This is a genomic window from Mycobacterium sp. (assembly GCF_965277065.1).
Classification (GTDB): domain Bacteria; phylum Actinomycetota; class Actinomycetes; order Mycobacteriales; family Mycobacteriaceae; genus Mycobacterium.
On record NZ_CBDIBT010000015.1, the window covers coordinates 57672 to 168483 of the forward strand.

Genomic DNA, 110812 nt, shown 5'->3' on the forward strand with positions numbered 1-110812 from the left:
GCAAGATGACTGTTGGTCCGGCGCATGCGTGACAGCGCCTCGGGGACACTCAGCGACTCGGAGATGCGGGGGAGTGGCCGGACTCTGGCCAGGTCGATCACGGCCCGCGGATCGCCGGCCAACGACAGCACGTCTTTGATGTGCAGGTAGCCGACGAAGCCGTTGTCGACGCCGACCACCGGGAACCGCGAGTAACCCGTTGCGGCCAAGGCTTTTTCGACGACATCGACAGTCGGGCCGGTGCCGGCTGCGGCCACCGGCACCGCTTGGATGTCGGCGACCGGAACGGCCACGTCGGCGACGGCTCGGTTGCGAATCTGGAGCGCGCGGGTCAGCCGGGTGTGCTCCTCGCGATCGAGTAGGCCCTCCGAGACCGACTCGGCGATCATCTCGCTGAGCTCGACGGTGGAGACGGTGACGTCGAGTTCGTCGCGGGCATGTACCCGCAGGGCCCGCAAGATCGCACTGTTGCAGTAGCTGTAGAAGTTGACGACGGGCCGGACCGACCGCGCGTAGACCAGATAGACCGGGATGAGAAGTATCGCCGCCCGCTCCGGCCCGGCCATGGCGATGTTCTTCGGGACGATTTCACCGAGCAGCAGGTGCAGCGTCACCACGATCGCCAGCGCAACCAGCAACGACGTGGTGTGCAGCAGCGCGGGAGACGCGCCGAGCAGACCGAACGGACGCCGCAGCAGATCCGCGACGGCCGGCTCGCCGATCCGGCCGAGAAGGATCGAGGACAGCGTGACGCCCAGTTGCGCACCCGCGAACATCAACGGCAGCTGTTCGCCAGCCCGGATCACCGTGAATGCACCCGTTCTGCCCTGCTCGGCGAGCCCTTCGAGGCGATCCCGCCGGGCAGAGATCAGCGAGAACTCGGCGGCCACGAAAAACGCGTTCGCGCCGATCAGCAGGATCGTCGCCAGCAGCGCGAAGACATCGCCCATCAGTGGCCTCGCCCCGCGCTGGAATCGGCACGATCGGACACTTGCGTCAGCTCGAGCAGGTCGATGCGGCGCCCGTCCATCCGCAGCACCCTGGCCCGCCACGCGGAAGCGTACCGGGTCCCGTCGTGTTCGTAGCCGCTCAGCTGCACCTCGTCGCCGATCACCGGGATCCGCCCCAGCTGTTCCAGCACGAGCCCGCCGATCGTCTCGTACTCGCCTTCGGGGGCGTGGTAGCCGGTCGCGGTGGCGACCTCGTCGATGCGCAGCAGACCGGACACCCGCCACCCGCTGTCGACGGCCACCACATCCTGCGCGGCGTCGTCGTGTTCGTCGCGGACGTCACCGACGATCTCCTCGATCAGGTCCTCGACGGTCACCATCCCCGCGGTGCCGCCGTACTCGTCGACAACCATCGCGGTCTGCAGGTCATTGGCGCGGATCTGCCCCATCAGCGCGTCGCCGTCGAGCGTGGAGGGGACCTTCGCGACGGGCTGCGCGACGGCCGTGACCAGCGTGAGTTCCCGCTCGGCCGCCGGCACCCCGAAGACCTGTTTGACGTGCACGATGCCGACCGTCTCGTCTAGGTCACCGTCCACGACCGGAAACCGCGAAAAGCCGCTCTCGGCGGCCGCTTCCACCAGATCGGCGACGGTGTTATCAACTTGCAGCGCAACGATTTTCGATCGCGGGGTCATCAACTCCTCGGCGGTCAGCTCACCGAACTGCAGCGACCGGTCCAGCAGCGCCGCGGTCGCCGGATCCAGCGAGCCGCTGCGGGCCGATGTGCGTACCAGCGACACCAACTCCTGCGCCGAACGAGCCGACCGCAGCTCCTCGGCGGGCTCGACGCCCAGCTTGCGCAGGATCCAGTTGGCCACGCCGTTGGTCAACCGGATCGGCCCGGTCATCAGCCAGGAGAACAGCAACTGGACACCGGCGACGGCTCGCGCGGTCGCCGGGGGATGAGCCACCGCAAGGTTTTTCGGGACCAGCTCGCCGAAGATCATCGACAGCGAGGTGACGACAAGCAGCGTCACAAAGGTGAGCACCGCGTTGGCCACCCGGTCGGGCACCCCGAGTGCATCCAGGGCCGGGTGCGGCAGCTCTGCCACCAACGGTTCGGTGAGATATCCCGTGATCAGCGTCGTGATCGAGATTCCAAGCTGCGCTCCGGATAACTGAAACGACAAGCTGTGATGGGCACGCTGCACGTACCGGTCACGACGCCCGCCGCGGCGGGCGTTGGCGTCGACGGTGCTGCGTTCAAGGGTGGTCAGCGAGAATTCGGCGGCGACGAACAGAGCTGTGCCGGCGGTGAGCAGGACGATGGCCAGCAAGCTGAGCAGGGTGACGAGCAGATTCATCGAGGCCAACCTTCAACGGTCGTGACCCGCTTCACCCGGGCTTCGCCCGCGATCGCGATCACTCCGCGAGAAGGAGGCTCCTCTGAGTCGGCGTCACACACGCCAGTTGGCGCGGGTGCCTGCGGCAACGGGGACCCTTTCTTCGACGTATCCACTCGTGGAGTGAACTCCGATGGTAGCGAAGGAGTGCGGCGCCTGAGTCCACGTTGCCGTGCCGACACGCCTGTGAACGGCTGGTCTACCACCCGAATGGCAGCGGATGCCCCTCGGCGAAGCCCGCCGCGGACTGGATGCCGACCACCACCCGCTCGTGCAACTCGGCCAACGTCGACGCGCCGACGTAGGTACAGGTGCTGCGGACTCCGGAGGTGATGTGGTCGAGCAGGTCTTCGACACCCCCGCGGGCGGGGTCCAGTGCCATCCGCGACGTCGAGATGCCTTCTTCGAACAGCGCCTTGCGGGCGCGATCGAACGCGCTGTCGGCGGCGGTGCGCGCCACCACCGCGCGCTTGGAGGCCATACCGTAGCTCTCCTTGTACGCCTTGTTGTCGCGGTCGCGCATCAAGTCGCCGGGGGACTCGTAGGTGCCGGCGAACCACGATCCGATCATCACGTTGGATGCGCCGGCGGCCAACGCCAGCGCCACGTCGCGTGGGTGCCGCACGCCGCCATCGGCCCACACCTGTGCGCCGAGTTGCTCTGCCGCCGAGGCGCATTCAAGGACCGCCGAGAACTGGGGCCGGCCCACACCGGTCATCATGCGGGTGGTGCACATGGCCCCCGGGCCCACCCCGACCTTGACGATCGACGCGCCGGCACTGATCAGGTCGCGGGTGCCATCCGCCGACACCACGTTGCCCGCGACCAGCGGCACACCCAAGTCCAGCGACGAGATCGACTTGATCGCATCCAAGGCCTTGACCTGGTGACCGTGGGCGGTGTCGACCACGATCAGGTCGACACCGGCCTCGGCGACCGCCTGCGCCTTGGCGACCACATCGCCGTTGATGCCGACCGCCGCGCCGATGCGCAGCCGGCCCTGCCGGTCGACGGCCGGCGAGTAGATCCCGGCGCGAATCGCACCGGTCCGGGTCAGCACGCCGGCCAGGGCGCCGTCGGCGGCGGTCATGACCGCGACGTCGACCGAGGCGTGTTCGAGCAGGTCGAAAACTTCTCGCGGATCCGTTCCCACCGGCGCTGTGACGAAGTCGGTGATGGCGATGTCGCGCACTCGGGCGAAGCGGTCGACCCCCTCGCAGCAGGACTCGGTGATCAGACCGATCGGCCGTCCCTCGAACGTCACGACCGCGGCGCCGTGCGCGCGCTTGGAGATCAAGGCCAGCGCGTCGGACACCGAGTGGTCGGGCTCCAGGGTCACCGGGGTATCGACCACCAGGTCGCGGCTCTTGACGAAGTCGACGGTTTGCTGCACCGCGGTGATCGGAAGGTCCTGCGGCAGAACGACAATCCCGCCCCGGCGGGCTACCGTCTCGGCCATCCGCCGACCCGCCACCGCGGTCATATTGGCCACCACGACCGGGATCGTGGTGCCGGATCCGTCACCGGTGGACAGATCGACGTCGAAACGCGACGCCACGTCCGAACGGTTCGGCACGATGAAGACGTCGTCATAAGTCAGGTCGTAGGCGGGGCGGTGCCCATCCAGAAACTTCACCGGGGCCCGCTAGGCAGGTACTTCGCTGCGGTCTGCACTCCAGAGGGTGTGGAACTTCTTGCTCGGGTCCTCATCTGTCCGTCCATAAGTGTGTGCGCCGAAAAAGTCCCGCAGGCCCTGGGTGAGCGCGGCGGGCAGTCGTTCGGTGCGCAGTGCGTCGTAGTAGGAAAGCGCCGAGGCGAACCCCGGGATCGGGATACCCAATTCGGTGGCGGTCACCACGACGCGGCGCCAACTGTCCACGGCCGCCTCGATGGCACTGCGGAAGTACGGCGCGGCGATCAGGGTGGGCAGGTCGGGGTCCTCGTCGAATGCGTCTTTGATCCGGTTGAGGAACTTGGCCCGGATGATGCATCCGCCACGCCAGATGGTGGCCATGTCGCCCGGGGTGATGCCCCAGTCGTATTCCGCGCTGCCCGCCTGGATCTGATTGAAGCCCTGCGCGTAGGCGATGATCTTCGACGCATAAAGCGCCTTGCTGACGTCGTCGACGAATTGCTCTGCAGCTTCATCTTCTGGGCTAATCCGCCCTTTGAGGTCTCCGGAGGCCAAGCCGGTGGTGGCCTTCCGCTGGGCCACCGAGCCGGAGAGTGCGCGGGCGAACACCGCCTCGGCGATACCGGTCACCGGCACACCGAGGTCGAGCGCGGACTTGACGGTCCAGCGCCCGGTGCCCTTCTGCTCGGCCTCGTCGACGATGACGTCGACGAGCGGCTTTCCGGTCTTAACGTCCTTCTGGCGCAACACCTCTGCGGTGATCTCGATGAGGAAGCTGTCCAGGTCGCCGTTGTTCCATTCGGCGAACACGTCGGCGATCTCGGGCGCGGTCTTGCCGAGCGCGTCGCGCAGCAGCTGGTAGGCCTCGCCGATGAGCTGCATGTCGGAGTATTCGATGCCGTTGTGCACCATTTTGACGAAGTGCCCGGCGCCGTCGGGGCCGATGTGGGTGCAGCACGGGACGCCGTCGACGTGCGCGGAGATCTCCTCCAGCAGCGGGCCCAGCGACTTGTAGGACTCGGCGGGTCCGCCGGGCATGATCGACGGGCCTTTGAGCGCGCCCTCCTCGCCCCCGGAGATGCCGGCGCCGACGAAGTGCAATCCGCGCTCGCTGATGGCCTTCTCGCGGCGGATGGTGTCGGTGTAGAGCGCGTTGCCACCGTCGATGATGATGTCGCCGTCCTCCATCGCGTCGGCGAGTTCGTTGATGACGGCGTCAGTGGGGTCACCGGCCTTGACCATGATGATCACCCGTCGCGGCTTCTCCAACGCGTCGAGGAACTCTTCGATGGTCTCCGACCGGACGAATGTGCCTTCGTCGCCGTGCTCTTCGAGCAGTGCGTCGGTCTTGGCGATCGACCGGTTGTGCAGCGCCACCGTGTAGCCGTGACTGGCGAAATTTCGGGCGAGATTCGAGCCCATCACCGCCAGGCCTGTGACGCCGATCTGCGCGGTCCCGGTCTTTGATTCCGACGAGCTCATGTGTGCGCCTCTCAATTTCGTGACTCCGTCCAAGCCCCTGCACCGAACACTGTGGCACAGCGGGATTCAGGTCTGAAGCAAAGGTTCGCCATAGTGCGGTGGGTGGCCGGTCGCCGGGTTAGGCAGCGGTGAACAGCCGGTGCAGTTCGGTGAGCCAGGGGATGGCTAGCGCGACGGTAGGCACGACCAACACAGCCGCGGCTGTGAGGTAGGCGGCCGTCGACACCCACAGGCTGTTGCCACTACCGGACAGGCGTCTCACCCGCAGCAGAGTGTGCGCGCCACCGGCGGCCAGCGCACCCATCGGGGCGCGGCCCGACGCGCAGGCCACCAAGGCGCGAGCCAGGGGGGCGGGGCCGGCCACCCGAACCGCGGCATCGTCGGCCAACAGCTCAGCCAGCAATTGCACGGCATCCAAAGCGCTTGCGCTGCGGACGAATCGGGGGAACGCGGCGTGCGCCGCGGTGAATGCCTCGAGCACCAGGTCGTGGCGGGCGCGCAGATGCGCACGCTCATGGCCGAGGATCGCGGCGACCTCGCCATCGGTCAGCGAGTCCAGCGTGCCCTCGCTGACCACGACGCGGCTGCGCACCCCGGGAAGACAGTAGGCCAGCGGCTGCGCCACCTCCAGCACACGCAGATCACGCCCGCGGGCGCAGGCTCGCGCGGCCGTCACGTCGGACGACAGGCCGAGCAGGTCGACGAGCATGCGGTGATGGGCCCGCCGCCGACGGGTGCCGACCGCGACCCGGACGACAGCCACCAACAGGCGGGCGCCGACCATCAGGGTGAGCCCGAATACCGTGACGTCGAGAATCCACAGCGGCCAGCCGAGCCGACCGATCTCCGCGGCGGGGCTGGCAGTCGGTCGCCCGTCAGCTCCCGGGACGAACAATCGGCTGGCGATCGCGAAGCCGGCACTGAACGCCGACAGCACCGCCGCGACGGCAATCGCCTGCCAGAGCACCATCGCCGCACGCGGGGCCCGCAGTGGCCACGTCGCGCGGGCTAGCAGAGCGGGCACCGGGCCGACCAGTATCACCGCAAGTACGGTGAAGGCCAGCCCAGACACGGTTCCAGTGTCCCTCAGTCCGCGGGTCGAGCGCCACCAGGCGGCGATGTTCGATGACCTGACTCCAGCTCGTCGAGCGCGCGCCGCAACGCCTCTGCTTCGTCGGCGCCGACGCGCTCCACGAAGTGCACGAGGGCGCCGTGGCGGCTTCCGGTGTCGGCGGCTTGGTCGAGCGCGTCGACCATCAGTCCGGCGACCAGCTCATCGCGCCCGTGGACCGGCACATATCGGTGCGCCCGGTCGTCACGGATTTGCGAGACCAGGTTCTTCTTCGCGAGCCGCTGCAGCACGGTCATCACCGTCGTGTAGGCCAGATCGCGCTGCGCAGAAAGCGCCTCGTGCACCTGACGGACGGTCTGCGGTAGGGGAGCGGACCACAGGTGATCCATCACCGCGCGCTCGAGATCCCCGAGCCGCGTCAGCTTAGCCATGTTTGCTCATCTCCTCGGCAACATCGCCAGCGTACTCGCGCTTACTACCGACGGTCGTACGTCTCCCGCCGAACACGGCCGACGCGAGTCAGGAGTCGAGGTGCTGGTGCCGGCGGGGCTGGCCACGGCGAGGGTCCCACCGAATGCGCAACACTCATATGGTTAGGCTAACCTTACAGCAGGAGGTAGACGTGACAATGGTGATCAACGACCCGCTGATCGCGGCTATGACCATTGACCGCGTGCTGCCGCTGCACGAGTCCAGTCGGCGGCTTCGCGAGCTGTACCCGCAATGCCCGCGGGTCTACGGCGTCGCGGTGCTGGGCGATGTGTCGGTGCGCCGCTGGTGGCCGCTGACCTCGGCCCTGAGCACCGATCGGTTCAAGACAATGCTCGACGCGGCTGCGGTCGACATGGATCCACGAAGTGCCACAAAGCAATTGGCGGCGACACTGGTCCACACGGTGATCGGCCGAGTGGTTGCCCTGGTGGTGCTGGAAGCCAGAGCGTGGGACACCGGGCTGGAGAACTTGTGGGTCCACGTCGACTCCGACGGTGTTATCGACTGGGCCGGGGTGGTCGACCCTACGGTGCGGGTGCTCCCGGACGACCCGTCCGTCGCTGACGGGTTGAGCGACGGCGTGGTTCGGCTGCCAAGCGAGGCGGCGTTGACGACCTGGGTGGCCCACCGCTGCCATCGGACGCTGGAGCCGCTGTTTGCCAAGTTGCACACAGTCAGTGGTGGCGCCGTGCCGATCGCGGCCATGTGGCACACGGTCGGATCGATGGTGGTGGCGTCGGCGACCCAGGTGCCGCAGCTGGCCGGCACCAACGAACTGGCGGCCATGCGGCGCGGCCAGGCAGTGCTCGACGCGCTGGTCAACTTCGGTCTGCCGGTCCGCGGTTTGTCGCCGACACGGCTACGGAGGCGGGCAACCCCTTGCGAAATTAGGGCAGCCTTCCCTATGCTCCTTGCATCGAGCGATAAATGATCGAGACGGTGTCCTGAGGGCTGCAGTGACCCCCCGGTCTCTCGATACAGCGAGCCCCGTGCGTAACGCACGGGGCTCGCTGGCATCCAGGGGACGCGCGGTCCGCGTCAGTCTTTGATGAAGTGGTACATCCGGTAGGACGCCTTCCCGGTCTGCATTTGGCGATATGCCAGCGTGCCGGGTGCACCGGAGAACATCTTGCCGAAGAACTGCAGGCCTTTCGGAATGTGGCGAGTGTTCAGATCCAGGAGGACCTCAGCGTTTTTATCTCGCGCGCGCAGCACCTCGGCACTGATATCCCGCTTCGAGGCCATTTGCATCGGCATCGCGGCGAGTGCCGCGTCCCAGTCGTCGTATTCGAGGTAGCCGCGAAAATCGGCGTAGAGGAAATGACCGCCCGGGCGCAGCACCCGCGCCACTTCGGGGAGAAACCGGTCGAAGTGCGGATACGTGTGCGAGGCCTCGATGTTGACAATCGCGTCGAACGATTCATCGGTGAAGGGCATGCTCTCGGCGTTGCCCTCGACAAAATCCAGACCAGGAAGGTTATGGCGCTTCTTAGCGAAAGCGACACCGTCGGGGTTGAAGTCGAGCCCGGTATAGGTGCCCGGGTTGAAGGTCTGCGTCAAATAAGCGGCGCCCCCGCCGTGGCCGCTGCTGATCTCCAGCACCTTCTTTCCACCGAGATCCGCTTGAGCAGCGGTGCGGTGGTAGAGCTGGATGGAGTACCGATTGGCCTCATCCTCGGGTGCCAGTGACAAACCCAGCGGCGGATCTTCCTCGTAACCCCAGTTGAGAAAGACGATGTCATCGCCTTCCCACCGGCGCGTGATCAACGGGTACCAGTACTTGTTCATGGCGAGTTTCAGCCACGGCAAAGGGTCGATGGGCTTGAGGTATCGCTGGAGAGTGCTTGTCACAGCGGCGAGTATGCCAGGCTTTACGACTTGCTGGTGTGATCGGCCACCAGGGCCGAGTCGGCAGCATGCGACGCCGTCGTGGTTCGCCGGCTGACCGTCGCTCGTGCCCCCCGCGCCGGCTGGTAGGCGATGCCGCGCCAGTGTGGCCGCTCGTCCGGCGCATCGGTTGGCGTGAAACGGAATTCGCGCAATATCAGGCGCAGGGTGATGTCCATCTCCATGGTGGCCAACGCAGCGCCGACGCAACGGTTGACGCCGCCGCCGAACGGAATCCACCCCTTCGGCTTCGCGGCACTGCCGAGGAATCGATCCGGGTTGAACGCCATCGCGTCTTTGAATACGTCGTCGGAATCGTGGACCAGCGCGAGGCTCAGGACGATCCTGGTGTTCTCCGGAATAATCCATTCACCTAAGCGGAGACGCGCTTTGGTGCATCGCACGGTGGAGTCGAGAACGGTCCGGGTGCGCTGCACTTCCGCGATCGTGGCCTGGCGCAACTCCGATCCGCCGGCATCGACTTCGTCGGTCAGCCGCTTCAGCAACTCGGGATGGCGGGTCATCCGCTCCACCGCCCAGCCCAGCGATCCCGCCGTCGTCTCGTGGCCGGACACCAGCAAGGTCAGCATCTCGTCGGCGATGTGCTGATCGGTGATCGGTTCGCCGTTCTCGTAGCGCGCCCGCACCAGCAGCGCCAGCACATCGCTGCGCTCTTCCAGCGCGGGATCGACCCGCGCAGCGGTGATGAGCGAATCGATCGCGGCGTCGAAACGGCGCCGGTATCGCAAATAACGTCCCCCGAGACTCCACCGGCCCAGGTCACGCCGCAGGCTCGTCGGAAGCGTCAGGTACACCCCGACGATGTCGGCCATGGGCGGAATGAGGTCGTACAGTTCGTCGAGCGTGTCGCCCTCGGCACCAAACACGGCCCGCAGGATGGCCCCGAGGGTCATTGTCGTCATCGACGGCAGCGTCTCGAACTCGCGCCCTTCCGGCCAGTTTGCGATCTCGCGCAAGACCTCTTCCTCGATGATGGGCTCGTAGCTGCGCATCCGCTTGCCGTGAAACTGGGGGAGCACGAGCTTGCGTCGCTCGAGGAGTTCATCTCCGGCGAGGGCGAACGTCGACCCCGCGCCGAAGCCGTCGCCCAGGCTGGCAGTCCCCGTTGTCGCGCGTTCCAGCAGATCGGTGCTGGTATTAAACACCTCCTTGATCAAGGCCGCGTCTCTGACCACCACAGCACGCCCCAGGCGCGGCATGTTCACCCGGAAAACTGGGCCGTGCCGTCGACTGAGAGCGCCGTACATGTGGTGGTAGTCGCGCAAGAACCACAGGCCCTGAAGAAGCTTCGGTAGCCGCGTACCCGGCGGTAGCCGCACCGGCTCGGTTGTCACCGTCAGCATGTCGCCCACTCCCCGTTTCGGTGCTGCCAAGGTCTCCGCGCCGCACATCACAGTACCGGTCACAATTGCTTGAGCGGTGTTTCAGCCCTGAAGTCCGATCAGATGGAAGACATGATATCGCCGGTCGCGCTTGGGCGACGCTTCGAGGCTTGCCCCGGGGCCGCGTTACATGCAACGCCTATTTTGCAATAGAGATGATCCGAGAGACCGCAGAGGAGGTAGGACCATGGAACCAATGCCAGAAGCGCCGTTCGACAAGGAATTAGGACTGGAGTTCACCGAAATCAGTCCTGACCGGACACGCGCGCAACTGGACGTCTCACCCAAGCTGTTGCAACCCATGGGGATCGTGCACGGCGGCGTTTACTGCGCGATGGTCGAGAGCCTGGCCAGCGTCGCCGCGTACACCTGGGTGGCCGCCAAAGGCGGCAACGGATCGGTCGTCGGCGTCAACAACAACACCGACTTCCTGCGTGCCATCGGCAGCGGAATGATCTATGGCACTGCGATTCCCGTACATCGCGGACGCCGCCAGCAACTATGGCAAGTCACCATCGTCGACCCGGACGACCGCCTGGTGGCTCGCGGTCAGGTACGGCTACAGAATCTCGAAGCCGAGAACTAGCTGGCGACCTTTGCCGTCTCGTCCTCGTGCGCCTCGGCCGCCAACACCGCTAGTTGTTCGAGTCGGGTGCGGGCGAAGGCTTGCTGCTCGGTGATCGTCAACTGGCCGCGCCGGCCGCTCAGGAACGTCACAACCCACGACAGCACCGTGGTGACCTTGTTCTTGAACCCGATCAGGTAGACCAAGTGCAGCAGCAGCCAGGCGAACCAGCCGATGATGCCACCGAACTCCAGCGGCCCGATCTTGACCACCGCGTAGTAGCGCGACACCGCGGCCATCGAGCCTTTGTCGAAATACTGGAACGGGTCACGTTGCGCCGGGTCGGCGCCCGCCAACTCGGCTTTGATCGTGCCTGCGGCGTACTTGCCGCCCTGGATGGCGCCCTGCGCAACGCCGGGCACTCCGTCGACGGCAGCCATGTCCCCGACGACGAAAACGTTGAGGTGGTTGGGAATTGACAGGTCGGGCAGCACTTTCACCCGGCCCGCGCGGTCGAGTTCGACACCCGATTGGCGGGCCAGGTCACGACCCAGCGGGCTGGCCGAGACGCCGGCGGACCACACCTTGCAGGCCGACTCGATGCGGCGGATGGTGCCGTCGGAATCCTTGACCGTGATGCCGTCGCGGTCGACGTCGGTCACCATCGCACCGAGTTGGATCTCGACACCCATTTTCTCCAGCCGTTCGGCCGCCTTCTTGCCGAGCTTCTCGCCCATCGGCGGCAGCACCGCGGGGGCCGCGTCCAACAAGATGACCCGCGCCTTCGTCGAATCGATGTGGCGGTAAACGCCTTTCAGCGTGAAGTCCGCGAGTTCTGCGATCTGGCCGGCCATCTCGACACCGGTCGGTCCCGCACCGACGACGGTGAAGGTGAGCAGTTTCTGGCGTCGCTCCGGGTCGCTGGACCGCTCGGCAGCTTCGAACGCGCTCATGATGCGACCACGCAGTTCCAGGGCGTCGTCGATGGACTTCATGCCGGGGGCGTATTCGGCGAAGTGGTCGTTGCCAAAGTAGGACTGGCCGGCCCCGGCGGCGATGATCAAGCTGTCATACGGGGTTTCGTAGCTGTGGCCCAGCAACTCCGATACGACGAACTTGCCCCTGAGATCGATGTGCGTGACGTCGCCGAGCAGAACCTGGGCATTGTGTTGACCCCGCAGGATCATCCGGGTCGGGGGAGCGATCGCGCCCTCGGCCACGATACCGGTCGCCACTTGGTAGAGCATCGGCTGGAACAGGTGGTGCGTGGTGCGGGCGATCAGCTTGATGTCGACGTTTGCCCGCTTCAGCTTTTTGACCGCGTTCAAACCGCCGAATCCGGAACCGATGACCACAACCCGGTGTCGACGGTTCAGTGCGGTGTGTTCGGGCTGGGCGTTCATGGCGTGCTTGCTCCTCAGCGGCTACTAGTACACCCCCACGGTAGTCGCCCGGACCTGCCAGGTTCGACCTAACGGCGTGTGATCGCCCACACCGGCCGCGATCACACGTGATGCAGGTCGCCGCGGGCTCTAGCGCCCAAAGGGCGCAGTGCGTCGCCGACCGCGGCGATGACCCCTGGCGATGTTGATGATCAGGCCGTCGATGCCGGCGTCCAGCACCTTGACCTGAACCTGCTCGGCGACGAAGTCACGCTTCCGGCCAGCATGCGTCCGCAAATTGCCGGGCATTTCCTCGCGCCGCTGCACGGCGCCTCGTCGTCCGGCTAGGCGAACTGCGTGAGTGCGCCGTGGCTGACGTGCAGCGTCTGGCCAGTGATGTGGCGGGCAGCCGGGCTGGTCAAGAACAATGACATCCGGGCGACCTCGGCGGCAAGCGACGGCGGCCTGCTGGTCAGGCCTTCGTAACCGGGCTGGGCGCTGCGTCCGGCCGCAACCGCGTTGACGGTGATACCGCGGGTGCCGAACACTGATGCCTGGCCGGCAACCCAGCTGGCGAGGGCGGCCTTCACCGCTGCCTCCGGACTACCCGGGCGGGGGTTTTCCGGCACGACACTGATGATTGATCCACCGGATCGCAGGTGATCGCCGACCGTCTCGAGGGTCAGTGCCACCGACAGCACGGTGTCGTCCAGCGAGTTGCGCCACGCAGCCGCCAGGTCGGACAGCGAGTACAAGCGTGGGTCACCGCCCGCCCAACGAGGTGCCGGAACGTTGACGATGGTGTCGAGGTGGTGAGGGAACAGGTGGCGAACATCGGCCAGGGCACCCGGGTCGGTGTTGTCGCAGACGATCGCGTCCGCTTCGATCTCCTTGGCCGCTACCTCGAGGTCGTCGCGGCGCGCGCCGAGCAGCGTGACCGTGTGGCCGTCGTCATGGAATCGTTGAGCAACGGCGCGACCCAGTTCGGTGTCGCCTCCGGTGACCAGTACCTCCACCGCCATGACCTCCTTGTATTCAGCATTGAACCCAGGTGCCGGCTCGAAAAGAGCAGCCGCGGCTTCCGCCTAGAGCAACGGTTTCCGATGCTTCGATGGTGGCACACCGCAACGCCGGTCCCTGGGATTTCAGGGCGTGTATGGCATTAACGTTTCCTTATGTTACTGGACGGTAGCTAGATATGAAACTCCGAATCCGGCACGAGGCGGTCACCGTTTGGACAACGCTGGGCAGCGTGACATCTCGGCTTCGCACCGCCCGTTCTTCCGGGTTGGCGGGGTTGCTGGCCCTGACGGTGGTGATCAATCTAGGCGGGTGCGGGCACAAGCCGCAGCCAGCCACGACTTCGGACTCGTCGGGTCGCGCGCCGACCACCTCGATCATGGTGTTCGCCGCGCTCCCGCTCAAACCTGCTTTTACGTTGCTTGCCGGCAAGTTCCAGACCGACAACCCGGGCGCCACAGTCGATTTCGACTTCGCAACCTCAGCGGAATTGGCCAACAAATTGGCCAAAGGCGCCAAGGCCGATGTTTTCGCCGCGGCCGACAGCGCCCAGATGGACACCGTGGTCAAGGCGGACCTGACGAGCAGCGATCCGGTGAACTTCGCGTCCAACACCTTGGTTATCGTCACCGTGCCGGGCGACCCGAAGCAGATCCGGTCCTTCGCCGACCTCGCGAAGCCGGACGTGCGCGTCGCGGTGTGCCAGGCGTCCGCACCCTGCGGGGCAGGGGTGCAACACATCGAGGACGACACCGGCGTCCACTTCTATCCAGCCAGCGAAGAGTCGATCGGGGCGGCGGTGCTGGCCAAGGTCACTGACGGGACGGCCGACGCCGGACTGGTCTACATGAATGACGCGCACGCGGCCGGCGACAAGGTCGACACCATCAGATTTCCGGAGTCGGCCAACGCGGTGAACATCTATCCGATCGTCGCCCTCAAGAAGGCCTCGCAATCCGTGCTGGCGCAGAAGTTCGTCGAGCTGGTGACCGGTGCGACCGGCCAACGGGTGCTGAGCCAGGCCGGCTTCACCAGTCCCTGAGCGGTGACGCGCCCGGCGGCGCCGGCGTTAACGAATCGTCACCAGAACGGCCTGCGATGGGCGCCTGGAGCGGCGACATGCACGTTTGTTGTGGCCCGCGCATAGTCCGGCGACGAAAAAAGCGGTCGCAACGTCCGCAATTCGCACTTGCGTCACGGGTGTAACACGGTAGTTTTTTGTCATGGACCAGGCGGACCGCTATTCGACTCGGCGCAAAAACCGCTGGATGACGCGCGTCGCCGCGGCAGTCGGCGGTGCCGGAGCCATCACATTCGCAGTGCCGGCGGCTGCCGGCGCCGATCCGGTGCCTGCGCCGCCCCCGAGCCCTGCGGCGCCCGCCCCTGGCGCGCCCGCTCCGGCTCCGGCGCCTGGCCCACCTCCCGCCGTGCCCGACGCAGCACCGGGCCCCGGCGGTCCCGCAGTGGCTCCACCGCCCGCCGCCCCGCTCGGGGCGCCGCCCGCGGCCGACCCGAATGTCCCGCCCCCGCCCCCGGTCGACCCGAACGCCGGACGGACTGACAACCCGGTCGGTGGGTTCAGCTATGTCCTTCCCGCAGGTTGGGTGGAATCCGACGCGACGCACCTGGACTACGGTTCGGCGCTGCTCAGCAAGATTTCCGGCGCACCGACGCCTGGTCAGCCACCGCCGGTCGCCAACGACACCCGCGTCGTGCTCGGCAAGTTGGACCAGAAGCTCTACGCCAGCGCCGAAGCCGATAACGCGAAAGCCGCCGCCCGGCTCGCATCGGACATGGGTGAATTCTTCATGCCCTACCCCGGCACCCGGGTGAACCAGGAGACGATCCCGCTCGGCGCCAACGGCGCGGCCGGCGGAGCCTCGTACTACGAGGTGAAGTTCAGCGACACCACCAAGCCGAACGGCCAGATCTGGGCGGGCGTGGTCAGCCCGCCAGGCGCGGCGGGCGCGCCGAGCCAACGCTTTTTCGTGGTCTGGCTGGGCACCGGTAACAACCCCGTCGATAAGGCAGGCGCGAAGGCGCTGGCCGAATCGGTCCGACCACTGGGCGCGGTTCCCGGCCCGGCACCCGCGCCGGGTGCGCCTCCTCCTCCGGGCGCTCCCGCTCCGGCACCTGCTCCGGGTGCACCCGCGCCAGCCCCGGGCGCGCCAGCTCCAGCACCAGCCCCTGGGGGCTCCAGCTCCCGGCGCTCCGGTACCCGCGCCGCCAGCGCCGCCACCGCCCGGACAGCCCGCCGGCGGCAACGGTGCGGCACCGGCTCCCGGCACGGTGTCGACCTAGCGTCGACGTGCCGGCCGCGTACGAACCGACTTGCGCAATTACACGTATGAGTAATTACTTCAAAGTGGGTATACCGACGGCCAGCCCGACGGAGGGCTGAGCGAACACGGCAAGGAGTTCCGAATGAGTGTCATGGCAGCTACCGAGATTCTGGCTTTGGCGACGCCGACCGCGGTCGGGTGGATCGGCTACATCGTCATCGGCGGTATCGCCGGTTGGCTAGCTAGCAAGGTCGTCCAAGGCTCCGGGTCGGGCATCTTGCTCGACGTCGTCGTCGGGGTCATCGGTGGATTTCTCGGCGGCTTTCTGCTCAGCAAGCTCGGTTTCGACGTTGTGAGTGGCCGCCACTGGTTCACCTTCTTCACGGCGTTCCTCGGAGCCGTTCTTCTGCTCTTCATCGTGCGGTTGGTGCGAAGCTCCACCCGGCGTTAACCCGTTGCGGGCGCGGTGATCGGCGGCATGCGGTACCTATGACCTCCGCCGCGATTCCTACCACGATGCGCGCGTGGCAGGTCGTTGATCCAGGCCCGATCGGCTCCGGACCGCTGGAGTACGTCAGCACCCCGGTGCCGCAGCCTGGACGATCGGAGCTTCTGGTCGCCGTGCGTGCATGTGGCGTGTGCCGCACCGATCTGCATGTCACCGAAGGCGATCTCGCCGTGCACCGGGAACGGGTGACGCCCGGGCACGAAGTGGTCGGCGAAGTGGTCGACGTCGGCACCGACGCCGACGCCGAGTTCCACGTCGGCGACCGGGTAGGCATCGCGTGGCTGCGGCACACGTGCGGAGTCTGCGCGTACTGCCGCCGCGGCGACGAGAACCTGTGCCCGAAGTCCCGCTATACGGGATGGGATGTCGATGGCGGATACGCGGAATTCGCCACGGTCCCCGCGGCTTTCGCCCATCGTCTGCCGAGCGGCTACAGCGACAGCGAACTTGCGCCGCTGCTGTGCGCCGGCATCATCGGATACCGGTCGCTGCAGCGCGCGGCGCTTCCCGACGGCGGCCGGCTGGGCATCTATGGGTTCGGCGGCAGCGCACATATCACCGCGCAGGTCGCGCTGGCTCAGGGCGCCGAAGTGCACGTGATGACTCGCGGTGTCGCGGCGCAGCAGCTGGCGCTCGAGCTGGGCGCCGCGTCCGCACAGGGCGCCGCTGATCCGCCACCGGCGCAGCTCGACGCCGCGATCTTGTTCGCTCCGGTCGGCGATCTGGTGCTGCCGGCTTTGGAGGCGTTGGATCGTGGCGGGACATTGGCGATCGCCGGTATCCACCTCAGCGACATTCCTGCCTTGGTTTACCAGCGACATCTCTTTCAGGAGCGTCAGATTCGCTCGGTGAGCTCGAACACCCGCGCCGACGCGCGGGCCTTCCTCGACTTCGTCGGCGAGCACCACATCTCGGTAACCAGTCCGGAATATCCACTGAGCCAGGCGGATCGGGCGCTGTCGGATCTCAGCGCCGGCCACATCTCTGGTGCAGCGGTGCTGCTGGTCTAGCGGCTGCTCAGCTGGACAGCTGCCAGACCACGGCAGCAGCGAGAGCGCCCAGCCCGTTGAGCGACCAATGCAGCGCGATCGGCGCCAGCAGACTTCCACTGCGCCGTCGCAGCCAGCTGAAGACAAACCCGGCCGCTGCGGTCGCGAGCACCGCCAACACCACCCCGGCCATCATGCCGACGACCCCGCCGCCGAAGATGCGGGTGAAGCCGACGTTGCTGCTCGTCAGACCGAGCGACGTCGCGATGTGCCACAGCCCGAACAGCAGCGAGCCGGCCAGCGCTACACCGCGAAAACCCCACGCCCGGTTCAGGGCGCCGTGCAGCACCCCGCGAAATGCCAACTCCTCCGGAATGACGGTTTGCAGCGGGATGATGATCATCGACGCCATCAGAGCGCCGGAGATCGTCGCGTAATGCTGGTTCATGAACATCGGCCGGGTCAGCGGTAGCAGTGCGCCCAGCGCGATCACCGTCATCACCGATGCGATGGCGCCGGCGGCGTAGGCGGCGCCCGACTTCCAATGTTCACGGCCCAGACCGAGTTCAGCCCAGCCCAGACCGTTGAACCGCAACCATGCGACCAGGCCGATCGCGGCAACCGGGACGGTCACGATGCTCGCCCACGGCGTGGTGAAGTGCGCGATCAGATTGGTCAACGTCAGCACGGCCACGACGACCGCGACGTCGACCTGAATACGGAAGTGGTGCAGCGCCGAGAGTTGCGCGAGCAGCGGGTGTGGTTCCGCCGCGGCACTCTCGTAGCCAGACATCTCACCCAGGCTACCAACGACAGCGAGGCAGGTGACTCGAGTTGACACCTGCCAACTACGCTGGCCTGATGCGTGACAACGCCGTGCCGCCCGAGAATGGGCTCGTCGGCAGCGACCCGCTGCACTCGGCAACGCCGCAAGGGCTCGTCGGCGGCGACCCGCTGCACTCGGCTACGCCGAGTTTGCGATCGCCGCAAGGGCTGTTGGCGTCGCTGCGGGTGCTCGACCTATGCGACGGCGACGGCGATGCTGTCACCCGAATACTGGCCGACCTTGGTGCCGACGTCTTGAAGGTGGAGCCGCCCGGCGGCAGCCCGTCCCGGACCAGTCGACCCACGCTGCGCGGCACCGGCGTGCGCTTCGCGCTGCACAACGCGAACAAACGCAGCGCGGTGCTCGACCCGTCCGACCCGAGCGACCGGGAGCGGCTGGTCGAGCTCGCCGGCAGCGCCGACATCGTCGTCGACAGTGGACTACCCGGCCGGGCCGCTGCGTACGGAACCTCCTGCGAAGAACTCGCCGACCGTTTCCCGCAGCTGGTGGGGTTGTCGATCACCGACTTCGGCAGCACGGGACCCCGCGCGGCGTGGCGGGCGACCGACGCGGTGCTCTATGCGCTGTCGGGTGCGTTGGCGCGGTCCGGTCCCACCACCGGAACACCGGTATCGCCGCCAGACGGGATCGCCTCGGCCACCGCCGCCGTCCAGGCCGCCTGGTCCGCACTGGTCGCGTATTACAACAAACTGCGTTGCGGTACAGGCGATTACATCGATTTCTCCCGATACGAAGCCGTGGTGATGGCGCTCGACCCGGCGTTCGGAGCGCACGGTCAGGCCGCTGCGGGCATCCGGCATCCGGACCGGTGGCGCGGACGCCCGAAAAACCAGGACGCCTACCCGATCTACCCCTGCCAGGACGGCCACGTGCGGCTGTGCGTGATGTCTCCGCGACAGTGGCATGGGCTCCGTCGCTGGCTGGGCGAGCCCGACGAATTCCAAGACCCCAAATACGACGTCATCGCGGCGCGGTTCAAGGCGTGGCCGCAGATCGGCCTACTGGTTCAGCAACTGTTCGCCGGCCAGACGATGAAAGCGCTTGTCGCCGAAGGTCAGTCGCACGGTGTGGCGATATCCGCCGTGCTGGATCCCACGCAGATCCTGGCATCTGAGCACTTCCAGTTGGTCGGTGCGGTCGCCGACGCCGAGCTGGTTCCCGGCGTGCACAGCACCATCCCGACGGGCTACTACTCGGTCGACGGGCAGCACCTCGGTTTTCGCGCGCCCGCTCCACCGGCCGGCATCCACGATGCGCGATGGAAGGCCGGGGCCGCGACGGTAGCGGCGCCGGCGAAGTCTGGGCCGCGCCCGTTCGACGGGCTGCGGATCGTCGACCTCGGCATCATCGTTGCCGGCGGCGAACTCAGCCGGCTGTTCGGCGATCTGGGCGCCGAGGTGATCAAGGTCGAGAGCACGGCCTACCCGGACGGGCTGCGACAGGCCCGCGTCGGTGAAGCCATGAGCGAGTCCTTCGCGTGGACGCATCGCAACAATCTGGCGTTCGGCGTCGACCTGCGCAGTACCGCCGGCAAGCAGGTGTTCAGCCGATTGGTCGAAGACGCCGACGCGGTGTTCGCCAACTTCAGGCCGGGAACGCTTGCCGCACTGGGTTTCCCACATAAAACTTTGCAGTCCCTGAATCGGCGTGTGGTGCTGGCCGAGAGCAGTGCCTTCGGCGACCGCGGGCCGTGGAGCAACCGGCTGGGGTACGGGCCGCTGGTGCGTGCCACCGCGGGCGTCAGCAAGCTCTGGACAGACCCGCACCCGCACTCAGACGAGCCCGGCCCCCGACACCGGTTTTACGACGCCACGACCGTCTTCCCCGATCATGTGGTCGGCCGGATCACCGCGATCGGTGCGTTGGCCGCGCTGATCCAGCGCGACCGCACCGGTTCTGGTGCCCGCGTGCACGTCTCGCAGGCGGAGGCCGTCGTCAACCAGCTCGACACGCGATATGTCACGGACTCGGCGCGCGCCGACCACGCCGCCGAATTGGACGACGACACCAGCGTTCACGAGGTCGTGCCGTGTGCCGGCGACGATGAGTGGTGTGCGATCTCGATCCGTAGCGACGAAGACTGGCGTTCAGCCAGTGCAGCTTTCGGGCTCACCGAGCTGGCTGACGACCCGCGGTTCGCCACCGGGGAGGCGCGACTTGCGCATCGGAGCGAGTTGGTTGCGCAGGTGTCGACGTGGACGGGTGACCGCACACCGCAAGAGGTGGCCCAGGCCCTGCAATCGGCCGGTGTCCCGGCCGGGCAGATGAACCGCCCGCCGGACATCTTGGAAGATCCGCAACTGTGCGAGCGAAAGTTGTTCAGCGGCATGCGTCATCCGCTGTTCGATCATCCGCTGGCCGCCGAGACCGGCCCGGCGCCGTTCCGGCACATCCCGCCGGCGCCCCAGCGTCCGGCGCCGCTGCCCGGGCAACATACCCGCGAGATCTGCCACAAGGTCCTTGGCATGAGCAGCGAGGAAACCGACCAACTGATCCAGCTTGGGGTGCTGTTCGCATCCACCGACACCGCGGAAGGTCTCGCCTGATGCCCGTCAACCCCAGAACGCCGGTGCTGGTCGCTCACGGCCAAGTGAACCACCGCGAACCGGCTCAGGAGAACACCCTTGAGCCGGTCGATCTGATGGCCGCCGCGGCGCGCGAAGCCGCGGACGCGCGCGTGCTGGAAGCGGTCGACTCGATCCGGGTGGTCAACCTGCTGTCGGTGTATTACCGCGACCCGGCGCTGCTCCTCGGGCAACGCATCGGCGTCGGCGAATTCACCACTCGCTACAGCGGTGTCGGCGGCAACGTCCCACAGACGCTGGTGAACCGGACGTGCGCAGACATCCAACACGGGCGCGCCGACGTGGTCCTGGTGGCCGGCGCGGAGATGTGGCGAACCCGAAACCAACTACGTGCAGAGGGGCAACGGCTTGGCTCCACCACACAGGACGACTCGATTCCGCTACCCGAGGGCAGCGACGAGAACGTGCCGATGGCCGGGGATGCCGAGATCCGCATCAAACTGGACCGCCCCGCATACATCTATCCGATGTTCGAGCAGGCGCTGCGAGTCAGCACCGGGGAGTCGGTCGACGGTCACCGCGGCCGCATCGCGGAGTTGTGGGCGCAGTTCAGCAAGGTCGCGGTACACAATCCGCATGCCTGGATTCGCAAACCGGTTACCGCTGAGGAGATTTCACAGCCCGGACCGTCGAACCGGATGATCAGCTGGCCGTACACCAAGCTGATGAACTCCAACAACATGGTCGACCAGGGTGCCGCACTGATCCTGACATCGGTCGAGGCCGCCACCCGGTTGGGCATCCCGGCCGATCGATGGGTCTACCCGTACGCGGGCACCGACGCGCATGACACGTATTCGATCAGCGAGCGCGCTGAACTCCACCGGTCGCCGGCGATCCGGATCGGCGGCGCGCGGGCGCTGGAACTGGCCGACGTGGGCATCGACGACATGGACTACGTCGACCTGTACTCGTGCTTCCCCTCCGCAGTGCAGGTCGCGGCGGCCGAGCTGGGGCTGCCTGCCGACGACCCTGCTCGGCCCCTGACGGTGACCGGCGGACTGACCTTCGCCGGCGGTCCGTGGAGCAACTACGTCGCGCATTCCATTGCCACCATGGCCGGGCTGCTGACCGCCAACCCCGGCCGGCGTGGGTTGATCACCGCCAATGGCGGTTATCTCACCAAACACAGTTTCGGCGTGTACGGCACCGAGCCGCCGAGAACCGAATTCCGTTGGGAAGACGTCCAACCCGCGGTGGACAGCGGGCCCATCCGAACGGCCGCGGTGGAGTGGGAAGGCGTCGGCACTGTCGAGGCCTGGACAACACCGTTCGACCGAGATGGCCAGCCCGAGAAGGCTTTCCTGTCGGTTCGCACCCCCGACGAGCGGCGCTCGCTGGCATTGATCACCGACCGGTCCGCGGCCGCGGCAACTGTGCGCGAGGACATCGGCGGCGCCAAGGTCACCGTTCACGCTGACGGTTCCGCCACGTTGCAATGAGTTAACGGGGTTACTGAAACCTACCTGGAACCGCCCCACGCGACTATTGTCGTCCAATCGACTAGAAGCCGTGGAGGTGCTCGGCCGTGCGGATTCTATTGACCGGCGTCACCGGCGTGCTCGGTCGTGCGGTCGCCCGGCAATTGGTTGCCGCCAACCACGCTGTCACCGGCATCGGCGCTCACCCACACCAGAACCTGCACTCCGACGTCGATTTCGTCGGTGCATCACTCGGCGACCCGGTCCTGCAGCGGCTGGCCGATGCCGCCGATGTGGTCGTGCATCTCGCCCCGATCGAGCCCGGCGTGCCCGGCAGCGCCGGGATCGACGGGCTGGTTCGGGTGGCGCATGCTGCCGCACGCGCCGGTGCCCGATTGATTTACGTATCGGCTGCAGCCGGGGCGCCGGCGCTCTGCGCGCAGGCAGAGACCCTGGTAGCCAGCGGCTGGGCGCCGAGCCTCATCGTGCGGATAGCGCCGACGGTGGGCCGCCAGCTCGACTGGATGATCTGCCGCACCGTCGCCGGCCTGCTGCACAGTGCGTCCGCGACTGAGCGGGTACGGGTGTTGCATTTCGACGATCTGGTTCGGTTCCTGGTGCTCGTCGTGGCCACCGATGGCACCGGCGTCGTCGACCTGGCGAGTCCGGACATGATCGATGTCGCCGCGGCGCGCGGCATGCTGCGGGCCGCCGGGCAGCGCCCGCGGCGCACCCGCACGCCAGGATGGGCCCAGCTGACACCCGACCTGGACCTCGCGGCGCTACAGGAATTGTGGCGGTTCGAATTCGCCTGGCCAACAACCGATGCCATCGTCGACACCGGGCGTGGGCTGGCTGGCCGCAAACTCGACGCCACGGGCGCGGCCGCCTTAGCGGGACATCTGCCGTTGCCTTTCGAAGTTGTCCTGCCGATCGAGCCGTCTGACGGGGCGCCGTTGCGGTCGGCCTTGCCGGACGAGCAGGAAGGGGAATTCGACGACCGGGTCGACCCGCGCTTTGCCGTCTTCAGCGCCGTCCCGTTGACCGAGACGTTGCCGGGTCCGTTGACCCCCATGACACTCGACGTCCAGATCCCCGGCCTGCGCGCCGCCGCGCGGATGATCGGCGCGGTAATGGCATTCGGCGACGTCGTCACCGCCGAGTGGGCAAGCAGGTCCGTCGCGGTGTTCGGTCACCGGCCCTACGTCGGCGTTTCGGCAAGCGTAATCGCAGCAGAGCAGATGCCCGGCTGGGACCTCGGCGAGGTTGTGCGGGCCTCACTCGGGGATTCCCCGGCTCACCCGCTGTTTCCACTGGGCCGCCCGCCCCAGAGCGGCAGACTTGGATCCACGGCCGCGAAAGCGATTGCGGTCAAACGCGCCCTGGCGTTGCTGCGGCACCTCAAGGCAGACACCCAGACCTATCTCGTAGCGGCGACGGCGGAACATCGTGTTGCGGCGCAACTGAATTCGCTGTCCGATGCCCAATTACAAGCACGCGCCCGGTTACTGCGCGACAGAATCCACCAGGGCTGGGCACTGACCGGATTGTGGCTGATCGACAGTGGCGTCACCGCCGCGACCGTGGAGCGCCGCGGCGTAAACGTCGCCATCACCGGGCTGGGCACCCTGGTGCACAGTGACGCCCTCACCGCCAAGACCTCGTCGCTGGCAGCCCTGATCCGCGGCGATCTGCCGTTGTGTGCGCTGGCTGTCGACGGCGACCTCGCCGGAATCGGCGCCCAGTCGCCGACCGTCGGCGCAACCTTCGCCGCCGCGGTCAGTGGGATCGGGCATCGCGGCCCGGGCGAGGTGGAGCTGGCCAACCTGATGATCGACGACGATCCGGCAATCCTGCTGGCCGCGGCGGGACGGGCCGCGACCGAGTTTCCACAGCGGATGCCGCCGGCCACGCCGGGGGAGAGGCTGCCCGAACGGTTGGCGGCCAGCGCCCGCGCTTCTCGGGAATCGGCGTACGACACGACGATTCGGTTCACGCACGAGCTTCGAATGACGTTGCGCGAGCTAGGTTCTCGATACGTCGCGCGTGAACTGATCGACGTCGCCGGCGAAATCTTCTATCTGACCTGCGACGAGGCGGTCACACTGCCGTCCGATGCCCGGCTGCGCATCAAACGCCGGCGCGCCGAGCGGGAGCGGTTTCAGGGGCTGCGAATGCCCGATGTCATCACCGTCAGCTGAGCACGTCGCCCAGCGACAACTGCGGGTCGGCCAACTTTTCCGGATCCACAGGGGCTTTCTTCTGGATCATGTTCTTGATGTCGTCGAGGACATCCCAGATGTTGACGTTCATCCCGGCCAGCACCCGGTTGTCGGCATCGAGCCAGAAGGCCATGAATTCCCGGCCCTTGACGTCGCCCCGGAACACCACGCGCTGAAAATCCGGCGCATGGCCGGCGTACTCCATGCCCAAGTCGTACTGATCGGTGAAAAAATAAGGCAGCTCTTTGTATTCACCGGACTCACCGAGCATGCCCGCCACGGCGACGTCGGGTTGCTTGAGCGCGGTGGCCCAGTGTTCGGTGCGGATCCGGGTCTCGAACAGCGGGTGTTCGGCAGCGGCGATGTCACCGATGGCGTAGATGTCGGGGGAGCTCGTCTTCAGCGACGCGTCGACGAGCACGCCGCCGTCTTCGATCGCCAAACCGGCTCGCTCGGCCAGTTCGATGTTGGGCTGGGCACCCACGGCGATCAGCACCCGATCGGCAGTAATCGTCGAGCCGTCGCCCAGCTTGAGGCCGGTGGCCTTGCCGTCCTCGGTGGTGACTTCTTCGACTTCGGTTTCCAGGCGAAGGTCCACCCCGTGATCGCGATGCAGCTGGGCGAAGACCTTGCCGACGTCTTCGCCGACTGCGCCACTCAGGGGCACCTTGGCGGTTTCGACCACAGTGACGTCGACGCCGCGCTGGCGGGCGCTTGCCGCGACCTCCAGTCCGATCCACCCCGCGCCGATCACGGCCAGCGAAGTTCCCTCTTTGAGAGTGGTGTCCAGGTTCGAGGCGTCGTCGACTGTGCGCAGATAGTGAACTCCGGTGGAGTCCGCGCCTGGAATCGTCAACCAGCGCGAACGTGATCCGGTGGCCAGCAGAAGTTTGTCGTAACGGAGGCTGGTGTCATCCGAGAGCGTTACAGTGTGCTCGGTCGGATCGATCGCCAGCGCTTCGGTGCTGGTGCGCAGTTCGATCTTGTTCTGCCGGTACCACTCTGAATCGTGCACGGTGAAATCGCCGAGCGATTTCTTGCCGGCCAGAAACTCTTTGGACAGCGGTGGCCGCTCGTAGGGGAGGTGCTCCTCCTCTGCGAGCAACACGACTCTTCCGTCGAAGCCTTTCTCGCGCAACGCTTCGGCCGCCTTGGCTCCGCCGAGTCCGCCGCCGATGATGACAAATGTTTTCGAGTCAGCCACGATCGCTCCTGTTAGTCGTTTGTCGCTGCCTGCTGGCGCAGATCGTCGTCGAGTGATGCCCGCACCAACGCCGCCGCCAGTCGGGCGTTTGTCTTCGGGCTGAGGGCGCCTAGTTCTTCGGGATCGCTGGGCAGTCCCAGTTTCTTGGCAGTCTGAGTGGCGCGTTTGTCGAAGTAGGGCCGCACCCATGTCCAGACGTCCTGGACTTCGCGAAGGTAGATGTCGGCGCCGGTGTCTCCGATTCCCTTGAATTGCTTCAGCATTCGCTTGGTTGCACCGACATCGTCAGATCCGCGACGCGCAATCTCACGCAAGTCACCGGAGTATTGATCGAGAACCCGTTGCGCCATCTCGGTGAGTCGCGTCGCGGAACTCTCGTCATAGCGGGCGTAGTGCGCGCGGCCGAACGCGTCGATCACGGTCTGCCGGTCAGCGCCTAGCACCGCCTTCGGGGTCTTGAGACCTTTGCTGAACAGTTCGCGCCCCGCACGCATCGCGATGGTCGCGTCAATCGGCTTGCTGGCCAGCATGCACAACACCAGAAGCTGAAACAGCGGCGACGGCTTGTCCCTCAACCGGACGCCCGCCTCGGCGGCAAACGTCTCGCCGGCGACATCGAGCAGCCGGCGAACCACCAGCTTGTGCCCAGCCATGGTTCTCGGCGTACCCGCACTCCGGCTTCGCAAACGTCAGCCTCACTTGGGCGGCAGCCCGCGCGCATAGTCGGCACCTCGGCTCACCCAGTCCGTCAGCTGCCGTGTGGTTTTCACGCCGTCGGCCTCGACCCGGATCCATCCGCGGACTTCACGGCCGGCCATCACCATCGGGTTGACATGAGCGCGCGCCAATAGCTTTTCGGTCTCATCCGGCGGTACCCGCACTAGTAGGCCGCCCTGGCCGCTGGCAGCCACGGACATGTTGCCGTTGATCAGGAAGGCCAGGCCGCCGAACATCCGCTTCTCGTCGACCCCACGTGCTGGACCCAGCAGCTCGCGTATGCGGTCAGCCAGGTGCCTGTCGTACGCCATGCGCAGACGGTAACGCCGAGCAGACGCAGAGTCGCACGATTTCGGCAACGCGATTCTCTGTCTGCTCGCGGCAGGAATTAGGCGGCCGCCACCGCAGTATCCGCCGGCTCCAGTGCCAGCGCGACGATCTCGGCGACGTCGGTCATCGGCTTGACGTCCAACGCCTCGAGCACCTCGGCGGGCACATCGTCCAGGTCGGGCTCGTTGCGCTGCGGGATGAACACCGTCCTGAGTCCGGCCCGCTGCGCCGCCAGCAACTTCTGCTTGACGCCGCCAATTGGCAGGACCCGGCCGTTCAGGGTCACCTCGCCGGTCATTCCGACATCGCCGCGAACCTGTCGCCCGGTAGCCATCGACACCAGCGCGGTGACCATGGTGACGCCGGCCGACGGCCCGTCCTTGGGGACGGCGCCGGCAGGCACGTGCACGTGGATCCGCCGGTTCAGCGTCTCCGGGTCGACGCCCAATTCCTCGGCGTGCGAACGCACATAGGAGAGCGCGATCTGCGCGGACTCCTTCATCACGTCGCCCAGCTGCCCGGTCAGCTGCAATCCGGTCTCGCCATCATTGGCGCCTGCCTCGATGTAGAGCACATCGCCACCCAGCCCGGTCACCGCCAGGCCGGTCGCCACACCCGGCACCGCCGTGCGCTCCGCCGACTCGGGGGTGAACCGCGGTCGGCCCAGGTAGTCGACCAGGTCGGGCTCGTCGATCGTCACCGCGTGGTCAGCGATCTTGGTGGTGACCTTGCGAAGCGCCTTGGCCAGCAGTCGTTCGAACTGCCGCATGCCCGGCTCTCGGGTGTAGTCGGCGGCGATCTTGCGCAACGCAGCCTCGGTCACGCTGACCTCGTCGTCGGTCAGACCGGCGCGGTCACGTTGGCGAGGAAGCAAGAAGTCACGCGCGATGGCGACCTTGTCGTCCTCGGTGTAGCCGTCGATCTGCACCAGCTCCATCCGGTCCAGCAGCGCCGACGGGATGTTCTCGATCACGTTGGCAGTCGCCAGGAAGACCACATCGGACAGGTCCAGATCCAGGTCCAGGTAGTGGTCACGGAAAGTGTGGTTCTGCGCCGGGTCGAGGACCTCGAGCAGCGCCGCACTCGGGTCGCCGCGGAAATCCGAGCCGACCTTGTCGATTTCATCCAGCAGCACAACGGGATTCATCGATTCCGCCTCGCCGATCGCACGCACGATCCGGCCGGGCAGCGCACCGACATAAGTGCGACGGTGTCCGCGGATCTCGGCCTCGTCGCGCACGCCACCGAGAGCGACGCGGACGAACTTGCGCCCCAGAGCGCGGGCGACGCTCTCGCCCAGCGAGGTCTTGCCGACCCCGGGCGGCCCGGCCAGTACCATCACCGCACCGGAGCCGCGTCCGCCGACGACCTCGAGTCCCCGTTGGGCACGACGGGCTCGCACCGCCAAGTACTCGACGATGCGGTCCTTCACGTCGTCCAATCCGTGGTGGTCGGCGTCTAGAACTTCTCGTGCGAGCGTCAGATTTGTCGAGTCCTCGGTGCGGGTGTTCCACGGCAGATCCAGCACGGTGTCCAACCAGGTGCGGATCCAGCCGCCCTCGGGGCTCTGCTCGCTGGAGCGTTCCAGCTTGCCGACCTCGCGCAGCGCCGCCTCACGAACCTTGTCCGGCAGGTCGGCGGCTTCGACCCGGGCCCGGTAGTCATCGGAACCTTCGGGCTCGCCCTCACCGAGCTCTTTACGGATCGCGTTCAGCTGCTGGCGCAGCAGGAATTCCTTCTGCTGCTTTTCCATGCCCTCGCGGACATCTTCGGCGATCTTGTCGTTGACCTCGACTTCGGCCAGATGATCGCCGGTCCAGTCGATCAGCGCTTGCAGACGCTCGGAGACGTCTTCGGTCTCCAGCAGCTGACGCTTCTGCACGTCGGTCAAATAGGACGCGTAACCGGCCATGTCGGCCAGGGCCGACGGATCGGTCAGCTTGTTGACCACGTCGACAAGCTCCCAGGCCTCACGGCGCTGCAGCATCGCCAGCAAAAGCTTCTTGTATTCGGTTGCGAGATTGCGGGTTTCGTCCGCCGGTTCGGGATTGGTCACCTCGGTCACCTCGACCCACAGCGCAGCACCCGGTCCGCTCGCACCTGCGCCGATGTGGGCGCGGCGCTCACCGCGCACGACTGCGGCGGTGCCACCGCCGGGGATCCGGCCGACCTGAACGATCGTCGCCAGAACGCCGTAGGACGGGTACCGGTCGTCGAGCCGGGGGGCGATCAGCAATGTGCCCGATTCGGTGGCTCGCGCAGCTTCCACGGCGGCGCGAGCAGCGTCGTCCAGCGCGATCGGGACGACCATTCCGGGTAGCACCACCGGGTCGCTGACGAACAGAACCGGCACTGATTTGGCTTCAGCCATCATTCCTCCAAAGTTAAGCCTGATGCGCTCAACCTGGTCAGTCTTCGATTTGTTCCCTGCTGCTGTCGGCGACCATGCCGCGGTGCATCACACGATCGCCGAGCACGCCCGCATGGTCGGCGCGGTGCAGGACGCAACGGTTGTCCCAGATCACCACATCACCGGGTGCCCAGGTGTGCCGGTAGATGTTGTCGACGCGGGTGGAGTGCGAGAACAGGAATTCGACCATCCCCGCGGCCCGTGCCGGCGACATCCCGCTGATGTGGGCGCAGCGCTGCGGAGTCGACAGGTAGAGATAGGTGCGGCCAGAGGTCGGATGGACGTTGACGATCGGGTGCGCAGCCGATGTCTCCGCATCCGACCCGAGTTCCAGGCCTGTCATCACGTGCGTGATGCAGCGGCCATGCACCTCGCGCCGGATGTCGGCCGGCAGTGTCTCGTACGCGGCGTATTGGTCGGTGAACAATGTCTGACCACCTCGGTCCGGCACGACCACGGCCCGTAGAGCGGTGAAGGCCGGCGGTCGGCGCACGTAGCTGGTATCGGTGTGGAAGCTCGATCGCGGCGGACGGGTCCGGCCTATATTGCTGACCACATTGAGGTCCGGCTGTCCGGGAACCGGGGTTTCTCCGACGGTGAACATCGTCGGACCGATACTTCGGAGAAAGCGGAGAAAGCTCGCGTCGTCGGTGCGCTGGCCGGGCAGCACGACGACGCCGTGCTCGCCGAGCAGGCAGCGCATTGTCGCGGCGGTACTGGCGTCGAGAGTGTCTACGCGAAGTCCGGTCAGCGTGGCGCCGACGGGCGTCATCGCAGTGACGTCAAGCACTGCGCGCCTTCACGAGTCAATTCACCGACCCCGATCTCGAACAGTTGACGCAATCCGATTCCGACCGCGGACGCCATCACCGCAATCACGCTGCCGGGCGCATACGAGCAATAGAGGCCGGCTTCCAGAAACCAGGGTTGGCCGTACGGGTCGATACGGAAGTCGAACAGGCTGTAGTGCCGGCAGCCCAGCGCGATGTGACAGCGTCGTGCCGCCTCCCACACCCGCTTAGTGAGAAGGTCGTCGTCGACGACAATCCACGCTCTCGAGCGGTCCTTCGCGACGAGGTACAAGTCGCCGCTGTCGTTTCGCGCGAGTTTGTCCTCGCAGGTGCGAATGGGTTTACTCCACGGATCCATCGCATATTCTTCGAGCGGCAGGCAGACCAGTTCGCCGTCGCGAACGATGATGCCGCAGCGTACTTCTCGACCAAGCTCGATATAGGTCTCGACCAGTACGGCGTTGCCGTACCCATGCGCCAGCGCGGCAGCGGTGTCGTACTCGTCCGGGTTGCGCGCGAGGGACACCGCGATGGAATTGTCGGTGTCGATCGGTTTGACCACGACGGGATACGGCAGCGTTGGGCGTTCGCCGGGACCGAGTACCTGCGCCTCGGGCACGGCGACGCCGGCGGCCGCGACGGTTGACCGCGCCTGATGTTTGTCGACGCCGACCGCCATCACGTCGGCCGGGTTGCCGAGGTAGGGGATGCCGAGTTCGTCGAACAGAGCCCGGTAAGTGGTCATGCCGGGGATGCAGAACATCTGCGGGATCATCGCGTCTACGTCGAGCGTCCGGATCCGATCCACAGCCTCGGCATGTGTCAGGGCCGGGGCTGCTTCGATGGAATCAACACTGAGTTCGATTGGGAATCGCCACAATCCGTCGGGCGAGACGTAGGCGATGTGCATCACGTAGTCCGCCGATCGGCGCAGGGCATTCAGACAAGCCTCGGCGTAGAGCCGGGAAAGGTCGGCCCGGAAATCATCGACTGCCGAGCCCACCAAGTGGAGAAGCCGTAGCGGCTTCGCTGCGGAAGGCATTCAGTCGCCGTCCGGTTCGACGAGCTTGCCGATGTTGAAATCGATCTTCAACCAGCCCCGGCGGCGGATCAGATTGTCGATCAGCAATGCCGGAATCTGGACATGGTGAACCATGAAGTACGGCAGGGGATCCCACCACGCGAAGATGGCGTCCTTGCCGCGCACGATGGTATTGAGCCGCGCGCGCCGGTCTCGCCGGGTGAGCAGACGCCACATCTCGTGATAGATCCAGTATGTCGGGCGGGCACCGTCGACCGGCGTGATCACCGGATGCCCCTCCTCCAGATACGCCGAAGCCAACCGCGGATGGTTGTGAAACGTGGTGATCGCCGAGTGGGTCCGGGGATTGCATTCGATGGCATAGACACTGCCGTCGGTGGCCTCGATGAAATCGAACGAGAACTGGCCGGTGACGCCCAGTGCGCCGACGAAGTCCTCGACCCAGGAACGAATCTCCGGTTTGTCGACCATCGCGTAGTTGAGTTGGGCTGCCGAAGATTCGCAGCAGACATGGACCTGCAGCCGGCCGTTGATCGCCGTGCCATGGGTGCAGTACTCACGACCTGTGATGAACTCCTGCAGTATCCAAGGGTTTTCCCGCGAGATCGGCAGCCAATGGGCCAGTGCCGCGTTGCGCTGCGGCGTTCGTCTCGACAGTCTCGGCGGATCCAACCGGCCGACGGGGTTGTACGCGATCTGCTTCAGCACGTAGTTGCGTCCGGGGGGAAAATTGAAGTTCAGAATTTGCTGCCGATCGGTGATGCGCACCCAGCTCGGAACCCGAAGACCAAGAGCGACCGCAACTTTTGAGAATTCCGCTTTGTCGTCCAACATGCCTACGACGTCCTCGGTGGCGTGCATGACTTCGCAGATGCTGTCCAGTGTGTAGCGTGCCCGGGCATCGTAAATACTGGCGGCCGGACTTGACACCGGAATGACGTTGTCCACCGCTTCGTAGCGGACGATGTCGTACAGCGCGGAGTCGTAATCGGGGGCGGTCGGCTCGGGGACGCAGTAGAAGGCATCGACTGCCCGTGAGAACCGGTGACCGGTCAGCCGATATTTAGCGGTCTCGGTCAGGATCACTCGGTGGCCCGCGCGGTGAAAGGATCGGGCGAGTTGAAGCGCCTTGGTCATCTTGCCGCCGGTGATCAGCACGGTCCGGGAGGAACTGCTAGGCGAAGCCGGCGCCGAAGTCCGCACGCGGCCGATCAGCGCGACACCGACCACGAGCGCGTCGATCGGCAACGTGATCAGCAGACCGACGAGCGTGGCGAGCGTCCGGACCGTGGTGGCGGCTCGCCGGTCGCTCGACGTAGACACCGCCGCACCAAGTCCGGCGACGCGGGCACGCGGCGCCGAGGTCACCGAAATAGAGCGCAGTGGCACAACGTCATGCATGGCAACTGCCGTACGTCGTCGAGGTGAACATGTCGATGCCGTCTCCGCCCCGCGGGTAGCCCAGGCAGATTTTCCGGTGCAGCACCAAAGTTTCGGCGAGTTCGTCCACGGTTACGTCGTTGAGGAACAGACATTCGCCGATCGGCGCCGGGACCGCCGCCCGCAGAATGCCATCGCGAGTCCTCAAGATCGCTGTGGTGGCTTCGCCGAGCAATTCAGGTGTCAGGTGCTCGCTGTCCAGCGCGAGACCCAGGTCGCTCATCAATCCGAGCACCCGATCGCGCTCGTCGACCGACACGAGCCCGCGTTGTTCGGCCAGCGTCGTGGACAGTGCCATGTCGATGTTGATCGCGTGTCCGTGGAAGAACGGATCGGGCGGACTGAGCTCCAGCGTCGGACTCCAGGTGTGCCCGAAAGCGATCACCCGGTCGAGGTCGATCTCATGCAGATTCGGCACTTCGAGCTCGAGCATTGTAGCAATGGCCTGGTGGGTGAGACGTTCACCGGCAGAACGCAATTCCGGTGTCCCGTTCAGATGCCCGAACCGGGTCTGCAGCAGGTCGACGCCGTGCTCCTCGAGCAGCTGGAAGATTTCAGTGTTGCCGACCACCGAGATCTTGATCAGCTCGGCCATGCCATTGCGGACCTGGTCTTCCGGCAAGGTTTTGAGGAAAGAGAAGTCCAGCAGCACCTTCTGCGACGCGTGGTAGGCGCCCAGACGATTCTTGTGCTTGCCGTGGTTGACGGCGACCTTGATCGACACGCTGGCGTCGATGAGGCCGATCAGCGTCGTCGGAATCCGGATGTAGGGGGTGTTCCGTCGATAGCTTGCACACGCGAATCCCGCGACATCGGTGGTCAATCCGCCGCCGACGACCAGTACCGGCTCGGTGCGGACCAGCCCGTAGTCGTTGAACCTGCCGACAATTCTCTCGAAGGTCTCCAGCGACTTGGCGGTTTCCCGGATTTGAACCGGCATCACCGTGAGTTCGATACCGTGGCCCTCGAAGTACGCGTGAATCTCGTTGCCGTACAGCTCGTAGACCGTTTCATCGATCACCATCAGGGCTCGGCCGTACGAGCGATACGTTTCGGCCAATTCAAGGCTGTCCGGGCCGAAGACGCCGTCGACGTATACCAGGTCGTATTCGATCTTTTCATAGCCTTCCACGTGAAAGGCTCTGGGACTGTTGATGACTCGGGCTTGCATATCACTCATGACGATGTCCTTACTGCGAGGAATGTGGGGCGTTCCGGTCGGCCGTGCGGCCCGCGCTCATGCGACGAGACCTGCCAGCTGTTCGGCGTCGAGAGATTCGACGGTGTCTTCGGCGGCCGCGAAATCGCCGTCGGCAGTGTTCTCGTTGGGAAACGCGATACATCTGACACCGGCGGCAGAAGCGGCGGCGACTCCGCCGACGTTGTCCTCGATGGCGACGGCGGAGTCCGCGTCCTCGGCGAGCTGCTCCAGGGCGAACAGATAAGCAGCGGCGTCCGGCTTCGGGTTGGCCACGGAGTCACGATCCACGATCACGTCGAAGGTGTCGGCGTCGATGTCCGGGCTCAATGCCTCCAACAGCGCGGAGACGTTCTCCGGGGAGGTCGTGGTGACGAATCCGAGCTTGATGTCGCGGCGCTTGGCCTCGTTGACGGTGGCGACGACCCCGGGCCGCGTCTTGAGGCCCGACGTTGCCAGCAGTTCCTGGAAGATCTGCGATTTTGTCGCATGCACCACCTCGGCGTCGACATCGTCGCCCTGGGCCTCGGCGTAGTCGGCGATTCGCTGCGAACCGCCGTTGGACTCGAGCATCGCCACGTAGTCGGGCTGTGACCACGTCCAGTCCAGATCGTGGGCTTCGAATGCCTCATTGAACGCACGGCGCTGCAACTCCGAGGTGTCGACGAGCGTGCTGATCGAACCAAAAAGGATGGCAGACATGGTATTCCTTCGAGTGGAGTGGCTATTCGACCGAACCGACCATCTGGCCGACCCGTACGGTAACCATTTCCCGGTACACTACTGGTCTAAACGTCCATTAGCGACTAAATCTTCCAATATAGAATCGGTCACTATCGGCTAACTTCTCTGGGGCGGTTCTACTCAGGCAAGACCAGCGCAAAGGTGGAGTGCACAGATGACACCCGGCTCGGGCGATAAAGCTCTCAGCAACGGTGAAGACGCGCGGGTGGCACGCACCCGTGCGGATGTCGCGCGCGCCGCACTCAAAGTGCTGACCGATGAAGGTTCGGACGCCGTGACGCACGCGCGGGTCGCTGAACTGGCCGGCTACTCCAAGACAACGCTGTACACGCACTGGCCATCGCGGGTGGACCTGATCGTGCTTGCCGTGGATGCATTGGGTGAACTGCCGCACCATCAACGAAGTGGAGACCTGCGCGACGACATCATCGGCGAGCTGGTGGCGTTCCGCGGGGGCATCACCGAAATGCGTCTGGACCTCATCCTGACCGGGATGGCGCAGTGGGCGTCGGTCGAAGAAATGCGAGAGATCCGCGACAAGATCAACAACTCCGGCCAGGGGCAGATGCGCGCGATGCTCGGGGAATTCCTTGACGGAGTCGAACTGGAAGCGGCCCTGTCGATGCTCACGGGTGTGGTGGCCTGTCCGTCGATCATGTTTGGCACCCTGCCGGACGACGAGGTGATCGCTGCGGCAGTCGACATCGTGCTGCGCAGCGCGACGCACCGAAAATCATCGAAGCGGTAGAGCATGACGGCCCGTGCTGGTGCTAGCGGCAAGGTTCACCGATTCTTCACCGTCGCGTCGCGGGTTTCTCCACCCGGTCGCCAGTAATCCCGCAACGCTTGTCGTCGTGGCCGATATCTGAATTGTCCTCGGAATTCTCGGATTTGTGAGCGCAGCAATGACGCTGATCTTCGGCATGGGGCGGGCGTGACCGTCACAGCCAGAATCTTCGCAACGGTAGCGTCCGAGTGCCCCCACGGCCCACCTTAGGGCCAGCTCCCAAACTGGTACGTGACAGCGAGCTGCCGTCGCGATGTCGCGCGTCCACAAGCACTACTGTCGTGGCACATTCGATCAGCCGGACGGCGTCAGCCGACGCAGCTGCGTGACGTGTTCAGGGGACAACTCCTCGAGGCACGTGACTCCCAGCAGCTTCATGGTGCGGACCAACTGAGCGGACAGGATGTCGACGGCTCGCTGCACACCGGCTTGCCCACCCGCCATGAGCCCGTACAGGTAGGCGCGGCCGATCAACGTGGTGCGCGCGCCCAGCGCGATTGCCGCGACGATGTCGGCGCCGGACATGATGCCGGTATCCACCAAAATCTCCGTATCGGCTCCCAGTTCGCGCGCCACCGTCGGCAGCAGATGGAACGGCACCGGCGCCCGATCGAGTTGGCGACCACCGTGATTGGACAACACGATTCCGTCGACGCCGAGATCCACCACGGCGCGTGCATCCTCGAGGGTCTGAATGCCCTTGACGACGAGCTTGCCTGGCCAGTGCGATGTGATCCACGCGAGGTCGTCGAAGGTCAGGCTGGAGTCGAACATCGTGTCCAGATACTGGCCGACGGTGCCCGACCAGCGATCCAACGACGCGAAAGACAACGGCTCGGTGGTCAACAGGTCGATCCACCACCGCGGTCGCAGCGCGGCGTCGAGGGCGGTCCGCAGCGTCAACGCCGGCGGAATCGCCATCCCGTTACGCACATCGCGCAGCCGCGCGCCCGAGACCGGGACGTCGACGGTTGCCAGCAACGTGTCGAAACCCGCATCCGCGGCCCGCTTCACCAGCGCCATCGACCGCTCCCGGTCCCGCCACATGTACAGCTGGAACCACTTGCGGCCCTGCGGCGCAGCGGCTGCGACGTCCTCGATCGAGGCGGTCCCCAGCGTCGACAGCGAGAACGGGACGCCGGCCGCGGCGGCGACCCGGGCCCCGGCGAGTTCGCCGTCGGTGTGCATCAGCCGGGTAAAGCCCGTCGGAGCGATCGCGAAGGGCAGCGCGATCGGCCCACCCAACACCTGCCAATCGGTTCGGACACTACTGACGTCACGCAGAATGGTCGGATGGAACTCGATGTCGCGGAACGCTTGTCGCGCCCGCTCGAGCGAAATCTCGTCCTCAGCCGCGCCGTCGGTGTAATCGAAGGCGGCCCGCGGTGTCCGGCGCCGGGCCAGGAGCCGCAGATCGCCGATGGTCTGCGCGTCCTCGAGCCGGCGCTGAACGCGGTCGAGCCGCGGCTTGCGAAAACGGATCAGCGGCGCGAGGTCACGCGCTTTCGGCATCCGCCGTTTGACCACTGTGCCACCGTAGGGCATATGAATTTCGCGAGCGACCCTTTCGATCTACAGCGCTTCGTCGGCGCGCAGGCCCGGGTGTATGCGGGCGTCGTCGACGAGCTGCGGGCCGGCCGCAAGCGCAGCCACTGGATCTGGTTCATCTTCCCGCAGATTGCCGGCCTGGGCAGCAGCGTCACCGCGGCCCGGTATGCGATCTCGTCGCTCGATGAGGCGCGGGCCTATCTTCGCCACGAGGTGCTGGGTCCACGGCTGCGCGAGTGCACCCGGCTGGTCAACGCCGTGCAGAACCGCTCGATCGGCGAGATCTTCGGGTCACCCGACGACATGAAAGTCCGCTCCTCGATGACGTTGTTCGCCCATGCCACGCTCGACAACGGCGAGTTCGTCCAACTGCTGGCCCGCTACTACGTCGGCGAGGAAGACCCGCTGACGCTGCAGCGTCTGGGTTAGACCGGGCGCAGGATCCGCCAGCCGAGCGGCTCGACCGCCACCGTCTCGACCACTTCGAGCGGCGGGGCTCCGCTGCCGGCGATGATCGCCGCCGGGCCGAGTTTCAGCCGAACGCGCAGGGGAGTCTCGTCGATGTTGAGTGCCACGATCAACGTCTCGTCGCCGTGCCGGGTCTGGTACACGTACTGCCGGTTGTCCAGCTGCAGCGCAGAAGTCGACGCGGCGTACAGCCACGGATGCCGTCGGCGCAGGCCGATCAGGTATTGGTGCAGGGACCATATCTCGACACCGTGCGCATCGAGTTGAGCTGGGGGAGAACCGAATTCCGGACGCACCGCGTCGTCACCGCCGAACCGTTCCTCCTTGAGACCGCGGTAGTCGAGCTCGTCGCCGGCATAGATGCTGGGAACACCGCCCACCGTCATGAGGATGACCAGGGCGTGAGCGAGATGTTCCGGGCGCTCGAGTTGGCTGGCGATGCGGGTGACGTCGTGGTTGCCGATGAAGGTCAGCGGCGCAAAGCTTTTGACGAACTCGGTGTGACGGTGCAACGCATGATCCAGCTCGAAGAAGTTACCGTCGTTGAGCCCGCTCCAGATCGCTTTCCACAGCTCGTACTGGGTGGCCGAGTCGAACCCGGTCCCGCGGACCACCGCCGCGTAGTCACCGTGAATCAGCTCGCCGACAAACCATGCATCCGGATGCTCCTGACGAACCTTCGGCAGAACGGACGTCCAGAAAGCCTGCGGCACAGCGTAAGCGGCGTCCAATCGCCAGCCGTCCGCTCCGCGCTGCAGCCAGTGCGCCATCACACCGGCGGTGTAATCGGCGACCTCCGGGTTGTCATGGTTCAGCGCGAGCAGGCCATCATGGCCTTCAAAGGTGTGGAACTTGGGCGGCCGGCCTCGGAACCAGCGCGCGGCCGCCTCGTCGTGTGCGGCTTCGCGGTAGCGCGGGAAGTCGGTGCCGACGTGGTTGAACACGCCGTCGAGCAGCACCCGCAAGCCACGTTGACGCGCTTCGGCGATCAGATAGTCGAAGTCGTCGTTGTCGCCGAGTCGCGGATCGATGCGGTAGTGGTCGGTGGTGTCATACCCGTGGGTGCGTGAAGCAAAGATCGGCCCGAGCGCGATTCCAGAGGCACCCAGCGCAATCGCGTGGTCGAACCACTCGGCGATGCGCCGTAGCCGGTGATCGTGTGGCTGCGGCGCGGGTTCTGCCGGGAAAGCACCCACAAAGCCCAACGGGTAGACATGCCACCAGATCACATGCTCGACCCAAGGGGGTTCGCTCACCGCCGGCACCTGGCCTCCACCTCAGTGACGATCACAAGCCCGAAGTGTACGGGCGAGGCTATCCGGCGGTAGCCAACGTTTGGGCGGTAGTGATCGCCTGGGCGACACCGGTGATGATCGCCGCCGCCTTGAGCGCCTCCAGGATCACTACGCGATCGACGCCGGCCTCGCGCAAGGCGTGCTCGTGAGCAGTCATGCAATGACCGCAGCCGTTGATCGAGGACACCGCGAACGACCACAATTCGAAAGTTGCTTTGTCCACGCCGGGGTTGCCGATGATATTCATTCGCAACCCCGGGCGCAGATCGTCGTACTTGCCGTCCAGGAAGCCACGGCCCCGATAGAACACGTTGTTCATTCCCATGATCGACGCGGCCCCCAGTGCTGCCTGGTACGCCTCGGCGGACAGCTCGTCGGCTGCTTCGGCACCAATCTCAGCCAGCACCTGGGTGTTTCGCGAGGCCGCGGCGCTAGCCAGCAAGGTACCCCACAACTGCTCGGCGTTCAGCGCGGTGGTGCGGCTGATAGAGCCGAGGTTGAGCTTGAGATCCTTGGCGTATTCGGGCAGCGCCTCTTTCAGATTGTCGACACTCATCAGGCCGAGGCCTTGAGCAGTTCGCCGGCGTCCAGGGTCGGGTCCCCCTTCTTCCAGTTGCACGCGCACAGCTCGTCCGACTGCAGGGCGTCGAGCACGCGCAGCACCTCGTCGACGTTGCGGCCCACCGAACCGGCGGTCACCGAGACGAATTGGACTTCGTTGTTGGGGTCGACGATGTAGGTGACGCGGTCGGCAACACCGTCGGCGTTGAGCGCGCCGGTGGCCTCGACCAGTTCGCGCTTGAGGTCCGAAAGCATTGGGAACGGAAGCTTTTTCAGGTCCTCGTGCTGGGCACGCCACTGAAAGTGCACGAACTCGCTGTCCACCGAGACGCCAAGCACCTGGGTGTCACGATCGATGAACTCGTCATTCAGCTTGCCGAAGGCGGCGATTTCGGTCGGGCAGACGAAGGTGAAGTCCTTCGGCCAGAAGAAGACCACCCGCCACTTGCCATCGAAGTCACCGCTGGAGATCGTGGTGAAGTAGTCCTCGGGCTGTTGCGCGTCGACCTTGGACAGGTCTCCACCGATCAGCGCCGTCAGCCGGTAGGTCGGGAACTGGTCGCCGATAGTCAGCAGTGCCATGTCGCTCCTCCACTCAAATTGGATTTAGTCAAGAATTCAGCTGACTCCATCCTGCCGGAACCACACTTTGAATGAAAGGTGATCTTTCCCACTACACTGATAGGTATGACCGATAAGAGTTATCAACCGACGATCGCTGGTCTGAGGGCCTTCGCCGCAGTGGCCGAGAAGCACCACTTCGGCAGTGCTGCAACAACTCTCGGTGTCAGTCAGTCGACGCTCTCGCAGGCGCTCTCGGCCCTGGAGACCGGCCTCGGAGTGCAACTGGTCGAGCGTTCCACGCGTCGGGTTTTCCTGACAATCGAAGGTACCGCGCTGCTGCCACAGGCCCAGGCGGTGATCGAGGCGACAACGGCCTTCACCGCGGCGGCGGCGGGGTCGGCCGATCCACTGCAGGGCACCATCCGGCTGGGCCTGATTCCGACCGTGGCACCCTACGTCCTGCCAACACTGCTCGCGGGGCTGGCCGATCGACTTCCCGGGCTGACGTTGCGGGTGATCGAGGATCAAACCGAACGACTGCTGACCGGGCTGCGCGAGGGGTCGGTGGACGCGGCGCTGATCGCCGTGCCGGCCGAGGCCGGCGGCATCACCGAGATCCCGATCTACGACGAGGATTTCGTGCTGGCGCTGCCACCGGGCCATCCGTTGTCCGGGAAGCGACGGGTGTCGCCGGCCGTGCTGGCCGAGCTACCGTTGCTGCTGCTCGACGAGGGACACTGCCTGCGGGATCAGGCGCTGGACGTCTGCCGCACGGCGGGTGTGCACGCCGAGCTGACCAACACCCGGGCCGCGTCGCTGGCGACTGCCGTGCAGTGCGTCGCCGGCGGACTGGGCGTGACGCTGATTCCGCAGAGCGCAGTCGCTGTCGAGAGCGTGCGCAGCCGCCTGGGCCTGGCCCACTTCGCCACACCCCGGCCCAGCCGTCGAATCGGACTGGCGTTCCGCTCGTCCAGCGGACGTGAAGGACCGTATCGACAGCTCGCGGGTTTGATCGGCGAGCTGCTGGCCGACGACCAGCAGGTACGCCCGGTGAAGTAGCCACACGTACCCCACCACGCCGGCCGAAGTGAACGTGTTCTAGTTTCGCCTGATGCTGGACTTCACCCTGGACAACATCAGTGCCGAGGAGGTCGAGCGGCTGCGGGCGGTCTACCAGCCGCTGACCGAGTCGGTTCGGGACTTGATCGACGCGACGGTCAGGACCGAGGTGGACGCCGCCGCCGTCGCTGCAGCCAAGGCCGAGATCGATTCGGCCACAGCACGTTTGCGGCAAAAGCAGACCCATGGAAGCTTCGGCGTGCGCTACCTCGCCACGGGCGAGCGGATGGCCTGGGGCAACGCCGTCGTCGGGATCCGTAACCCGATCGCGCCGCCGGTGCAGATCCGGCGCGATGTGGACGGGAAATCGGTATGCGATTTCCACCTGGGTGCCGCATACGAGGGCCCACCCGGTCACGTCCACGGCGGCGTCGCCGCGCTGCTGCTCGATCACCTGCTGGGGGAGGCGGCCAGCGACGGCATCAATCCTCGCCTGACCGGCACCATAAGCTTCCGCTATGTCCGCGCCACCCGACTCGGGGACTTACACGCCGAGGCCATGATCACCCGCACCGTGGGAGTGAAGACCTACGCCATCGGCCACCTCGCCGACGGCGAAGGAGTCACCGTCGAGGCAGAGGGCGTTTTCATCCAACCGCGTTGGGCGCGGGATCGTTCGGAATAGGTGTCGACTGTGGAGAAAGTAGTTGCGGTCCTGCTGGCCGCCGACCGTGACGAGGACTGGTGCGAGCGGCAGCGAGGATCCGTCGCCGAGGCACTGCTGGAATTGGGTGTAGCCGGGCTGACCGTCAATGTCCGCGACCGCGCCGTCAGCAAGTCACTGATGACCCTGACAACCCTCGACCCACCCGCGGCCGCTGTGGTGAGCATCTGGACACCGCAGTGTTACGGGCAGCAGATCACCCAAGCCTTGCGACTGCTGGCGGCCGAGTGCGATCGAGTCGCGGCCTATCTGGTCACCGAGTCGACTCCGCTGGCCGCGCCGCTCGAATTAGGCAGCCGGACAACAGGTTTGGTCAACATTGCGCTGCTGCGCCGGCCGACCGGGCTGGACTACCCGAGCTGGCTGCAGCGTTGGCACGATCACACACCCGTGGCGATCGAGACGCAGTCCACCTTCGGCTACACCCAGAACGCGGTCGTCCGCGCGCTGACGCCGGATGCGCCGCAGCTGGCGGGCATCGTCGAAGAGCTGTTCCCGATCGAAGCGGTCACCGATTTGAAGGCGTTCTTCGGCGCAGCCGACGACGCCGACCTGCATCAGCGACTGTCCCGGATGGTCGCCAGTACATCGGCGTTCGGAGCCAACGAGAACATCGACACCGTGCCGACCAGCCGCTACGTACTCAAGACACCCTTCAACAGTTGAGGAGACCTCGGTGATTCTTCAGATCGAGGACCGCAACCGGGTCCGCACTCTCACGCTGAACCGGCCCGACGTGCTCAACGCGTTCAACGAGGCGCTCTATGAAGCGACCGCCGACGCGCTAGAGCAGGCCGCCGCGGATCCCGAGGTCGCCGTCGTGCTGCTGACCGGGACCGGTCGCGCATTCAGCGCCGGCAACGATCTCAACGAAATGCAGGCGCGCATCTCCGACCCCGAAATGGGCAACCAGGGCTCATATTTCACCGCGATGATCGACGCCCTGACCCGATTCCCCAAGCCGCTGATCTGCGCCGTGAACGGCGTCGGCGTCGGAATCGGCACCACCATCCTGGGCTACGCGGACCTGGTTTTCATGTCGTTGACGGCTCGGTTGAAGTGCCCGTTCACCAGCCTGGGCGTCGCGCCCGAGGCGGCATCGTCGTATCTCTTGCCGCAATTGATCGGCAGGCAGAACGCGGCCTGGCTGTTGATGTCCTCAGAGTGGGTGAGCGCGCAGGAGGCGCAGGCCATGGGCATGGTGTGGAAGGTGTGCGAACCCGGCGACCTGCTCGACGAGGCCCGCAAGCACGCCGAGATTCTTGCCGCCCGGTCGATTCCGAGCCTGATCGCGGTCAAGCAGTCCATCGTCGAACCGATACGACCGGATATCGCGGCGGCAACCGAACGCGAAAATGCACATTTCGCGGAGCTTTTGGGGGGACAGGCGAATGCGGCGGCGCTGGCGGACTTCACCGCCAAGCGGGGATGATCAGCTGCCGGTAGGTTGCAACTGGGCGGCGGCCTCGATGATGGCCCGGACGGTGCGCCTGCACCGCCCGCAGTCCAGACCCGCGCCACACTTCGTGGCAACCTCTTTGGACGTCGACGCGCCTTCGGCAACAGCCTCGGAAACGGTCTGGCTGGTGACTCCTTCGCACAGGCACACGTACATCAGCGGACCCCGCTGATCCGGTGCTCCGCACAGGGCACAGTCAAAACGGCGCGCATGTAGGCAAGTCTAACCTAACTCGCTTCGCGAAGGCTATCCTTACTTAGGTAAGGCTTTGACCAGCACTTTTAGTGAAATTGGTCCGCGCACACCGTGTAAATCAGCACGCCGCCCGTCGTAGACTCGACTAGATTTATGGTCGGCGGGTGGTGATGTTGCAGCCCAACGTCACCGATGATCGCCGCGACTCGAAACCGTCTCAGGGGACATAAAGGAGCGATCGTGCAAGGTGATCCTGATGTTTTGCGCCTACTCAACGAACAGCTGACCAGCGAACTCACCGCGATCAATCAGTATTTCCTGCACTCCAAGATGCAGGAGAACTGGGGTTTCACCGAGTTGGCGAGCCACACCCGAGCCGAATCGTTCGACGAGATGCGGCATGCCGAGGCGATCACCGACCGCATCCTGCTGCTCGACGGGTTACCGAACTATCAGCGGCTCTTCTCCTTGCGCATCGGTCAGACGCTGCGCGAGCAGTTCGAGGCCGACCTGGCGATCGAATACGACGTGCTGAACCGCCTCAAGCCGGGCGTCATCTTGTGCCGCGAGAAGCAGGACTCCACCAGCGCCTTCCTGCTGGAAAGCATCATCGCCGACGAGGAGAATCACGTCGACTACCTCGAGACGCAACTTCAGCTCATGGACAAACTCGGCGAGGAACTCTATTCGGCTCAGTGTGTTTCGCGGCCGCCGACGACCGGGATAGCCAGCCACTGAGCGGGTATAGCTGCTGCGTATGACGAGAGCGCAGACGACGACCCCACCGGACCCGGAGATCAGCGGCGCCCTGGTCAGTCCACAACGACGCAATTTCGTCTTCCTGGCGATCGTGCTGGGCATGCTGCTGGCTGCGCTGGACCAGACTATCGTCGCCACCGCGCTGCCCACGATCGTCGCCGACCTGGGCGGGGCGGGCCACCAGTCGTGGGTGGTCACCAGTTATCTGCTGGCCTCCACGATCATCACCGCGCTGGCCGGCCGGCTCGGTGATGTGTTGGGCCGCAAGCGAATATTCCAGGCCGCGGTGTTGTTCTTCGTCGCCGGGTCGGTGTTATGCGGGCTGTCGCAGTCGATGGCGATGCTGGTCGGCGCCCGCGCGCTGCAGGGCATAGGCGGCGGCGCCATTGCGGTTACGGCGACCGCGCTGATCGGCGAGGTCATCCCGCTGCGGGATCGTGGCCGCTACCAGGGCGCGTTGGGTGCGGTATTCGGTGTCACCACCGTGATCGGCCCGCTGCTGGGCGGGTATTTCACCGATCACCTGACCTGGCGTTGGGCGTTTTGGATCAACGTGCCGGTGTCGATCGTCGTCTTTTTCGTTGCGGCGGCCGCGATCCCGGCGGTCGCGGCCCGCGCCAAGCCGGTGATCGACTACACCGGCATCCTGTTCGTGGGCCTCGCAGCCACCGGTTTGACGCTGGCCACCAGCTGGGGCGGCACCACCTATCCGTGGAGTTCGGCGACGATCATCGGGCTGTTCGTCGCCTCGGCGGCGGCGCTTGGCGTCTTCGTCTGGGTCGAAAACCGTTCGTCTGGGCCGGAATCCGCGCCGATCCTGCCGACCCGTCTGTTCGCCGATCCGGTCTTCACGGTGTGCTGCGTGCTCTCGTTCGTGGTCGGGTTCGCCATGTTGGGCGCGCTCACGTTTTTGCCGACCTACATGCAGTTCGTCGACGGGGTTTCGGCGACCACATCGGGTCTGCGTACGCTGCCGATGGTTGCGGGCATGCTGACGACCTCGATGGGCAGCGGTATTCTCGTCGGGCGGACCGGCCGCTACAAAATCTTTCCGGTCGCCGGAACGGCGGTGATGGCACTCGCTTTTCTGCTGATGTCCCGGATGGATCCAGCCACCTCGGCACTGCTGCAGTCGGTGTTGCTGTTCATCCTCGGCGCCGGGATCGGCTCATGCATGCAGGTGCTGGTCCTGATCGTGCAGAACACATCGAAATTCGAAGACCTCGGCGTCGCCACGTCGGGGGTGACCTTCTTCCGGACGATCGGAAGCTCCTTCGGCGCAGCCATTTTCGGATCGCTGTTCACCAACTTCCTGCACGGCCGGATCGGCCCCGCACTGGCGGCCTCGGGCTCCTCCCCGGCGGCGGCGAACTCACCGGAGGCGTTGCACCGGCTGCCGCACGCGCAGGCCGCACCGATCGTCGCCGCCTACGCCGCCTCGCTCACGCAGGTCTTCCTGTGGGCGACACCGGTGGCGCTCGTCGGCTTCGTGCTGGCGTTGTTCCTGCGTGAGGTGCCGCTGCGCGATATCGGCAACAACGCCGCCGACCTGGGCGACGGGTTCGCCATGCCGAGCTCGCAGACGCCGGAGGAAATGCTGGAGACCGCGATCGCCCGCCTGACGCGTGGCGAGCCGGGGATGCGGCTGCGCAGCATCGCCCTGCGACCCGACTGCCGGCTCGACGTCGCGGAGTTGTGGGCATTGCTGCGCATCAACCGCTATCAGCAAGCCCTCGGCATCGCCCGGATCACCAACATCGGTGAGCAGTTGGGGATTCCGTACGAAGTCCTCGAGCCCACCTTCGACCGGCTGGTCCACGGCGGCTACGCGCAACGCGATGTCGACCGGCTGTGGCTCACCCCGGCCGGCGCCCGCGAGGTCGACTTCCTGTCGTCGCTGCTTCAGGGATGGATCATCGACAAGCTGACCCGATCGACGAATTTCGAAGGCCGGCTCGACCGGGCTCAGGTCGAGGCAGCGCTCAACCGCATCACCCACCGCATGGTCGCGCAACCGGACTGGGAAGATGATCAGCCCAAGCTGTCCGAGCTTGCCACCGGAAAAATTCCTCTCGGGCCTCAACTCCGGTAGCCGGGCGTAACATCCAGCCATGAGCCGAATTGGAACCTTCCCAGAAGACGACCTCGCCGGCTGGGTCCTGAAATCACCAGAACTAGGCACGGCGATCGGTGCGTTCGCCAACGCGGTCTACAGCAAGAACCGGTTGCCGATGCGGACCCGCGAACTCGCGCGGACCGTCATCGCCCACGACAACGAATGCGAAGTGTGCGTCAACACCCGCGACGCCGACGGACCTGCGGCCGGTGTGGATGAAGAGTTGTACGAGCATGCGCACGAGTGGCGCAGCTGGCCCGGATACAGCGACCAGGAACGACTGGCCGCCGAGTTCGCCTACCGGTTCGCCACCGAGCACACGAAATTGCGCGACGACGAAGACTTCTGGTCCCGCGCCGGCGAGCACTTTTCCGAAGAGCTGCTTGCCGACCTGGCACTGTCATGCGCGCTGTGGATAGGCATGGGCCGCGTCCTGCGCACGCTCGACATCGGCCAGAGCTGTCAGCTGACGCTGCCAAGCCGGTTGTGACACAACGATTTTGACAGACCGGGACCCATTTCCGCTGTCCGGCAGATGACAACCACACCCCTCGCCGCCGCAGCCATCGCCAAGCTCGAGGCCGATGGGGTGGACGCCGTCGTCGGCACGGTGATCAATCCGGCAGGGCTGACCCTGGCCAAGACCGTGCCGATCCGCCGCACCAATGCCTTCGCCGACCCCGGGCTGGGCGCCAGCCTGGTGTGGCACGCCTTCGCGATCGACCAGACGGGCATTGCGTTCACCGACCACAACGGTGTCGTCGGCGATCAGCGGGTCCGAATTGACTTGTCCGCGTTACGGACTCTCGGCGACGGACTCGCGTGGGCCCCGGGATCATTTTTCGAGCAGGACGGCACCCGAGTTCCGGAGTGCAGCCGCGGGACGCTACAGCGAATCGAGACCGCTCTCGCCGAAAGCGGGATCGAAGCGATGGTCGGCCATGAGATCGAGTTCCTCCTCGTACAGCCGGACGGGCACCGGTGGCCGTCGACGGCGTGGGCGCAGTACGGGCTGGCGGGTGTGCTCGAACACGAAGGGTTCATCCGCGATGTCATGGCGGCAATGACGTTGTCCGGCATCGCGATCGAGCAGTTGCATCCCGAATTCGGGACCAATCAGTTCGAGATATCCCTGGCGCCGCAGTCGCCGGTCGCATCCGTGGACCAGCTGATCGTCACCAAGATCGTGGTCAGCCGGATTGCCCGGCGTTATGGCATGCGGGTCAGTTTCTCGCCCGTGCCGTTTGTCGGCGAGGTCGGATGCGGTGCCCATCAACACTTCTCGTTGACCGATGCGGCCGGACCCGTGTTCTCCGATGGCGCAGGCGCCCACGGGATGACCGGCCACGGTGAAAGCGCCATCGCCGGGTTGCTGCGCGGCCTGCCCGAAGCCCAGGGGATACTCTGCGGCTCGATCGTGTCCGGACTGCGATTGCATCCCGGCAACTGGGCGGGCAGCTACGTCTGCTGGGGTACCGAAAACAGAGAAGCGGCAGTGCGCTTCGTGGTCGGCGGGCCGGGTAACCCGAACGGTGGCAACGTGGAGGTCAAGCCCGTCGATCCGTCAGCCAACCCGTACCTCGCGACGGCCGCGATTCTGGGCCTGGCGTTGGACGGCATCACGGGCAACGCGGTGCTCCCGACCGAGATCGAGATCGACCCGGCGGCACTGAGCGATGCCGATCGCAGCCTGGCCGGCATCGCGACGCTGTCCACTTCGCAGGCGCAAGCCATTGCAGCACTGGATAATTCGCAACAGCTGCGCCGCATTCTCGGCGATCCCGCCGTCGACGCCACGGTCGCGGTCCGCCGTTTTGAAAACGAGCACTATGCCCACCTGAATCGCGAACAACTGGCCGACAAGTTCCGGATGGCATGGAGCCTGTGACGGAGTCGGCGCTGGCCGAGCACATCGCCGGCGTGCCGCTGATCGATCAGCACATGCACGGCTGCTGGCTGGCGGCGGGGGACCGGCGCCAGTTCGAGAATGCTCTCAACGAAGCCAACACCGAGCCGCTCGCCCACTTCGACTCCGGCTTCGACACCCAGCTTGGCTTCGCCGTGCGCGCCTACTGCGCGCCGCTGCTCGGGCTGCCTCGACACGCCGAGCCGCAGGATTACTGGCAACACCGAAGTCAGCACAGCGGACCCGAGCTGGCGCGGATTTTCCTCGGGGCGGCAGGTGTCAGCGACTGGCTGGTGGACACCGGCTACGGGCAGGGCGTTGCCGACGTCAAGCAGGTCGCCGAGTTATCTGGTGGTCGAGCCTACGAAGTCGTCCGGCTCGAACAAGTGGCCGAACAAGCAGCGGCTGCACCAGGCAATTACGCATCAGCATTCGAACACATCCTGAGACAGCGGGCGGGGAGCGCGGTCAGCACCAAGACCGTCCTGGCCTACCGCGGCGGGTTTGACGGCGACCTGAGCGAGCCGTCGGCGGCCGAGGTCGCGACCGCGGCCGCGAAGTGGCGCGACAGCGGCAACACCCGGCTCACCGATCGGGTGTTGCTGCGCTTCGGACTGCATCAGGCGCTTCGGGTGGGCAAGCCGCTGCAATTCCACGTGGGCCTCGGCGACCGGGACTGCGACCTGCGCAGCGCCAACCCCCTGTACCTGCGGGATTTTCTCCAGCAGTCCGGCGAGATCCCAATCGTGCTGCTGCATTGCTATCCCTACGAGCGCGAAGCCGGCTATCTGGCCCAGGCGTTCAACAACGTATACGTGGACGGCGGTCTGAGCATCAACCACCTGGGCGCACGCTCACCGGCATTCATCGCGCGACTGCTGGAACTGGCGCCGTTCCGCAAGATCGTCTACTCATCAGACGGCTTCGGCCCGGCCGAGCTGCACTACCTCGGTACGGCGTTGTGGCGCAGTGGCATTCGCCAAGTGCTGAGCGGTTTCGTCGATGACGACGCTTGGAGTCTGGCCGACGCGATCCGGGTCGTGGACCTGATCGCGCACCGTACGTCGGCTCGCATCTACCGGCTCGACGAGGTGTGACGCAGATCAAATCCGGGTACAGACCGCGCTATGGCATCGACGCTAGACGGCCTCAAGGATTGGGTGCGGGAGCAAGTCTCGTCGCGCGTTCCCAAGGCTGATCTGGACCAACGGGACCCCGATTACATCCGCGATCAGCTGCCCAGGACGTGGCTGCTTGCGTCGCTTTACTTCCGCGCCGACGTCCAGCACCTGGACCGGATTCCGGCTGAAGGTCCGGTCCTTCTCGTTGGCAATCACAGCGGCGGCAACGTCCCGCCCGACACCTTTGTATTCACGCTGGCGTTCTGCTCCTATTTCGGTGTCGAGCGGCCGTTCTACCAACTGGCCCATAACCTCGTCGTATCGGCGCCGCCGCTGGGCTGGCTGCGCAAGTTCGGCACCGTCGCCGCCAACCCCGACAATGCGCGGCTGGCACTGGAATCCGGCGCGGCATTGCTCGTCTATCCCGGCGGGGACTACGAGGTCTTCCGGCCGTCGTGGGAACGCCACAAGGTCGATTTCGACGGCTGGATGGGTTATGTGAAGCTGGCACGCGAAGCCGGCGTTCCGATCGTGCCGGTGGCCAGCGTCGGCGGCCAGGAGGCCGCGTTGTTCCTGTCCCGCGGTCAATGGCTGGCCAAGTTGCTGAACGCGGATAAACTGTTGCGGCTCAAGAGTATTCCGATTTCGCTGGCGCTGCCGTGGGGCCTGAACATCAGCGACCTCGCCGGGCACATTCCGTTACCGACCAAGATCGCGATCGAAGTTCAGCATCCTATTGAGGTGGATGGTGACGATCAGGCCGTGCACGACAAGGTGATGGCCAGCCTGCAGGGCGGGGTCGACCGCCTCGCATCACGACGCCGATTCCCGGTGATCGGCTGATGCGCGTCGATCGCAGCAACGTCGTCGACGCCGACCGCGACACGGTCTGGAAGATCGTCAGCGATCCAGACCGATACCCGTCGTTCATGACCCGACTGGAGCGCTGGGAGAGCGCCAACGACCAGCCGCTCGGCGTCGGTGCCCGCTACTTCGTGCACTGGAAGGTGGGCTCGGTCCCGGTGGGCGGCCTGATGGAAGTCGTCGAGTTCGACGATCGGCGCGACCTGGCCTGGGTGGGCATCACCGGAATGACGTTGCGTGGCCGGATCCGGTTGCGCGATACGGGGAATGGCCAGACCAAGGTGACGTTCCGGCTGTCCTATCAGGCACCGGGTGGCATCTGGGGTTATATCGCCGACCGCGTTGCGGTGGGTCAGGTCAGCCGTATCGCCGCCGACACCCTCAAGCGCCTCAGGCAAATCGCCGAACTCGGCGGCTGATCGAGCCAGCGCGACAAACAGCTTTGGAATCGACCAGGTGTCGGTTGTGTTGCAGCTCATGGCCGGCATCGGTTGTCGGTGCTCTCGTTTACTGCGCGACTCATAGTCGAAGGACAAATATGACTCAACAGGTTGTTCTCATCACTGGGGCCCTCACCGGAATCGGCCGTGCGACCGCCGTGGCATTCGCCCGCAAAGGCGCCAAGGTCGTAGTGTCCGGCCGCCACGACGATAAGGGCCTGGATCTCGTCAAAGAACTCCGGGCGCTCGGCACCGAGGCAGAGTTCGTGAAGGCGGACGTCACGAAGGAGGACGACGTCAGCAACCTCGTCGACACAGCGGTCGCAAGGTTCGGTCGCCTCGACGTTGCGGTGAACAATGCGGGCTTCGAAGGCGAGCTCAGCCCCATCCAGGACGCCACGGTCGAGAACTTCAGGGCCGTCCACGACACGAACGTCCTCGGGGTGTTCCTGAGCATGAAGCATGAAGTACGCGCGATGACGGGCCAAGACAGCGGCAGCATCGTCAACATCTCCTCGACCTATGGACATAAGGGCGCGGCTGGTGGATCCGCTTATGTCAGCAGCAAATTCGCGGTGGAGGGCCTGACGAAGACGGTCGCGCTCGAGCAGGGGAATTCAGGAATCCGGGTCAACGCCGTTGCGCCGGGTCTGACCGACACCGAGATGGCCGACCGCTTCACGGGTACCGCGGAAGTCAATGACGCGCTGGTATCCACGATCCCATTTCTTCGACGGGGGAGCACTGACGAACTGGCCAACGCGATCGTGTTCATCTCGTCCCCGGAAGCGTCCTACATCTCCGGCACGGTGTTCGACGTGGACGGCGGCATGTCGGCGACCTGAGTCACGGGGACGGCTCACGTAGAGCACCAGGCGTTGGCCTAGCTGGGGATCGTCGCCGGCGGACTGTTCGCCTCGTCGGGATTACTGTCCGGCTTCTTCTGAGTTGGAGCGAGCAGATCACGTAGGCACGGGCCACTCGGTAATGGCGCACGAAGCGAAGGACTGCTGCACCACATCAAGCCAGGCGATAAGAAGCCAGCGGACAGCCCTATTGGATTTTGCGGTCAGTGCGGGTAATTTGCACACGCATCTTTCGGAAGCAGCGGCTCAGGAGGTGTGGAGGTCGAAGCGAGAGCGGGAATACCGAGGTCTTCTCGGGCGGCATCGTTGAAACGGTCGATGGCGTTTCCCAGCTCTTGCCTATTTGACTCCGTCTTATTTTCAAATGCCAGCAACTCAGGGCAGGGCGCACTTGCTGGGTCGTTGCTGGGATGGGCTAATCCCCAGCCTATGATCACGAATCGGCTTTGCTCAGCCGCTTCGAAAACCTTATTGCTGGCGTCTCGTACACGGGCGCTACCCCATAACTGTGCCAAGTCCAGAGCATGTCCGAAATCAGTGAACTTCTTTTCGAGGTCTGCTTTCTCCTCAGGAATCGGAGAATAGAGAAAAAACGGATATCGGTTTTCGATGGCTTTCACCTGAAGTTGGATGGCGATCGCCAGGTCACTCGCCGAATTTATGAAGCCGGCGTAGGCATCCTTTTGCTGCGAACGTGTGGAACTGACCTCTTGACGTATTGTCTCTTGCTTGTCGTGCTGGTTGGCCGTATACCAACCCGACCCCACCGCGATTGCACTGACGACCAAAGCCAGGAAAATGCTCGCCAGAGCTAGCCAGAATTCATTCGATCGCTTTTCCTTTGGCGACACGTCCGAAGCAGGTGGCGCGAGGCCAGAATCGCCGTCGTCGTGCGCGGGTGTGGGCTCTTCCACCAGGCCAACGGTACGGGAAGCAGGCGTTTCGCGCGCGGGCTAGGCATCCGCAGCGGGGACTGGTCAGACGAGGCCGGTGGCATCGAAAATCCAGCTGGTGTCAGCTCTTCCGAGGTCTTCCAGCCAGGTCGGCGGGGCATGGTTGGTCAACCCACCCATGTCCGCCGTCCTCGACGCGGTGCACCGAAACAAATTGCAGGACAGCGGTTTCTCCGCTTGCCCAGTTCCAGGTTTCGGAATGCTCATACATGACGTCGGAGCCGTTGGACACCAGCACGCCGTCGTGGTTCTCATAACCGGCCAGTGGTTCCAGCCCGACCTTGAGTCGCTTCACGATGTCGTCGGGCCCCCGCGCGGCCAGGGTCGGGCCGACGGGCATGTCGACGTAGACGCAGTCCGCGGACAGGAAGCTTTTGACGTCCTCCCAATCGCGGGCGGACAACGCCTTCCACAGACCGATCACCACTTCGTCAACCGACATGGAACAAGGCTTACAGGCAACCCCCGTGCCGGGCAAGCATCAACGCGTCTTTACAGTCGGCGCAGGCAACGACGCTCGCAGGAGGTAGGGATGCCAACGCTGCGATCACGACGCAAGCGCGCCCGCGAAACCAGCCCATCGCCGTTCTCGCCACCCTGGACGCCCAGAGCGGCGCAGTACGGGGTGGGGATTCACCACAACGTCGCCATACCGATGAGCGACGCAGTGCAACTGCGCGCCGACATCCACTACCCGACGGATCGCGACACGGGTGAGCCCGCCACCGGACCGTTCCCCGTGCTGCTGTCGCTGACGCCGTACGGCAAGAAGGCCCCGCCGCCGGCCGCCCAGATCGGCGGCGGCGCCACGCCGTACCTGATCAAGCGGGGCTACATCGAGGTGATGGTCGACGTCCGGGGGTGCGGCGTATCCGACGGAACCTTTCAGATGTTCGGCGCACGCCAATCGCAGGACGGGGTCGAGCTCGTCGACTGGGCGTCCACGCTGCCCAACGCCAACGGGCGGGTCGGCATGTTCGGGGTGTCCTACCTGGCGATCAACCAGCTGTTCACCGCCGCCGCGGTCGGGCCGAACTCACCGCTGAAGGCGATCTTCCCGGTGATGGCCGCACGCGACTTCTACCGCGACGCGGCAGCGATGGGCGGGGCACCGCACCTACGCACGATCCGGGCATACGGCGGGGTCTACAACCTGCTCAACGTCGTCAACCCGGTGCTGGAAGTGATCAACCGCGGCAAGCATCCGCGGCCACGCGCCGGTGGCATTGCCGGCGTGCGCAATCGCGGACGCGCTCAGCGCGGCTTCTTCGGACCGCTGGTCGCCGATGCCATGGCCGGCGGGGAAACGGCGTTCGACGAAGAGTTCTGGGAAGACTTGCGGACCGCCACGGTGATCCCGGCGATCGTCGCCAACAAGGTGGCGGTCTTCCTCGTCGGCGGCTGGCATGACGCCTTCCAGCGCGGCGTTCCGCTGAACTACGCCGCGCTGCAGAACGCCTTCGTGGGCCGGCCCGACGAGCAGCCGATGCAGCCCGGCCAGCCGGTCTCCGAGCAGCTGCGGCTGATGATGGGCCCCTGGTATCACGTCTCCAATTACGGCGGGCTGCACCTGCAGGCACTGCAGCTGCGCTGGTTCGATCGCTGGCTGAACGACGACGCCGAGGCGACCATCTCCGGAGCGCCGCTGACCTTCCAGGCCATCGGTAGCCCGCGGTGGTTCCACGCCCGCGAATACCCGCTTCCCGCGGCGACACCAACCCGGTTCTATCTGTCCGACCCAGGCCGGCTGACCGCCGAACCCGCACCTGAAACCTCGACGGCCACAGTCAAATACGTCGGTCGCGGTCCGGTCGCCGGCCGAAGCGTCGAGCAGTGGACGCTCGGAATGACCAGTTTCATCCGCAGTCAGCGCGGGGGACAGACCCGCTACGACCAGGACAACCGACGACTGCAGCGCGGCGCGCTCACCTACACCACCGAGACCTTCGCGACCCCCACACTGATCGCCGGGCCGATCACGCTGACCCTGCATGCGACCGCCGACACCACCGAATCACTGTGGGTCGCGCACATCGATGACCTCGCACCCGACGGCTCGTCCCGACCGCTGACCCAGGGCGCGCTGCTGGGCTCGCACCGCGCGCTGGACCCGGAGCGCACCTGGTACCTGCCCGACGGTTCGGTGCTCAAGCCGCACCACTTCAGCACCCGGGCGGCGGTCACACCCGTTGTTCCGGGGGAGCTCACCCGCTACGACGTCGAGATCTTCCCGACCGCCGCGTTACTGGAATCCGGTCACCGGCTGCGTCTGACGGTGACTACGTTTGACTTTCCGCACCTCGTCCCGACCGTGCCCGCGCGCCGAGCCCTGGCCGGGGGGACCTATCAACTACATCAGGGCGGACCCAGGCCGTCGCATCTGTTGATCCCGGTGGCCGAACCGGACCGTCTCGACTAAGCCTCTGCGCCAGCGTCATCCGGGCACGACCGCCGTTTGTGGCGCATACTCGCCTGGATGAGTTCGCTACAGCAATACATCGCCGAAGAGATCGCAACGGATCACGTCGAAGGATTGCTGACCCGACGCGAAGCCATGCGTCGGCTGGCACTGCTGGGGTTGGGCAGCAGTGCCGCGGCCGCGTTGATCACCGCATGCGGGAACGACGAGAGCCGACCGCTGCACTCCGGTTCGGGTGAGGGAGTGGAAGCGCCGGGCGCAAAGCGGGCGTTACCGACCGAGCCGATCACGTGGGCCGGTCCGCGCGGCAAACTCCAAGGCGCATGGGCCCAGGCCCACAACGCCCGTCGCGGAGTGCTGATCATCCACGAGAACAAGGGCCTCACCGACTGGGTTCATTCGGTGGCCGAACGATTCGCCGGCGCCGGCTATTCGGCACTGGCGATCGACCTGTTGTCCGAAGAAGGCGGCACGAGTCAGTTCACCGACCTCGCCAAAGCCACCGCCGCGCTTGCCGCCGCACCGCAGGACCGGTTCCTCGCTGACCTGAACTCCGGTACCCAGGAACTCCAGAACCGCGTCCCGGGCGGGAAAATCGCGGTCGTCGGTTTCTGCTTCGGCGGCGGGCTGGTATGGCAACTGCTGGCCTCCCACAATGCCCGCTTGTCGGCCGCGGTGCCGTTTTACGGCCCGCTTCCCGACAATCCCGACTTCAGCGGCGACAAAGCGACCGCGGTGCTGGCGTTCTACGGAGCTTTGGACAAGCGCGTGACGGCGTCGGAGCCCGCGGCGAGAGCCGCCCTCGAGCGCGCCGGACTGATCCACGACATCGTCATCGAACCGGGCGCCGACCACGCCTTTTTCAATGACGGCGGGCCTCGGTACAACGCGGCCGCCGCCGAGGACTCCTGGCGGCGGGTGCTGGAGTGGTTTGGCCGCTACCTGTCCTGACGGCATGATGCGTGCGTGACCTCTCCGCCGCCCGTCATCACGCTGCGCCAAGTCCTCAACACGCTCGACCTCGAACAGGTCAACGCGGAGTTCTTCGTCGGAAGCCAGATCGACGAAATCGCGCACCACATTTCCGGCGGCCACATCGCGGCGCAGGCTTTGATGGCCGCCAGCCGAACCGTGACCGACCGCTTGCCGCACAGCATGCACATGTACTTCCTCCGGGCCGGCGATGCCCGGCAGCCGGTCGACTTCGAGGTCACCGCGCTGCACGACGGCGGCACCTTCTCGGCCCGGCGCGTGACCGCCCGCCAGCTCGGCTCCGTGCTGCTGGAAGGCGTTGCGTCATTTAGCAAATCCGTCGAAAGCACTGTCTACCAGCAGCTTCCACCGGATATCCCGGATCCCGAATCTGTGCTGAGCTTCGCCGAGCAGCACAGCGATCACGCGGACGAACTCGGTGGCTGGTGGGTGCGCGAGCAGCCCGTCGATTATCGATACGTGGACCCGTCGGCCAGGCTCGCGGCCGACCTTGCCGACGCGCCGCCCGCCGGGATCCGAATGTGGTGGCGTCCCAACGGCATTGCGCCGGCCGACCCCGTGATCGCTGAATGCCTGGCCGCGTTTGTCGCCGGCCGAACGTTGCTCGAGTCGGCCATGATCGCGCGCCGCACAACCCCGCTGGGACCAGGCTTCTCCGCTCTGATGGATTTGGCGATGTGGTTCCATCACCCGCCGGATCTGTCGGATTGGCTTCTCTACGAACAACACTCACCCAGCGGCATCGGCGGTCGCGGATTGGCTCAGGGCACGATGTTCAACCGCACCGGCCAGCTGGTCTGCACCATGACGCTGGAGTGCTACTTCGGCGGTAACAAGAGCGGCTAGCGCACGGCCATCGATCGGGCCTGGCCCAACGCCACCGGCAGCGCGGACCAGCCGCGCAGCACCCGGGTGTCGCGGCGGCTGCCCGCACCGGCCGAGCGCACGTCGGGAAAGCGATCGAAGAACGACCGCAGCCCCACTTCGCCTTCGGCACGCGCCAGCGCCGCACCGAGGCAGAAGTGCCGGCCACCGGAGAAGGCCAGATGTCTGCCGGCATTGTCGCGTTCGATGTCGAACGTGTTGGGATCGGCAAAGACGGCCGGGTCGCGGTTGGCGGCGGCGACATAGATGATGACGAGCTCGCCCTGCGCCACCGGATGCCCGGCTATTTCGGTGTCGCTCAACGCTATTCGCGCGGTGAGTTGGACGGGGGACTCCAGTCGTAGGATCTCCTCGACCGCGTTCGGCCACAGCTCGGGCCGCTGGCTGAGAGTGCGGAGGTGTTCGGGTTTGTCGAGCAGCATCCGGATCCCGTTGCCCAGCAGATTCACCGTGGTCTCGAACCCGGCGGCCAACACCAGACCGGCGACCGCCCGAAGCTCGTCGTGATCGAGGTACGTGTCCGGCGAGCCGCTGCCCGCCTTGCGGATGAGCTGGCTCATCAGGTCGTCGCCGGGAGCGCGACGCAGCTTGTCCAGATGGACGTCGAGCCAGAGGTTGAAACCGGCGAGCCCGCGCTGCACGCGCCGGTACTGCGGCCAGGGGAGTCCGACGTCCAAGCTGGGCGCCGCGAGTTCGCCGAACTGAAGGATGTGCTGGCGATCTCGATCAGGGACACCGAGGATGTCGCTGATGATCGCCACCGGAAGCTGCGCGCAGTACCGGTCGACGATGTCGATGATGCCGGTCTCGCGCGCCAAGTCGTCCAGCAGCGCCTCCGCCGTCTGCTCAACCCCTTCTCGCAGCGCACCGACCGCGCGATGGGTGAACACGGACGACACCGTCTTGCGGTACCGCGTGTGGTCCGGCGGCTCAACCGCCAGCAGCGAGGGCGGCAGCAACGGGTGCAGCTTGTCGTCGCGGGTCCGGCGTTCCAGCCAGCGCAGCGGCGCAGGCAAATTTGAGCCGATCGACAGAACCCGGAAATCATCCGACCGCAGTAACTCGTTCGCGATCGCGTGATCGGTGGTCATGTGGCCCATGCGGGTTCGCATGAGCGGACCGCGGGACCGTACCTGCTCGTAGAACACAACCGGGTTTGTCTTGATCGACGCGTCGGACACGAGCCGTGCCTGTAGATCGCCGCGGCGCGCGGCCAGTGACGCGACGCCGCGGACGAAGCCGTGCAGCGCCAGCCAGTGCAATCTCTGTGTGAGGTCGATTGCCATCGGCCTAGCCTACGACTCGATGCGGCCGCTGGGTCTCAGCCCAATTCCCAGTTCATGTTGCGGGCGAAGGTGATGGCATCGGCGGTGGCGGTGCCCATGGCGTGACTGCGCTCGACGTAAGACCGCACCATCGGCAGGAAGTTCATCGGGTTGTAAGCATCTTCCTCGTAGCTCCACAAGTTGTCGCCGCCGTACTTCATCACCGACAGGTTGGCCGCCTGGTGAACACTTCCGTCACCGGGGTCGCGCATCCGGTTCAGGAACTCGCAGAACACCCAGCCCCGGTCGACGTCGATGGAATGCCAGGACGTCGGATAAAACGGCATCTCGCTACCGGGGAAGACGTTCATTGTCGAGACGATCCAGTCGCGGATGTGCTCGCGGCCGTGCATCGTCCCGTAGGTGTGCTCGACGTAGGTTGCGTCCGCAGTGAACTGGTCGGCAAACCGCGACCAATCCCAGCTGGACCCGATCTCGACGACCACCTGCTTGTGGTGCTCGAAGGCCGATTCGATCTCGTCGCGCGACCACTGTCCGCTCATGCCTCCGCCACGTCCTTGATCCGGTGCAACGTCTTGGTCATGTCCCGGATGTTGCGTCGTTGTCGTAGGAATCCACCGAACAACCAGAAGTAAAGACTGATGAAAGGCGACGAGGTCATCCGGAATGATTCGGTGACGTCGGTGCCCTCGCCCGAGGGCGCCAGGCGGTAGTGCCAGTTGTTGACTGAACGGTCCCCGACGAGCACCTCGAAGCCGAATTCGCGGCCGGGCTCGCACGCGGTGATGCGGCAGACGGTCCAGTACACCGGGCCGATCTCGTTGCGCTTGACGTGTCCGCGAAACCGCGCGCCGAGCGCCGGCCGGGTGACCCCGTCCAGCCACTCGGCTTCGAACACCTCCGGCGAATAGCGGCCGATGCTGTGGATGTCGGTGATCAGGTCCCAGATCTGATCCGCCGGTGCCGCCATGTGAACTGTCGCAGATCCCTGCATGGGCTGATCCAAGCATGCCCACGGGTAGCGGGTCCGCGAAAACGGCGATGTTCAGCAGGTCGCCGCGCCAGCGTGGTGGAGGATGGCCGGTCGGGTCACACCTTGTCCGGATGATCGATCCGCGCTAGCGTTTTTCGACGCCTCAGTAGCACAATCCCGACGGAGTGATCATCATCGACGATTACCACAGCACAAAGCGGTCCAAGAACGGCGGCGGACCGGATGACGGAGAAGCGCCTGTCATCGTCAGCTTGGTCGAGGCGGCGATGCAGATGTTCTCCGCGGCCATCGACGCCCTGCCCGACACGAGCGACCCGGATTTCTCCGGGCGTGCCACTGTGATCCTGTCCGGGCTGCGCAAACTGCAGACGGCCCTGACCAAGGCGGCGACCCGCGGTCGTGCGACACCGTCAGTCATCGTGTCGCTCAGCGGCGTTCGCACCCGCTACGACGATCTGATGGCGCTGGCGTCCGAGGCGCCCGGCGCGACTCTGGGCCAGCAGCTCTACGTCGTCCGGCGGCGCGCGAAGCTGTCGGCGCAGGAGACCGCGAACGGCGTCGGGCTCACGCCCGAACTCCTCGACGCCATCGAGGCCGAGGAAATTCCGACCGACGACGAAGCCGCGCGGATCAAAGAGCTCCTCGCGGCGCTCGGGGGCTGACCACCGGGGCATCGATCGCCGCCACCTCGATGACGGCGCTGATCATCGGCAGGTGCTAAGTGGCGATCGATCGGCTGCCTGCCCATGGATTTCGAACTGCCACCCGATATCGACTTCGACCGTTATTTCCGCGGCGTCTTCGACGCCATGGTGGCACGCATCTACGGCCAGTGCAGCGACGTGACCGAACCCCGTGGCGCCAAAGCGAACTGAACCGACGAAAACTGCGCTTGACGGATCACCGTCAAGCGCAGTTCTTCTCAAAAGGTCTAGCCGGCGTGCGCGCCCAGCGAGCCCTGCAGGTCGCCCTTCATCGCGTTCAACTGGGCGCCCCAGTATTCCCAGCTGTGTGTGCCGTACGGCGGGAAGTTGAACACGGCGTTGTGGCCGCCCGCGGCGTTGTAGGCGTCCTCGAATTTCTTATTGCCGCCGATCATGAAGTTGCTCTCGAGGAAAGTGGCCGGCAAATTGGCGCCGCCCAATTCGTTCGGAGTTCCGTTGCCGCAGTACACCCAGAGCCGGGTGTTGTGCGCGACGAGTTGGCCGACGTTGACCGTGGGGTCGTTGCGTTGCCATGCCGGGTCACTGTCCGGCCCCCACATGTCTTCCTTCTTGTAACCGCCGGCGTCGCCCATCGCCAGGCCGATCGCGCCCTGTCCGGTGGACGGGCTCAGGTATCCGGACAGCGAACCGGCGTAGATGAACTGGTCCGGGTGGTAAATCGCCAGGTTCATCGCGGACGAACCGGCCATCGATATACCGACCGCCGCGCTGCCGTTCGACTTGACACTCTTCTGCGACGACAAATAACCAGGCAGCTCGCTGGTCAGGAAGGTTTCCCAGTTGTAGGTCAAGCAGCCGGATTTGCCACAGGCCGGCTTGTACCAGTTGGTGTAGAAGCTGGACTGCCCGCCGACCGGCATCACGATCGACAGCCCGGACTGGTAGTACCACTCGAAAGCAGGGGTGTTGATGTCCCAGCCGTTGTAGTCGTCCTGCGCCCGCAGCCCGTCCAGCAGGTACACCGCCGGCGCGCCGTTGCCGCCGCTCTGGAACTGGACTTTGATGCTGCGCCCCATCGACGCCGACGGCACCTGGAGGTACTCGACGGGGAGACCGGGACGGGAGAACGCGTTCGCCGTTGGGGCTCCACCGATCAGGCCGATCAGGCCCGGTAGAGCCGCGGCTGACACTGCGGCGACGGACAGCCGCCGCACCCATCCACGGATCTTGTCGCTTGCTAATGCCATATCGGGCCCCTTGTCGACGGCGTCACGCATTACCGCGAAACTTACCGTGCCGGTGTCCATATGTCGATTAAGCCGCAGTGGTGTCGCGTTTTCGCAGCAACCATGTCTACCTGCGCGGAGCCTGTGCTAGAGCCGTTAATCGGCTGTTTGTGGCAACGCCGGGCCGTGCTCCGGGACTGCGCCGCGGCCGATCCCCCGGTCGCGTTTCCGCGTGATGCACGCGTAGGGTGACCCGGGGTAGACCGACGAGACCACGCTGTCCCGGTCCTTCCGCCGCCCGCGAACCAGTACGTCAGCTCTGAATGGTTTGCCGGGTGCGGCGCTTGGGCACGGAATCGCGATTGAGGTGCAGATTTGAACACGGTAGTTGGATTGTCGCTGACATCGACGTCAGTCGGCTGGGTCTTGGTGGAAGGCCGTGATGCCGACGGCGCCATCCTCGACCACGACGATTTCGACGTTGACCCCACCGCCGGAGTGCAGGCGGTGTACACCTCGGAACAAGCGAGCGCGGCCGTGCTGGAAGCGCAGGCCGCGGCGGCCGGGTTCGATCAGCGACTGCATGTCGTCGGCGTCACTTGGTGCGACGAATCGTCGGCCGAGGCGGCGCTGCTGGTGGAATCACTGACCGACGCCGGATTCGACAACATCGTGCCGGTCCGGTTGCATGACGCGTGCGACATGCTTGCTCGGGCCATCGCCCCGGTCGTCGGCTACGACCAGGCTGCGGTGTGCGTGCTGGACGGCGAGTCGACGACCGTCGTCATGATCGACGCCGAGGACGGCGAACCGCAGACCGCCATCAAGCAGTTGTCCGGCGGCCCAACACATCTGGTTCATTGGCTCACCGCGCTGTTCGACCGCAGCTCGTGGCAGCCCAGTGGCATCGTGATCGTCGGCGCGCAAGAGGACGTCGACGCCCTGACGCCGCGGCTGGCGACCTTGCCGGTCCCGGTCATCAACCAAGTCGGCGCAGAGTTGGCGTTGGCGCGGGGAGCCGCGCTTGTCTCGGCTCAAAGCACCGAATTCACCGACGCCGCGATGCTCGAGACGGTCAACAGCTGGCGCCGGGATCAGTTGGCCGCGAAGAAGAACTCATGCGCCGGCGCATTGACGACGCTGGCCGCCGGAGCGGTCACGTTCGTCGCGTCGCTGGCGCTGGCGCTGGGTCCGCACCTGGTCCCCAACTACGGATCCAACCCGGCCAGGCCGGTGGCCCACCGCGCGGTGGGCGTACGCATCGCCGAAGCGCCAGCGCCTCCGCCGGCCGCGTTCAAGACGCCCGCCGCTCGCCCGGCGCCGCCGCCCGCGCCGGCGGAAGAGCCGGTCGCCCGGCAGCCGGTCGTCGCGCAGGCGCCGGTCGAGGTGCACGCCGTCGCGCCGGCTGCGCCGCCCGCGCCGCCGCCTCCGGTAGCGCCCCCACCGCCGCCGGAAGAGCCACCCAACCCGCACCCATTGCTCACCAAGCTGCTCGAACGCCTGCATGGGCAGGCGCCCGACCAGCAGCCGCCGCCTCCGCCACCCGGGGCGCCGGCACCCTGATCGTCAGCTGCCGGCTGCGTTAATTCGTGAATTGCCTGGCTATTTCGGCTGCGGTGGTCAACACACTGAGATGCTGGTCGACGGACTCCAGACCGGCGTTCATGGTATTGACCGAGGCATGCGAAGCGCCCGCATCCGCCCAGGTCTTGAGACCTTCGGCAAGATACTCGGCGCTGCCGTCCCAGGAAACCTGACCCTGCATACCGATTTCAGCCGGATCCCGGCCGGCCTCGGTGGCGGCTTGCGCCACCTCTTGGCGCGCCCGCTCGAGTTTGGGTCCTGGTCCCACCATCGGAAACCAGCCGTCGCCGAGGCGGCCGGCCCTCCGGAACGCGCGCGGTGATGATGCCCCGAACCACACCGGGATCGGCCGCTGGATCGGCAGCGGCGCCAGGCCCGCGCCCGTCACCCGGTGATAGGCGCCGGTGAAGGTGACGCTCGGCTCGGTCCACAGCTTGCGCATCAGCGTGACCTGCTCGTCGCAGCGCTTACCGCGCGTCGAGAAGTCTTCGCCCAACGCTTGGTATTCGACCTGGTTCCAGCCGAGACCAACTCCCAGGCGCAGCCGACCACCGCTGAGCAGGTCAACCTCGGCCGCCTGTTTGGCGACGAGCACGGTCTGCCGTTGCGGCAGGATCACGACGCCGGTGACCAACTCCAGGGTGGTCGTCACCGCCGCGAGGTAGCCGAATGTCACCAACGGCTCATGGAAGGTGTTGTGCATGTCGTAGGGACCGTTCCAGTCGGCGTGGACCGTGGTGTCGGCGCCGACGACGTGGTCGTAGGCGAGCAGGTGCGCGTAGCCCAGCCCCTCGACATGCTCGGCATAGGCCCGAACAGCTCCCGCGTCGGCCCCAATCTCGGTCTGCGGGAACACCACTCCGATCCGCATCGTCTAACCCCTCCGTCACCTTTATTTGGCGCGCTTCGCGGTGAACGACACCACGACGTCGTCAGCGACCCTCAGCGCGCCGAGCAGCTGCGAGTACGGCTTGATGCCGAAGTCGGATTGCCGTAGCGCGGTCTCGCTGGACAACCACCAGTTGGTTCCCTGGTCGTCGGTCCGCACATCGACCACCTGCTCCCGCGACGTCGCGTGGATCGTCAGGGTCCCGGTCAACCGGTAGCCGTCATCGGTCTTGTCGATAGCGTTGGCCTCGAACGTGATTCGCGGATAGCGTTCGGCATCCAGCGACCGTGACGCATTGCCGCGCACCAGAATCTTCTCCGGCCCGGACAGCGGAGTGACGCCGCCTTCGCCGCCGACGACTTTCAGCGAACCGACCTCGACGATCAGCTCCGCGCCCACCGGCACGCCGCCATCCCAACGGGCCGTCGCGCGCCACTGCCGCATCGCGAGGGTCAGCCGGTGTCCCATCACGGCGGCCGGGCCGGCGACACCGGTTCGGATCAGCAGCTCACCGTCGGAGCCGTCGAGGCTCCATTCGGCGGGTTCGGTGTCTCGTGTCAAACCGTCAACACAGTGCGGTAGTGAGCCCGGCCTTCTTCCAACGCGGCATAGCCTTCAGCGGCCTTGGCCAGCGGCAGCTCCTCGATCCACGCTCGCACCCCGGTCTGCACCGCGAATCGCATCGTGTCCTCGATCTCGCTGGCGGTTCCCGACGGATGGCCAATGATGCTGAGCCCCGGGCTGATCAGCTGCAGGGGACTGATCGGCAGCGGCTCGGGAGTGACCCCGATGGTGATGAGCTCGCCGAAGGGGAGTAGTCCGCCGACCGTGGCAGCCATTGCCTCTGAGGCCCCGGCGGTGCCCAGCACCACCGCGACCCCGCCGAGGTCGTTCAGCGCTTCGGCGACGTCACCGTCGGTAGCGTCGACGTAGTGATGTGCGCCAAGTTCGAGTGCATCCGCTCTCTTCGCGGTACCGCGGTTGATCGCGATGGTCCCGAAACCCATTGCCCTGGCGAACTGGATCCCGAGGTGCCCGAGGCCGCCGACACCGAGAATCGCCACCCGATCGCCGGGCAGCGCCTTGGTGTGTCGCAGCGCGTTGTAGGTCGTCACACCCGCACAGCCCATCGGCGCGGCCTCGGCGTCGGTGAGCTCCGAGGGGATGCGCGCCAACGCAGTGGCTGGAACCGTCGCCGATTCGGCGTAGCCGCCGGGATAGTGCCAGCTCGGAACCTGACCGTTCAAACAGGTGATGAACTGGCCCTTGCGGCACTGTGCGCAGTGGTTGCAGTTGCCGCCGAACCAGCCGACGGCGACACGATCTCCGACCGCGAATTCGTCGACGCCCGGGCCGATTTCCGCGATCGTGCCCGCGATCTCGTGTCCCAGGGTCAGCGGCCACGACAGTCCCGGGAAGTCACCGGCGACGAAGTGGGCGTCGGTGCCGCAGATGCCGCAGGCCTTGACGCTGAGTCGTACCTCGCCGCGGTCCGGCGACCTCGTCTCGACGTCGGCGAGTTCGAGCGCTGCGCCCGCGGACTTGACGTGAACTGCTTTATGGGAAGGCATAGCCGTAGCCTAATGCGCGACAGGGCATTTGGCTGAGGCATCACTGTGGTAGTCGACCTGCCAATGTTTGATGCCGTTGAGCCAGCCGGAACGTAGGCGTTCGGGTGTGCCGACCGACTCCAGGTTAGGCATCGCGTCGGCGATCGCGTTAAACATCAAGTCGATCGTCATCCGCGCCAGGTTGGCCCCGATGCAGTAGTGCGCCCCCGTTCCGCCGAAGCCGACGTGCGGATTGGGGTCGCGCAGGATGTTGAACGAGAACGGGTCGTCGAACACTTCCTCATCGAAATTGGCTGAGCGGTAGACCATTAGGACGCGCTGACCCTTCCTGATCTGCACACCGGACAGCTCATAATCCTCGAGCGCGGTCCGCTGGAAGGACGTGACCGGGGTGGCCCATCGGACGATCTCGTCCGCGGCGGTGGCCGGACGTTCCTTCTTAAAGAGCTCCCACTGGTCGCGGAAGTCGGTGAAGGCCATCATGCCCTGGGTGATCGAGTTGCGGGTCGTCTCGTTGCCCGCGACCGCGAGCAGGATGACGAAGAAACCGAACTCGTCGTCGGAGAGCTTGTGTCCGTCGACGTCGGCCTCGATCAGCTTGGTGACGATGTCTTCACCGGGGTTCGCGGCCCGGTCGGCGGCCATTTGCATGGCGTACATGATCAGTTGGATCGAGGCGTCGATTGCGTCGTTGTTCTCGAACTCGGGGTCCTGGTCGCCGACCATCTGATTGGACCAGTGGAACAGCTTCATCCGGTCCTCTTGCGGCACTCCCAACAGGCCGGCGATGGCCTGCAGCGGAAGCTCGCACGACACCTGTTCGACGAAGTCGCCGGACCCGTGCGCCGCGGCGGTCTCCACGATCTGGCGGGCCCGCTCCCGGAGGTCGTTGCGAAGCACCTCGACGGCCCGGGGCGTGAAGCCGCGGGAGATGATCTTGCGCAGATGGGTGTGCTGCGGCGCATCCATGTTGAGCAGGACGAACTTGCCGCGTTCGACCTGCTCGCCGACGGTGCCGTCCTTGTAGCGCGGCAGCGCGGTCTTCTCCAGGCTGGAGAAGACGTCGCTGCGACGCGAAATCTCTTTGACGTCTTTGTGTTTGGACACCACCCAGAATCCGCCGTCGTCGAATCCGCCCGCGCCCACTGGCTGCTCGTTCCACCAGATCGGCGCTGTCCGCCTCAGCTCGGCCAGCTCTTCAACCGGCAGACGCTCGGCGTGGACGTCGGGATCGGTGAAATCAAATCCGGGAGGAAGATTCGGAGTCGGCATCGGTGGCACTCCTAGGGATGAATACGACTTGGGCATGACGCGTTCTGGCCCAGTAAAGCACCGCAACAGCCGAGATGGAACGGCTTCTGGACGGATTGTCGGTTGATGGACTGGAACGTGTTCTCGCGTGGTGTCGAGGCGCCAGGACAGTCCGCGCACGCTTCCCGTGCGGCCTCGCGAAACGGCCTTGTGGCACCCCGGGTACTGGCTATGCTTGCCTCGAAGTCGCTGGCTGGCTGGACAGCCAGGTGACGCGAAACCGAAGGTGGATCATGATTCGCGAACTGTTCGTTGCCGCTGCGGTCACCGGCGTCGCTGTCGGCCTGGGCCCGGGTGCACTGGCCGATAACGGGCACTACGACGGGGACGTGCCGGGTATGAACTACGACGCTTCGCTCGGTGCACCCTGCGACAACTACGAACGATTCATCTTCGGACGTGGGCCGGGCGGTCAGGCCGAGGCGTGCCATTTCATCATCAACCAGTTCCCGGCTGCGCAGACGGGGTATTGGGTGATCACCTACCCGCTCAACGGAGTGCAGCAGGTGGGCGCCAAGTGCGACAACCCGCGCGGATCTTCGGCGCAATCACCCGATGGGCTTGCGATGTTGTGCACCGAACACGGCTGGCAGATCGGTCAATTGACCGGCGGCGGGGCCCCGGACGGTAGGGGCGGCGGATTCCCATCCGACACGAGCATCACGCACTTCCCTTAAGACTCAGGAGATAGCCATGGCTTTCAGGCCGAAAGACGCGATCGACGCCGCCCGGGACATCGTGACGAACGCCGTCGAACGATCCGCAGACATCGTCGAGGACGCCGGACACATCATCAAAGGCGACATCGCCGGCGGCACCGGGGACATCGTGCACAACTCCATCGACATCGCGACCTATGCGGTCGAGCGGACCAAAGAGGTCTTCACCGGCGCCGCCGAAGACGAGTAACTAGACCGACGCGGCTTCGTTCAGCTCGTCAAGCTTGTTCGTCGCCTCGAGGTACTCCTGCACCCAGCGTTCGATGACCGTCGAGGTCTTTTCCACTTTGGCGAATTGGCCGACGACCTGACCGACCGGGTTGAACGCCACGTCGACCGATTCATTGGGGTAGCGGTTGGTCGCCCGCACCGCCATTCCGGAAACCATGTACTGCAACGGCATTCCGAGCGGCTTCGGGTTGTCCGGCGCCTCCCAGGCCTCGGTCCAGTCGTTGCGGAGCATCCGGGCCGGCTTACCGGTGAACGACCGACTGCGGACGGTGTCGCGACTACCCGCTTTGACGTACGCGGCCTGCTGGACCGGGGTGTTCGAGGATTCCTCGACCATCAGCCATTGCGAGCCGGACCACGCGCCCTGGCAGCCCAACGCCAATGCCGCGGCGATCTGCTGACCGCTGCCGATACCACCCGCACCGAGCACGGGAACCGGCGCGACCTCCTTGACCACCTGCGGCCACAACACAATTGAGCCCACCTCGCCACAGTGGCCGCCGGCCTCGCCGCCCTGAGCGATGATGATGTCGACGCCGGCGTCGGCGTGCTTGCGGGCCTGCGACGGGGAGCCGCACAGCGCAGCGACCTTCAGCCCGGCGTCATGGATGTGCTTGATCATCTCCGGCGGCGGGGTGCCGAGCGCGTTGGCGATCATCTTCACTCCTGCGTGGGTGAGGGCGACCTCGACCTGCGGCGTGGCCGTCGCCTCGGTCCAGCCCAGCAACTGCAGGGTGTCGCCGTCGCTGTCCTCGACCGGCACACCGTGGTCAGCGAGGATCTTCTTCCCGAAGTCGAGGTGATCCTGCGGCACCATCTTGCGCAACGACTCAGCCAGGTCTTCGGCGGACAGGTGGGAGTCCATGCCCTCGTATTTGTTCGGGATGACGATGTCGACGCCGTACGGGTGATCGCCGATGTTCTCGTCGATCCACTTGAGCTCGATCTCGAGCTGCTCGGGGGTGAAGCCGACCGCCCCCAGCACGCCGAAGCCGCCGGCCTTGCTCACCGCGACCACAACATCGCGGCAGTGCGTGAACGCGAAGATCGGAAATTCGATGCCGAGCTCGTCGCAGATGGGAGTGTGCATGGGAATCCTCACGTGGTTGCTTACCGCGGCGTTGGCGAACTGGAACGTGTTCTAGTTTAGTACGGATCTGCTCGACTGCGACCACCCGGGTGAAAGCTTTTGTTTACCCAGCTGGGACCGGCGGAGGTGGAACAGGTTCTACTCGCCGATCCGGCTGCGGTAGCGTGTCGCGTCATGGGACGCGTGGACGGCAAAGTTGCACTGATCAGCGGCGGTGCCAGGGGGATGGGCGCAGCGCACGCCCGCGCACTGGTCGCCGAGGGCGCCAAGGTCGTCGTCGGCGACATTCTCGACGACGACGGCAAGAAACTTGCCGACGAACTCGGTGACGCCGCACGTTATGTCCACCTCGATGTCACCCAGCCTGAGGAGTGGGAGGCCGCGGTGTCCACCGCCGTCAACGACTTCGGCAAGCTCAACGTTCTGATCAACAACGCCGGCATCGTCGCGCTCGGCCAGCTGGGGCAATTCAACGTGGACAAGTGGAACAAGGTCATCGACGTCAACCTCAACGGCACCTTCCACGGCATCCAGGCCGTGGTCGAGCCGATGAAGGCGGCCGGTGGCGGCTCGATCATCAACGTCTCGTCGATCGAGGGTCTGCGCGGCGCGGTCATGGTGCACCCGTATGTCGCCTCCAAGTGGGCGGTGCGCGGGCTGACCAAGTCGGCGGCGCTGGAGTTGGCCTCGCAGAACATCCGGGTCAACTCCATCCACCCGGGCTTCATCCGCACCCCGATGACCAAGCACTTCCCCGACGATATGGTGACCGTCCCGCTGGGGCGCCCCGGCACCTCCGAAGAGGTCGCCACCTTCGTGCTGTTCCTCGCCAGCGACGAATCGTCGTACTCGACCGGAGCGGAGTTCGTCATGGACGGCGGACTGGTCAACGACGTCCCGCACAAGTTCTGACCGCGAGCCGCTAGCGACACCGGGCGATCACGGTCTCGGCGAACCGCTCGATCGCGGCGCGGCAGCCCGCGCGATCACTCGGCCCGACGTCCTCGGCCATCCAGGGTGCGCACATCACCGCGGTGATGCCGAGGTCCTCGGCCCGTCGGTAAGGATCGGCGACGGCATCTCGAGCAAGGCCAGCATGATCGCGAAAGGCTCTGCGCCGCGCCCGTATTCATGTCGTAACGCTGTGAGCTTCTGCACGTAGCGGACCGCGTCGTCCCAGCCATAGGCGGTGCCGACCCAGCCGTCGCACAGCCGCGCCGCCCGGCGCAGCGCCACGTCCGATTCGCCACCGCACAGGATCGGCACCGGGGCCGGCGGGTGCGGCTCAAGCATCCAGCCGGCGCCGACGGCCAGCGACACCCGGCCGCCGGAAATCACCGAGGCGGTCGCCACCTGCTTCGCCACCTCGACAAGAGGTCGGGACGGGGCGACGTAGATGGCGTTGGAGAACCGCAGGCGCTCCGTGGTCGACGACATCGCGCCGATCATGATCCACGAATCGGGCCAAGCCGTCTCCGGTGGCCACGGCGGCACTCCCGCCCCGGACGGGTACGGCGATCGCAGATCGCGCGGTTAAATCAGGTGATCGGCGCAGATGACGCCGTCGTAGCCGCACTCGTCGAGCATCCGGGCAATCGCCAGGGCGTCGGATGTCTCCATAAACGGTGTGCCAGACCAGAACTGCATCAAGCGGCCCTGCATTCGATGACATCCGCGAGAGTGCAACTGCCGAGCCATTTCCCGGGTAGAAGCCTCGGTAGTCGCACTTTCGCGGGGTCGTTCGACAAGTGGGGCATGCCGTATGACTTTAAGTTCCTTTTCGTCAATCCCGCGCGCGGTTTCATAAGACCCACTAGTAAAAGGATGGTGGACTTCGAACTGGACGCGGCGCAGACGGCCTGGCTGGCTGAGGTACGCGCGTTCCTCGCCGAGGCGGTCACGCCGGGGCTGCGATCCGAACTGAGCGAGCACGGTCAGGAGTTGCCGAACCGGGAAGTCGCGGCTTTTCGGCGAAAGATCGGCGAGCGGGGCTGGTTCGGATTGAACTGGCAGTCGGACTACGGCGGGCTGGGCCTGGGCGCGGTGTATCAGCACCTGTTGATGCGGGAATTCGAATACTGGGGTGTCCCGGGACCTGACCTGACCGTCACGTCGGTCGCGCCGATGATCATGCGGCACGGCACCGAGCAGAACAAGCTTGAATTCCTCCCGCCGATTGCCCGCGGCGAGTTGATCTGCGCGGTGGGTTATTCGGAACCCGAGGCCGGCACTGACCTCGCGAGTCTGCGGACCCGGGCCGTCCGCGACGGCGACGAGTGGGTGATCACCGGATCCAAGATCTGGAACAGTGTCGCGAATCGCGCAACGCATGAGTGGCTTTGTGTGCGTACCGATCCCAGTGCGCCACGGCACCGGGGCATTTCGGTGATCATGGTTCCCACCGACCTGCCCGGCATCGCGATCCGTCCGCTGTACGCCTGGTCGGGTTATCGCACCAACGAAGCCTTCTTCGACGAGGTGCGGGTGCCCGTGGGCAATTTGATCGGCGAACTCAATCGGGGCTGGACCTACATCACCGGCGCGCTGGATCTCGAACGGGGCGCGCTGACGAACGCCGGAGATCTACGACGCGCACTCGACGACCTGACCACGCTGGCCAGCCGAGACGGCTCAGCATTACTGCAGACACCGGGCTTACGCCGCCGCCTCGCCCAGGCCGAAGCAGATGTGGAAGCGGCGGAGCTGATGGGATATCAGGCAGCGTCGCTGTTGGAGAGCGGTGTGATTCCGACCGTCGAGGTCAGCGCCGAGAAGATCTTCACCAGCGAACTACGCCAGCGGATAGCCGATCTGGCCATCGACCTGCTGGGCCCCGAGGGTCTGCTGGCCTACCGCAGCCCGGGTGCGCCCGTGGACGGCAAGTTCGAACGGCTGTACCGGGTTTCGCCGCTGATGCGGTTTGGTGGCGGCACCAACGAAGTCCTGCGCGACGTCGTCGCCCAACGGGGCCACGGCATGCCGTCGTACGGACGCTGATCCTGTGAAGCTGATACCGAGTCAGGACGAGCGAGATCTGGCGTCGATGCTGTCTGCGCTGTTCGCCGCTGAGTGCCCGACGAGCCTGGTTCGTGAACTGCGCGACGCCGACGTGCGGCCGAGGCCCGAGCGATTGTGGAAATCGTTGGCCGACGCCGGCGTGTTCGGGCTCTTGCTTCCGCAGGAGCACGGCGGCGCCGACGGCACGCTGACCGACCTCGGTGTTTTCTACGTCGAGGCCGGCCGTGGTCTGTGCCCGACGATCGTGCACGGCACCCTGCACGCCGCGATTGCCATCCAACTGCTCGGTGGACCTGATCAACGCGCGGCGTGGCTTCCGTTGCTGGCCGCTGGAAACCTCAGCGCCACAACATCTTTGTCGAGTGCCCGCGACGCCGCAACGATCGCCCCGACGCTGCGGGCCCGTGTCGACGCCACCGGTATACGGCGGCTCAGTGGGGTCGTCGATTTCGTCTCGGACGCCGACCTCGCTGATCTTCTGGTGGTCTCGGCAGCCGAGGGTGGGCGGACCGTGGGCTTCGTGCTGCCCTTGACCGCGGCAGGTCTGCGGGTCGAGGCGCAACCACTGATGGGTGGCCATCGCGCGTTCCGGATCACCTTCGACGACGTCGACGTGACCGATGCGGATGCGATGCTGGACGGTGTCGGCGGCGCGGGCCTGACGGCCGAGGATCTGCGCCGGACCGCCAATGCCGCGGTGGCCCTGCAATCGCTGGACCTGGTCGGCGTCGGTGAGGCGGTGCTGCAGCGCACGGTCGATTACACGATGGCACGCAAGCAGTTCGACCGACCGATCGCGTCGTTTCAGGCGGCGCAACACCTGGTGGCGAATATGCATGTTGCGCTGGACGCGGCGCGGCTCGCCGCCCATTCGGCGGTGTTCTGGATCGGGCGGGGTCACACCGCGACCCGTCAGACCGCGATCGCCCGGATGCATGCCGCGACCGCGGCGAAACTCATCACGCTCGATGCGCACCAATTGCACGGCGGCATGGGCTATGTGGTCGAAACGGACCTGCATCTGTTCTCCGAGCGAGCCCGGGTGTTGTCGACGCTCGGCGGTGGCGCGGACATCGCCTCGACGTGGCTGGAGGAGCGGGCGTGAGCGAGCAGCGACGACGACGATGCGGAGCGAAGCGATGAGGTGGAGGCACCTCCCGCTTGCGGGGGAGAGCGGCGCACACGAGCAGAGCCTGATCGACCCGGAGTCGGCGGCGCGGGTCGGAACGGTGGCTGCCACCGCGACGGGTGAAGTCAACCGGCGCGACTGGCAGCGGTGGGCCGCCGCCGTCGGTGACCACAATCCGCTGTGGTTCGACCCCGAATACGCTCGCGCACAGGGCTATCTCGACATCGTCTGCCCGCCGCTGTACCTGCAGTACGCGGTCCTGGGCGTTACACCGCTGGACGAGGTGCGGCCGGACGGCTCGTCGGGGGCGGTGTCGGGCAGCCTCGCGTTTCCGTTGGCACCCCGGCGGATGGCCGGCGGCGAGAGCATGACGTTTCACCGCCCGGCGTACGACCATGACCAGGTCGACATGGTCCGCACCATCGCGTCGATCGTCGAGAAGCACGGCCGCTCAGGCACATTCGTTCTGGTTACCTGGCGAACGGTGTATCACAATCAACGGCGCGAATTGCTCGCCGAAGCAACGACGTCGATGATCGCCCGACCGCCGGAAGCGCCATGACCCGCGAGCAGATCTTCTACGAAGACGTCCACCCGGGCGACAGCTTGCCGACTCTGACCGTGACGGTCGACGAGCGACAGTTGTTTTTCTTCAGCGCCGCAACCTACAACGGTCACCGCATCCATTACGACAAGGACTGGGCCCGCACCGCCGAGGGTTACGACGACGTCATCGTGCAGGGCCCGCTGCAGTCGGCGTTGCTGGCCCGCGCCATCACCGACTGGATCGGGGGTCGCGGGCGGCTGGTCGAGTACGCCGTGCAGAACCGGGCCATCGCCCTTGTCGGTGAGCAGCTGACCTTCGGCGGGTCGGTCACCGGAAAACGGTTGGTAGACAACATCGGTCTGGTCGAGCTGGAGATCGCCGGGCAACGCGACGACACGGTGTTGATGCCGGGCACCGCCACCGTGGCGCTGCCGTTGCGCGGTGACCGGTCGTGACGGGCCTGGGTGGCGAGGCGGCGATCATCGGTATCGCCGAGTTGCCCGCCGAGCGCAGGCAGACCCGGCCACCGTCGTTCACCCTCGACCAGTACGCGCTGTTGGCCAAGATGGTCGTCGACGACGCCGGGGTGGACGCCGCGGTGGTCAACGGTCTGGTCTGCCACGGCCTGGCCGAATCCGACATGTTCGCCCCGGCGACGCTGTCCGAATACCTCGGCCTGCCAGTCAATTTCGGGGAACGCGTCGACCTCGGCGGCGCCACCTCCGCGGGCATGGTGTGGCGGGCCGCGGTCGCCGTCGAACTCGGGCTGTGCGACGCGGTGCTCGCGATCGTGCCCGGGTCCGCGGTCCTGCCGACCTCCGACCGCCGTCCGCCGGCGCCGCTCAGCTGGCACGGCGCCTCGAGCAACAAGTACGGATCACCGCAGGCGGAGTTCGAAATCCCGTACGGCAACGTGGGGCAGAACGGGCCCTACGCGCAGATCGCTCAACGGTATGCGGCTCTTTTCGGTTATGACCCAACGGCTTTGGCAAAGATCGCAGTAGACCAACGGACCAATGCGTGCGCGCATCCCGGGGCGGTGTTTTACGGCAAGCCCCTCACCGTCGACGACGTGATGGCCAGCCCGATGATCGCCGATCCCATCCACATGTTGGAGACAGTGATGCGAGTGCAAGGCGGCACCGGTGTCCTGATCGCCAACGCCGACATCGCCCGCCGGGCGCGGCACCGCCCGGTGTGGATCAGGGGATTCGGCGAGCACATCGCCTTCAAGACAGCGACCTATGCCGAGGACCTGATGACGACGCCGGTGGCCCGCGCCGCCGAACGTGCCTTCACGATGGCAGGTCTGAGCCCCTCGGAGATCGACATGGCCTCGCTGTACGACTGCTACACCATCACGGTCCTGATGACGCTCGAAGACGCCGGCTTCTGCGGCAAAGGCGAAGGAATGGCGTGGGTACGCGATCGCGACCTCACCTTTGCCGGCGACTTTCCGCTCAACACCGCCGGCGGGCAACTCTCCTACGGTCAAGCGGGCATGGGGGGCGGGATGCACCACGTGGTCGACGCCGCGCGCCAAGTGATGGGCCGGGCCGCCGCCGCCCAGGTGGCCGATTGTCACCGGGCGTTCGTCACGGGGACGGGCGGCATCATGAGTGAACAAGTCGCCCTCGTGCTGGGGGGTGACTGACATGACCGAAGCGATACCACTTCCCGAGGCCACACCCGTGTCGAAGCCGTTCTGGGATGGGCTCACCGAGCACCGGATCCTGGTGCAGTTCTCGCCGTCGCTGGGACGATATGTGTTCTATCCACGCACCCTGGCGCCGGGCACGTTGGCCGATGATCTCGAGTGGCGCGAAATCGACGGCGCCGCAACGGTGTACACGTTCACCGTGGCGCGCCGACCCACCGGCCCGCCGTGGGTGGATGCGGTGCCGCAGATCCTCGCCGTCGTCGAGTGGGAGGCCGGCCCGCGACTCAGCACCGAACTGGTCGCGGTGGACCCCGCCGACGTCCGGATCGGAATGCGGGTGAGCCCGGTGTTCTGCGACATCCCCGACGCCGGGATCACACTACTGAAGTACCGGCCGGCCGATGTTTGAGACCGTGCAGCAATTGCTGCGGTCCCGCATGCACGACGACACCCCGGCGGTTGCGCACATGGAGCGAACCTGGACGTGGCGCGAGCATCTCGCCGAGGCCGCCGCCGAAGCGTCGGCGCTGATCGGGATCGCGGACGCCGGCCGTCCACTGCACGTCGGTGCCCTGCTCGGCAATTCGCCGGCCATGCTGCGTTCGATGGCGGCGGCGGGGTTGGGCGGTTACGTGCTGTGCGGGATCAACACCACCCGGCGCGGCGCCGGGCTGCTATCAGATATCCGGCGCTCCGATTGTCAACTGCTGCTTGTTGATTCGGCGCACGAGCCGCTGCTGGACGGGCTGGACCTCGCCGGAATCCCTGTGCTGGACGTGGGGTCGCAGCGCTACCTCGACGTGGTCGCGTTGGCACCGCCGCTGCAGCCGTGGCGCGAGGTCGGCTTCGATGACACCCTGATGATAATCTTCACATCGGGCACCAGCGGCGACCCCAAGGCGGTGCGGTTCTCGCACGTGATGGCAATCATGTGCGGCGCAAGTCTGGTCGGGCAGTACGACGTCACCGCCGACGACGTCTGCTATCTGTCGATGCCGCTGTTTCACTCCAACGGAGTGGCCGCCGGTTGGGCGGTCGCCATCGGCAGCGGCGCGACGATGGTGCCCGCCCGGTTCTCGACGTCGAGGTTTCTGGACGACATCCGGCGCCACCACGTCACCTACCTGAACTACGTCGGCAAGCCGCTGGCCCTGATGCTGGCCACGCCCGAGCTTCCCGACGATGCGGACAACACCCTGCGCATCGCCTTCGGCAACGAAGCGTCCGACCGCGACATCGACGAGTTCGCCAGGCGATTCGGCTGCCGAGTCGTCGACAGCTTCGGCTCCAGCGAGTTCGCCGTGATCATCACCCGCGAGGACGGCACGCCCACCGGGTCGATCGGCAGGGGATACCCCGGGGTTGCCGTCTACCACTCCGACACCGTGACCGAATGCGCGCCAGCCGTTTTCGACCAGCACGGCGCGTTGGCCAACTTCGACGATGCGGTCGGTGAATTGGTGAACACCCAGGGCTCCGGTCCGTTCGCCGGGTACTACAACGATGCCGCAGCCACCAACGAGCGGATGCGCCACGGCATGTACTGGTCCGGCGATCTGGCGTACCGGGACGTCGACGGCTGGATCTATCTGGCCGGCCGCACCTCGGACTGGCTGCGCGTCGACGGCGAAAATCTTGCGGCCGCGCCCATCGAGCGAATTCTGCAACGGCTTACCCCGATCAATCAGGTTGCGGTCTACGGGGTTCCGGACGACGGGATAGGCGACCAGGTGATGGCCGCCATCGTCCTGAACGACGGTCAGTCTTTGGCACCGGAGGAATTCGAGAAATTCCTGGCCGCTCAACCGGACTTGTCGCCAAAAGCCTGGCCCCGGTTCGTCCGCATCAACGATGAGCTTCCCCATACGGCAACCACCAAGATCCTCAAGCGCGACCTGATCCGGGCGGGCGTGACCGCCGCGGGCGGCGTCCTGTGGCACCGGGTGGGACGGGCAAGCGCATACACCGTCGCGGAGTAGCCGGCCGCCGACTGTGCAGTTTATCGACGGCGAAACCGCGAAAACGCCGTCATAGCCTGCACACTCACAACTCCAGCAACACAGTCACCGGCCCGTCGTTGACCAGCTCGACCCGCATATCGGCGCCGAAAATCCCGGTTTCCACCTCGGCGCCCAGGGTTCGCAGCGCCCGCACGAACTCGGCGACCAGCGGCTCGGCGACCGTGCTCGGCGCGGCCGCATTCCACGACGGCCGCCGGCCCTTGGCGGTGTCGGCGTACAGGGTGAACTGGCTGACCACCATGATCGGGGCCCCGAGGTCAGAAGCGGACCGTTGATCGTCGAGAACCCGCAACTGCCAGAGCTTTTCGGCGAGCCGTCGGGCTTTGTCGACGTCGTCGTCGTGCGTCACCCCGACAAAAGCGAGCAGGCCCTGACCGACGGGCCGGATCGCGCCGACCACCCGGCCGTCCACCGACACCGCTGCCGACGCGACCCGTTGCACCAGAACACGCATTCCCCGATGCTGCCACGGGTGAGATGTCCGCTGTCGTGGGTACGCTCGCCGGATGTCAGTGCTGGTCGCGTTCTCGGTCACGCCGCTCGGAGTCGGCGACGGTGTCGGCGAAATCGTCGCCGAAGCAGTCCGGGTGGTCCGGGAATCCGGCCTACCGAATCAGACCGACTCGATGTTCACCGTCATCGAAGGGGACAGCTGGAGTCAGGTGATGGCCGTCGTGGAGCGTGCCGTCGAAGCGGTGGCGGCGCGCGCCACGCGCGTCAGCGTGGTGATCAAAGCGGACTGGCGACCCGGCGTCACCGACGCGATGACCAGCAAAACCCAGTCGGTCGAGCGGTACCTGTCCGCGCGGCCCGACAGTCCCGCCTAGTGTCAAAGGTGTGAGTGCACGTGCGGGCATAGTCGTCACCGGCACCGAGGTTCTGACCGGCCGGGTCGCCGACGCCAATGGACCATGGCTCGCCGACCGCCTTCTCGAGTTGGGCGTCGAGCTCGCCCACATCACCATCTGCGGCGACCGCGCCGCCGACATCGAGGCCCAGCTGCGCTTCATGGCCGACGAGGGCGTGGACCTGATCGTGACCAGCGGCGGCCTGGGACCGACTGCCGACGACATGACGGTCGCCACCGTCGCCCGGTTCTGCAATCGCGAGCTGGCGCTGGATGTCGAGCTGGAGAACAAGATCGCCGAGATCTTGAAGAAGCTGATGGCCCGCATCGGTACCGGCGACTTCGAGGCAGTGCGTGCCGCCAACCGCAAGCAAGCCATGGTCCCGGTCGGAGCGGTGGTGATGGATCCGGTCGGAACCGCACCCGGCGTGGTCATTCCCGGCAAGCCAACCGTCGTCGTGCTGCCGGGCCCGCCACGCGAACTACAACCGATGTGGAAGACCGCGGTGCAGGTCCCTGGCGTGCAGGACGCGATTGCCGATCGAACGATCTACCGCCAGGACACCATCAGAATGTTCGCGCTGCCGGAGTCCGGTCTGGCCGAGACTCTCCGAGAGGCCGAAAACGGCATACCCGAATTCGATGCGCTGGAGATCACCACTTGCTTGCGCCGCGGCGAGATCGAAATGGTCACCCGCTACGAGCCTGACGATGCCGACACCTACCGGCAACTGACCGCGCTACTCCGGGACCGGCACGGCGAGCAGATCTTCTCTGAGGACGGCGCCACGGTGGACGAGCAGATCGCACGACTGTTGACTGGCCGCCGGATCGCGACGGCCGAGTCGTGCACCGGCGGACTGCTGGCGGCCCGGCTCACCGAACGGCCGGGCTCGTCGGCATACCTGGCCGGGGGGCTGGTGGTCTACGCCAACGACGCGAAGGCCGAGTTGCTCGGCGTCGACCCGGCACTCATCGAGACGCACGGCGCGGTGTCCGAACCGGTGGCCGAGGCGATGGCCGCCGGCGCGCTGCGCCGCCTCGGCGCGGATACCGCCGTGGCGATCACCGGAATCGCCGGGCCGGGTGGCGGAACCGACGACAAGCCGGTCGGGACCGTCTGCTTCACGGTGGCGCTGGCCGGCGGGGCGCCGTCGACCCGAACGCTTCGGCTACCTGGTAACCGCAGCGACGTCCGGGAACGATCGACGACGGTGGCCATGCATCTGCTTCGTCAAGCGCTCGATCGCTGAGCCTGTCCATCCTCGGCGATCGCGGTCGCGCTGCTTTCGTTGCTGCCGAAGTGTATTCCGGTGGCGTCCCGGCCGAGTGCCGTCAAGACAGCGACGGCTATCAGGACGGGCCCGATGGTCACGGCTAAGGCGAACGGGTAGCCGTGGGTCTCGGCCAGCCGTTCCTGGATCGGTAAGTTGAACGCCGCCAGCACATTTCCCAGCTGATAGGTGACGCCGGGGTAAAAGCCGCGAATGGCGTCCGGCGACATCTCGGTGAGGTGCGCGGGTATCACACCCCACGCCCCTTGCACCGCGAACTGCATCAGGAACGAGCCGAGGCACAGCATCGCGGCCGTGTGCGAGTAGGCGAACAGCGGCACGATCGGCAGCCCCAGCACGGCGCAGAACACCACGGTGTGGCGGCGACCGTACCGCTGAGACAGCGAGCCGAAAATCAGTCCGCCGGCGATGGCGCCGATGTTGTAGGTCACCACAATCCATTTGGCGCTCGCGTGGGAGATAGCCGCGCCGCCGTCGTGGGTGGCCGACAGGAACGTCGGGTAGACGTCCTGGGTGCCGTGACTCATCCAATTGAAAGCCGCCATCAGCAACACGAGGTAGACGAACCGCCGGATGACGGCGGCGCTGCGCAGCACGTCGCGAATCCGGGTGCGGGTCAATTTCATTCGGTCCTGCTCCGCTACCCAGACTTCGGACTCCTGCACCCGGTACCGAATGATCAAGCTGATCAGGGCGGGGATGATGCTCAGCCCGAACAGCCAGCGCCACGACAGCCCGAGGTGATCGACCACCAAGAGCGAGGCCACTGTGGCGAGCAGGTAGCCGAATGCGTAGCCCTCTTGGAGCAGACCGGAAAAGAACCCACGCCGTTCGATTGGCACCTTCTCCATGGCCAGCGCGGCACCGAGGCCCCATTCGCCGCCCATCCCAATGCCATACAGCAGTCGCAGAACAACCAGCACCGTGAAATTCGGCGCGAACGCACACAAAAAGCCGACCACCGAATAGAACACCACGTCCACCATCAGCGGCAGGCGCCGGCCGACCCGGTCGGCCCAGAGCCCGAACAGCAGCGCGCCAACCGGACGCATGAGCAAGGTGGCGGTAGTCAGGAACGCGACTTCGGCCTTCGTGTGGTGGAACGTCTTTGCGATGTCGGCGTAGACCAGCACGACGAGGAAGTAGTCGAAGGCATCCATCGTCCAGCCCAACAGCGCGGCGATGAAGGAGTTACGTTGATCCTTGGTCAGCGGCGGGTTCGCGGGCACTCGCACCATGTATCACACGGCGTGCGCCGGTGTGGCGGGCTGGGCGAGAATTCACTTCTTTTCGATGCTGTCCCAGAGCTCGATCATGGTGTGCAGAATCTCCTCGGCAAAGCCCAGGCCGGCGAGGTGGCTTTCACCCGGCAACGTGGTGAGCATCGCGTCGGGCAATTTGTCGACGACGTGCTGCCCGTGGGCGAACGGCACGATGTGGTCACGGTCGCCATGCCACCACCGCACCGGAATCTTCACCTGGTCCAGCCGGAATCCCCAGTCCTTGGCGAAGACGATGACATCGGCGAAGGGGGCGGCCAACTGCTTGCGGGAACCGTTGAGCAGATCGTCGAGGAACATCGCTTTGAACTCCGGCCGCACCAGCAGCCGCCGGTCGCCTTCGGGGGAGACCCGCGCGTACAAGTACAGCGCGGGCTCGGCGACCGGCTTGAGTAGCCGGATGAAAGCGGCCGCCGCCAAGCGGATCGGAAGTCCGGCCACCGCAAGCACTGGCGCTGCCAGTGTCCCGAGTGACATCAGGCCACCACTGATCGCCTCGGCGCCGACCGTGGGCGCTACGCCGCCCAGCACCCCGACCGCGACGATCCGATCCGGCATCGCCGCCGCACATCCCAGTGTGTAGGGGCCGCCGCCGGAAAGTCCGATGACGGCCATTTTTTCGATGCCCAGGGTGTCGGCGACGGTGCGCAAGTCGTCGGCGAATGCGAGAACGTTGTCGTACTGATGCGGGGTGGACGCCCCGATGCCGGGACGGTCGATTCCGATCAACCGAATGTGATTGTCCTCGGCGTAGACGCGGGCCTCGGCGGGGATCTGCCGTCGCGCGCCGGGAGTGCCGTGCAGCCAGAAGATCGCACGTCCTTGCGGATCGCCGAATTCGGCAAACCCCAACTGGCGATTGTTGCCGACCGCGATGTTGCCCTCCAGCTTGGGGCGAGCAATCGAATATGCCATTACGGCAGTGTTACATGAACGGCCGCGCGGGTTTGCAGCGATTTCCAAACGCCGCCGGCGGTAGGGTTACGAACGACAGCCGACGGGAGCGAGTTATGCAGATCATCGATGCCGACGGGCACGTCGCGGAAAACCCGTCGTTCGCAATCGAGGCCATGAAGCGCTGGCCGCACCGGGTCACGGCCAGCGCCGACAGCACGCCGAGGTTGGTCATCGAGGGTCGCAACTATCCCGAAGACAGCGGACCGGGCGCCGGCTGCCCGCTCGAGCACGGGATCAGCAACGCGTCGAACATCAACTGCAGGTCGGCCGAGGGCGTGCTAGGCGACGCCGATCGCGACTACATCAACACCATGGTGCTGTATCCGAGCCTTGGCCTATGCGCGCCTAGCCTCGAGGATCCGGAGTTCGCCGCTGGATTCGCCCGCCTCTATAACCAGTGGATCGCGGATTTCTGCGCCCCGACGGGCGGCCGGCTGCACGGCGTCGCCGTGACTCCGATCGAGCATGGCCAGGCGGCGGTCGACGTCATGCGGGAAGCCAAAGGTCTCGGACTGGTAGCCACTGTCGTGCCGCCGGCGTTGAAGACCCGCAACCTCGACCACCCTGATCTCGATCCGTTTTACGCTGCGGCGGTCGAACTCGACATGCCGCTCGGCATTCACGGTGCGCCGGGCATGCATCTACCCAAGATCGGTGTCGATCGCTTCACTAACTACATCCAGGTGCACTGCATCAGCTTTCCGTTCGACCAGATGACGGCGATGACCGCGATGGTCTCCGGCGGTGTCTTCGATCGGCATCCCGGACTGCGGGTAGCCTTCCTCGAGGCGGGCGCGGGCTGGGTGCCGTTCTTCATCGACCGCCTGCACGAGCATTTCGAAAAGCGCGGCGACTGGATTGAACGTGGCTGGCAACGCGATCCGCAGGATTACGTCCGGGCCGGCAACATCTTCGTGACTTGCGAGCCGGAGGAGCCGATCCTGCCCGGCGTCATCGACGTGCTCGGCGACGACTTCATCATGTTCGCCAGCGACTATCCGCACTGGGACGGCGAGTGGCCCGAGAGCACCAAACATCTGCGCACGCGTCCGGACATCAGCGAAGACGCGCGCGCGAAAATCGGCGGACTGAATGCGCAGCGCTTCTACAGCCTCAACTGAGCCGAGCCCGCCTACTGAACGCGTGCACACCACCCCTATGCGAGTCAGACGCTGTTACCAATACCCTCGTCCTTGCAGCGGTCGGGACGAAAGTTGCTGGCCGCCCATCACGAGCTGAGGCGGAAAACCAACAAAGATTTGAGGGGCTATGGCCGAATTCGACAAGCACGAAGGTGAAGCGCAGACCATTGTGAATCTCGCCGATGCGGCGATGCACATGTACCGGGCGGCTATCGATTCGCTGCCATTTCCTGAAGACAAGAAATTCCAGAAGCGCGCCGAGGTGGTGCTGACCGGTTTGCGCAAACTGCGCGCCGCGCTGACCGAGGCGGCCAGCCACAGCCGGCCCACTCCCACGGTGATGCTGGCGCTCAGCGATGTCCGGCGACGCTACGACGACCTGATGGAGCGGGTGACCGATGCGCCCGGATCGAGTCTGGGACAACAGCTTTACAACGCCCGCGTGCACGCGAAGCTGTCAGCGCACGAGGCGGCCAACGGGTTCGGGCTTCGGCGCGAGCTGCCCGATGAGTTGGAAGAAGGCGGCACGCCCACCGCGCAGGAGACGCCGCTGGTGGAGCAGTTGATCGCCGCGATCCGCGTCGTCGCCGGGCTCGACGAAGGCGAATCCGAGGCCGAGCCGCCGGCCGTCGAGGAGCACGTCAACAGCAGCAACGGCACCGACTGGGATGAAGCCCTGGCGCTCAACGGCGCCGGCGAAGAGGCGCACGCCGCTCATTAGCGGCGTTGGTCACCGAATCGGGAGGCCGGTGATTGCCCGGCCGATCACCAGTCGCTGAATTTCGCTGGTGCCCTCAAAGATGGTGAAGATCTTCGCATCTCGGTGCATCCGCTCGACCGGGTAATCGCGGGTGTAGCCGTTGCCGCCGAGGATCTGGATGGCTTCGTCGGTGACGTACACCGCGGTCTCGCTGGCGTACAGCTTCGCCATCGATCCCTCGGCCGAGGTGAACGACTTGTTGTTGCGCTGCATCCAGCTGGCCCGCCAGACCAACAGCCGTGACGCGTCGATGCGGCTCTTCATATCCGCCAATTTAAAAGCGACAGCTTGGAATTCGGCGATCTTACGGCCGAACTGTTCGCGCTGACCGGAGTATTCGAGGGCGTACTCGTAGGCGGCACGAGCAATACCCAACGCCATCGCGCCCACGATCGGGCGAGTGCGTTCGAACGTCATCATCGCGGCCTGGCTGCTGGTGCGATGCCCTTCCTTGATCCGGGCGATCCGGCTCTCGAATTTCTCGCGGCCCCCGAGGATCAGCTCGCCGGGAAGGCGGACGTCGTCAAGCACCACCTCGGCGGTGTGCGACGCCCGAATACCGTGCTTCTTGAACTTCTGCCCCTGAGAGAGGCCCTTTGTGCCGGGCGGGACGATGAACGTCGCCTGACCCCGCGTGCCCAGCTCCGGCTCAACGGAGGCGACCACGACGTGGACGTTGGCGATTCCGCCGTTGGTGGCCCAGGTCTTGGTTCCGTTGAGCACCCACTCGTCGCTGGCCTCGTCGTACTTCGCCCGGGTGCGGACGGCTCCGACGTCGGAGCCGGCACCGGGTTCGGACGAGCAGAACGCGGCCAGTTGCGGATCGCCGGGGCTGCCGAACATCTGCGGCAGCCATTCACCGATCTGTTGCGGCGTTCCGTTGGCGGCCAGCGCCGCAGCGGCCAGGCCGGTGGCCATGATGGACAACGCGATCCCGGCGTCACCCCAGAACATTTCCTCGAAGACGGTCGGCATGCCCAGCCCGCTGGCTTCGCCGGCCATCTGGGCGAACAGGTCCGGGGTGTAGAGCCCGACCTTGGCGGCCTCTTGGATGATCGGCCAGGGAGTCTCCTCCCGTTCGTCCCACTCGGCGGCCGCGGGCCGAATCACCGAGTCGGCGAACTCGTGCACCCAGTCACGGACGTGCACCACTTCTTCGGACAGATCCAGCGAAAAGGTCGAGTCCATCGGTGCTCCTCGTCAGGCGGTACGCCCACACGCAGGTGGTGTCGGTCGATTCGGGCGCTAGCGATCACAGTAAACGTTTGTATACTGAGTGGACAAACCGGCAGCTCAGACCGTGAACCCCTGCCTGATTTGGGCAGCTGAAGAGGTTGTCGAGCCATTTTGACACCTGTCCACCCGAACTCGTGAGGGGGCCGCATGCAACGCAGCGATATTCGTGCCGTCGGCGATCTGGCGGGGGAGGCGTCCTCGGTGCTCACCACCCTGGTGCGCGGCATGCACGCCGGGATCGCCGGCCGGGTGTTCGACTCGATCGGGCCGGTGGCGGCACCGGCTCGGACGATCCACGACGGGCTGACGCGGACCATCTACACCGGGGTCGACCGTGGACTGCGCGGCGCGAGTCGCGTAGCCGGCATGGTCGCCGCCGAAATCTGGGGCAACGAGGTCGACGACCCGCTGGAATCCCGGACCGATTCGGTAGGTGCGGTCCTCGCCGCGGTGAACGGCATCTACGGCGATGAGTTGGCCGACCAGGACAACCCGCTTGCCGGCGCGATGGTGGTTCGGCATGCCGGCAGGTCGGTGGCGTTGACGACCGAGGATCTGGCCACCGCGTATCCGGCGGCGACCGGCCGGGTCGTGGTGTTCGTGCACGGCTGGTGTCTGACCGATCGGTCCTGGTTCCGCACGCCGCGCGAGACCGACGACGGGCGCAGCTACGGCGAACGACTACACGACGAATTGAGCTACAGCCCAATTGTGCTGCGCTACAACACCGGATTGCATATCTCGGTCAACGGCCGCACGCTCGCCGGAATCCTGGATCTGCTCCACGATCAATGGCCGGTCCCCATCACCGAACTCGTATTGGTCGGCCATTCGATGGGCGGACTGGTGGCGCGCAGCGCATGCCACTACGGCGCCGAGGAGCAATGCAGCTGGACCGACGCCGTCACCCGGGTAGTGTGCCTGGGTTCACCACATCTGGGCGCCGACCTGGAAAAAGGCGTGAACATCGCCTCCTGGGCACTGGCCAAGTTGCCCGAAACCCGGTCAATTGCAGCCTTTTTGAACGCGCGCAGCGATGGCGTCAAGGATCTGCGCTATGGCGCCTGTCTCGATGACGACTGGCGCGACGCCGATCCCGACGAATTTCTACGGGATCGTTGCCGCGAGGCACCGTTCCTGCCGCATGCGACGTATCACTTCGTGTCGTCCACGGTGTCGCCACGGCTGCTCGGAATGTTGGCCGGCGACCATCTGGTGCGCTCGAAAAGCGCTGCGGGCCTTGGCCGGTCGCGACGTATTCCATTCCAGAACGAGCATGGTCTGATACTGACCGGCTTGAATCACTTCGATCTGCTCAACCACCCTCGGGTCTACGCGAAGCTGCGCGACTGGCTGTCCCAGTCAGCGATTGGCCCGGCGGGCCTCGGCGATGTGGGCCGCGACGTCAGCGGCGACCGCTAGCGACCGTGCGTCGGTCGCGCAGTGATACCGCCCCGCGACCGGATCATAGGTCGCGCCCGCGATCGAGCCGTGGTCGGCGGGTAACTCGACCACCCGCACCGGCCAATCGGCCTGCTGCAGCGCCGCGGCGAAGTCTCGGGCTACCGATACCGGAATGACCCGGTCGGCCACCCCACTCAGCAGAGTGAACGGGGTCGGCTGTGCAGCGTGACGGAGTTGGGTTGCCGGAGTCTCGTTGAAGATCGGATCGGGGATCATGAACGCACCAGCCAGAGCGACGGTGTGCGCGAAGGTCACACCCAGCTGCGCACCCTGGATCGTCAGCGCCGCAGCCGCAAGGCCTCCCATCGACCAGCCGGCGAGTACCAGTCCGTCGGGGTCCTCGACCCGCTCGCGGGCGAAGTGCACCGAACCCAGCAGATCAGCGCGACCGCCGTCGGCGGCGTGGGAATTCCAGTCGGGTGCCACTACACCCAGGCCATGTCCGGCAATCAGTTCAGCGAGCGAACGGACCGAGGAGCGCGCGTCAGCCTGCTGGCCGTGCCACAGCAGAACGGTCGGCTGAGAGGGATCGCCGAAAACGTCCGCCAGTCGACCGGCGGCGTATTCGACGGTCTGCATACGCGAGGGCAGCTGCTACTTGGGCGGGGCCGGTGCTGCCGGCGGAGCCGGGGCCGGCTGCGGCTGGGGCCGTCGCGCCTCCGCCGCCGATCAGCGAGTTGAGAATGCCCAACGACAGACCGGCCTGCTCCGGGGGTTTGCCCGGGTCGGGGACCGCGGAGTCGTTCTTCTGCCAGGCCTGGCAACCGTCGGTTTTGAAGGTCTTGTCGGTCGGGTCGATTCGCACGATCTGAGGCTTCTTGCTCATCGCGTTGTCGAGCGGCTGCTTGGAATCCTCGCCGAGCCGCTTCCAGTAGCAGACGCCGTTTCCGACCGGGCCCGCCGACGTGTAGACCCCAGGCACGATGTCGGTGCCGACGTTGTACACGCCATCGTGGTCGATCGTAGTTTTTGCCGGAGCGGGAGCCGCTCCGTTCGCGGGGGCAGGTGCCGGCGCGGGAGCTGGTGGAGACGGCGCGGGTGCGGGGTCCGCAGCGGCCAGGCCGACCGAAGCGCCCCAACCCAGCGCGAGCAGGGCCGCGGCGGCGGCAATGGTCGGCTTAGACGTCACGAATAGCAGCATACGGATTTTGCGATAGACGCGTCAGCGCCGAATTGCGCGATTAGGCGGTCTTGTTGAAGAGGGGCAGCAGCAGACGGCGCCGGGCGGAGGTGGCGTCGGCGAAGTACTGCAGGGCCTCGTGGAGCGTGGTCGCGGTAGGGAAGCTGATGTCCTCATGGGTCACCAGCAGCGTCAGGTTCACCGCCTGGCTGGGAATCAACGCCCATTCCACGCCGGCAGCGGTGCAGGCTTCGTCGACGGCGTAGAGCAGTCGCACTGCTTGCGCGCTGAAGGTGTCCAGACCCGACAGGTCGAGAACTAGCGGGTTATCCGGAAGGTTGAAGCGCCGGGCGTAGTCGATGACCTGATTGACGTTGCTCGCGTGGACCTCACCGGTGATGGTGATCACCGTCGCGAGGTGACGGCACTGGGCACGCACCGCGGCGCCGTTGCAGTCGACAGGGAGGTGGGCGTATCGGGGCGCCGAGTACGAAGCTGCCGTGCTGATCGAGTCGTTCATTGGACGCGCCCCCGTTTCCGAACAGTTTTCCCGCGAAATCAGGATCAGCCATGACCCCAACCTGTTTGAGACGCTAATTGCCTACTCTAAGGTCACCTGTTCCAGCGTTTAATACTTTGCTAAGAAACGATTTCACCTGCCCACAATATAGTTCGGGTTTAACCCCAGCCATCCCAGAAAGTCACGGTCTCGGCCGACGGCCGCGACGCGGGCCGGAAGTCGGTTCCGATCGTGTAGGCCACCGGAAACAGCGCGGCCTGGGTGACGGTGTCCGGGATCCCCAGCAGCTCGGCCACCTCTCGCTCCTTGGCCAAATGCATTGTGGTCCAGACTGATCCGAGGCCGCGGGACCGCAGCGCGAGCAGAAAGCTCCAGCCGGCCGGGATGATCGACGCCCACGCCGATGCGGCGGTCAACATGCTGGAGTTGTCGATGCGGTTTTCCAGGCAGGGGATGACGTGCACCGGAACGTCTGCCAGCGTGTCGGTCAGACTGAAGGCACTCGCATACACCCGCTTGGTCTGCGGGTCGGTCGCGTCCTTGGCCGCATGGGCAAGGTAATCCGAGCCGATGCTGCGGTAGATGTCAGCGATCGCGGCGCGCTTGGCGGCGTCGGTGATCACCAGCCAACGCCAATCTTGCGCGTTGCTCGCGGTAGGAGCCTGCATCGCCAACTGGATGCACTCGAGGATGACCTCACGGCCGACCGGCCGCGTCAGGTCGAGGCGTTTGCGAACCGATCGGGTGGTGGTGAGCAACTCGTCAACCGATGCGATGTCCACTCGTCTCCTAGCGTCGTCTCACAGGTCGATCGCACAGGATTGATCGACACCGAGGACACTCAAGGTGCGCCCCAAGCCGAGGAACACCGCGACACACAGCGTGAGGTCGAGAATCTCCGGGTCCGAGAACGCATCGCGTAGCCGTCCGAAGAACGCGTCGTCGATCGTGCCGTGGTCGGTCGCGAAACGTTCGGCGTACTCGATTGCCAGGCGCTGCCGGGATGTATAGCCCGGGAAGGTGGCGTATGCCGCGACATTCGCGTACAGCTCGGGTCCGACGGCCGCCTCGATGACTGAGGGTGCGCGAAAGTCGGAACAGGCGACGCAGTCGTTGATCTGGGCGATCCGCATTCTGGCCAGTTCGCGTTCTTCCGGCGGCAGCACACTCTGCTGATAGGCGCCGCGGATCATCCGCTCGACCATGTCGCTGAGTTGCGGTCGCAGCGTCCAGATCATCGCGGCTTCGCCGCCGGGGCCCTCGGGCACATCAAGCCTTGCCACGTGTTCGAGCCAACCAGATGATCGTCGTCAATGTCTAGGTTATGCGTGCTTGAGGACCCGCTCGGCCTGCGATGCGATGGCGGCGACGATGTCCGCGGCCGGGCGAACCTCGTCGACGAGTCCGATCGATTCGCCGATCAAGATGGCCGCGGCCTCGAAATCCTCTGCGGCAACCGCGGCTTCAAAGGTGTCCACCGCATCGGGCAGCGACGCCATCAGTTCTGCTTCGTTGCCATGCCATTTGTCGACGAAGGGATTGCCCAACGCCCGCTCGTTGTACTCGGGCGGCCAATCCAGCCGTCGCACATAGTCATAGACCCGAGTGCGATACGTGCTGTCCCCAGTGGCGCCGAGCGCCCGCTCGTGGGCGCGAGGTGACACCAGCGCCTCCGCGGAGGCCCAGAACCGGGTGCCCACCACCGCGCCGTCGGCGCCCAACATCAGTGCGGCCGCGAGCCCGCGCCCGTCAGCGACACCGCCGGCCGCCAGCACCAACGTCTCTGGCGCTCGGTCGGCTGCCAGGTCGACGACGTCGGGCACCAAGGTGAACGTCGACCGCACCGTCATGCCGTGACCGCCCGCTTCGCCGCCCTGGGCGACGACGATCTCCGCGCCGGCATCGAGTGCCCGGCGGGCGTGGTCGAGTGTCTGCGCCTGGGCGATCACCGGGATCCCGGCGGCGTGGACTCGCTCGGCGAACGGCTGCAGATCGCCGAAGGACAGCATCACGGCTACCGGTCGGCGTTCCAGCGTCTCGTCGAGCAGCTCGGGGTTGCGGGCCAGACTCCAGGTGATGAAGCCGCATCCGACTCTCGCGCCGCCGGCCAGACCGAACTCGCGCCGTAGCCACGCTGCGTCGCCGTAGCCGCCGCCGATCAGGCCCAGTCCGCCGCTCGACGACACCGCGGCGGCGAGCTTGCCGCCGGAGATCTGCGCCATCGGCGCGGAGACAATCGGGTGTTCGGTACCGAGGAATTCGGTGAGTCGGGTTTTCATGCCAGTTCTCCCGTCAGGAACTGAGCCCGGCCGTGGCCGAACGACCAGTCGTCGTCGCCGTTCTCGGTGATCGACACGATGAGGTCGACCGGATCAAGACCGCATTTCGCCGAGAGATTGGCAGCGGCCAGTTCGAAGAACCGTCGCTTCATCTCCGACGTGCGCTTCCGGCTCACGACGTGCAGCACCACCAGGGCGGCGGAGCGCTCGATACCGAGGCCGGTGTCGAGGGCGACAATCTCGTGGCTCGGGTGCGTGCGCACTACTTGGTACCGGTCACGCGACGGCACCCCGAATGCCTCGACCACCGCATCGTGAATGGCATCCAGAAGTGTTCGGATCTCGGCAGGTGCTCGACCCTCGACCAGGTCGACGTAAACAAGTGGCATGACTTCTCCTGCGCTGGAGCTGTTGTCTTGATGCTGACGCTGAACATGTCAACATGCGCGGGGGGTGATCGCTTCCGCCGATGCCCAGGTGTCCAGCCTGCGGGTTCGCCTTCGAGGCGCACCGTGCGATGACTCGCTATCGCTCTGGCGCGCTGATACCCTGCCAACGCCGTCGTAAGTGACGCAGTGGTGAACGAAAACACCTGTGGTCTCACGGAAAGATTGATGTGCGCAGCGGAGATATCAAGGCCCTCACGGGACTTCGCATCGTTGCCGCCGTCTGGGTCGTGCTGTTTCACTTCCGCCCGCTGCTGCGCGATGCGACCCCCGGTTTTCTCGACGCGCTCACTCCGGTGCTCAACTGCGGAGCCCAAGGGGTGGACCTGTTCTTCATCCTCAGCGGGTTCGTGCTGACCTGGAACTACCTCGACCGGATGGGCGGATCCTGGTCGACCCGTGCCACTCTGCACTTCCTCTGGCTGCGGCTGGCCAGAGTGTGGCCGGTGTATCTGGTGACGCTGCACCTGGCCGCGCTGTGGGTCATCTTCACGCTGCACGTCGGTCACGTGCCGTCCGACGAGGTTTACCGGTTCACGGCAGTCAGCTACGTCCGTCAGGTCCTGTTGGCGCAGCTGTGGTTCCAGCCGTTTTTCGACGACTCGAGTTGGGACGGTCCGGCCTGGTCGATCAGCGCTGAGTGGTTGGCCTACCTGGTGTTCGGGCTGCTGGTGCTGGTGATCTTCCGCATGGCGCGCGCGACCCGGGCCCGCAACCTGGTCTGGCTGGCGGTCGCCGCCTCGCTCCCTCCGGTGGTGTCGCTGCTGGTGACCGGGCAGTTCTACACGCCCTGGAGTTGGCTGCCGCGCATCGTCATGCAATTCACGGCTGGGGCGTTGGTGGCCGCCGCGGTCGGTCGTTTGCGGCTCACCGATCGAGGCCGACATGCCGCGGGCTATGCGTCCGTATTTCTGCTCGCCGGCGTGGTGGGCTTTCTCTACTGGTCCGACGCGCATCCGCTGCATGGGGTCTCCGACACCGGCGGTCTTGTCGACATCTTGTTCGTGCCGCTGGTGCTGACGCTGGCGATCGGCACCGGCAGCTTGCCGGCTTTGCTGTCCACCCGACCGCTGGTCTACGGCGGGCAAATCTCGTTCTGTCTGTACATGGTTCACGAATTGGTGCACACCGCGTGGGTGTGGACGACGCAGCAGTTCGAGCTCACCATGTTGGGCAACGACGGCAAGCTCCTGCTGGCCGCGGTGCTCGCGGTGACCTTCGTCGGCGCGGCCGTGCTCTATCACGTGGTCGAGGAACCGGCCCGCCTCTGGATGCGCAGGATGGTCGGCGACGGGCGGCCCGTGGTCGACGCCGCCGACCCGGACGCACCTGCCGAGGGCGGCAAGCTGCAGTCGATCGATGGGTCCCAGGAGGGACGCCCGAAATCCATTTCGCGTGCGGGCTGACGCTCACCGTGTGACGCGAGCGATACTGCGCCGCATACTGATCGGTTACGATCCCACTGGCGCGAGGCCTGGGGCTTACCCGAGGTAGCCCCACCGGATGCCAGGGCGTCGACGTAGAAATCCAACGTTGAGCTTTTACGATTCCGCTTGTACGGATGCAACACGCGGCCGAGGAGGTGGTGAACGGTGCAGGTAACGGTGGGTCGTCTGGCCACAGTCGTCGTCGCGGCTGTTGCAGCCGGCGTGGTCACGCACGTTCCCGCCGCGCCGACGCCTTATCAGACCGTTGCCCGGGGAACGCCGATCGACCATGTCGCGGTGATCGGGGATTCCTACACCACCGGCACCGACGAAGGCGGCTGGGGACCGAATGCCTGGACCAACCGCACCTGGCTGACGCTCGCGCGCGAAGGTGTCCAGGTCGCGCCCGAGGTTGCCTCCGAAGGCCGCGCCGGCTACGTCGTCCGCGGCGATCACGGCAGCGTCTTCGAAGACCTGACGAACCGCGCCGTCCACCCCGACGATGCGCTGGTGGTGTTCTTCGGCTCGCGCAACGACCATGGCGTCGACCCGATGCAGATGACGGCAATGTCCCACGACGCCCTGGATCTGGCTCGCCGCATCGCGCCGTCGGCCAAGCTACTGGTGATCGGACCACCGTGGACGGATTCCGATCCGCCGCTGGACGTCCTCTATATTCGCGACATTCTCGGCGGCCAGGCGCACGACATCGGCGCGACGTTCATCGACCCGATCAGTGAGGGCTGGTTCGTCGGCAGGCCCGAATTAATCGGCCCCGACGGTGTGCACCCCAACGACGCCGGCCACGCGTACATGGCAGAGAAGATTGCTCCGTTGATCCATGCCCAGCTTTCCCGGCGCGGTTGATCCTCGCTCGTAGTTACGCGTTTCGGTGCTAGTCGTCGCGGGTACGTCGGGGGCACGAAACGAGAGTGGGGATGACAGATGAAGTCTGTGCGCACGGCGATGACACTGTTCTTCGGGACGGCGATGCTTCTGTTGGCAGTCGGCTGCGGCGGCGGTGACAAGGGTGGCCCCACCAGCACCACAACCACAACCACGACCACGACGACTCCGTCGTCAAGCGTGGCTCCCGCGCCTGCGCCAGGAGCTCCCGGCGGCGGGGGCGGCTCCGGTGGCGCGACGGGCGGTGGCGGACCCAACGGAGGCGGCGGCAGCATCCCCGGCGGCCCGAGTGGCGGCGGCGGGCCCGGCGGCGGCAGCGGCAGCATTCCCGGCGGTCCGACCGGTGGCGGTGGACCCGGCGGCGGCAGCGGCTGCATCCCCGGTGTCGGCTGCGGTGGCGGCGGACCCGGCGGTGGCGGCGGTTGCATCCCGGGCGTGGGTTGCGGCGGGGGCTAAACCCCGCCGGGCCTCGACCCTAAATTCTCTGCAGATTCGAGGCGCCAACTCCTGAGTTCCAACGTGCGGACCGGATTAAAGTTCGGGACAACTCGACTGCTAGGGGACCGCACATGGCCAAGCTCAGGTTTGGGTACTTCATCGCACCGTTTCACCGCGCAGGCACCAATCCGACGCTCGCCATGCAGCGCGATCTCGAGCTGGTCGAGCATCTCGATGCGCTCGGCTTCGACGAGGCGTGGATCGGCGAGCACCACTCCGCCGGCAGCGAGATCATTGCGTCGCCCGAGATCTTCATCGCCGCAGCGGCCGAACGGACCAAGTGGATCAAGCTGTGCACCGGGGTTATTTCGCTGGCGTACCACAACCCGCTCTGGGTCGCTGACCGGCTGATGATGCTGGATCACCTCACCCACGGGCGGGTGATCGGTGGGGTTGGACCCGGGTCGCTGCCCAGCGATTCGTCGATGATCGGCCTCACCCCGACCGACACCCGCGAGCTGTTGGACACCAATCTCGACATCGTGGTGCGGCTGCTGCGCGGGGAGACGGTGTCGGCGAAAACCCCCACGCACGAGCTCCATGACGCGCGGCTGCAACTCGCCCCGTATTCCGACGGCGGTGTCCCGCTGGCGGTGGCCGCGGTCGCTTCGCCGACGGGTGCGCGGCTGGCCGGCAAGCACGGCATCGGGCTGCTGTCGATCGGGGCGACGCTGACCGTCGACGGTTTCAACGCCCTGCAGTACCACTGGAACATCGTCGAGGAGCGCGCGGCGACGTTCGGCACCACCGTCGATCGCAAGAACTGGAGCCTGGTCAGCCCGTTCCACATCGCCGAGACCGAGAAGCAAGCCCGCGAGGACGTGAAATTCGGTCTGGCGCCGTGGTTCAACTACTTCCAGAAGGTGGCCGCTTTCCCGCAGATGACCATGCCCGGCGAACAGGTCGACGAGATGATCGATGTCATCAACGACAACGGCGCCGGGGTGATCGGAACACCGGAGCGCGCCCGCGAACAGGTGCAGCGGATGTGGGATCAGTCGGGCGGGTTCGGCTGCATGCTGCAGATGGGCCACGAATGGGCCAACCCGGCGGCGACCAGACGGTCGGCCGAATTATTCGCCGCCGAAGTGATGCCGCATTTCCAGGGCCAAGCGCAGCCGACCGTGGATGCCGCCACACGCGCCAGTGAGGTGCGTGAAGGCCTGGCGCAATCGCAAATCGATGCCGTCGCTCACATGGCCAAAAAGTACGAGGACGAACTCGGTTCGAAATAGCCGACTTTCGCGTCACGCGACGCGATGCCGAACCACGTGAGTTTAACGCCGCGAAGGTACCTTCGTCACATTTAGCGCCATCGCCGCGAACATCGCCCACGGCGACGGCTGGGGCGGATCGGGCGTACCGGCCAATCCGAGTTCGCCGGCCAGCATCAGGCCGTTGAGGCCGGCCCCGGCGATGACGACGTCGTTCATTGAGGCCAAGGTAGTAGCCTGCGGCCGGTGATGACAACCTTCTTGATCTACCCCACCTGAAGGATGGCCGTCGCGACGGCCAGGCCCACTCCAATCACCGCGGGCGCCGTGTCGGTGGCGCTGTCGGATGCTCGCGCATGAAAACCGATGGCGCCCAGCAGAAGCAGAGCCGCACCGACCGCAGCGGCCACGCCGATCGGCGGCCACGCCAGCCCCGCCAACACACCTGCGACAGCGGCGAGTTCCAGCGCCCCGATGATCCGCCACTGAACCGGGTTGACACCGAGGTGGTCGCGGATCGTCAGCGATTGCTGGATGCCGATCACCTTGATCGAGCCGGCGAATCCCAGCAATGCGGCGAGCAGCGCTGTCACAACGACTTTGGCGATCATGTCCACACCGTAATACTCAGTCCGCGATGCCGGTAGCAGCTGCGAAGGCGCGTAGCTCGCGCTCAGTTGTTCCAGCGCCTGCGGTTGCACGGGGCCCCATAGGTAGGTCAGGTCGATCATCGGCATCGTTCGGCTCCCTTCAAACGGGTCATCGCCATTTCACTCCTCGGTAGGGTTTTCGCAGAGACGGACGACAAGAGGAGACAGATGACGGGGATGGCGGAGCTGGTGCCGGTGTTGCCTGCGCATCGCTTCGACGAGGCCGGGCTGGCGCGCTACCTCCGCGGGCGGCTGCCCGGGTTCGACGGTCAACTCGAGGTCCGGCAGTTCCAAGGTGGCCAGAGCAATCCCACGTTTCATTTGAACACCGCGGGCGGCGAATACGTGCTGCGCAAAAAGCCGCCGGGCAAGCTGCTGCCGCGGGCCCACGAGGTGGAGCGCGAGCACCGCGTCATGGCCGCGCTGTCCGACACCGACGTGCCTGTGCCGCGCATGCAGCTGCTGTGTGATGACGAATCGGTGCTCGGCACAACGTTTTTCGTGATGGATCACGTTCCGGGGCGGGTGTTCCCGGATCGTGTTCTGCGCGCGGAGACGCCCGCGCACCGCGCCGCTGTCTACGAAGATCTGGCCCGGGTGCTTGCGGCGCTGCACCGGGTGGATTGGCGCGCGGTCGGACTCGAAGGATTCGGCCGGCCCGAAGGTTACATGCGACGCCAGGTCGCGCTGTGGACCAGGCAGTGGGAGGCCGCGCGCATGGAGGACATGCCCGCGATGGATCTGCTCGCCACGTGGCTGCCCGAGCACCTGCCGCCCGACGACGCACCGGCATGCATCGCGCACGGCGACTACCGGTTGGGCAACGTGTTGCTTCATCCGACCGAGCCGCGGGTGGTGGCGGTGCTGGACTGGGAGCTCTCGACGATCGGCGACCCGCTGGCCGACCTGGGGTATTTCTGCGTTACCTACCACGTGCCGGGTGGGCCGGGCGGCCTCAGCGGTGTCCTCGATGAAGACCTCACGGGCACTGGTCTTCCCGGCCAGCAGGCCTTCCTGGACAGCTACCGCGGGCATGCCGGGAGAGAGCTTCCGCAATCGCTGGACGTGTTCGTGGTGTTTTCGATGTTCCGGCTGGCCTCGATCACCGCCGGGGTCTGGCGTCGCGGCGTGGACGGCAACGCGGCTGATTCGCGGGCCGGCACCGACGAGTATCGCGAACGCTATCGCGGTATGGCTGAGACTGCCTGGGAGCTGGCGCAAAAGCTAACCGCCTGAGCCGCTTTCCGTCATCGGCGGATCAACGGCTCGCGAAGTAGAAGCCAAACAGCAGCGCGAATAGCCCGAGCACCCATCCACCGGTGGTCGCCTTGAGCCAGACCGGTGCGCGGCGAACCTCCATGAAATGCCAGATCACCACGAACGCTTTGACTGCTGCGATCAGAAACACCACCGTCGTCACCGTCGTGTTGATCTGGTGCGAGGCCCCGCCGTCACGCGCGATCAACGACGACGCGACGGTGACCGTGGTGAGCAGCGCCCAGACGATCGTCAGCGGATTGCGGATCAGTGACGCCATGGTTTACCTCATCAGATAGAGCAAGGCGAACAGGACCAGCCACAAAACGTCGACCATGTGCCAGTAGGTGGCGCCTGTCTCGACGAACGAGATCTTTGGCACCTGAGCCGTTTTCACGTCGCGGATGACGAAACACAGAACGACCAGGCCGAGGGCGACGTGGCACAGGTGCATGCCCGTCATCACGTAGTAGTACATGAAAAAGAGGTTTTTGCCCGGCGTGAGACCTCTGGTGATCTCGGGGATCCACTCGAACATCTTGAGCAGCGGGAAGGCGGCGCCGAAGGCCAGCGCGGTAAAGAATCGGCGCAGCGCCTCCGCCCTGTTTCCGGCACGCGTCGCGGCGACCCCGAGCGCCACGAAGAGTGAACTCGTCAGCAACACAACGGTATTGACGGCACCGATGTCCAGATTCAGCTGCGCTTGGCCGGCCAGGAACAGTTCGTGGTTCTGAACCCGGAAGTACATGTAGCCGACGAAGTAAATACCGAAGATCAGCAGGTCGCCGATAACGAAGAACCACATGCTCGAGGACCCGGGAACGTGGCCGCGTGCGGCAGGTTCCGGTGACTGGTCGACCTCGGTGGTCGAGCCTTGAGCCACGTCGGTCATGCGTGAGTCCCGGCCGCGGCCGCGACGGGAGCGGGCTGTGGCTCGGCCGGGGCGTTGTCGAGTTCGGCCTCGGGTTGACTCTTGATCGCCCGGTAGATGCAGATGTACACGATGAATTGCCACGAGACATAGAGCGTCATGGCGAACCAAAAGGTCATCAGGCCGTTCCAGGCGAACGGTCCGGTCTTGGTGATCCAGACCGGCGCGGCCATCAGCTCGGTCACGTACTGCCAAATGGTGTAGTAGCCCAACCACTTTGGCAAAACGTTGTTCTCGTCGAGAATGATGGCCAGACCAAAGGCCATCCACATGACGCAGAAGCAGCCCAGCGAGCCGATGAACGCCAGGTAGCCGAAGTCGTAGAGCATGGTCAGGATCGCCGAGCTGTACCCGGGCCGGAACGCGCCCAGTCCGAAGCAGAACATCGGGAACAGCATGCCTACTATCGCGCCGGTGATGGCGCCGATCATCATCGAGTAGCGGAATGCCGGACTGACCGACATCCGCTTGACCTGCATCAGGTAGCAGGCGTTCGACACCGGTGCGAGCCCGTAGGACAACGTCAGGATCAGGCACGCGATGAGCAGATTGTGGGAGTGCATGAAATCGACGATGTGCGGTGTGGAGTCGCTCGGCGACCTCGGCGGCATCATCCAACTCAGCGGCACGAACACCAGCCCGAACACATTGAAGAAAAACGGCACGCTCCAAAACGCAATCCATTGATCGAGTTTGCGGTTCGTCCGCCACGACGATGCGTGCTCGGCCACGCCGGCGCTCATGCGAGAACCACCCGATCGTCGCCCTGGTGCTTGACAGCGCGTAGCAGGGCCCAGAACATCACCGCGATGTAGACCGCAAATGTCGTCAGCCGCAACGTGAATGACAGCGGGCCGTTCCAGGCGAGTGGACCCGACTTGTAGAGGATCGAGAACGCGCTGGGGGCCAGCAGCGCGACGGTCGCCACGTTGAAGTGCGCCACCCACCGCGGAAAGATCGGCTCGGCACGGTCATCGAGATAAACGCTCAACGCGAAGCACAGGTTCTGCACCATGATCGTGCCGACAGGTGCGACGAAGAAAAACCAGGCCATATCGTTGAGCAGACTGATCAGCTGAGGGTCACGGTCAGGCCTGAAAGCCGCCATGCCCCAGCAATAGTCGGCGAGAATGAAAGCTGTTGTCCCCACGCCGACGCAGATGACGTAGGCGTAGGTCAGGACCGGGCTCGACGTCGCAGCCCGGGAGATCTGCACGGCGGTCACCGCGAACAGCGGAACCAGCGAGCATGCAATCAGGTTGCCGAGGATCGCCACGCCCAGGATGCCGGTGACGTTGTCGCGGAAGAACGCGGCCACCTGATCGGGCGCCAAGGTCGGCGACAGCGGCGGTGAAAACACCGGGAACGCCAGGTAGGCGAGTGCAAAGAGCGCGACCGCCGGCGGCGCGGTCCACAACAGGATGCGTTGACCTCTGGTGTTCATCGGTTCTAGATCTAGCACGCTCGCTGACAAATGACAACGAAAAGCACGGCACCTTCTTACGCCTCTGCGGGTATTGGCGTTCAGCTGGCACCTTTCGACTGATATCTGTCAGCGACTGCTTCTCATGCGGCAGAATAGGGGCGTGCAAGACACCGCAACCGGTCGCGAAGCCCAGCGCCTCAAGACGCGCGCGCGGGTTCTCGATGCCGCCATCGTGGAGTTCCAGCGTGCCGGTGCACATTCGGCCGATATCAACGCGATCGTCGAGGCTGCGGGAGTCGCGCGCAGCACCTTCTACTTTCACTTTCCCACCAAGGAGCACGTGCTGCTCGAGCTGATTCGCCGGGACGAGGACTACCTGGCCGAGGAGCTCAGTCGCTTCCTTGACACCCGTTACGATCTGCCGGTGGTGCTGGACGAAATCGTCAGGCTCGTCGTCGCGCTCGAGACCAGGTGGGGCGCTGCACTGTTTCGCGACGTCATCGGCCTGTACTTCTCGCCGGCAGCACCCAAAGACGAGAGTTGGACCAAACACCCGGTGTTTGTGCTGCTTGCCGCCGAAATCGAACGCGCCCGCATCCGCGGCGAACTCTACGACGACGTCGACGCGTACGACAGCGCCGCGTTCTTTCTGATCGGCCTACATGCTCAGCTCATCAGCGCCAGAGGATCCGGGACCAGGCGCGACGACGTGCTGAAGAAATTCGCGAGGAGCACCCTGCGCAGCTTGCAGCGCTGAGCCGGCACGAGCAGTCGCGCTTGACGACCCGAGGCTGCCCTCGGTGTGGCGGCGCTCATACACTGACAAACCGTGGGCATTCTGTTTGGCTTCGCGCCGTGGCTCGTTTACTGGACTCTGGTCGGCAACGTGCCGTTGATTGTGGCGTCTTCGGTCGCCTTCGTGATCGCTGTCGCCGGACTGGCCGCCGGATACCTCACCCGCGCCCCCCGACGATCGCTCGAAATCGGTTCTAATTCAACATTTCTGGTGATCACGGTGCTGACCGTGCTGGCAGACCGCTCGGTGGTTCAGCACTGGGCGTTGCCGCTGAGTTTCGCGGGGATCTTGTTGGTCACCGTGCTCGGCCGGCAATTCGGCACCTCGTTCGTGCACGAGTACGCCTCGGAAAACCAACCGCCGGCAGTGGTCAACAGCGACGTGTTCGGCCACATCGCGACGCGGCTGACCTGGATCTGGATTGCGGTGTTCGGCGCTATGACGGTGTCGTCGTCGATCCCAGCGCTGACGGCCGCCGAAGCATCCATCCTCGATACTCACGCACCCGCGGCCTACCTCGGCTACTGGGTGGTGCCGTTCACGCTGCTGGGCCTGGGGGCGCTGGCGACCCGGATCCTGCCGGACCGGATGACCGCAGCGGCGGGTGACATCGTCCGCAAGACCACGTTCGTGGCCTACCACGAAGCCACCATCGACGAGCTCTACTACCTGGCCACCGAGCACGCCAACCGGGAAGTCGGCGCGGGCGAGGAGGCCTACGCCATCAAGGTGGGAACTAAAGGCACGGCGCTGGTCGGCGACGACAGTCGGCACTCCTGGCCGTCGACTTACCGGGTACGCCCGCGGCGTTGACCGCGCAGTCAGCCGGCGGTGGCATAGCCGATCGCACGCGTTCGGCGCGTTTCTGGCAACATGGCGGCGAGCCCAGATGACTGATCGCAGCCCACAACCCAGCACGTTCGTCGGCTCGGTTGACAGCGGCGGCGAGCACTTCCCGCCGGGGAACTGGCTGGACCCCTGCCTAATAGGCGTGTTGGCCGCGATAATCAGTCTGGCCGGCGCTGGCCGTCCGTCTTTCTGGTACGACGAGGCCGCGACCGTGTCGGCTTCATACAGTCGTTCCCTACCGCAGTTGTGGCAGATGTTGGGCAACGTCGACGCCGTCGAGGGTGCCTATTACCTGCTCATGCACGGCTGGTTCGACGTCTTCCCGCCCACGGAGTTCTGGTCGCGGGCGCCGAGCGGTCTAGCGGTAGGCGGCACCGCGGCGGGCGTGGTGGTGCTCAGCAAGTTTTTCGTGTCGCGCAACGCGGCGATCGCTTCCGGAGTTGTGTGCGCGATCCTGCCGCGGACGACCTGGGCGGGCATCGAAGCTCGTCCGTATGCCCTCTCGATGATGGCCGCCGTATGGCTGACGATGCTGCTCGTCTACGCCGCCCAGCATGAAAAGGCTTGGGCCTGGGTGTATTACGGGACCGTCCTGGCACTTTCGGCTCTGCTGGACGTGTACGTGTTGCTGTTGGTTGTGGCTCACGGCTTGTATATCTGCGCCTTCCAGCGCAGGCGGACGGTCCTGGCGGGGTTTGCCGTGACATCGGGTCTGGCCGGTTGCGCTGTGACCCCGTTGCTCATTGCTGCCGTCGGCCAGGCGCATCAGATCGGCTGGATCTCGCCGGTTGGCTACCGGACGGTGGAGGACGTAATCGTCCAGCAGTATTTCGAAAGAAGCCCGCCATTCGCGCTATTGTCTTTAGTCGTCGTGGTGACGACCGTTGCATTGGCGGTCAAGGGATCTGTGCACGTGACACGGGCCGCACGACAGCTGCTGACGTTGGCGGTGGCATGGTTTGTCATACCGACCGCCCTCATCGTTGGCTGGTCGGGCTTGGTCCACCCCATCTACACGCCGCGTTACCTGGCCTTCACCGCGCCGGCGTTGGCGCTGGTCCTCGGCATCTGCGTTGCTGCACTGGCCTCCAGACCTTGGGCCGTCGCAGCCCTACTCAGTATGTTCACCATTGCCGCGGCACCGAACTATGTTCTAGCGCAACGAAATTCGTACGCGAAATACGGGATGGACTACAGTCAGGTCGCCGATTTGATCGGCGCGAAGGCCGCACCCGGGGACTGCTTGCTCGTCAACGACACTGTCACCTTCATGCCCGCCCCGATGCGGCCGCTGCTGGCGGCGCGCCCGGATGCCTACCGGAAACTGATCGATCTCACCCTGTGGCAACGCGCGATCGACCGCAACGACGTCTTCGACACAAACTTGATCCCCGAGGTTGTCGCCAAGCCGCTGACCCGGTGCGGCGTCGTGTGGATAATCACCCAGGCCGACGCATCCTTAACGGCTCACCAGCAAGGTCCGGCGCTCGCACCCGGCCCACTCTTCGGGGCAACGCCGGCGTTCGCAGTTCCACACGACCTGGGTTTTCGACTGGTCGAGCGGTGGCAGTTCAACCTGGCTCAGGTGATCGAGGCGGTCCGGTGATCGCTACCAGACGCGGATGTAGTCGACCAGCATCTGGCACGGGAATTTCCCGCCGGCAGGATCGCCTGCTCCGACCCCACCGACCGCGAGTGTGAACATCGGCGACAGCCAGTAGCCGGGGTTGCCGAACGGCCACCGCTTGTCTTCGGGAGGGGCCCCGAACACATGGATCGGCTTCGGCGGCACGCTGAAATACGGCAATGCGCCGTCCACATAATCCCGCCAGAATTTGAATCCGTCCTCATCCCAGCGCATCCGCCAGGTGTGCCACGCATCGTCCACCATCCCGGGAATCGACTTTCCTTCCCAGGTTTTACCGTTGGATGCCGCGTGGACCGTGGTACCCGGAGCCCACTCGCCGTTGCCGTACCACTCGAAAAGGTCGACCTCGCCGTCCGGCTGCGGATCCTCGTTGACGGTCCAAAACGAGGGCCACAGGCCGGGATACAGACAGTCGAGTTTGATCCGCGCTTCCCAGGTGGTGTTGATCGGGCCCCGCCAGTTGCCGCGCAGCTTGCCGGTGAAGTACTGGTCACCTTGGCGGGTGGCCTGCAGGACCAGGTTGGAATTTCCGTCGAGAAAAACGTTCCCGGCGCTGTAGATCCCGTCTACCGGCGGGTAAACGTCGTCCTGCCAGGTCTGGGGCGTCCATTTCGCGAGGTCGGGGCCTTGGCCGGCCGGCCCGTCGAATTCGTCATGGAAGATGTAGGCACCGGGCGAGCCAGCCGGCGCGGGTGCTGTCGGCGCAGAAGGGTGGGCCCACGCCTGCGGGAGCCGCATCGCGGCTGCCAGCGCGCCCAGGCCCATCGTCGCCGTCATGACTTTCCGTCGATTCATCTCAGGCACACGTAGACCTTATATAGGGGGTCGCGGTGTTCGCATGACAGCCCGCGGCGCGTCCGGTCGGTCTGCTGGTCAACACCCCGCCCCTATGCCGACCTGCCGAACTTGGCAGACTGTGCCCATGGCACAGATAACTTTGCGCGGAAACACGATCAACACCGTTGGCGACCTGCCGGCCGTCGGGGCCAAGGCGCCTGCGTTCAACTTGACCGGATCGGATCTGGGCGCGGTGAACAGCGAACAGTTCGAGGGCAAACCGGTACTGCTGAACATCTTTCCGTCAGTGGACACCCCGGTGTGCGCGACCAGCGTGCGCACGTTCAACGAAAGTGCGGCCGCGGGCGGCGTGTCGGTGGTGAACGTGTCCAACGACCTGCCGTTCGCGCAGGCGCGCTTCTGCGGCGCCGAGGGCATCGAGAACGTACAGGCCGCCTCGGCGTTCCGCGACAGCTTCGGTGAGGACTACGGCGTCACCATCGCCGACGGTCCGTTCGCCGGCCTGCTCGCCCGGGCCGTGGTGGTGATCGGGGCCGACGGCAAAGTCGCCTACGAGGAACTGGTGCCTGAGATCGCCCAGGAGCCGAATTACGACGCTGCTCTGGCCGCGCTGAGCGCAGCGTCCTGACGCCGATGGCGTCCGTCTCACGATGATGAGGTGGACGCCAAACGGTCATTGCCGCAGGGGAATTACGTCAGCGCGTGCGCGATCTCGGGAACGCAGCGCTACCAAGAGCGCCCCGGCGGAGAAAATCACCCCGGTCAGCCACGGGAAGTGCCCGTCCGGCGCGAAGCCTTCCGCGGCCAGGAACGCGAATCCGTACGACGCCATCAGTGCCCCGGCGACCAGCAAGGGTTCGGCCCAGCGGCCCCCCGGCACATCGAGGCCCGGAAGCGGTGCAGCGAAAACGCGCCGGCCCCACCACAGAAGTGCGAGCTCGACGGCGGTCACCGCGCCGAGGATCGCCACCCATTCCAGCCGGACGAGCCACCATTGCGCGCCGCCCTCGTCCGGTTGCGGCAACAGACCGGCCGGGTAAGCGGTGACCGCCACGATCACCACGGGGATCATGTGCCACAGGTACAGGGCCATCACGTTGGCGTTGGCTCGCGACAGCAATCGTTGAATCGCCCCAGCCCGCAGCACGCTGCTCACCGCGGGCGCGACGGCGATCGCCAATCCGGCCTGTGTGCAGCCGAACGCCAGCATCGCCACCGAGGGCGGCTCGGTGTTCTGCACGGGTTGGCCGGGCACGCCGATCATGCTGATCGGATAGGGACCGATCCAGATCAGCAGCCATAGCGCACACGCCGAACCGGCGGCGAGAAACACGGGTCTGAATCCGGCTAGATGGCCGCTCTGCCAGGCGATTCCGATCTGGTAGAGCAGCCCCCAGCAGAGCAGATAATTCAGCCAGTTCAGATAGTCGACGTGACCGGCCAGTGCGGCCACGTCGACGGCGACAACGCCTGCCGCGAGTGCGGCGGGTGCGAGAAGTCCCCAACGGTGCTGTGCCGCAATCGCTGTCGGCGTGAGCAAAACCACGATCACGTACACAGCGAGAAACCACAGATGCATGGCCACCGCCCAGCCCGCGTATTCCAGAAGCGAGCCCGACGCTCCCTCGGCGCCGGACGCCACCACGATCACCGACACCACCGCGACGTACACCGCCGACGGGCCCAACACCCGAGCGAGGCGGTGGCGCACCCAGCTCTGGCGCGACATCCCGTCGTCTGCCCGCCGGTGGCCCCAGGACACCGCGGCGGCAAAGCCCGCGACCAGAAAGAACGTCGGCACGGCCTGGAAGATCCAGGTGAGCCACTGCGTCCACGGCTGATCCAGCAATGGGTTCTGTCGACCGAAGGACCCGTCGCGGTAGGTCACCGATCCGGCCAGCCAATGGCCCAACACGATCAGGACCACTCCGGATACCCGGTAGAAATCGACCGCCGGGTTGCGAGCCGGGCCCTCGGACATACCCAAAAGTACCCGCGCAATGAAAGGCTAGGTGTGACCTGTGAGGTTTATGTGTTCAATCCTCGCGCAGGTCGACCTTCGGATCCTTCCGGTAAACTCGCTTTATCGACGCCGAGGTTCGGCGGATCGTAATCCGGAAGGTGTTCCTACATGGTCACGCGTTCAATGAGCAAGCTGGCTGCTGCAGCCGGGGGTCTGGCGTTGGCGGCGCTCGCTGGCGCGGGGATCGCGTCCGCTGACGGGCTGTCGCCGGCGGCAATCAACACCACCTGCAACTACGACCAGGTGGTCCGCGCGCTGGATGCGAATTCGCCCGGCGCGGGCGCGAAGCTCACCAGCTCAGGGCTGGCTAGCAGCTTCCTGCAGCGGTATCTGGCTTCCGGGCCTGATCAGCGCGTCCAGATGGCCAATGACGCCCAGGCGCAGTTCCCGCGGGAGGCGAATAAGTATCTCCCGATGATCAACCAGGTCGCGGTTACCTGCAACAACTTCTGACACATCGCGGTGACGCGGTGGACCTGCGGGTTCACCGCGTCATTGGCGTCTGGGGCTCTACCAGACCCTGAGGTAGTCGACCAGCATCTGCGACGGGTAGGTACCCGGCCCGGGATCGCCGCCGCCTGACCCGGCAACGGCGAGGTTGAACACCGGATAGACGGTGTAGCCGGGTCCGTTGAAAGGCCAATCGGGCAGCGAGTCCGCCGAGACGGCGAAGTACGGCTGCGCGCCGTCGACATAGTCTTTCCAGAATCGGATGCCGCTCGTATCCCACTGGCAGCGCCAAGTGTGCCACGCGCTGTCGACGGCGATGTTCTGGGTTTTCCACTCGCCGCCGTTCGCCTTGGCGTGCACGGTGGTGGCCGATGGCCAGCTGCCGTTGCCGTACCACTCGACGATGTCGATCTCACCCTGATCGTCGTTGCCCAGCCAGTAGGCGGGCCAATTGCCGGCAGTCAGGCAGTCGAGCTTGATCCGCGCTTCCCAGGTATGACCCACGCCGCCCCGCCAGTGGCTCTGGATCTTGCCGCTGTAGAAGGTGGGCCCGTCTTTGGCGGCCTTCAGGACCAGGTTGGATTTGCCGTCGACGAAGACGTTGCGACGATCATCGCGGTATTGGCCGATGTTCTCGGGTAGCTCCCAATGCGTTGGGTCTTTGATGGTCTCGCGGGCCTTGGCCACCGCCCACTTCGACGCATCGGGCGCGGACCCGGCCGGTCCGTCGAATTCGTCGGAGAAGATGTAGCCGCCCGCCGGCGCGGCTGGTGGGCGGGGGTTGGCGCCGGCTTGCGGAAGCGGGACCGCCGCTGCCAAGGCGCCGAAGCCCGTCATCAAAAACAGGGTGCGACGATCCATATCTGGCATAGGCACAGCACGATAGCAGCCGTTCACAGATGCTTCAGCAGTCGCTCCGCGAATGTATCGGGGTGCTCGCGGTGCATGAAGTGGCCACCGTCGACCTCCTCGACGATGTAGTCACCGGTGAACATGCGGGCCGCGAACCGATAGTCCGCGGGTTCGGCGATGGGATCACCGAGCCCGGCAAACGCGACCGTGGGCACCGAAATTCGCTTCTTCAGCGACGCGCTGGGGATCAGCGAGAGCTTCCGGTAGTAGCCGAAAGCCGCGTTCAAGCTTGCGCGGTCCGAAAAACTCGCGCGGACTGCGTCGAACTCGCCCGGTTCCGGGCTCCAGTTCGGCGACCATCGTCGACAGATCGCAGGTAACGCCGCGAAGTCGTTGCGCGCGAAGCGTTTCGAGGCGCCGGGTAGCTTGTACGCCGCGAAATGACGGACACCCCAGAGCTTTTTCAGTGTCGGCTTCAGCGCGGCCGGGTGGGGGATCGCGACAACGAACAGCTTCGTGACGCGTTCAGGAGCCAAGGCCGCGGCGCCGTAGGCGGCCGACGCCCCCCAGTCGTGCCCCATGACGATGGCTTCGCCGGCGCCCAGCGCGTCGATCAACGCGATGGCGTCGTGGGCCAACGTCTCTTGATCGGCATCGCGGGCCGGGACTGCGGTGGGTCGGTATCCGCGCATGAAGGGACTGACCGCGCGGTATCCCTTGGCGGCGATGCGGGATCGGAGATCGTCCCAGGTGTGCGCGGTGTCGGGGAACCCATGCAGCATCAAGACCAGTGGCCCGGCGCCTTCCTCCAGGTAGGCGAAGTTCAAACCGTTCGCGTCGACGAAATGGATCGGATCGTCTATCACAGTCGAACCTCAGGCCTTCCGGTACACGAGCCAGCGCAATTCGATGGGGGAGTCGGCCCGCTCGACGTCGAACACGTCGAGGCCATTGGCCCATCCGTCGAACCAACTCGTTGGTGGCCAGGCGCCTTCGGGCAGATAAATTTTCTCGTACTCGTAAGCCGATTCATCGCTAGCCAACTCCAGCGGCAACTCCGTTGTTGCAGATGACAATTCGTCCCGGGTGAAGATCATGGTGTTGCACTGCTGGCCGAGTTCGCGCGCCGCCGCGTCAGGGACGTAGCCGTCGCGCGCCAGGAAGGTGTTGAACACCAGGCGCCCTCCCGGCGCCAGGCAGTCGGCGGCGAGTTCGAAAATCCCACGCAGTTCACCGGTCGTGCGGAAATCGGGGACCACCTCGGCAAGAATGATCATCTCGTAGTCGCGGCGGACCCCGTCCATGGTCTCGAAGACGTCGCCGGCCAGAATACGTACCGGGAGCGATTCGCGCTGCGCCTCGGTCCGAATGATGTCGGCGAACTTCGGACTCATCTCGACCGCATCGACCGGGTGCCCGCGCCGCGCCAGGGCCAGGGCATTGCGGCCGGTTCCAGCGCCGACGTCGAGTACCGGATGGCTTGCGGCATCGACTATCTCGGTGGCCAGCGCCCATACCCGGGCGTCCGGCTCGGTGCCGAAGAGTGGGCCCTCCCGAGTGTCGAGCCAACCGTCGTAGGCCCCGCCAAGCGTCACGGATTCCGTTGTGACGCGGTAGTTCATCCCGACGCCGAACGGAGCGTGGAACGAGATCACGATGTTCGATCGCGATGATGCCGAATACGCCTTGCGCAACTCGGCGGCGAGCACCGCCTTGAGTTGAGCGGATTGCTGGGCGGTGTACTGGACGCCTGACGCGGCAAAGACGTTGTCGCACATCTTGACGTACTCGTCGATCATGCTGGGGACGGCCGGAACCGTGATCTGCGCGGTCATCACCGCCCGGCGATACAACCGCCGGGTCATCGCCTCACGCAGTATGGGCGGGCTGACGGGCCTGACGGCCGGATCGTCCATCAAACCCTTGTACACGACCCGACCCGGATTCCACCAGCGCCCGAGTGCTATAACGCAACGTATGTCAGAAGCCGGCCATTTGATCACCCACGTCTCGGATACGGCCCGCTGGACTGCGCTGTACCGGGCCACCGAGTCGGCGCGGGCGGACGCGTTGTTCCGTGATCCATTGGCCGAGCGCCTGGCAGGGGAGCAGGGCCGCGCGATCGTTGCGAAGACTCCAGTGACGAGCCGGAGTGGCTGGTGGCTGGTGGCGCGAACCAAGATCATCGACGACACCATCGCCGAGGCGATCGCCATTGGGTGCGACCGGGTGCTGAACCTCGCGGCCGGTCTGGACACCCGACCGTATCGACTGGACCTTCCCGCCGATTTTCCGTGGATCGAGGCGGACCTGCCACCGTTGCTCGCGGAGAAGGCAGAGCTGCTGGCCGATCAGACGCCTCGGTGCCGGCTGACCCGGCAGGCGGTTGACCTGGCCGATCCGGCGGCTCTTAAGGCGTTCTTCGACACCGCGCTGGATGGCGCCCGCAAGGCGCTGGTGCTAACCGAGGGTCTGCTGATGTATCTGGAAGACCTTGATGTGCAAGCGCTTTCGGAGGCGATCGACCGACCTGAGGTGGCGTGGTGGATGTTCGACTTCGGCGGGCCGGGTCTGAAAAGGCTGATGAACAAGAAGATGGCAGGCATGCTGCAGAATGCGCCGTTCGTCTTCGCACCCGAGAACGGGCTGGCCTACTTCGAAGATTTGGGTTGGCGCGTCGTCGAATCCGAGCATCTGATGGCCGCGGCAAAACGGTTTCGCCGATTGCCGATGTTCATGTGGCCAGCCTTGTGGGGCAAACAGCCGAATCCCCGTCACCCGGGCAGACGACCCTGGAGTGCGACCGCGCTGCTGAGTCGCTGAGGGCGGATCATGATTTCACGACGTGAACTTGCCAAATACGGTGCGGCGGCAGCATTGCTGGGCCTGGCGGCGCCGTTGGGCGCCACTCTCGACGGGCACATCGCCTCGGCCGACAATCCCAGACTGATCGATTTCGCCGAGCGCCGGATAGCACCGAATGACATCGTGGCGGCCGGATACGCGGGCGTGGTGAATTATGTGTCCGAGTCGCGGCCGGGCGCGAACTTCGAGGCGAAGCCCCTGACTCGGGAGTACGCCGACGCGTTGCGCGCAGCGGGTTTACATATCGTGAGTAACTTCCAGTACGGGAAGCCCGGCGGAACTGCACCCTCGGACTTCAGCCGCGGGTTCGACGGTGGTGTGGCCGATGCGCGCACCGCATTACGGATCCATTCAGCGGCCGGGGGCAGCGATTCCGCGCCGATCTTCTTCAGTGTGGACGACGACATCAACGTCGACACTTGGAACAGCTTGGCCGTCAATTGGTTTCGCGGCCTAAATACGGTACTGGGTGCGCAGCGAACCGGGATATACGGGCATGCGCAGGCGTGCCGGTGGGCCATCAACGACGGCGTGATCGGCCGTTCCAGCTCAGCGGGCCACCTGTGGGCTTGGCAGACCAGAGCGTGGTCCCACGGCCAGCGGGAGCCTGCCGCGGTGCTGTACCAGGAAGTGGTCAACAGCCCTTCGAGCCCTGGTCCGCTACTCGGCGGCATACACATCGATGTCGACGAAGTGCTGGCCATCGATTACGGGCAGTGGGATCTCAATCGGTGAGCTGGGCCGCTTGAGCGGCGCCCTCCACGAGATCGGCGGCAAAGGAAGCGCTCTCGTGGGGTGACATCATCTGGTCCGCGATGTTGCGAGCCCGCATCTGGTAGTCCGGCGTGAGAACTGACTTCAGCTGGGCAGTCAGAGACTGTGGAGTCACGTCCGAGAAGCGTTGTGCCGATCCGATCTTCAGCTGCGAGACGCCGGCCCCCCACACCGGCTGATCGAGCCAGAGCCACAACACCAGCGACGGCACACCTGCCCGCATGGCCGCCGCGGTGGTGCCTGCACCGCCGTGATGGACCGCCGCCCGGCAGCCGGGCAGGACCGCCGCATGCTTGATCGCGCCGACCATCTTCACGTGGTCGAAATGATCGAATTCCGACAAGTCGTTGGGACCAGCGCAAATCAGCAACCGCTCATTCAACTCGGCGCACGCTGCGATCACCATGCCGACGATTTGGGCGGGCGGGGAGATCGGTGTGCTGCCCAAGCCGAAGTAGATCGGAGCGGTGCCGTCGGCAATCCACGCCAGGACGTCATCGTCGCTGTCCGTCGGTGCTTCCAGCGTGAGCGCGCCGACGAACGGTTTGCCCGGCTCCGCCCATTGGGCAGGCTGTCCGGGCAGGCAACGCTCGTCGTAAGCCTGGATTTCCAGCGAGGGGGGCGCCGGCTCGGGCCCGTCCGGCATGCCCAGGGCTCGGCGCAGCGGTTGTTCGGACAGTTGGACAAGCATGGAATTGAGTGCGCCGGACGGCTGGATCCGCGCGGGGAAGGAGTGCAGGGCAACTAGCGGAATGTTCTGAAGTTCCGCGATATTCGCGGCGAGCCGCTGTTCATTCATACCCGTCACGATCAGGTCGGCGCCGTCGGCCAGCGATGCCAGCGCCGCACCCTTGTCCACCCAGACCCCGGCCACACGTTCGACAACCTCGGGCAGCGCGCCGTATAGATTGTTCATGTTGCCGACGAAAAAGTCCGCCGCGGTGTTCAACTGGGCGTGCGAGTCCGGACCATAGGCCACCGCGGCGAGGCCGACCGACTCGGCAAGCGCCACCACGTTGGGCGGTACCGCAATCCGCACGTCGTGACCGCGGCGCTGTAACTCGCGGCCGACCACGGCACACGGCTCGACGTCGCCTCGACTCCCGTAAGCGGCCAGGACGAATTTCATCGCGGAACGCCCAGCGCTAACACGGCAACATCATCCTCCAGACCTGAGCCGAACCCGTCCAACAGCGATTGAATGGCCACAACTATCGCCGAGGCGGTGGCCGGCGCGTGCGCCGCGCCGAATTCCAGCAGTGCGCCATGGTAGTCGTAGCGGTCTGTGCCCGTACCGACTCGCGCCTCGGTCAACCCATCCGTGTACAAGACCATCGTGTCGCCCGGTCGTAGTTGGATCTGCGTGGCAACAAATCTCGGCTCCATTGGTATGCCGACGGGCTGTCCACCAACGGTGTCGGCGTAACGGGCCTCACCGTCTGCGCTGAGCACCAGCGGGGGGAGATGCCCACCGCTGGCGAGCTCGACGTCGAATTCACCGTCGCGTGGGATGAGAATGCCGAAAATCACTGTGGCAAATTGATTTACGGCGTCGCGGAATTCCTGGCTGAGCACTCGGTGCAGGTTCTGTAAAACCACGACCGGCTTCGCGTCGAACGCGGCGGCGGCCCTCAATGTATAGCGGGTCAGTGAGGTCACCGCGGCAGCGCCTGCACCTTTGCCGCTCACGTCACCAATGAAGAAGGCCCACTTGTCTTGTGCCAGCGGGAACAGGTCGTAGAAATCTCCGCCGACGTCGTCGGCGGAGGCGGGGTGATAGTAAGCCGATGCGTCCAAACCCGCGGGAGGTGATAGCAGGGGCGGCAACAGCGATCGCTGCAGAGTCCGCGCGAATTCCTGGACCCGCTCACGTTCGCGTTCGACCTGCTGCCGCTCGCTGAGGAGTTCTCGCTCGTACGAGCGCCGCACGCCCGCGTCGTGAAACGTGATGCGTATCAGGATCGGTTGGCCGTCAAGATCAGATTTGATGTTGGCGGTGAGGAACACGGGAAGGCGATCACCCGCTGCGGTCACCAGGTCGACGGTCACCCCATCCAGTTCGCCCCGCATTTGCAGCAGCGGCGCAAAATGCGTTTCGTAATGTATGCGGCTGCCGGCGGCCAATAGGTCAGTGAAAGGCTGGTCGATCAACGTGTTTCG

General features: G+C 65.6%; 116 protein-coding genes and 3 pseudogenes (2 of these 119 only partly in view). 57 read left to right on the top strand and 62 right to left on the bottom strand.

What is annotated here, in order from left to right; genetic code table 11:
- From ACQY5A_RS04390 to ACQY5A_RS04415, 6 genes are all read right to left on the bottom strand, one after another.
- Positions 1–950, bottom strand: the 5' portion of a protein-coding gene (locus ACQY5A_RS04390; protein ID WP_428339166.1) for a hemolysin family protein. Its footprint begins 106 nt before the window's first position; only the first 950 of its 1056 coding nucleotides appear in the window; the start codon lies at positions 948–950; the stop codon falls past the left edge of the window.
- A complete protein-coding gene (locus tag ACQY5A_RS04395; protein ID WP_428339167.1) occupies positions 950–2314 on the bottom strand; it encodes a hemolysin family protein in 1365 nt (454 codons plus the stop codon). The genes ACQY5A_RS04390 and ACQY5A_RS04395 overlap by 1 nt, the downstream gene beginning before the upstream one ends.
- A 238-nt stretch (positions 2315–2552) precedes the next feature.
- Positions 2553–3989, bottom strand: a complete 1437-nt coding sequence (locus tag ACQY5A_RS04400) for a GuaB1 family IMP dehydrogenase-related protein (protein WP_428339168.1) — start codon at positions 3987–3989, stop codon at positions 2553–2555.
- A 9-nt stretch (positions 3990–3998) separates the two neighbouring features.
- Positions 3999–5468, bottom strand: a complete 1470-nt coding sequence (gene gndA / locus ACQY5A_RS04405) for an NADP-dependent phosphogluconate dehydrogenase (protein WP_428339169.1) — start codon at positions 5466–5468, stop codon at positions 3999–4001.
- 118 nt (positions 5469–5586) lie between these two features.
- On the bottom strand, positions 5587–6540 hold the full coding sequence (locus ACQY5A_RS04410; RefSeq protein WP_428339170.1) for a M56 family metallopeptidase: 954 nt from the start codon (positions 6538–6540) through the stop codon (positions 5587–5589).
- Between the two features lie 14 nt (positions 6541–6554).
- A complete protein-coding gene (locus ACQY5A_RS04415) occupies positions 6555–6971 on the bottom strand; it encodes a BlaI/MecI/CopY family transcriptional regulator (protein WP_428339171.1) in 417 nt (138 codons plus the stop codon).
- A 191-nt stretch (positions 6972–7162) separates the two neighbouring features.
- On the opposite strand from ACQY5A_RS04415, the gene ACQY5A_RS04420 reads away from it, so the two are divergent.
- Positions 7163–7963, top strand: a complete 801-nt coding sequence (locus ACQY5A_RS04420) for an iron reductase (protein ID WP_428339172.1) — start codon at positions 7163–7165, stop codon at positions 7961–7963.
- A 107-nt stretch (positions 7964–8070) separates the two neighbouring features.
- On the opposite strand, the gene ACQY5A_RS04425 is transcribed toward ACQY5A_RS04420, so the two are convergent.
- Both ACQY5A_RS04425 and ACQY5A_RS04430 read right to left on the bottom strand, forming a co-directional pair.
- Entirely contained in the window at positions 8071–8883 is an 813-nt protein-coding gene (locus ACQY5A_RS04425) for a phthiotriol/phenolphthiotriol dimycocerosates methyltransferase (RefSeq protein WP_428339173.1), read from the bottom strand.
- A 20-nt stretch (positions 8884–8903) separates the two neighbouring features.
- Positions 8904–10283 carry a cytochrome P450 gene (locus ACQY5A_RS04430; protein ID WP_428339174.1) on the bottom strand — a complete coding sequence of 460 codons (1380 nt, stop codon included), beginning with the start codon at positions 10281–10283 and terminating at the stop codon, positions 8904–8906.
- A gap of 226 nt (positions 10284–10509) precedes the next feature.
- Between ACQY5A_RS04430 and ACQY5A_RS04435 the strand changes: the two genes are divergently transcribed.
- On the top strand, positions 10510–10908 hold the full coding sequence (locus ACQY5A_RS04435) for a PaaI family thioesterase (protein WP_428339175.1): 399 nt from the start codon (positions 10510–10512) through the stop codon (positions 10906–10908).
- Here ACQY5A_RS04435 and ACQY5A_RS04440 read toward each other — a convergent pair.
- Positions 10905–12290: an NAD(P)/FAD-dependent oxidoreductase gene (locus ACQY5A_RS04440; RefSeq protein WP_428339176.1), complete on the bottom strand. Its 1386-nt coding sequence runs from the start codon at positions 12288–12290 to the stop codon at positions 10905–10907. The genes ACQY5A_RS04435 and ACQY5A_RS04440 overlap by 4 nt on opposite strands.
- Before the next feature lie 168 nt (positions 12291–12458).
- Between ACQY5A_RS04440 and ACQY5A_RS04445 the strand changes: the two genes are divergently transcribed.
- The gene (locus ACQY5A_RS04445) at positions 12459–12617 is read left to right on the top strand and encodes a hypothetical protein (RefSeq protein WP_428339177.1); all 159 of its coding nucleotides are present in this window, start codon (positions 12459–12461) and stop codon (positions 12615–12617) included.
- Here the strand turns inward: ACQY5A_RS04445 and ACQY5A_RS04450 are convergent.
- Positions 12614–13291, bottom strand: a complete 678-nt coding sequence (locus ACQY5A_RS04450) for an SDR family oxidoreductase (RefSeq protein ID WP_428339178.1) — start codon at positions 13289–13291, stop codon at positions 12614–12616. The genes ACQY5A_RS04445 and ACQY5A_RS04450 overlap by 4 nt on opposite strands.
- A gap of 176 nt (positions 13292–13467) precedes the next feature.
- On the opposite strand from ACQY5A_RS04450, the gene modA reads away from it, so the two are divergent.
- The 4 genes and pseudogenes from modA to ACQY5A_RS04470 all read left to right on the top strand — a co-directional run bounded on the left by modA (position 13468) and on the right by ACQY5A_RS04470 (position 17089).
- A complete protein-coding gene (gene modA, locus ACQY5A_RS04455; RefSeq protein ID WP_428339179.1) occupies positions 13468–14331 on the top strand; it encodes a molybdate ABC transporter substrate-binding protein in 864 nt (287 codons plus the stop codon).
- A gap of 181 nt (positions 14332–14512) precedes the next feature.
- A pseudogene (locus ACQY5A_RS04460) lies at positions 14513–15590 on the top strand (APA family fibronectin-binding glycoprotein).
- Positions 15591–15713: 123 nt separating this feature from the next.
- Positions 15714–16022, top strand: a complete 309-nt coding sequence (locus ACQY5A_RS04465) for a GlsB/YeaQ/YmgE family stress response membrane protein (protein WP_428339180.1) — start codon at positions 15714–15716, stop codon at positions 16020–16022.
- A gap of 38 nt (positions 16023–16060) precedes the next feature.
- A complete protein-coding gene (locus ACQY5A_RS04470; RefSeq protein WP_428339181.1) occupies positions 16061–17089 on the top strand; it encodes a zinc-binding alcohol dehydrogenase family protein in 1029 nt (342 codons plus the stop codon).
- 7 nt (positions 17090–17096) lie between these two features.
- Here the strand turns inward: ACQY5A_RS04470 and ACQY5A_RS04475 are convergent, their stop codons facing one another.
- Positions 17097–17861, bottom strand: coding sequence for a lysostaphin resistance A-like protein (locus ACQY5A_RS04475; RefSeq protein WP_428339182.1), 765 nt, complete (start codon positions 17859–17861; stop codon positions 17097–17099).
- A 182-nt stretch (positions 17862–18043) separates the two neighbouring features.
- On the opposite strand from ACQY5A_RS04475, the gene ACQY5A_RS04480 reads away from it, so the two are divergent.
- The 3 genes from ACQY5A_RS04480 (at position 18044) to ACQY5A_RS04490 (ending at position 24122) form a co-directional block, all read left to right on the top strand.
- Positions 18044–20461: a CoA transferase gene (locus ACQY5A_RS04480; protein WP_428339399.1), complete on the top strand. Its 2418-nt coding sequence runs from the start codon at positions 18044–18046 to the stop codon at positions 20459–20461.
- Positions 20461–21942 (top strand): acetyl-CoA acetyltransferase, encoded by a 1482-nt coding sequence (locus tag ACQY5A_RS04485; RefSeq protein ID WP_428339183.1) that lies wholly within the window; start codon positions 20461–20463, stop codon positions 21940–21942. The genes ACQY5A_RS04480 and ACQY5A_RS04485 overlap by 1 nt, the downstream gene beginning before the upstream one ends.
- 86 nt (positions 21943–22028) lie before the next feature.
- Positions 22029–24122, top strand: coding sequence for an NAD-dependent epimerase/dehydratase family protein (locus ACQY5A_RS04490; protein ID WP_428339184.1), 2094 nt, complete (start codon positions 22029–22031; stop codon positions 24120–24122).
- On the opposite strand, the gene ACQY5A_RS04495 is transcribed toward ACQY5A_RS04490, so the two are convergent.
- From ACQY5A_RS04495 to ACQY5A_RS04535, 9 genes are all read right to left on the bottom strand, one after another.
- Positions 24115–25347, bottom strand: a complete 1233-nt coding sequence (locus ACQY5A_RS04495; protein ID WP_428339185.1) for an NAD(P)/FAD-dependent oxidoreductase — start codon at positions 25345–25347, stop codon at positions 24115–24117. The genes ACQY5A_RS04490 and ACQY5A_RS04495 overlap by 8 nt on opposite strands.
- Positions 25348–25358: 11 nt before the next feature.
- On the bottom strand, positions 25359–26000 hold the full coding sequence (locus ACQY5A_RS04500; RefSeq protein WP_428339186.1) for an endonuclease: 642 nt from the start codon (positions 25998–26000) through the stop codon (positions 25359–25361).
- 42 nt (positions 26001–26042) lie between these two features.
- Positions 26043–26375: a TfoX/Sxy family protein gene (locus ACQY5A_RS04505; RefSeq protein ID WP_428339187.1), complete on the bottom strand. Its 333-nt coding sequence runs from the start codon at positions 26373–26375 to the stop codon at positions 26043–26045.
- 77 nt (positions 26376–26452) lie between these two features.
- Positions 26453–28765 (bottom strand): endopeptidase La, encoded by a 2313-nt coding sequence (lon, locus tag ACQY5A_RS04510; RefSeq protein ID WP_428339188.1) that lies wholly within the window; start codon positions 28763–28765, stop codon positions 26453–26455.
- A 37-nt stretch (positions 28766–28802) separates the two neighbouring features.
- The gene (locus ACQY5A_RS04515; protein WP_428339189.1) at positions 28803–29594 is read right to left on the bottom strand and encodes a TauD/TfdA dioxygenase family protein; all 792 of its coding nucleotides are present in this window, start codon (positions 29592–29594) and stop codon (positions 28803–28805) included.
- Entirely contained in the window at positions 29573–30637 is a 1065-nt protein-coding gene (locus tag ACQY5A_RS04520) for a D-alanine--D-alanine ligase family protein (protein ID WP_428339190.1), read from the bottom strand. Before ACQY5A_RS04520 ends, ACQY5A_RS04515 begins: the two co-directional genes overlap by 22 nt.
- Positions 30638–32038 carry an ATP-grasp enzyme gene (locus ACQY5A_RS04525; protein WP_428339191.1) on the bottom strand — a complete coding sequence of 467 codons (1401 nt, stop codon included), beginning with the start codon at positions 32036–32038 and terminating at the stop codon, positions 30638–30640.
- A complete protein-coding gene (locus ACQY5A_RS04530) occupies positions 32031–33257 on the bottom strand; it encodes a sedoheptulose 7-phosphate cyclase (RefSeq protein ID WP_428339192.1) in 1227 nt (408 codons plus the stop codon). The genes ACQY5A_RS04525 and ACQY5A_RS04530 overlap by 8 nt, the downstream gene beginning before the upstream one ends.
- 57 nt (positions 33258–33314) lie before the next feature.
- Positions 33315–33977: an HAD-IA family hydrolase gene (locus ACQY5A_RS04535; protein WP_428339193.1), complete on the bottom strand. Its 663-nt coding sequence runs from the start codon at positions 33975–33977 to the stop codon at positions 33315–33317.
- Between the two features lie 196 nt (positions 33978–34173).
- On the opposite strand from ACQY5A_RS04535, the gene ACQY5A_RS04540 reads away from it, so the two are divergent.
- Complete coding sequence (locus tag ACQY5A_RS04540; RefSeq protein WP_428339194.1) at positions 34174–34767, top strand: TetR/AcrR family transcriptional regulator; 594 nt, start codon at positions 34174–34176, stop codon at positions 34765–34767.
- A 333-nt stretch (positions 34768–35100) separates the two neighbouring features.
- Here ACQY5A_RS04540 and ACQY5A_RS04545 read toward each other — a convergent pair whose 3' ends face one another.
- Positions 35101–36351 (bottom strand): alpha-hydroxy acid oxidase, encoded by a 1251-nt coding sequence (locus tag ACQY5A_RS04545; protein WP_428339195.1) that lies wholly within the window; start codon positions 36349–36351, stop codon positions 35101–35103.
- On the opposite strand from ACQY5A_RS04545, the gene ACQY5A_RS04550 reads away from it, so the two are divergent.
- On the top strand, positions 36352–36783 hold the full coding sequence (locus tag ACQY5A_RS04550; RefSeq protein WP_428339196.1) for a DUF1810 domain-containing protein: 432 nt from the start codon (positions 36352–36354) through the stop codon (positions 36781–36783).
- Here the strand turns inward: ACQY5A_RS04550 and ACQY5A_RS04555 are convergent.
- From ACQY5A_RS04555 to ACQY5A_RS04565, 3 genes are read right to left on the bottom strand one after another with little or no spacing between them, the layout of a single operon-like run.
- Positions 36780–38078 (bottom strand): alpha-amylase family protein, encoded by a 1299-nt coding sequence (locus tag ACQY5A_RS04555; protein WP_428339197.1) that lies wholly within the window; start codon positions 38076–38078, stop codon positions 36780–36782. The genes ACQY5A_RS04550 and ACQY5A_RS04555 overlap by 4 nt on opposite strands.
- Positions 38079–38136: 58 nt before the next feature.
- Positions 38137–38673: an alkyl hydroperoxide reductase gene (locus ACQY5A_RS04560; protein ID WP_428339198.1), complete on the bottom strand. Its 537-nt coding sequence runs from the start codon at positions 38671–38673 to the stop codon at positions 38137–38139.
- Positions 38673–39260 carry a peroxiredoxin gene (locus ACQY5A_RS04565; protein WP_428339199.1) on the bottom strand — a complete coding sequence of 196 codons (588 nt, stop codon included), beginning with the start codon at positions 39258–39260 and terminating at the stop codon, positions 38673–38675. Before ACQY5A_RS04565 ends, ACQY5A_RS04560 begins: the two co-directional genes overlap by 1 nt.
- A 105-nt stretch (positions 39261–39365) precedes the next feature.
- Between ACQY5A_RS04565 and ACQY5A_RS04570 the strand changes: the two genes are divergently transcribed.
- Genes ACQY5A_RS04570 through ACQY5A_RS04585 form a run of 4 tightly spaced genes read left to right on the top strand, consistent with a single transcriptional unit; the run spans position 39366 to position 42457 of the window.
- A complete protein-coding gene (locus tag ACQY5A_RS04570; RefSeq protein WP_428339200.1) occupies positions 39366–40301 on the top strand; it encodes a hydrogen peroxide-inducible genes activator in 936 nt (311 codons plus the stop codon).
- Between the two features lie 52 nt (positions 40302–40353).
- The gene (locus tag ACQY5A_RS04575; RefSeq protein ID WP_428339201.1) at positions 40354–40986 is read left to right on the top strand and encodes a PaaI family thioesterase; all 633 of its coding nucleotides are present in this window, start codon (positions 40354–40356) and stop codon (positions 40984–40986) included.
- Positions 40987–40995: 9 nt separating this feature from the next.
- Positions 40996–41691 (top strand): EthD domain-containing protein, encoded by a 696-nt coding sequence (locus ACQY5A_RS04580; RefSeq protein WP_428339202.1) that lies wholly within the window; start codon positions 40996–40998, stop codon positions 41689–41691.
- 10 nt (positions 41692–41701) lie between these two features.
- Positions 41702–42457, top strand: a complete 756-nt coding sequence (locus tag ACQY5A_RS04585; protein ID WP_428339203.1) for an enoyl-CoA hydratase/isomerase family protein — start codon at positions 41702–41704, stop codon at positions 42455–42457.
- On the opposite strand, the gene ACQY5A_RS04590 is transcribed toward ACQY5A_RS04585, so the two are convergent.
- Complete coding sequence (locus ACQY5A_RS04590) at positions 42458–42640, bottom strand: (2Fe-2S)-binding protein (protein WP_428339204.1); 183 nt, start codon at positions 42638–42640, stop codon at positions 42458–42460.
- Positions 42641–42919: 279 nt separating this feature from the next.
- Between ACQY5A_RS04590 and bfr the strand changes: the two genes are divergently transcribed.
- The 8 genes from bfr (at position 42920) to ACQY5A_RS04630 (ending at position 50730) form a co-directional block, all read left to right on the top strand.
- The gene (bfr, locus tag ACQY5A_RS04595; protein ID WP_428339205.1) at positions 42920–43417 is read left to right on the top strand and encodes a bacterioferritin; all 498 of its coding nucleotides are present in this window, start codon (positions 42920–42922) and stop codon (positions 43415–43417) included.
- A 19-nt stretch (positions 43418–43436) separates the two neighbouring features.
- Positions 43437–45530, top strand: a complete 2094-nt coding sequence (locus ACQY5A_RS04600) for an MDR family MFS transporter (RefSeq protein WP_428339206.1) — start codon at positions 43437–43439, stop codon at positions 45528–45530.
- A gap of 19 nt (positions 45531–45549) precedes the next feature.
- The gene (locus ACQY5A_RS04605; RefSeq protein ID WP_428339207.1) at positions 45550–46044 is read left to right on the top strand and encodes a carboxymuconolactone decarboxylase family protein; all 495 of its coding nucleotides are present in this window, start codon (positions 45550–45552) and stop codon (positions 46042–46044) included.
- Between the two features lie 45 nt (positions 46045–46089).
- Complete coding sequence (locus tag ACQY5A_RS04610; protein WP_428339208.1) at positions 46090–47442, top strand: glutamine synthetase family protein; 1353 nt, start codon at positions 46090–46092, stop codon at positions 47440–47442.
- Positions 47430–48557 (top strand): amidohydrolase family protein, encoded by a 1128-nt coding sequence (locus ACQY5A_RS04615; RefSeq protein ID WP_428339209.1) that lies wholly within the window; start codon positions 47430–47432, stop codon positions 48555–48557. Before ACQY5A_RS04610 ends, ACQY5A_RS04615 begins: the two co-directional genes overlap by 13 nt.
- Before the next feature lie 30 nt (positions 48558–48587).
- Complete coding sequence (locus tag ACQY5A_RS04620; protein WP_428339210.1) at positions 48588–49424, top strand: lysophospholipid acyltransferase family protein; 837 nt, start codon at positions 48588–48590, stop codon at positions 49422–49424.
- Entirely contained in the window at positions 49424–49864 is a 441-nt protein-coding gene (locus tag ACQY5A_RS04625; protein WP_428339211.1) for an SRPBCC family protein, read from the top strand. Before ACQY5A_RS04620 ends, ACQY5A_RS04625 begins: the two co-directional genes overlap by 1 nt.
- A 119-nt stretch (positions 49865–49983) precedes the next feature.
- Positions 49984–50730 carry an SDR family NAD(P)-dependent oxidoreductase gene (locus ACQY5A_RS04630; RefSeq protein ID WP_428339212.1) on the top strand — a complete coding sequence of 249 codons (747 nt, stop codon included), beginning with the start codon at positions 49984–49986 and terminating at the stop codon, positions 50728–50730.
- Between the two features lie 224 nt (positions 50731–50954).
- On the opposite strand, the gene ACQY5A_RS04635 is transcribed toward ACQY5A_RS04630, so the two are convergent.
- Both ACQY5A_RS04635 and ACQY5A_RS04640 read right to left on the bottom strand, forming a co-directional pair.
- Positions 50955–51665, bottom strand: a complete 711-nt coding sequence (locus ACQY5A_RS04635; RefSeq protein ID WP_428339214.1) for a hypothetical protein — start codon at positions 51663–51665, stop codon at positions 50955–50957.
- Between the two features lie 63 nt (positions 51666–51728).
- Positions 51729–52146, bottom strand: a pseudogene (locus ACQY5A_RS04640) (nuclear transport factor 2 family protein).
- 183 nt (positions 52147–52329) lie between these two features.
- On the opposite strand from ACQY5A_RS04640, the gene ACQY5A_RS04645 reads away from it, so the two are divergent.
- The 3 genes from ACQY5A_RS04645 to ACQY5A_RS04655 are packed head-to-tail and all read left to right on the top strand — an operon-like array spanning position 52330 to position 55962.
- On the top strand, positions 52330–54123 hold the full coding sequence (locus ACQY5A_RS04645) for a CocE/NonD family hydrolase (protein WP_428339400.1): 1794 nt from the start codon (positions 52330–52332) through the stop codon (positions 54121–54123).
- A 57-nt stretch (positions 54124–54180) separates the two neighbouring features.
- The gene (locus ACQY5A_RS04650; protein ID WP_428339216.1) at positions 54181–55074 is read left to right on the top strand and encodes a dienelactone hydrolase family protein; all 894 of its coding nucleotides are present in this window, start codon (positions 54181–54183) and stop codon (positions 55072–55074) included.
- Between the two features lie 15 nt (positions 55075–55089).
- Entirely contained in the window at positions 55090–55962 is an 873-nt protein-coding gene (locus ACQY5A_RS04655) for an acyl-CoA thioesterase (RefSeq protein ID WP_428339217.1), read from the top strand.
- On the opposite strand, the gene ACQY5A_RS04660 is transcribed toward ACQY5A_RS04655, so the two are convergent.
- The 3 genes from ACQY5A_RS04660 to ACQY5A_RS04670 are packed head-to-tail and all read right to left on the bottom strand — an operon-like array spanning position 55959 to position 58281.
- Positions 55959–57287, bottom strand: a complete 1329-nt coding sequence (locus tag ACQY5A_RS04660) for a cytochrome P450 (protein ID WP_428339218.1) — start codon at positions 57285–57287, stop codon at positions 55959–55961. The genes ACQY5A_RS04655 and ACQY5A_RS04660 overlap by 4 nt on opposite strands.
- 35 nt (positions 57288–57322) lie before the next feature.
- Positions 57323–57829, bottom strand: coding sequence for a nuclear transport factor 2 family protein (locus tag ACQY5A_RS04665; RefSeq protein WP_428339219.1), 507 nt, complete (start codon positions 57827–57829; stop codon positions 57323–57325).
- Positions 57826–58281, bottom strand: coding sequence for an SRPBCC family protein (locus tag ACQY5A_RS04670; RefSeq protein WP_428339220.1), 456 nt, complete (start codon positions 58279–58281; stop codon positions 57826–57828). The genes ACQY5A_RS04665 and ACQY5A_RS04670 overlap by 4 nt, the downstream gene beginning before the upstream one ends.
- Before the next feature lie 266 nt (positions 58282–58547).
- On the opposite strand from ACQY5A_RS04670, the gene ACQY5A_RS04675 reads away from it, so the two are divergent.
- Complete coding sequence (locus ACQY5A_RS04675) at positions 58548–58943, top strand: hypothetical protein (RefSeq protein ID WP_428339401.1); 396 nt, start codon at positions 58548–58550, stop codon at positions 58941–58943.
- Positions 58944–59027: 84 nt separating this feature from the next.
- Positions 59028–59156 (top strand): hypothetical protein, encoded by a 129-nt coding sequence (locus tag ACQY5A_RS04680; protein WP_428339221.1) that lies wholly within the window; start codon positions 59028–59030, stop codon positions 59154–59156.
- 56 nt (positions 59157–59212) lie between these two features.
- Here the strand turns inward: ACQY5A_RS04680 and ACQY5A_RS04685 are convergent, their stop codons facing one another.
- On the bottom strand, positions 59213–60193 hold the full coding sequence (locus ACQY5A_RS04685) for an esterase family protein (protein ID WP_428339402.1): 981 nt from the start codon (positions 60191–60193) through the stop codon (positions 59213–59215).
- Between the two features lie 354 nt (positions 60194–60547).
- Here ACQY5A_RS04685 and ACQY5A_RS04690 point away from each other — a divergent pair, with 354 nt between their 5' ends.
- A complete protein-coding gene (locus ACQY5A_RS04690; RefSeq protein ID WP_428339222.1) occupies positions 60548–61735 on the top strand; it encodes a DUF7159 family protein in 1188 nt (395 codons plus the stop codon).
- 19 nt (positions 61736–61754) lie between these two features.
- Here ACQY5A_RS04690 and ACQY5A_RS04695 read toward each other — a convergent pair whose 3' ends face one another.
- Genes ACQY5A_RS04695 through ACQY5A_RS04710 form a run of 4 tightly spaced genes read right to left on the bottom strand, consistent with a single transcriptional unit; the run spans position 61755 to position 65488 of the window.
- Positions 61755–62627, bottom strand: coding sequence for an LLM class F420-dependent oxidoreductase (locus ACQY5A_RS04695; RefSeq protein WP_428339223.1), 873 nt, complete (start codon positions 62625–62627; stop codon positions 61755–61757).
- Between the two features lie 21 nt (positions 62628–62648).
- A complete protein-coding gene (locus tag ACQY5A_RS04700; protein WP_428339224.1) occupies positions 62649–63206 on the bottom strand; it encodes a YceI family protein in 558 nt (185 codons plus the stop codon).
- The gene (locus tag ACQY5A_RS04705; RefSeq protein WP_428339225.1) at positions 63203–64216 is read right to left on the bottom strand and encodes an alcohol dehydrogenase catalytic domain-containing protein; all 1014 of its coding nucleotides are present in this window, start codon (positions 64214–64216) and stop codon (positions 63203–63205) included. The genes ACQY5A_RS04700 and ACQY5A_RS04705 overlap by 4 nt, the downstream gene beginning before the upstream one ends.
- A gap of 9 nt (positions 64217–64225) precedes the next feature.
- Positions 64226–65488, bottom strand: a complete 1263-nt coding sequence (locus ACQY5A_RS04710) for a cytochrome P450 (protein ID WP_428339226.1) — start codon at positions 65486–65488, stop codon at positions 64226–64228.
- A gap of 272 nt (positions 65489–65760) precedes the next feature.
- Between ACQY5A_RS04710 and ACQY5A_RS04715 the strand changes: the two genes are divergently transcribed.
- Both ACQY5A_RS04715 and ACQY5A_RS04720 read left to right on the top strand, forming a co-directional pair.
- Positions 65761–66204, top strand: a complete 444-nt coding sequence (locus tag ACQY5A_RS04715; RefSeq protein WP_428339227.1) for a hypothetical protein — start codon at positions 65761–65763, stop codon at positions 66202–66204.
- A gap of 16 nt (positions 66205–66220) precedes the next feature.
- Positions 66221–66436 carry a hypothetical protein gene (locus tag ACQY5A_RS04720; protein WP_428339228.1) on the top strand — a complete coding sequence of 72 codons (216 nt, stop codon included), beginning with the start codon at positions 66221–66223 and terminating at the stop codon, positions 66434–66436.
- On the opposite strand, the gene ACQY5A_RS04725 is transcribed toward ACQY5A_RS04720, so the two are convergent.
- The gene (locus ACQY5A_RS04725; protein WP_428339229.1) at positions 66437–67567 is read right to left on the bottom strand and encodes a nitronate monooxygenase; all 1131 of its coding nucleotides are present in this window, start codon (positions 67565–67567) and stop codon (positions 66437–66439) included.
- Between the two features lie 174 nt (positions 67568–67741).
- On the opposite strand from ACQY5A_RS04725, the gene ACQY5A_RS04730 reads away from it, so the two are divergent.
- Positions 67742–68479, top strand: coding sequence for a glucose 1-dehydrogenase (locus tag ACQY5A_RS04730; RefSeq protein WP_428339230.1), 738 nt, complete (start codon positions 67742–67744; stop codon positions 68477–68479).
- A gap of 114 nt (positions 68480–68593) precedes the next feature.
- On the opposite strand, the gene ACQY5A_RS04735 is transcribed toward ACQY5A_RS04730, so the two are convergent.
- On the bottom strand, positions 68594–69004 hold the full coding sequence (locus ACQY5A_RS04735) for an LLM class flavin-dependent oxidoreductase (protein WP_428339231.1): 411 nt from the start codon (positions 69002–69004) through the stop codon (positions 68594–68596).
- A 96-nt stretch (positions 69005–69100) separates the two neighbouring features.
- Positions 69101–69229, bottom strand: coding sequence for a hypothetical protein (locus tag ACQY5A_RS04740; RefSeq protein ID WP_428339232.1), 129 nt, complete (start codon positions 69227–69229; stop codon positions 69101–69103).
- Between the two features lie 165 nt (positions 69230–69394).
- On the opposite strand from ACQY5A_RS04740, the gene ACQY5A_RS04745 reads away from it, so the two are divergent.
- From ACQY5A_RS04745 to fadD1, 7 genes are read left to right on the top strand one after another with little or no spacing between them, the layout of a single operon-like run.
- Complete coding sequence (locus ACQY5A_RS04745) at positions 69395–70564, top strand: acyl-CoA dehydrogenase family protein (RefSeq protein ID WP_428339233.1); 1170 nt, start codon at positions 69395–69397, stop codon at positions 70562–70564.
- Positions 70565–70568: 4 nt separating this feature from the next.
- Positions 70569–71690 (top strand): acyl-CoA dehydrogenase family protein, encoded by a 1122-nt coding sequence (locus ACQY5A_RS04750; RefSeq protein WP_428339234.1) that lies wholly within the window; start codon positions 70569–70571, stop codon positions 71688–71690.
- Between the two features lie 34 nt (positions 71691–71724).
- Positions 71725–72276, top strand: coding sequence for a MaoC family dehydratase (locus ACQY5A_RS04755; protein ID WP_428339235.1), 552 nt, complete (start codon positions 71725–71727; stop codon positions 72274–72276).
- Complete coding sequence (locus ACQY5A_RS04760; RefSeq protein WP_428339236.1) at positions 72273–72716, top strand: MaoC/PaaZ C-terminal domain-containing protein; 444 nt, start codon at positions 72273–72275, stop codon at positions 72714–72716. The genes ACQY5A_RS04755 and ACQY5A_RS04760 overlap by 4 nt, the downstream gene beginning before the upstream one ends.
- Positions 72713–73915, top strand: coding sequence for a thiolase family protein (locus ACQY5A_RS04765; RefSeq protein ID WP_428339237.1), 1203 nt, complete (start codon positions 72713–72715; stop codon positions 73913–73915). The genes ACQY5A_RS04760 and ACQY5A_RS04765 overlap by 4 nt, the downstream gene beginning before the upstream one ends.
- Position 73916: 1 nt before the next feature.
- Positions 73917–74330: a Zn-ribbon domain-containing OB-fold protein gene (locus ACQY5A_RS04770; protein ID WP_428339238.1), complete on the top strand. Its 414-nt coding sequence runs from the start codon at positions 73917–73919 to the stop codon at positions 74328–74330.
- Positions 74323–75900 carry a fatty-acid--CoA ligase FadD1 gene (gene fadD1 / locus ACQY5A_RS04775; RefSeq protein WP_428339240.1) on the top strand — a complete coding sequence of 526 codons (1578 nt, stop codon included), beginning with the start codon at positions 74323–74325 and terminating at the stop codon, positions 75898–75900. The genes ACQY5A_RS04770 and fadD1 overlap by 8 nt, the downstream gene beginning before the upstream one ends.
- Before the next feature lie 64 nt (positions 75901–75964).
- On the opposite strand, the gene dtd is transcribed toward fadD1, so the two are convergent.
- Positions 75965–76396 (bottom strand): D-aminoacyl-tRNA deacylase, encoded by a 432-nt coding sequence (gene dtd, locus ACQY5A_RS04780; protein WP_428339241.1) that lies wholly within the window; start codon positions 76394–76396, stop codon positions 75965–75967.
- A 52-nt stretch (positions 76397–76448) separates the two neighbouring features.
- Here dtd and ACQY5A_RS04785 point away from each other — a divergent pair, with 52 nt between their 5' ends.
- Together ACQY5A_RS04785 and ACQY5A_RS04790 are read left to right on the top strand one after the other, a co-directional pair.
- On the top strand, positions 76449–76769 hold the full coding sequence (locus ACQY5A_RS04785) for an MTH1187 family thiamine-binding protein (protein ID WP_428339243.1): 321 nt from the start codon (positions 76449–76451) through the stop codon (positions 76767–76769).
- 10 nt (positions 76770–76779) lie between these two features.
- On the top strand, positions 76780–78042 hold the full coding sequence (locus tag ACQY5A_RS04790) for a competence/damage-inducible protein A (protein ID WP_428339244.1): 1263 nt from the start codon (positions 76780–76782) through the stop codon (positions 78040–78042).
- Here the strand turns inward: ACQY5A_RS04790 and ACQY5A_RS04795 are convergent.
- Together ACQY5A_RS04795 and ACQY5A_RS04800 are read right to left on the bottom strand one after the other, a co-directional pair.
- Positions 78024–79313 carry an MFS transporter gene (locus ACQY5A_RS04795; RefSeq protein ID WP_428339245.1) on the bottom strand — a complete coding sequence of 430 codons (1290 nt, stop codon included), beginning with the start codon at positions 79311–79313 and terminating at the stop codon, positions 78024–78026. The two genes, ACQY5A_RS04790 and ACQY5A_RS04795, sit on opposite strands and share 19 nt — an antisense overlap.
- Before the next feature lie 51 nt (positions 79314–79364).
- The gene (locus ACQY5A_RS04800) at positions 79365–80279 is read right to left on the bottom strand and encodes an alpha/beta fold hydrolase (RefSeq protein ID WP_428339246.1); all 915 of its coding nucleotides are present in this window, start codon (positions 80277–80279) and stop codon (positions 79365–79367) included.
- A 95-nt stretch (positions 80280–80374) separates the two neighbouring features.
- Here ACQY5A_RS04800 and ACQY5A_RS04805 point away from each other — a divergent pair, with 95 nt between their 5' ends.
- Both ACQY5A_RS04805 and ACQY5A_RS04810 read left to right on the top strand, forming a co-directional pair.
- On the top strand, positions 80375–81442 hold the full coding sequence (locus tag ACQY5A_RS04805) for an amidohydrolase family protein (RefSeq protein WP_428339247.1): 1068 nt from the start codon (positions 80375–80377) through the stop codon (positions 81440–81442).
- Between the two features lie 148 nt (positions 81443–81590).
- The gene (locus ACQY5A_RS04810; RefSeq protein WP_428339248.1) at positions 81591–82184 is read left to right on the top strand and encodes an XRE family transcriptional regulator; all 594 of its coding nucleotides are present in this window, start codon (positions 81591–81593) and stop codon (positions 82182–82184) included.
- Positions 82185–82193: 9 nt separating this feature from the next.
- On the opposite strand, the gene ACQY5A_RS04815 is transcribed toward ACQY5A_RS04810, so the two are convergent.
- Complete coding sequence (locus ACQY5A_RS04815) at positions 82194–83411, bottom strand: acyl-CoA dehydrogenase family protein (protein ID WP_428339249.1); 1218 nt, start codon at positions 83409–83411, stop codon at positions 82194–82196.
- A gap of 195 nt (positions 83412–83606) precedes the next feature.
- Here ACQY5A_RS04815 and ACQY5A_RS04820 point away from each other — a divergent pair, with 195 nt between their 5' ends.
- The gene (locus tag ACQY5A_RS04820; RefSeq protein ID WP_428339250.1) at positions 83607–84881 is read left to right on the top strand and encodes an esterase/lipase family protein; all 1275 of its coding nucleotides are present in this window, start codon (positions 83607–83609) and stop codon (positions 84879–84881) included.
- On the opposite strand, the gene ACQY5A_RS04825 is transcribed toward ACQY5A_RS04820, so the two are convergent.
- The 7 genes and pseudogenes from ACQY5A_RS04825 to ACQY5A_RS04855 all read right to left on the bottom strand — a co-directional run bounded on the left by ACQY5A_RS04825 (position 84822) and on the right by ACQY5A_RS04855 (position 89231).
- A complete protein-coding gene (locus tag ACQY5A_RS04825) occupies positions 84822–85502 on the bottom strand; it encodes an alpha/beta hydrolase (RefSeq protein ID WP_428339251.1) in 681 nt (226 codons plus the stop codon). The two genes, ACQY5A_RS04820 and ACQY5A_RS04825, sit on opposite strands and share 60 nt — an antisense overlap.
- A gap of 64 nt (positions 85503–85566) precedes the next feature.
- Positions 85567–86064, bottom strand: a pseudogene (locus ACQY5A_RS04830) (hypothetical protein); the annotation flags it as partial.
- A gap of 40 nt (positions 86065–86104) precedes the next feature.
- The gene (locus tag ACQY5A_RS04835) at positions 86105–86563 is read right to left on the bottom strand and encodes an STAS domain-containing protein (RefSeq protein WP_428339252.1); all 459 of its coding nucleotides are present in this window, start codon (positions 86561–86563) and stop codon (positions 86105–86107) included.
- A 158-nt stretch (positions 86564–86721) separates the two neighbouring features.
- Positions 86722–87345 (bottom strand): nitroreductase family protein, encoded by a 624-nt coding sequence (locus tag ACQY5A_RS04840; protein WP_428339253.1) that lies wholly within the window; start codon positions 87343–87345, stop codon positions 86722–86724.
- Positions 87346–87363: 18 nt separating this feature from the next.
- On the bottom strand, positions 87364–87846 hold the full coding sequence (locus ACQY5A_RS04845; protein WP_428339254.1) for a carboxymuconolactone decarboxylase family protein: 483 nt from the start codon (positions 87844–87846) through the stop codon (positions 87364–87366).
- 39 nt (positions 87847–87885) lie between these two features.
- Positions 87886–88842, bottom strand: coding sequence for an NAD(P)H-dependent flavin oxidoreductase (locus tag ACQY5A_RS04850; protein ID WP_428339255.1), 957 nt, complete (start codon positions 88840–88842; stop codon positions 87886–87888).
- Positions 88839–89231 (bottom strand): tautomerase family protein, encoded by a 393-nt coding sequence (locus tag ACQY5A_RS04855; RefSeq protein WP_428339256.1) that lies wholly within the window; start codon positions 89229–89231, stop codon positions 88839–88841. The genes ACQY5A_RS04850 and ACQY5A_RS04855 overlap by 4 nt, the downstream gene beginning before the upstream one ends.
- A 227-nt stretch (positions 89232–89458) precedes the next feature.
- Between ACQY5A_RS04855 and ACQY5A_RS04860 the strand changes: the two genes are divergently transcribed.
- From ACQY5A_RS04860 to ACQY5A_RS04875, 4 genes are all read left to right on the top strand, one after another.
- Entirely contained in the window at positions 89459–90694 is a 1236-nt protein-coding gene (locus tag ACQY5A_RS04860) for an acyltransferase family protein (RefSeq protein ID WP_428339257.1), read from the top strand.
- A 198-nt stretch (positions 90695–90892) separates the two neighbouring features.
- A complete protein-coding gene (locus ACQY5A_RS04865; protein ID WP_428339403.1) occupies positions 90893–91582 on the top strand; it encodes an Rv0518 family GDSL lipase in 690 nt (229 codons plus the stop codon).
- Positions 91583–91660: 78 nt separating this feature from the next.
- Positions 91661–92077, top strand: a complete 417-nt coding sequence (locus ACQY5A_RS04870; RefSeq protein ID WP_428339258.1) for a hypothetical protein — start codon at positions 91661–91663, stop codon at positions 92075–92077.
- A gap of 113 nt (positions 92078–92190) precedes the next feature.
- Entirely contained in the window at positions 92191–93354 is a 1164-nt protein-coding gene (locus ACQY5A_RS04875) for an LLM class flavin-dependent oxidoreductase (protein ID WP_428339259.1), read from the top strand.
- 42 nt (positions 93355–93396) lie between these two features.
- On the opposite strand, the gene ACQY5A_RS04880 is transcribed toward ACQY5A_RS04875, so the two are convergent.
- Positions 93397–93552, bottom strand: coding sequence for a hypothetical protein (locus tag ACQY5A_RS04880; RefSeq protein WP_428339260.1), 156 nt, complete (start codon positions 93550–93552; stop codon positions 93397–93399).
- Positions 93553–93599: 47 nt separating this feature from the next.
- Positions 93600–94070 (bottom strand): DoxX family protein, encoded by a 471-nt coding sequence (locus ACQY5A_RS04885; protein ID WP_428339261.1) that lies wholly within the window; start codon positions 94068–94070, stop codon positions 93600–93602.
- Between the two features lie 81 nt (positions 94071–94151).
- Between ACQY5A_RS04885 and ACQY5A_RS04890 the strand changes: the two genes are divergently transcribed.
- The gene (locus ACQY5A_RS04890; protein WP_428339262.1) at positions 94152–95219 is read left to right on the top strand and encodes a phosphotransferase family protein; all 1068 of its coding nucleotides are present in this window, start codon (positions 94152–94154) and stop codon (positions 95217–95219) included.
- 22 nt (positions 95220–95241) lie between these two features.
- Here the strand turns inward: ACQY5A_RS04890 and ACQY5A_RS04895 are convergent, their stop codons facing one another.
- Genes ACQY5A_RS04895 through ACQY5A_RS04910 form a run of 4 tightly spaced genes read right to left on the bottom strand, consistent with a single transcriptional unit; the run spans position 95242 to position 97615 of the window.
- Positions 95242–95520 (bottom strand): cytochrome C oxidase subunit IV family protein, encoded by a 279-nt coding sequence (locus tag ACQY5A_RS04895; RefSeq protein WP_428339263.1) that lies wholly within the window; start codon positions 95518–95520, stop codon positions 95242–95244.
- 3 nt (positions 95521–95523) lie between these two features.
- Entirely contained in the window at positions 95524–96132 is a 609-nt protein-coding gene (locus ACQY5A_RS04900; protein ID WP_428339264.1) for a cytochrome c oxidase subunit 3 family protein, read from the bottom strand.
- Complete coding sequence (locus ACQY5A_RS04905; protein WP_428339265.1) at positions 96129–96914, bottom strand: hypothetical protein; 786 nt, start codon at positions 96912–96914, stop codon at positions 96129–96131. The genes ACQY5A_RS04900 and ACQY5A_RS04905 overlap by 4 nt, the downstream gene beginning before the upstream one ends.
- Positions 96911–97615 carry a hypothetical protein gene (locus ACQY5A_RS04910; RefSeq protein ID WP_428339266.1) on the bottom strand — a complete coding sequence of 235 codons (705 nt, stop codon included), beginning with the start codon at positions 97613–97615 and terminating at the stop codon, positions 96911–96913. The genes ACQY5A_RS04905 and ACQY5A_RS04910 overlap by 4 nt, the downstream gene beginning before the upstream one ends.
- 124 nt (positions 97616–97739) lie before the next feature.
- Here ACQY5A_RS04910 and ACQY5A_RS04915 point away from each other — a divergent pair, with 124 nt between their 5' ends.
- From ACQY5A_RS04915 to ACQY5A_RS04925, 3 genes are all read left to right on the top strand, one after another.
- Positions 97740–98354: a TetR/AcrR family transcriptional regulator gene (locus ACQY5A_RS04915; protein WP_428339267.1), complete on the top strand. Its 615-nt coding sequence runs from the start codon at positions 97740–97742 to the stop codon at positions 98352–98354.
- A 72-nt stretch (positions 98355–98426) separates the two neighbouring features.
- Entirely contained in the window at positions 98427–99206 is a 780-nt protein-coding gene (locus ACQY5A_RS04920) for a hypothetical protein (RefSeq protein ID WP_428339268.1), read from the top strand.
- 76 nt (positions 99207–99282) lie between these two features.
- The gene (locus ACQY5A_RS04925; RefSeq protein WP_428339269.1) at positions 99283–100848 is read left to right on the top strand and encodes a glycosyltransferase family 39 protein; all 1566 of its coding nucleotides are present in this window, start codon (positions 99283–99285) and stop codon (positions 100846–100848) included.
- A 3-nt stretch (positions 100849–100851) separates the two neighbouring features.
- Here the strand turns inward: ACQY5A_RS04925 and ACQY5A_RS04930 are convergent, their stop codons facing one another.
- The gene (locus ACQY5A_RS04930; RefSeq protein WP_428339404.1) at positions 100852–101685 is read right to left on the bottom strand and encodes a glycoside hydrolase family 16 protein; all 834 of its coding nucleotides are present in this window, start codon (positions 101683–101685) and stop codon (positions 100852–100854) included.
- A gap of 127 nt (positions 101686–101812) precedes the next feature.
- Between ACQY5A_RS04930 and tpx the strand changes: the two genes are divergently transcribed.
- Positions 101813–102316 carry a thiol peroxidase gene (tpx, locus tag ACQY5A_RS04935; RefSeq protein WP_428339270.1) on the top strand — a complete coding sequence of 168 codons (504 nt, stop codon included), beginning with the start codon at positions 101813–101815 and terminating at the stop codon, positions 102314–102316.
- A 45-nt stretch (positions 102317–102361) separates the two neighbouring features.
- Here the strand turns inward: tpx and ACQY5A_RS04940 are convergent, their stop codons facing one another.
- On the bottom strand, positions 102362–103669 hold the full coding sequence (locus tag ACQY5A_RS04940) for an acyltransferase family protein (protein ID WP_428339271.1): 1308 nt from the start codon (positions 103667–103669) through the stop codon (positions 102362–102364).
- A gap of 150 nt (positions 103670–103819) precedes the next feature.
- Between ACQY5A_RS04940 and ACQY5A_RS04945 the strand changes: the two genes are divergently transcribed.
- Positions 103820–104164, top strand: a complete 345-nt coding sequence (locus ACQY5A_RS04945) for a hemophore-related protein (RefSeq protein ID WP_428339272.1) — start codon at positions 103820–103822, stop codon at positions 104162–104164.
- Between the two features lie 57 nt (positions 104165–104221).
- Here the strand turns inward: ACQY5A_RS04945 and ACQY5A_RS04950 are convergent, their stop codons facing one another.
- From ACQY5A_RS04950 to ACQY5A_RS04960, 3 genes are read right to left on the bottom strand one after another with little or no spacing between them, the layout of a single operon-like run.
- The gene (locus ACQY5A_RS04950) at positions 104222–105031 is read right to left on the bottom strand and encodes a glycoside hydrolase family 16 protein (RefSeq protein WP_428339273.1); all 810 of its coding nucleotides are present in this window, start codon (positions 105029–105031) and stop codon (positions 104222–104224) included.
- Between the two features lie 23 nt (positions 105032–105054).
- Positions 105055–105879, bottom strand: a complete 825-nt coding sequence (locus ACQY5A_RS04955; protein WP_428339274.1) for an alpha/beta fold hydrolase — start codon at positions 105877–105879, stop codon at positions 105055–105057.
- Between the two features lie 9 nt (positions 105880–105888).
- Positions 105889–106929: a class I SAM-dependent methyltransferase gene (locus ACQY5A_RS04960; protein WP_428339275.1), complete on the bottom strand. Its 1041-nt coding sequence runs from the start codon at positions 106927–106929 to the stop codon at positions 105889–105891.
- Between the two features lie 61 nt (positions 106930–106990).
- Here ACQY5A_RS04960 and ACQY5A_RS04965 point away from each other — a divergent pair, with 61 nt between their 5' ends.
- Both ACQY5A_RS04965 and ACQY5A_RS04970 read left to right on the top strand, forming a co-directional pair.
- Positions 106991–107836: a class I SAM-dependent methyltransferase gene (locus ACQY5A_RS04965; RefSeq protein WP_428339276.1), complete on the top strand. Its 846-nt coding sequence runs from the start codon at positions 106991–106993 to the stop codon at positions 107834–107836.
- A gap of 9 nt (positions 107837–107845) precedes the next feature.
- A complete protein-coding gene (locus tag ACQY5A_RS04970) occupies positions 107846–108613 on the top strand; it encodes a DUF1906 domain-containing protein (protein ID WP_428339277.1) in 768 nt (255 codons plus the stop codon).
- Here the strand turns inward: ACQY5A_RS04970 and ACQY5A_RS04975 are convergent.
- The gene (locus ACQY5A_RS04975; protein WP_428339278.1) at positions 108603–109781 is read right to left on the bottom strand and encodes a glycosyltransferase; all 1179 of its coding nucleotides are present in this window, start codon (positions 109779–109781) and stop codon (positions 108603–108605) included. The two genes, ACQY5A_RS04970 and ACQY5A_RS04975, sit on opposite strands and share 11 nt — an antisense overlap.
- Positions 109778–110812 carry the 3' portion of a PP2C family protein-serine/threonine phosphatase gene (locus ACQY5A_RS04980; protein ID WP_428339279.1) on the bottom strand. Its footprint extends 135 nt past the window's final position, so the window shows 1035 of its 1170 coding nt (coding positions 136–1170); the start codon falls outside the window, past its right edge — the gene reads right to left on this strand; its stop codon occupies positions 109778–109780. Before ACQY5A_RS04980 ends, ACQY5A_RS04975 begins: the two co-directional genes overlap by 4 nt.

Excerpts from the sequence above, each read along its gene's own strand:
- ACQY5A_RS04415 (WP_428339171.1), bottom strand. The coding sequence starts at position 6,971 with ATGGCTAAGCTGACGCGGCTCGGGGATCTCGAGCGCGCGGTGATGGAT.
- ACQY5A_RS04695 (WP_428339223.1), bottom strand. The coding sequence starts at position 62,627 with ATGCGGATCGGAGTGGTGTTCCCGCAGACCGAGATTGGGGCCGACGCG.
- ACQY5A_RS04430 (WP_428339174.1), bottom strand. The coding sequence starts at position 10,283 with ATGCTGACGGTGACAACCGAGCCGGTGCGGCTACCGCCGGGTACGCGG.
- ACQY5A_RS04850 (WP_428339255.1), bottom strand. The coding sequence starts at position 88,842 with ATGAAAACCCGACTCACCGAATTCCTCGGTACCGAACACCCGATTGTC.
- fadD1 (WP_428339240.1), top strand. The coding sequence starts at position 74,323 with ATGTTTGAGACCGTGCAGCAATTGCTGCGGTCCCGCATGCACGACGAC.
- ACQY5A_RS04525 (WP_428339191.1), bottom strand. The coding sequence starts at position 32,038 with ATGCATGACGTTGTGCCACTGCGCTCTATTTCGGTGACCTCGGCGCCG.
- ACQY5A_RS04770 (WP_428339238.1), top strand. The coding sequence starts at position 73,917 with ATGACCGAAGCGATACCACTTCCCGAGGCCACACCCGTGTCGAAGCCG.
- ACQY5A_RS04785 (WP_428339243.1), top strand. The coding sequence starts at position 76,449 with ATGTCAGTGCTGGTCGCGTTCTCGGTCACGCCGCTCGGAGTCGGCGAC.
- ACQY5A_RS04815 (WP_428339249.1), bottom strand. The coding sequence starts at position 83,411 with ATGGACTCGACCTTTTCGCTGGATCTGTCCGAAGAAGTGGTGCACGTC.
- ACQY5A_RS04475 (WP_428339182.1), bottom strand. The coding sequence starts at position 17,861 with ATGTCTGGCTACGAGAGTGCCGCGGCGGAACCACACCCGCTGCTCGCG.
- modA (WP_428339179.1), top strand. The coding sequence starts at position 13,468 with ATGAAACTCCGAATCCGGCACGAGGCGGTCACCGTTTGGACAACGCTG.
- tpx (WP_428339270.1), top strand. The coding sequence starts at position 101,813 with ATGGCACAGATAACTTTGCGCGGAAACACGATCAACACCGTTGGCGAC.
- ACQY5A_RS04725 (WP_428339229.1), bottom strand. The coding sequence starts at position 67,567 with ATGCACACTCCCATCTGCGACGAGCTCGGCATCGAATTTCCGATCTTC.
- ACQY5A_RS04560 (WP_428339198.1), bottom strand. The coding sequence starts at position 38,673 with ATGAGTGTCGACAATCTGAAAGAGGCGCTGCCCGAATACGCCAAGGAT.
- ACQY5A_RS04500 (WP_428339186.1), bottom strand. The coding sequence starts at position 26,000 with ATGGCTGGGCACAAGCTGGTGGTTCGCCGGCTGCTCGATGTCGCCGGC.
- ACQY5A_RS04680 (WP_428339221.1), top strand. The coding sequence starts at position 59,028 with ATGGATTTCGAACTGCCACCCGATATCGACTTCGACCGTTATTTCCGC.
- ACQY5A_RS04890 (WP_428339262.1), top strand. The coding sequence starts at position 94,152 with ATGACGGGGATGGCGGAGCTGGTGCCGGTGTTGCCTGCGCATCGCTTC.
- ACQY5A_RS04395 (WP_428339167.1), bottom strand. The coding sequence starts at position 2,314 with ATGAATCTGCTCGTCACCCTGCTCAGCTTGCTGGCCATCGTCCTGCTC.
- ACQY5A_RS04605 (WP_428339207.1), top strand. The coding sequence starts at position 45,550 with ATGAGCCGAATTGGAACCTTCCCAGAAGACGACCTCGCCGGCTGGGTC.
- gndA (WP_428339169.1), bottom strand. The coding sequence starts at position 5,468 with ATGAGCTCGTCGGAATCAAAGACCGGGACCGCGCAGATCGGCGTCACA.
- ACQY5A_RS04465 (WP_428339180.1), top strand. The coding sequence starts at position 15,714 with ATGAGTGTCATGGCAGCTACCGAGATTCTGGCTTTGGCGACGCCGACC.
- ACQY5A_RS04710 (WP_428339226.1), bottom strand. The coding sequence starts at position 65,488 with ATGCCGACTCCGAATCTTCCTCCCGGATTTGATTTCACCGATCCCGAC.
- ACQY5A_RS04970 (WP_428339277.1), top strand. The coding sequence starts at position 107,846 with ATGATTTCACGACGTGAACTTGCCAAATACGGTGCGGCGGCAGCATTG.
- ACQY5A_RS04485 (WP_428339183.1), top strand. The coding sequence starts at position 20,461 with ATGCCCGTCAACCCCAGAACGCCGGTGCTGGTCGCTCACGGCCAAGTG.
- ACQY5A_RS04520 (WP_428339190.1), bottom strand. The coding sequence starts at position 30,637 with ATGCCTTCCGCAGCGAAGCCGCTACGGCTTCTCCACTTGGTGGGCTCG.
- ACQY5A_RS04685 (WP_428339402.1), bottom strand. The coding sequence starts at position 60,193 with ATGGCATTAGCAAGCGACAAGATCCGTGGATGGGTGCGGCGGCTGTCC.
- ACQY5A_RS04895 (WP_428339263.1), bottom strand. The coding sequence starts at position 95,520 with ATGGCGTCACTGATCCGCAATCCGCTGACGATCGTCTGGGCGCTGCTC.
- ACQY5A_RS04915 (WP_428339267.1), top strand. The coding sequence starts at position 97,740 with ATGCGGCAGAATAGGGGCGTGCAAGACACCGCAACCGGTCGCGAAGCC.
- ACQY5A_RS04615 (WP_428339209.1), top strand. The coding sequence starts at position 47,430 with ATGGAGCCTGTGACGGAGTCGGCGCTGGCCGAGCACATCGCCGGCGTG.
- ACQY5A_RS04805 (WP_428339247.1), top strand. The coding sequence starts at position 80,375 with ATGCAGATCATCGATGCCGACGGGCACGTCGCGGAAAACCCGTCGTTC.
- ACQY5A_RS04440 (WP_428339176.1), bottom strand. The coding sequence starts at position 12,290 with ATGAACGCCCAGCCCGAACACACCGCACTGAACCGTCGACACCGGGTT.
- ACQY5A_RS04740 (WP_428339232.1), bottom strand. The coding sequence starts at position 69,229 with ATGCAGGGCCGCTTGATGCAGTTCTGGTCTGGCACACCGTTTATGGAG.
- lon (WP_428339188.1), bottom strand. The coding sequence starts at position 28,765 with ATGGCTGAAGCCAAATCAGTGCCGGTTCTGTTCGTCAGCGACCCGGTG.
- ACQY5A_RS04930 (WP_428339404.1), bottom strand. The coding sequence starts at position 101,685 with ATGAATCGACGGAAAGTCATGACGGCGACGATGGGCCTGGGCGCGCTG.
- ACQY5A_RS04530 (WP_428339192.1), bottom strand. The coding sequence starts at position 33,257 with ATGAGTGATATGCAAGCCCGAGTCATCAACAGTCCCAGAGCCTTTCAC.
- ACQY5A_RS04670 (WP_428339220.1), bottom strand. The coding sequence starts at position 58,281 with ATGCAGGGATCTGCGACAGTTCACATGGCGGCACCGGCGGATCAGATC.
- ACQY5A_RS04445 (WP_428339177.1), top strand. The coding sequence starts at position 12,459 with ATGACCCCTGGCGATGTTGATGATCAGGCCGTCGATGCCGGCGTCCAG.
- ACQY5A_RS04435 (WP_428339175.1), top strand. The coding sequence starts at position 10,510 with ATGGAACCAATGCCAGAAGCGCCGTTCGACAAGGAATTAGGACTGGAG.
- ACQY5A_RS04570 (WP_428339200.1), top strand. The coding sequence starts at position 39,366 with ATGACCGATAAGAGTTATCAACCGACGATCGCTGGTCTGAGGGCCTTC.
- ACQY5A_RS04650 (WP_428339216.1), top strand. The coding sequence starts at position 54,181 with ATGAGTTCGCTACAGCAATACATCGCCGAAGAGATCGCAACGGATCAC.
- ACQY5A_RS04565 (WP_428339199.1), bottom strand. The coding sequence starts at position 39,260 with ATGGCACTGCTGACTATCGGCGACCAGTTCCCGACCTACCGGCTGACG.
- ACQY5A_RS04600 (WP_428339206.1), top strand. The coding sequence starts at position 43,437 with ATGACGAGAGCGCAGACGACGACCCCACCGGACCCGGAGATCAGCGGC.
- ACQY5A_RS04660 (WP_428339218.1), bottom strand. The coding sequence starts at position 57,287 with ATGGCAATCGACCTCACACAGAGATTGCACTGGCTGGCGCTGCACGGC.
- ACQY5A_RS04545 (WP_428339195.1), bottom strand. The coding sequence starts at position 36,351 with ATGCCCTACGGTGGCACAGTGGTCAAACGGCGGATGCCGAAAGCGCGT.
- ACQY5A_RS04665 (WP_428339219.1), bottom strand. The coding sequence starts at position 57,829 with ATGAGCGGACAGTGGTCGCGCGACGAGATCGAATCGGCCTTCGAGCAC.
- ACQY5A_RS04910 (WP_428339266.1), bottom strand. The coding sequence starts at position 97,615 with ATGAACACCAGAGGTCAACGCATCCTGTTGTGGACCGCGCCGCCGGCG.
- ACQY5A_RS04705 (WP_428339225.1), bottom strand. The coding sequence starts at position 64,216 with ATGCCTTCCCATAAAGCAGTTCACGTCAAGTCCGCGGGCGCAGCGCTC.
- ACQY5A_RS04905 (WP_428339265.1), bottom strand. The coding sequence starts at position 96,914 with ATGAGCGCCGGCGTGGCCGAGCACGCATCGTCGTGGCGGACGAACCGC.
- ACQY5A_RS04820 (WP_428339250.1), top strand. The coding sequence starts at position 83,607 with ATGCAACGCAGCGATATTCGTGCCGTCGGCGATCTGGCGGGGGAGGCG.
- ACQY5A_RS04675 (WP_428339401.1), top strand. The coding sequence starts at position 58,548 with ATGCAGATGTTCTCCGCGGCCATCGACGCCCTGCCCGACACGAGCGAC.
- ACQY5A_RS04870 (WP_428339258.1), top strand. The coding sequence starts at position 91,661 with ATGAAGTCTGTGCGCACGGCGATGACACTGTTCTTCGGGACGGCGATG.
- ACQY5A_RS04965 (WP_428339276.1), top strand. The coding sequence starts at position 106,991 with ATGTCAGAAGCCGGCCATTTGATCACCCACGTCTCGGATACGGCCCGC.
- ACQY5A_RS04885 (WP_428339261.1), bottom strand. The coding sequence starts at position 94,070 with ATGCCGATGATCGACCTGACCTACCTATGGGGCCCCGTGCAACCGCAG.
- ACQY5A_RS04540 (WP_428339194.1), top strand. The coding sequence starts at position 34,174 with ATGACACCCGGCTCGGGCGATAAAGCTCTCAGCAACGGTGAAGACGCG.
- ACQY5A_RS04835 (WP_428339252.1), bottom strand. The coding sequence starts at position 86,563 with ATGAACGACTCGATCAGCACGGCAGCTTCGTACTCGGCGCCCCGATAC.
- ACQY5A_RS04925 (WP_428339269.1), top strand. The coding sequence starts at position 99,283 with ATGACTGATCGCAGCCCACAACCCAGCACGTTCGTCGGCTCGGTTGAC.
- ACQY5A_RS04575 (WP_428339201.1), top strand. The coding sequence starts at position 40,354 with ATGCTGGACTTCACCCTGGACAACATCAGTGCCGAGGAGGTCGAGCGG.
- ACQY5A_RS04550 (WP_428339196.1), top strand. The coding sequence starts at position 36,352 with ATGAATTTCGCGAGCGACCCTTTCGATCTACAGCGCTTCGTCGGCGCG.
- ACQY5A_RS04800 (WP_428339246.1), bottom strand. The coding sequence starts at position 80,279 with ATGGCATATTCGATTGCTCGCCCCAAGCTGGAGGGCAACATCGCGGTC.
- ACQY5A_RS04875 (WP_428339259.1), top strand. The coding sequence starts at position 92,191 with ATGGCCAAGCTCAGGTTTGGGTACTTCATCGCACCGTTTCACCGCGCA.
- ACQY5A_RS04730 (WP_428339230.1), top strand. The coding sequence starts at position 67,742 with ATGGGACGCGTGGACGGCAAAGTTGCACTGATCAGCGGCGGTGCCAGG.
- ACQY5A_RS04620 (WP_428339210.1), top strand. The coding sequence starts at position 48,588 with ATGGCATCGACGCTAGACGGCCTCAAGGATTGGGTGCGGGAGCAAGTC.
- ACQY5A_RS04900 (WP_428339264.1), bottom strand. The coding sequence starts at position 96,132 with ATGACCGACGTGGCTCAAGGCTCGACCACCGAGGTCGACCAGTCACCG.
- ACQY5A_RS04590 (WP_428339204.1), bottom strand. The coding sequence starts at position 42,640 with ATGTACGTGTGCCTGTGCGAAGGAGTCACCAGCCAGACCGTTTCCGAG.
- ACQY5A_RS04810 (WP_428339248.1), top strand. The coding sequence starts at position 81,591 with ATGGCCGAATTCGACAAGCACGAAGGTGAAGCGCAGACCATTGTGAAT.
- ACQY5A_RS04735 (WP_428339231.1), bottom strand. The coding sequence starts at position 69,004 with ATGTCGTCGACCACGGAGCGCCTGCGGTTCTCCAACGCCATCTACGTC.
- dtd (WP_428339241.1), bottom strand. The coding sequence starts at position 76,396 with ATGCGTGTTCTGGTGCAACGGGTCGCGTCGGCAGCGGTGTCGGTGGAC.
- ACQY5A_RS04760 (WP_428339236.1), top strand. The coding sequence starts at position 72,273 with ATGACCCGCGAGCAGATCTTCTACGAAGACGTCCACCCGGGCGACAGC.
- ACQY5A_RS04470 (WP_428339181.1), top strand. The coding sequence starts at position 16,061 with ATGACCTCCGCCGCGATTCCTACCACGATGCGCGCGTGGCAGGTCGTT.
- ACQY5A_RS04755 (WP_428339235.1), top strand. The coding sequence starts at position 71,725 with ATGAGGTGGAGGCACCTCCCGCTTGCGGGGGAGAGCGGCGCACACGAG.
- ACQY5A_RS04625 (WP_428339211.1), top strand. The coding sequence starts at position 49,424 with ATGCGCGTCGATCGCAGCAACGTCGTCGACGCCGACCGCGACACGGTC.
- ACQY5A_RS04975 (WP_428339278.1), bottom strand. The coding sequence starts at position 109,781 with ATGAAATTCGTCCTGGCCGCTTACGGGAGTCGAGGCGACGTCGAGCCG.
- ACQY5A_RS04880 (WP_428339260.1), bottom strand. The coding sequence starts at position 93,552 with ATGAACGACGTCGTCATCGCCGGGGCCGGCCTCAACGGCCTGATGCTG.
- ACQY5A_RS04720 (WP_428339228.1), top strand. The coding sequence starts at position 66,221 with ATGGCTTTCAGGCCGAAAGACGCGATCGACGCCGCCCGGGACATCGTG.
- ACQY5A_RS04450 (WP_428339178.1), bottom strand. The coding sequence starts at position 13,291 with ATGGCGGTGGAGGTACTGGTCACCGGAGGCGACACCGAACTGGGTCGC.
- ACQY5A_RS04610 (WP_428339208.1), top strand. The coding sequence starts at position 46,090 with ATGACAACCACACCCCTCGCCGCCGCAGCCATCGCCAAGCTCGAGGCC.
- ACQY5A_RS04855 (WP_428339256.1), bottom strand. The coding sequence starts at position 89,231 with ATGCCACTTGTTTACGTCGACCTGGTCGAGGGTCGAGCACCTGCCGAG.
- ACQY5A_RS04505 (WP_428339187.1), bottom strand. The coding sequence starts at position 26,375 with ATGGCGTACGACAGGCACCTGGCTGACCGCATACGCGAGCTGCTGGGT.
- ACQY5A_RS04940 (WP_428339271.1), bottom strand. The coding sequence starts at position 103,669 with ATGTCCGAGGGCCCGGCTCGCAACCCGGCGGTCGATTTCTACCGGGTA.
- ACQY5A_RS04535 (WP_428339193.1), bottom strand. The coding sequence starts at position 33,977 with ATGTCTGCCATCCTTTTTGGTTCGATCAGCACGCTCGTCGACACCTCG.
- ACQY5A_RS04960 (WP_428339275.1), bottom strand. The coding sequence starts at position 106,929 with ATGGACGATCCGGCCGTCAGGCCCGTCAGCCCGCCCATACTGCGTGAG.
- ACQY5A_RS04945 (WP_428339272.1), top strand. The coding sequence starts at position 103,820 with ATGGTCACGCGTTCAATGAGCAAGCTGGCTGCTGCAGCCGGGGGTCTG.
- ACQY5A_RS04950 (WP_428339273.1), bottom strand. The coding sequence starts at position 105,031 with ATGCCAGATATGGATCGTCGCACCCTGTTTTTGATGACGGGCTTCGGC.
- ACQY5A_RS04630 (WP_428339212.1), top strand. The coding sequence starts at position 49,984 with ATGACTCAACAGGTTGTTCTCATCACTGGGGCCCTCACCGGAATCGGC.
- ACQY5A_RS04825 (WP_428339251.1), bottom strand. The coding sequence starts at position 85,502 with ATGCAGACCGTCGAATACGCCGCCGGTCGACTGGCGGACGTTTTCGGC.
- ACQY5A_RS04715 (WP_428339227.1), top strand. The coding sequence starts at position 65,761 with ATGATTCGCGAACTGTTCGTTGCCGCTGCGGTCACCGGCGTCGCTGTC.